The 115,343-nt window shown below is 55.9% G+C and carries 105 protein-coding genes, 1 tRNA gene, 1 pseudogene and 1 riboswitch (2 of these 108 cut by a window edge); of the genes and pseudogenes, 29 read left to right on the top strand and 78 right to left on the bottom strand.

Annotated features, from left to right (window positions below):
- Nucleotides 1-52, top strand: partial view of a glycoside hydrolase family 32 protein gene (locus tag AC559G_RS16720; protein WP_498913320.1) — the 3' portion only. Its footprint begins 1,391 nt before the window's first position; the window shows 52 of its 1,443 coding nt (coding positions 1,392-1,443); the start codon falls outside the window, past its left edge; it ends in the stop codon at nt 50-52.
- A gap of 32 nt (nt 53-84) precedes the next feature.
- Here the strand turns inward: AC559G_RS16720 and AC559G_RS16715 are convergent, their stop codons facing one another.
- The 10 genes from AC559G_RS16715 to AC559G_RS16670 form a co-directional block, all read right to left on the bottom strand.
- Nucleotides 85-1,086: a LacI family DNA-binding transcriptional regulator gene (locus AC559G_RS16715; protein ID WP_498913319.1), complete on the bottom strand. Its 1,002-nt coding sequence runs from the start codon at nt 1,084-1,086 to the stop codon at nt 85-87.
- Nucleotides 1,087-1,248: 162 nt separating this feature from the next.
- On the bottom strand, nt 1,249-2,334 hold the full coding sequence (locus AC559G_RS16710) for an iron-containing alcohol dehydrogenase family protein (RefSeq protein WP_498913318.1): 1,086 nt from the start codon (nt 2,332-2,334) through the stop codon (nt 1,249-1,251).
- Between the two features lie 189 nt (nt 2,335-2,523).
- Nucleotides 2,524-3,681, bottom strand: a complete 1,158-nt coding sequence (gene hisC, locus AC559G_RS16705) for a histidinol-phosphate transaminase (RefSeq protein WP_498913317.1) — start codon at nt 3,679-3,681, stop codon at nt 2,524-2,526.
- Nucleotides 3,682-3,688: 7 nt separating this feature from the next.
- Nucleotides 3,689-5,377, bottom strand: coding sequence for a urocanate hydratase (gene hutU / locus AC559G_RS16700; RefSeq protein WP_498913316.1), 1,689 nt, complete (start codon nt 5,375-5,377; stop codon nt 3,689-3,691).
- 64 nt (nt 5,378-5,441) lie between these two features.
- Nucleotides 5,442-6,998: a histidine ammonia-lyase gene (hutH, locus tag AC559G_RS16695; RefSeq protein ID WP_498913315.1), complete on the bottom strand. Its 1,557-nt coding sequence runs from the start codon at nt 6,996-6,998 to the stop codon at nt 5,442-5,444.
- Between the two features lie 127 nt (nt 6,999-7,125).
- Nucleotides 7,126-7,905, bottom strand: coding sequence for an ABC transporter ATP-binding protein (locus AC559G_RS16690; protein ID WP_498913314.1), 780 nt, complete (start codon nt 7,903-7,905; stop codon nt 7,126-7,128).
- A complete protein-coding gene (locus tag AC559G_RS16685; RefSeq protein WP_498913313.1) occupies nt 7,902-8,762 on the bottom strand; it encodes an ABC transporter permease in 861 nt (286 codons plus the stop codon). The genes AC559G_RS16690 and AC559G_RS16685 overlap by 4 nt, the downstream gene beginning before the upstream one ends.
- A 17-nt stretch (nt 8,763-8,779) precedes the next feature.
- Entirely contained in the window at nt 8,780-9,760 is a 981-nt protein-coding gene (locus AC559G_RS16680) for an ABC transporter substrate-binding protein (RefSeq protein WP_498913312.1), read from the bottom strand.
- A gap of 288 nt (nt 9,761-10,048) precedes the next feature.
- Nucleotides 10,049-10,618: a HutD/Ves family protein gene (locus AC559G_RS16675; RefSeq protein WP_498913311.1), complete on the bottom strand. Its 570-nt coding sequence runs from the start codon at nt 10,616-10,618 to the stop codon at nt 10,049-10,051.
- Entirely contained in the window at nt 10,618-11,988 is a 1,371-nt protein-coding gene (locus AC559G_RS16670) for a formimidoylglutamate deiminase (protein ID WP_498913310.1), read from the bottom strand. The genes AC559G_RS16675 and AC559G_RS16670 overlap by 1 nt, the downstream gene beginning before the upstream one ends.
- 181 nt (nt 11,989-12,169) lie before the next feature.
- Between AC559G_RS16670 and hutC the strand changes: the two genes are divergently transcribed.
- The 3 genes from hutC to hutG all read left to right on the top strand — a co-directional run bounded on the left by hutC (nt 12,170) and on the right by hutG (nt 15,051).
- Nucleotides 12,170-12,886, top strand: coding sequence for a histidine utilization transcriptional repressor HutC (hutC, locus tag AC559G_RS16665; RefSeq protein ID WP_498913653.1), 717 nt, complete (start codon nt 12,170-12,172; stop codon nt 12,884-12,886).
- A 142-nt stretch (nt 12,887-13,028) separates the two neighbouring features.
- A complete protein-coding gene (gene hutI / locus AC559G_RS16660; RefSeq protein WP_498913309.1) occupies nt 13,029-14,258 on the top strand; it encodes an imidazolonepropionase in 1,230 nt (409 codons plus the stop codon).
- Complete coding sequence (gene hutG, locus AC559G_RS16655) at nt 14,245-15,051, top strand: N-formylglutamate amidohydrolase (protein WP_498913308.1); 807 nt, start codon at nt 14,245-14,247, stop codon at nt 15,049-15,051. The genes hutI and hutG overlap by 14 nt, the downstream gene beginning before the upstream one ends.
- Nucleotides 15,052-15,989: 938 nt before the next feature.
- On the opposite strand, the gene AC559G_RS16650 is transcribed toward hutG, so the two are convergent.
- From AC559G_RS16650 to umuD, 6 genes are all read right to left on the bottom strand, one after another.
- On the bottom strand, nt 15,990-16,871 hold the full coding sequence (locus tag AC559G_RS16650; RefSeq protein WP_498913307.1) for a nucleoside-specific channel-forming protein Tsx: 882 nt from the start codon (nt 16,869-16,871) through the stop codon (nt 15,990-15,992).
- 461 nt (nt 16,872-17,332) lie between these two features.
- Nucleotides 17,333-17,605 (bottom strand): hypothetical protein, encoded by a 273-nt coding sequence (locus tag AC559G_RS16645; RefSeq protein ID WP_279025384.1) that lies wholly within the window; start codon nt 17,603-17,605, stop codon nt 17,333-17,335.
- Between the two features lie 68 nt (nt 17,606-17,673).
- The gene (gene yddG / locus AC559G_RS16640; RefSeq protein ID WP_498913306.1) at nt 17,674-18,564 is read right to left on the bottom strand and encodes an aromatic amino acid DMT transporter YddG; all 891 of its coding nucleotides are present in this window, start codon (nt 18,562-18,564) and stop codon (nt 17,674-17,676) included.
- Between the two features lie 254 nt (nt 18,565-18,818).
- Nucleotides 18,819-19,574 carry a meso-2,3-butanediol dehydrogenase gene (gene budC, locus AC559G_RS16635; RefSeq protein ID WP_438596430.1) on the bottom strand — a complete coding sequence of 252 codons (756 nt, stop codon included), beginning with the start codon at nt 19,572-19,574 and terminating at the stop codon, nt 18,819-18,821.
- A gap of 728 nt (nt 19,575-20,302) precedes the next feature.
- Nucleotides 20,303-21,571 (bottom strand): DNA polymerase Y subunit UmuC family protein, encoded by a 1,269-nt coding sequence (gene umuC / locus AC559G_RS16630; RefSeq protein ID WP_498913305.1) that lies wholly within the window; start codon nt 21,569-21,571, stop codon nt 20,303-20,305.
- On the bottom strand, nt 21,572-21,994 hold the full coding sequence (gene umuD, locus AC559G_RS16625) for a translesion error-prone DNA polymerase V autoproteolytic subunit (RefSeq protein WP_121554846.1): 423 nt from the start codon (nt 21,992-21,994) through the stop codon (nt 21,572-21,574).
- 255 nt (nt 21,995-22,249) lie between these two features.
- On the opposite strand from umuD, the gene AC559G_RS16620 reads away from it, so the two are divergent.
- Entirely contained in the window at nt 22,250-22,420 is a 171-nt protein-coding gene (locus tag AC559G_RS16620; protein WP_183096576.1) for a hypothetical protein, read from the top strand.
- A gap of 97 nt (nt 22,421-22,517) precedes the next feature.
- On the opposite strand, the gene AC559G_RS16615 is transcribed toward AC559G_RS16620, so the two are convergent.
- Nucleotides 22,518-22,598 (bottom strand) — tRNA-His (locus AC559G_RS16615).
- Nucleotides 22,599-23,721: 1,123 nt separating this feature from the next.
- Here AC559G_RS16615 and cspE (AC559G_RS16610) point away from each other — a divergent pair.
- Entirely contained in the window at nt 23,722-23,934 is a 213-nt protein-coding gene (cspE, locus tag AC559G_RS16610; protein ID WP_121554847.1) for a transcription antiterminator/RNA stability regulator CspE, read from the top strand.
- Between the two features lie 471 nt (nt 23,935-24,405).
- On the opposite strand, the gene cho is transcribed toward cspE (AC559G_RS16610), so the two are convergent.
- Both cho and AC559G_RS16600 read right to left on the bottom strand, forming a co-directional pair.
- Nucleotides 24,406-25,278 carry a nucleotide excision repair endonuclease gene (gene cho, locus AC559G_RS16605; RefSeq protein ID WP_498913304.1) on the bottom strand — a complete coding sequence of 291 codons (873 nt, stop codon included), beginning with the start codon at nt 25,276-25,278 and terminating at the stop codon, nt 24,406-24,408.
- 91 nt (nt 25,279-25,369) lie between these two features.
- Nucleotides 25,370-26,950: a Rossmann-fold NAD(P)-binding domain-containing protein gene (locus tag AC559G_RS16600; RefSeq protein WP_498913303.1), complete on the bottom strand. Its 1,581-nt coding sequence runs from the start codon at nt 26,948-26,950 to the stop codon at nt 25,370-25,372.
- A gap of 436 nt (nt 26,951-27,386) precedes the next feature.
- Between AC559G_RS16600 and AC559G_RS16595 the strand changes: the two genes are divergently transcribed.
- A complete protein-coding gene (locus AC559G_RS16595; protein WP_498913302.1) occupies nt 27,387-28,283 on the top strand; it encodes a glycosyltransferase family 9 protein in 897 nt (298 codons plus the stop codon).
- 286 nt (nt 28,284-28,569) lie between these two features.
- Here the strand turns inward: AC559G_RS16595 and aqpZ are convergent, their stop codons facing one another.
- Nucleotides 28,570-29,265, bottom strand: a complete 696-nt coding sequence (gene aqpZ, locus AC559G_RS16590; protein ID WP_095848475.1) for an aquaporin Z — start codon at nt 29,263-29,265, stop codon at nt 28,570-28,572.
- Nucleotides 29,266-29,670: 405 nt separating this feature from the next.
- Here aqpZ and AC559G_RS16585 point away from each other — a divergent pair, with 405 nt between their 5' ends.
- Entirely contained in the window at nt 29,671-29,940 is a 270-nt protein-coding gene (locus AC559G_RS16585; protein WP_279025400.1) for a hypothetical protein, read from the top strand.
- A 722-nt stretch (nt 29,941-30,662) separates the two neighbouring features.
- On the opposite strand, the gene AC559G_RS16580 is transcribed toward AC559G_RS16585, so the two are convergent.
- The 4 genes from AC559G_RS16580 to ftnA all read right to left on the bottom strand — a co-directional run bounded on the left by AC559G_RS16580 (nt 30,663) and on the right by ftnA (nt 33,238).
- Nucleotides 30,663-31,004: a YebY family protein gene (locus AC559G_RS16580; protein WP_498913301.1), complete on the bottom strand. Its 342-nt coding sequence runs from the start codon at nt 31,002-31,004 to the stop codon at nt 30,663-30,665.
- A gap of 71 nt (nt 31,005-31,075) precedes the next feature.
- Complete coding sequence (copD, locus tag AC559G_RS16575) at nt 31,076-31,957, bottom strand: CopD family protein (protein WP_498913300.1); 882 nt, start codon at nt 31,955-31,957, stop codon at nt 31,076-31,078.
- 3 nt (nt 31,958-31,960) lie between these two features.
- Entirely contained in the window at nt 31,961-32,344 is a 384-nt protein-coding gene (gene copC, locus AC559G_RS16570) for a copper homeostasis periplasmic binding protein CopC (protein WP_498913651.1), read from the bottom strand.
- A 375-nt stretch (nt 32,345-32,719) separates the two neighbouring features.
- Nucleotides 32,720-33,238, bottom strand: a complete 519-nt coding sequence (ftnA, locus tag AC559G_RS16565) for a non-heme ferritin (protein ID WP_095848468.1) — start codon at nt 33,236-33,238, stop codon at nt 32,720-32,722.
- Between the two features lie 405 nt (nt 33,239-33,643).
- Here ftnA and AC559G_RS16560 point away from each other — a divergent pair, with 405 nt between their 5' ends.
- The gene (locus tag AC559G_RS16560) at nt 33,644-33,874 is read left to right on the top strand and encodes a DNA polymerase III subunit theta (protein ID WP_095848467.1); all 231 of its coding nucleotides are present in this window, start codon (nt 33,644-33,646) and stop codon (nt 33,872-33,874) included.
- A gap of 37 nt (nt 33,875-33,911) precedes the next feature.
- On the opposite strand, the gene pip is transcribed toward AC559G_RS16560, so the two are convergent.
- A complete protein-coding gene (gene pip / locus AC559G_RS16555) occupies nt 33,912-34,865 on the bottom strand; it encodes an alpha/beta hydrolase family protein (RefSeq protein WP_498913299.1) in 954 nt (317 codons plus the stop codon).
- A 607-nt stretch (nt 34,866-35,472) separates the two neighbouring features.
- Between pip and exoX the strand changes: the two genes are divergently transcribed.
- Nucleotides 35,473-36,141, top strand: coding sequence for an exodeoxyribonuclease X (exoX, locus tag AC559G_RS16550; RefSeq protein WP_121553899.1), 669 nt, complete (start codon nt 35,473-35,475; stop codon nt 36,139-36,141).
- A 58-nt stretch (nt 36,142-36,199) separates the two neighbouring features.
- Here the strand turns inward: exoX and AC559G_RS16545 are convergent, their stop codons facing one another.
- The 7 genes from AC559G_RS16545 to cspE (AC559G_RS16515) all read right to left on the bottom strand — a co-directional run bounded on the left by AC559G_RS16545 (nt 36,200) and on the right by cspE (AC559G_RS16515) (nt 42,057).
- Nucleotides 36,200-38,239 (bottom strand): S9 family peptidase, encoded by a 2,040-nt coding sequence (locus AC559G_RS16545; RefSeq protein ID WP_498913298.1) that lies wholly within the window; start codon nt 38,237-38,239, stop codon nt 36,200-36,202.
- Between the two features lie 71 nt (nt 38,240-38,310).
- Nucleotides 38,311-38,952 carry a tellurite resistance TerB family protein gene (locus AC559G_RS16540; protein WP_346080472.1) on the bottom strand — a complete coding sequence of 214 codons (642 nt, stop codon included), beginning with the start codon at nt 38,950-38,952 and terminating at the stop codon, nt 38,311-38,313.
- Between the two features lie 161 nt (nt 38,953-39,113).
- The gene (yebF, locus tag AC559G_RS16535; protein ID WP_279023569.1) at nt 39,114-39,479 is read right to left on the bottom strand and encodes a protein YebF; all 366 of its coding nucleotides are present in this window, start codon (nt 39,477-39,479) and stop codon (nt 39,114-39,116) included.
- A gap of 52 nt (nt 39,480-39,531) precedes the next feature.
- The gene (yqfB, locus tag AC559G_RS16530; protein WP_279023567.1) at nt 39,532-39,840 is read right to left on the bottom strand and encodes a N(4)-acetylcytidine aminohydrolase; all 309 of its coding nucleotides are present in this window, start codon (nt 39,838-39,840) and stop codon (nt 39,532-39,534) included.
- A gap of 39 nt (nt 39,841-39,879) precedes the next feature.
- The gene (locus AC559G_RS16525; protein WP_498913297.1) at nt 39,880-40,230 is read right to left on the bottom strand and encodes a YebG family protein; all 351 of its coding nucleotides are present in this window, start codon (nt 40,228-40,230) and stop codon (nt 39,880-39,882) included.
- An 86-nt stretch (nt 40,231-40,316) separates the two neighbouring features.
- On the bottom strand, nt 40,317-41,699 hold the full coding sequence (dbpA, locus tag AC559G_RS16520) for an ATP-dependent RNA helicase (protein ID WP_498913296.1): 1,383 nt from the start codon (nt 41,697-41,699) through the stop codon (nt 40,317-40,319).
- 148 nt (nt 41,700-41,847) lie between these two features.
- The gene (cspE, locus tag AC559G_RS16515; RefSeq protein WP_279023561.1) at nt 41,848-42,057 is read right to left on the bottom strand and encodes a transcription antiterminator/RNA stability regulator CspE; all 210 of its coding nucleotides are present in this window, start codon (nt 42,055-42,057) and stop codon (nt 41,848-41,850) included.
- A gap of 247 nt (nt 42,058-42,304) precedes the next feature.
- Here cspE (AC559G_RS16515) and purT point away from each other — a divergent pair, with 247 nt between their 5' ends.
- Nucleotides 42,305-43,483, top strand: a complete 1,179-nt coding sequence (purT, locus tag AC559G_RS16510) for a formate-dependent phosphoribosylglycinamide formyltransferase (RefSeq protein ID WP_498913295.1) — start codon at nt 42,305-42,307, stop codon at nt 43,481-43,483.
- Nucleotides 43,484-43,554: 71 nt separating this feature from the next.
- On the opposite strand, the gene AC559G_RS16505 is transcribed toward purT, so the two are convergent.
- A complete protein-coding gene (locus AC559G_RS16505; protein ID WP_438597731.1) occupies nt 43,555-43,806 on the bottom strand; it encodes a YoaH family protein in 252 nt (83 codons plus the stop codon).
- Nucleotides 43,807-43,974: 168 nt separating this feature from the next.
- Between AC559G_RS16505 and pabB the strand changes: the two genes are divergently transcribed.
- The 4 genes from pabB (at nt 43,975) to AC559G_RS16485 (ending at nt 49,639) form a co-directional block, all read left to right on the top strand.
- Nucleotides 43,975-45,348: an aminodeoxychorismate synthase component 1 gene (pabB, locus tag AC559G_RS16500; protein WP_498913294.1), complete on the top strand. Its 1,374-nt coding sequence runs from the start codon at nt 43,975-43,977 to the stop codon at nt 45,346-45,348.
- Complete coding sequence (locus tag AC559G_RS16495; protein WP_498913293.1) at nt 45,345-45,923, top strand: CoA pyrophosphatase; 579 nt, start codon at nt 45,345-45,347, stop codon at nt 45,921-45,923. Before pabB ends, AC559G_RS16495 begins: the two co-directional genes overlap by 4 nt.
- Nucleotides 45,924-46,371: 448 nt before the next feature.
- Complete coding sequence (sdaA, locus tag AC559G_RS16490) at nt 46,372-47,736, top strand: L-serine ammonia-lyase (protein WP_498913292.1); 1,365 nt, start codon at nt 46,372-46,374, stop codon at nt 47,734-47,736.
- 268 nt (nt 47,737-48,004) lie between these two features.
- Nucleotides 48,005-49,639 (top strand): EAL domain-containing protein, encoded by a 1,635-nt coding sequence (locus AC559G_RS16485; protein ID WP_498913291.1) that lies wholly within the window; start codon nt 48,005-48,007, stop codon nt 49,637-49,639.
- 74 nt (nt 49,640-49,713) lie between these two features.
- Here AC559G_RS16485 and AC559G_RS16480 read toward each other — a convergent pair whose 3' ends face one another.
- On the bottom strand, nt 49,714-51,261 hold the full coding sequence (locus AC559G_RS16480) for a TerC family protein (RefSeq protein ID WP_498913290.1): 1,548 nt from the start codon (nt 51,259-51,261) through the stop codon (nt 49,714-49,716).
- 555 nt (nt 51,262-51,816) lie between these two features.
- Here AC559G_RS16480 and manX point away from each other — a divergent pair.
- The 5 genes from manX to mntP all read left to right on the top strand — a co-directional run bounded on the left by manX (nt 51,817) and on the right by mntP (nt 55,977).
- Nucleotides 51,817-52,776, top strand: coding sequence for a PTS mannose transporter subunit IIAB (gene manX / locus AC559G_RS16475; protein ID WP_438598517.1), 960 nt, complete (start codon nt 51,817-51,819; stop codon nt 52,774-52,776).
- Between the two features lie 55 nt (nt 52,777-52,831).
- Nucleotides 52,832-53,632, top strand: a complete 801-nt coding sequence (locus AC559G_RS16470) for a PTS mannose/fructose/sorbose transporter subunit IIC (protein ID WP_438598518.1) — start codon at nt 52,832-52,834, stop codon at nt 53,630-53,632.
- Nucleotides 53,633-53,647: 15 nt separating this feature from the next.
- Nucleotides 53,648-54,493, top strand: a complete 846-nt coding sequence (locus tag AC559G_RS16465) for a PTS mannose transporter subunit IID (protein WP_438598519.1) — start codon at nt 53,648-53,650, stop codon at nt 54,491-54,493.
- Between the two features lie 51 nt (nt 54,494-54,544).
- Nucleotides 54,545-55,015 carry a DUF986 family protein gene (locus AC559G_RS16460; RefSeq protein WP_346080485.1) on the top strand — a complete coding sequence of 157 codons (471 nt, stop codon included), beginning with the start codon at nt 54,545-54,547 and terminating at the stop codon, nt 55,013-55,015.
- A 199-nt stretch (nt 55,016-55,214) separates the two neighbouring features.
- Nucleotides 55,215-55,396: riboswitch (yybP-ykoY riboswitch) on the top strand.
- A gap of 11 nt (nt 55,397-55,407) precedes the next feature.
- Nucleotides 55,408-55,977 (top strand): manganese efflux pump MntP, encoded by a 570-nt coding sequence (mntP, locus tag AC559G_RS16455; protein ID WP_438598520.1) that lies wholly within the window; start codon nt 55,408-55,410, stop codon nt 55,975-55,977.
- A 71-nt stretch (nt 55,978-56,048) separates the two neighbouring features.
- Here the strand turns inward: mntP and rlmA are convergent, their stop codons facing one another.
- On the bottom strand, nt 56,049-56,867 hold the full coding sequence (gene rlmA, locus AC559G_RS16450) for a 23S rRNA (guanine(745)-N(1))-methyltransferase (RefSeq protein WP_498913289.1): 819 nt from the start codon (nt 56,865-56,867) through the stop codon (nt 56,049-56,051).
- 221 nt (nt 56,868-57,088) lie between these two features.
- Between rlmA and pgeF the strand changes: the two genes are divergently transcribed.
- Nucleotides 57,089-57,808, top strand: a complete 720-nt coding sequence (gene pgeF / locus AC559G_RS16445) for a purine nucleoside phosphorylase YfiH/LACC1 family protein (protein ID WP_498913288.1) — start codon at nt 57,089-57,091, stop codon at nt 57,806-57,808.
- A gap of 84 nt (nt 57,809-57,892) precedes the next feature.
- On the opposite strand, the gene cspE (AC559G_RS16440) is transcribed toward pgeF, so the two are convergent.
- From cspE (AC559G_RS16440) to AC559G_RS16430, 3 genes are all read right to left on the bottom strand, one after another.
- Nucleotides 57,893-58,102, bottom strand: a complete 210-nt coding sequence (gene cspE / locus AC559G_RS16440) for a transcription antiterminator/RNA stability regulator CspE (protein WP_002221949.1) — start codon at nt 58,100-58,102, stop codon at nt 57,893-57,895.
- A 41-nt stretch (nt 58,103-58,143) separates the two neighbouring features.
- Complete coding sequence (locus AC559G_RS16435; RefSeq protein ID WP_002211058.1) at nt 58,144-58,260, bottom strand: DUF2627 domain-containing protein; 117 nt, start codon at nt 58,258-58,260, stop codon at nt 58,144-58,146.
- A 456-nt stretch (nt 58,261-58,716) separates the two neighbouring features.
- Complete coding sequence (locus AC559G_RS16430; protein WP_498913287.1) at nt 58,717-59,715, bottom strand: MBL fold metallo-hydrolase; 999 nt, start codon at nt 59,713-59,715, stop codon at nt 58,717-58,719.
- Nucleotides 59,716-59,922: 207 nt separating this feature from the next.
- Here AC559G_RS16430 and AC559G_RS16425 point away from each other — a divergent pair, with 207 nt between their 5' ends.
- Nucleotides 59,923-60,207 carry a hypothetical protein gene (locus AC559G_RS16425; RefSeq protein ID WP_498913286.1) on the top strand — a complete coding sequence of 95 codons (285 nt, stop codon included), beginning with the start codon at nt 59,923-59,925 and terminating at the stop codon, nt 60,205-60,207.
- A 52-nt stretch (nt 60,208-60,259) separates the two neighbouring features.
- Here the strand turns inward: AC559G_RS16425 and AC559G_RS16420 are convergent, their stop codons facing one another.
- The 4 genes from AC559G_RS16420 to mgrB all read right to left on the bottom strand — a co-directional run bounded on the left by AC559G_RS16420 (nt 60,260) and on the right by mgrB (nt 62,752).
- Complete coding sequence (locus AC559G_RS16420) at nt 60,260-61,627, bottom strand: APC family permease (protein WP_498913285.1); 1,368 nt, start codon at nt 61,625-61,627, stop codon at nt 60,260-60,262.
- Between the two features lie 189 nt (nt 61,628-61,816).
- Complete coding sequence (locus AC559G_RS16415; RefSeq protein ID WP_438597657.1) at nt 61,817-62,131, bottom strand: phage protein NinX family protein; 315 nt, start codon at nt 62,129-62,131, stop codon at nt 61,817-61,819.
- A gap of 108 nt (nt 62,132-62,239) precedes the next feature.
- Entirely contained in the window at nt 62,240-62,512 is a 273-nt protein-coding gene (locus tag AC559G_RS16410) for a YebO family protein (RefSeq protein WP_498913284.1), read from the bottom strand.
- Between the two features lie 96 nt (nt 62,513-62,608).
- Nucleotides 62,609-62,752: a PhoP/PhoQ regulatory lipoprotein MgrB gene (mgrB, locus tag AC559G_RS16405; protein ID WP_498913283.1), complete on the bottom strand. Its 144-nt coding sequence runs from the start codon at nt 62,750-62,752 to the stop codon at nt 62,609-62,611.
- A 165-nt stretch (nt 62,753-62,917) separates the two neighbouring features.
- Here mgrB and AC559G_RS16400 point away from each other — a divergent pair, with 165 nt between their 5' ends.
- Complete coding sequence (locus AC559G_RS16400; protein ID WP_346080524.1) at nt 62,918-63,151, top strand: YobH family protein; 234 nt, start codon at nt 62,918-62,920, stop codon at nt 63,149-63,151.
- Between the two features lie 37 nt (nt 63,152-63,188).
- On the opposite strand, the gene AC559G_RS16395 is transcribed toward AC559G_RS16400, so the two are convergent.
- Complete coding sequence (locus AC559G_RS16395; protein WP_438597659.1) at nt 63,189-63,428, bottom strand: DUF2766 family protein; 240 nt, start codon at nt 63,426-63,428, stop codon at nt 63,189-63,191.
- 196 nt (nt 63,429-63,624) lie between these two features.
- On the opposite strand from AC559G_RS16395, the gene AC559G_RS16390 reads away from it, so the two are divergent.
- Both AC559G_RS16390 and AC559G_RS16385 read left to right on the top strand, forming a co-directional pair.
- Entirely contained in the window at nt 63,625-63,837 is a 213-nt protein-coding gene (locus tag AC559G_RS16390; protein ID WP_438597660.1) for a YccJ family protein, read from the top strand.
- A gap of 474 nt (nt 63,838-64,311) precedes the next feature.
- On the top strand, nt 64,312-64,698 hold the full coding sequence (locus AC559G_RS16385; RefSeq protein ID WP_095848433.1) for a helix-turn-helix domain-containing protein: 387 nt from the start codon (nt 64,312-64,314) through the stop codon (nt 64,696-64,698).
- Nucleotides 64,699-65,480: 782 nt separating this feature from the next.
- Here the strand turns inward: AC559G_RS16385 and AC559G_RS16380 are convergent.
- The 3 genes from AC559G_RS16380 to lysM form a co-directional block, all read right to left on the bottom strand.
- Nucleotides 65,481-65,645, bottom strand: coding sequence for a hypothetical protein (locus AC559G_RS16380; RefSeq protein ID WP_498913282.1), 165 nt, complete (start codon nt 65,643-65,645; stop codon nt 65,481-65,483).
- A 22-nt stretch (nt 65,646-65,667) separates the two neighbouring features.
- A complete protein-coding gene (locus tag AC559G_RS16375) occupies nt 65,668-65,808 on the bottom strand; it encodes a hypothetical protein (RefSeq protein WP_498913281.1) in 141 nt (46 codons plus the stop codon).
- 119 nt (nt 65,809-65,927) lie between these two features.
- Complete coding sequence (gene lysM, locus AC559G_RS16370) at nt 65,928-66,368, bottom strand: LysM and BON domain-containing protein (protein WP_498913280.1); 441 nt, start codon at nt 66,366-66,368, stop codon at nt 65,928-65,930.
- Nucleotides 66,369-66,582: 214 nt separating this feature from the next.
- Here lysM and AC559G_RS16365 point away from each other — a divergent pair, with 214 nt between their 5' ends.
- Nucleotides 66,583-66,774 carry a YdfD/YebW family protein gene (locus tag AC559G_RS16365; protein ID WP_438597662.1) on the top strand — a complete coding sequence of 64 codons (192 nt, stop codon included), beginning with the start codon at nt 66,583-66,585 and terminating at the stop codon, nt 66,772-66,774.
- Nucleotides 66,775-66,884: 110 nt separating this feature from the next.
- Here the strand turns inward: AC559G_RS16365 and AC559G_RS16360 are convergent, their stop codons facing one another.
- The 24 genes from AC559G_RS16360 to AC559G_RS16245 all read right to left on the bottom strand — a co-directional run bounded on the left by AC559G_RS16360 (nt 66,885) and on the right by AC559G_RS16245 (nt 100,834).
- Nucleotides 66,885-67,964, bottom strand: a complete 1,080-nt coding sequence (locus tag AC559G_RS16360) for a porin family protein (RefSeq protein ID WP_498913279.1) — start codon at nt 67,962-67,964, stop codon at nt 66,885-66,887.
- 580 nt (nt 67,965-68,544) lie between these two features.
- Nucleotides 68,545-69,528 carry a succinylglutamate desuccinylase gene (gene astE, locus AC559G_RS16355; protein ID WP_498913278.1) on the bottom strand — a complete coding sequence of 328 codons (984 nt, stop codon included), beginning with the start codon at nt 69,526-69,528 and terminating at the stop codon, nt 68,545-68,547.
- A gap of 14 nt (nt 69,529-69,542) precedes the next feature.
- Nucleotides 69,543-70,883, bottom strand: a complete 1,341-nt coding sequence (astB, locus tag AC559G_RS16350; protein ID WP_498913277.1) for an N-succinylarginine dihydrolase — start codon at nt 70,881-70,883, stop codon at nt 69,543-69,545.
- Nucleotides 70,884-70,987: 104 nt separating this feature from the next.
- A complete protein-coding gene (gene astD, locus AC559G_RS16345) occupies nt 70,988-72,460 on the bottom strand; it encodes a succinylglutamate-semialdehyde dehydrogenase (protein ID WP_498913276.1) in 1,473 nt (490 codons plus the stop codon).
- The gene (astA, locus tag AC559G_RS16340; protein ID WP_498913275.1) at nt 72,460-73,494 is read right to left on the bottom strand and encodes an arginine N-succinyltransferase; all 1,035 of its coding nucleotides are present in this window, start codon (nt 73,492-73,494) and stop codon (nt 72,460-72,462) included. Before astA ends, astD begins: the two co-directional genes overlap by 1 nt.
- 54 nt (nt 73,495-73,548) lie before the next feature.
- Complete coding sequence (locus tag AC559G_RS16335; RefSeq protein WP_498913274.1) at nt 73,549-74,760, bottom strand: aspartate aminotransferase family protein; 1,212 nt, start codon at nt 74,758-74,760, stop codon at nt 73,549-73,551.
- A 609-nt stretch (nt 74,761-75,369) separates the two neighbouring features.
- Nucleotides 75,370-76,047 (bottom strand): respiratory nitrate reductase subunit gamma, encoded by a 678-nt coding sequence (gene narI, locus AC559G_RS16330; RefSeq protein ID WP_498913273.1) that lies wholly within the window; start codon nt 76,045-76,047, stop codon nt 75,370-75,372.
- A gap of 1 nt (nt 76,048) precedes the next feature.
- Nucleotides 76,049-76,771 (bottom strand): molecular chaperone TorD family protein, encoded by a 723-nt coding sequence (gene narJ, locus AC559G_RS16325; protein ID WP_498913272.1) that lies wholly within the window; start codon nt 76,769-76,771, stop codon nt 76,049-76,051.
- The gene (gene narH / locus AC559G_RS16320) at nt 76,768-78,312 is read right to left on the bottom strand and encodes a nitrate reductase subunit beta (protein ID WP_498913271.1); all 1,545 of its coding nucleotides are present in this window, start codon (nt 78,310-78,312) and stop codon (nt 76,768-76,770) included. Before narH ends, narJ begins: the two co-directional genes overlap by 4 nt.
- Entirely contained in the window at nt 78,309-82,070 is a 3,762-nt protein-coding gene (locus AC559G_RS16315) for a nitrate reductase subunit alpha (protein WP_498913270.1), read from the bottom strand. Before AC559G_RS16315 ends, narH begins: the two co-directional genes overlap by 4 nt.
- Nucleotides 82,071-82,545: 475 nt before the next feature.
- Nucleotides 82,546-83,763 (bottom strand): EpsG family protein, encoded by a 1,218-nt coding sequence (locus tag AC559G_RS16310; protein ID WP_498913269.1) that lies wholly within the window; start codon nt 83,761-83,763, stop codon nt 82,546-82,548.
- Nucleotides 83,764-83,906: 143 nt separating this feature from the next.
- Nucleotides 83,907-84,809: a glycosyltransferase family 2 protein gene (locus AC559G_RS16305; protein WP_498913268.1), complete on the bottom strand. Its 903-nt coding sequence runs from the start codon at nt 84,807-84,809 to the stop codon at nt 83,907-83,909.
- Nucleotides 84,810-84,866: 57 nt separating this feature from the next.
- Entirely contained in the window at nt 84,867-85,841 is a 975-nt protein-coding gene (locus AC559G_RS16300; RefSeq protein WP_498913649.1) for a glycosyltransferase, read from the bottom strand.
- A 5-nt stretch (nt 85,842-85,846) separates the two neighbouring features.
- Nucleotides 85,847-87,739 (bottom strand): carbohydrate binding domain-containing protein, encoded by a 1,893-nt coding sequence (locus AC559G_RS16295; RefSeq protein ID WP_498913267.1) that lies wholly within the window; start codon nt 87,737-87,739, stop codon nt 85,847-85,849.
- Nucleotides 87,736-88,479, bottom strand: coding sequence for a glycosyltransferase family 2 protein (locus AC559G_RS16290; RefSeq protein ID WP_438597193.1), 744 nt, complete (start codon nt 88,477-88,479; stop codon nt 87,736-87,738). Before AC559G_RS16290 ends, AC559G_RS16295 begins: the two co-directional genes overlap by 4 nt.
- A 7-nt stretch (nt 88,480-88,486) precedes the next feature.
- Complete coding sequence (locus AC559G_RS16285) at nt 88,487-89,542, bottom strand: glycosyltransferase family 4 protein (RefSeq protein WP_498913266.1); 1,056 nt, start codon at nt 89,540-89,542, stop codon at nt 88,487-88,489.
- 322 nt (nt 89,543-89,864) lie between these two features.
- Nucleotides 89,865-90,713: an ATP-grasp fold amidoligase family protein gene (locus tag AC559G_RS16280; protein WP_438597191.1), complete on the bottom strand. Its 849-nt coding sequence runs from the start codon at nt 90,711-90,713 to the stop codon at nt 89,865-89,867.
- A complete protein-coding gene (locus tag AC559G_RS16275; RefSeq protein ID WP_498913265.1) occupies nt 90,703-91,992 on the bottom strand; it encodes a flippase in 1,290 nt (429 codons plus the stop codon). Before AC559G_RS16275 ends, AC559G_RS16280 begins: the two co-directional genes overlap by 11 nt.
- Before the next feature lie 4 nt (nt 91,993-91,996).
- Complete coding sequence (locus tag AC559G_RS16270; RefSeq protein ID WP_498913264.1) at nt 91,997-94,168, bottom strand: P-loop NTPase family protein; 2,172 nt, start codon at nt 94,166-94,168, stop codon at nt 91,997-91,999.
- 30 nt (nt 94,169-94,198) lie between these two features.
- Nucleotides 94,199-95,332: a polysaccharide export protein gene (locus tag AC559G_RS16265; protein ID WP_498913263.1), complete on the bottom strand. Its 1,134-nt coding sequence runs from the start codon at nt 95,330-95,332 to the stop codon at nt 94,199-94,201.
- A gap of 42 nt (nt 95,333-95,374) precedes the next feature.
- Nucleotides 95,375-96,424 (bottom strand): UDP-N-acetylglucosamine--undecaprenyl-phosphate N-acetylglucosaminephosphotransferase, encoded by a 1,050-nt coding sequence (gene wecA, locus AC559G_RS16260; protein ID WP_498913262.1) that lies wholly within the window; start codon nt 96,422-96,424, stop codon nt 95,375-95,377.
- 246 nt (nt 96,425-96,670) lie between these two features.
- Complete coding sequence (locus tag AC559G_RS16255) at nt 96,671-97,633, bottom strand: NAD-dependent epimerase/dehydratase family protein (RefSeq protein ID WP_498913261.1); 963 nt, start codon at nt 97,631-97,633, stop codon at nt 96,671-96,673.
- Between the two features lie 178 nt (nt 97,634-97,811).
- Complete coding sequence (locus AC559G_RS16250) at nt 97,812-98,717, bottom strand: winged helix-turn-helix domain-containing protein (RefSeq protein ID WP_498913260.1); 906 nt, start codon at nt 98,715-98,717, stop codon at nt 97,812-97,814.
- A gap of 722 nt (nt 98,718-99,439) precedes the next feature.
- A complete protein-coding gene (locus AC559G_RS16245) occupies nt 99,440-100,834 on the bottom strand; it encodes an MFS transporter (RefSeq protein ID WP_498913259.1) in 1,395 nt (464 codons plus the stop codon).
- A 341-nt stretch (nt 100,835-101,175) separates the two neighbouring features.
- On the opposite strand from AC559G_RS16245, the gene narX reads away from it, so the two are divergent.
- Both narX and narL read left to right on the top strand, forming a co-directional pair.
- Nucleotides 101,176-102,924, top strand: coding sequence for a sensor histidine kinase family protein (gene narX, locus AC559G_RS16240; RefSeq protein ID WP_498913258.1), 1,749 nt, complete (start codon nt 101,176-101,178; stop codon nt 102,922-102,924).
- A gap of 14 nt (nt 102,925-102,938) precedes the next feature.
- Nucleotides 102,939-103,589, top strand: a complete 651-nt coding sequence (narL, locus tag AC559G_RS16235; RefSeq protein WP_438597161.1) for a two-component system response regulator NarL — start codon at nt 102,939-102,941, stop codon at nt 103,587-103,589.
- A 6-nt stretch (nt 103,590-103,595) separates the two neighbouring features.
- Here the strand turns inward: narL and AC559G_RS16230 are convergent, their stop codons facing one another.
- Complete coding sequence (locus AC559G_RS16230) at nt 103,596-105,017, bottom strand: YchO/YchP family invasin (RefSeq protein ID WP_498913257.1); 1,422 nt, start codon at nt 105,015-105,017, stop codon at nt 103,596-103,598.
- A gap of 302 nt (nt 105,018-105,319) precedes the next feature.
- Between AC559G_RS16230 and AC559G_RS16225 the strand changes: the two genes are divergently transcribed.
- On the top strand, nt 105,320-106,567 hold the full coding sequence (locus tag AC559G_RS16225) for an acyltransferase family protein (protein WP_498913256.1): 1,248 nt from the start codon (nt 105,320-105,322) through the stop codon (nt 106,565-106,567).
- 262 nt (nt 106,568-106,829) lie between these two features.
- Here the strand turns inward: AC559G_RS16225 and nirB are convergent.
- The 7 genes and pseudogenes from nirB to AC559G_RS16190 all read right to left on the bottom strand — a co-directional run.
- A pseudogene (gene nirB / locus AC559G_RS16220) lies at nt 106,830-109,760 on the bottom strand (nitrite reductase large subunit NirB); the annotation flags it as partial.
- Between the two features lie 85 nt (nt 109,761-109,845).
- Nucleotides 109,846-110,634, bottom strand: coding sequence for an ABC transporter ATP-binding protein (locus AC559G_RS16215; protein ID WP_498913255.1), 789 nt, complete (start codon nt 110,632-110,634; stop codon nt 109,846-109,848).
- A gap of 10 nt (nt 110,635-110,644) precedes the next feature.
- Nucleotides 110,645-111,553, bottom strand: a complete 909-nt coding sequence (gene ntrB, locus AC559G_RS16210; protein ID WP_498913254.1) for an ABC transporter permease — start codon at nt 111,551-111,553, stop codon at nt 110,645-110,647.
- A 10-nt stretch (nt 111,554-111,563) separates the two neighbouring features.
- Nucleotides 111,564-112,823, bottom strand: coding sequence for a CmpA/NrtA family ABC transporter substrate-binding protein (locus AC559G_RS16205; RefSeq protein ID WP_498913253.1), 1,260 nt, complete (start codon nt 112,821-112,823; stop codon nt 111,564-111,566).
- 283 nt (nt 112,824-113,106) lie between these two features.
- Entirely contained in the window at nt 113,107-114,369 is a 1,263-nt protein-coding gene (locus AC559G_RS16200) for a nitrate- and nitrite sensing domain-containing protein (RefSeq protein WP_498913252.1), read from the bottom strand.
- A 130-nt stretch (nt 114,370-114,499) separates the two neighbouring features.
- Nucleotides 114,500-115,183: an ABC transporter ATP-binding protein gene (locus tag AC559G_RS16195; protein ID WP_498913251.1), complete on the bottom strand. Its 684-nt coding sequence runs from the start codon at nt 115,181-115,183 to the stop codon at nt 114,500-114,502.
- A protein-coding gene (locus AC559G_RS16190; RefSeq protein ID WP_121554030.1) for an ABC transporter ATP-binding protein crosses the window boundary here: on the bottom strand, nt 115,180-115,343 show its 3' portion. The gene runs 685 nt beyond the window's last position; 164 of the gene's 849 nt are visible here — the last part of the coding sequence; its start codon lies beyond the right edge, outside the window; its stop codon occupies nt 115,180-115,182. Before AC559G_RS16190 ends, AC559G_RS16195 begins: the two co-directional genes overlap by 4 nt.

Genomic DNA, 115,343 nt, shown 5'->3' with positions numbered 1-115,343 from the left:
GGCGGCCTTCGGCGAACTGAACGCCTGGGCGCTCGGCAGCATCTGGGAATAACCCCCTTTCCCGCCCCACCGGCGGGAACTCCGTCACAGCGATGCCCGCGATAACAGCGGGCAAGCCACCTTCACGGTTTGCCAGTGCTCAAGCTGATTGATCAGGTGCAAAGCCGCCTGGCGGCCCAGCTCATAATGCGGCAACTGCACCGTGGTCAGCGGCGGTTGGAACAGTTCGCCAATGCCAACCATATTGTCATAACCCAACACCCCGACCTGCTGCGGGATCTGCCAGCCTTGCGCCAGCAACGTCTGATAGACCAAAAACGCCACCCGATCGTTGCCGCACACCACCACGTCGCAATCACGCTTGCCCGGCGAAAAATGGCGCGCCAACAGCGCCAGGCTGTCGAGATAGTGCCCATCGCCTTCGCTAAGATCCAAATGGTATTGCTTAAGCTGGGCAACGTCACCGCCGGCCTCGCGCCAGGCGCGCTCCAACCCGCGGCGGCGCAGCCCGGCTGCCGGGATGCCCTCCGGCAGATGGATGCACAACGGCGCGCGATAGCCTTTGGCGATCAGCGCTTTCATCGCGTCATACTGGCCTTGTTCATCATCGGGAATGTAGCTGGCGATAGCGTTGCCAGGGCTGGTACAGTTGGCCAACACCAGGCGTTTATCCAGCAGCTTCGGCGGCACCGTCACCTGCCGCAGCCCCATGGTGGTAAAGATCACCCCATCCGGCCGGTGCGCCAGCAGCAAATCAATGGTTTTTTCCGCGCTGTCGTCGGCAAACAGGTTGACGACAAAGCTGTTCCAGCCGTGTTCACGCGCGGTTTTTTCAATCGACAGGATGATTTCAACGGAAAACGGCGTGGTAGCGGTATCCAGTGCCAGCACGCCGATAGTTTGCACCCGGCTGCGATCGCCGCGGATGCGCCGGGCGGAGAGATCCGGCACATACTCAAGCCGATCGATGGCCTGCTTCACACGTTGATAGGTTTCGGGGCGCAGCTTATCGGGTTCGTTGATCGCTCGGGACACAGTCATCAACGACACACCAGCCAGTTTTGCAACGTCTTTCAGCGAGGCCATTCACCCTTCTCCAAGTGGGATACACGCGCTCTACGGCGCGTTACCGGCCTGCTGGCGATCAGCAAGATCGCCGCCTGCCGGCAACACGCATTATTTCGCGTATCAAGAGAAGAATAATCCCACAAATCGGCGCGCAGCTCTAGGCTGCGTAAACCGCTAACGCTACAGCCGCTGCGCCAGCGCGTGCACCCGCTGGATGGCCTGCGCCACCTGTGCCGCGGTGACCGCCTGCGGCATATTGGCCATATCCGGCGCATCCACCGCCGCGGCCACAATGGCGTCGATCTCATCAGCGGTCAGATCGTCGGCGATCTGCGCTATCTGCAGCGGGATATTACAGGCTTGCGCCAGTTTCAGCGCTTCCAGCAGCTCTTCGTCGCTACGTTGTTCGATCGCCAGCAGGCACAGGTTGCCATACCCCACCAACAGGCCGTGGCCGAAATCGCGGGTTTTGTCGCAAACGGTGAAGCCTTCAAACAGCGCATGTGCCGCGGCGGCATGGGCACCGCTGCCCATCAGCGATGTCAGCCCGGCGAACAAGAAGATGGCGTCCAGCACCTGCTCCAGCTCCGGCGTGGCTTCCCCGCGCTCCGCTGCCTGGCTGGCCGAGGCGCCGTAGGTTTCAATCAATTGGTAGCAAATACGGCTATTGGCCTGCGCCGCCAGTGCCATCCCGCCCACCGCGCCGTTACGGCTGATGGCGCGGTATTCATACCATTTGGCCAGAGTATCCCCCAGGCCGGCTGCCAGCCAGCGCGTCGGCGCCTGAGCCAGCAGTTGGCTGTCAATCACCACCGCCACCGGCGAGTTCGCCAGGTGCAGCATGTCGCGGAAATGCCCATCGGGATAATAGCGCACGGTCAGCGGCGTTACTGCCGCGCAGGTGGCGGCAATAGTCGGGACAGTAATGACCGGCAAGGCGCAAAAATTGCCGACCGCTTTGCCGGTGTCCTGCGCTTTACCGCCGCCGGCGATAATCAGCACCTGTGCTTTTTCAGCCCGAGCCTGCGCCGCCAGACGCTCAATGTTTTGCTCGGTGCACTCGCCGCCGAAATGTTCGCTGGCCACCAACTCCACCGCCGCGGCACGCAGGCAATTACCGATGGTCGCCTCCGTCACCGCCAGCGCCCGTTCGCCGCCAATCAGCATAGCGCGCGAACCGTAATCCGCGCACAGTGTTCCAATCTCTTCCAACGCCCCGGCGCCGCGCACGATGCGCGCCGGAAAAGCGATTTGTGTTACAGACATGCGACCTCCCTCCAGCCAACCTGTGGCCGCAAGCCAATACGGCTTGCGTGCTGCGCGCGGCACCGGCCTGGCGGCGCCCACGCGCGAACGATAATCATACTGTACTTTCCCGCCTCGGTGGCCGCCGCATCCGCGACGCCCACCGGCACTACCAGCCTATCACAACCGGCCGGCCATGCTGCGTTAACCTTACGCCATTTTGATCTGGCTCTGGGCAGCGGCCAGCACCTGCGCCAGCGCCGCCAGAAAGCGCCGGTTATCTTCCGCGCTGCCGATCGACACCCGCAGGAATTGCTGATAACCGGGCTCACGCCAAGGTTTGACGATAATGCCGTGCGCCAACAGCGCTTCTGCGATTTCCGCGCTGGGATGGCCGCAGTCAAAAAACAGGAAGTTGGCGTATGAGGGCGCCACTTTCAGCCCCATGTCGCGCAGTTTGGCCGCCATGGCGCTGCGCGCGGTGCTGACCCAAGCCACGCTGTAGGCCACATGATCGCGATCGCGCAGTGCCGCCAGCGCCGCGCTTTGCGCCGCCCGGTTGATATTGAACGGCGTGCGCACCCGGTCCAGCAACCCGATCAGTTCCGCATCACAGGCCATGCCGTAGCCCACGCGCAACCCCGCCAGCCCATAGGCCTTCGAGCAGGTGCGCAGCACGATCCACGGCCGGGGCTGCTGCGGCAACAGTGACAGGCTGTCCGGGTAGTCCGCCTCGTGTGCGCAGTACTCATAATAGGCTTCGTCGATCACCAACAGGCAGTCCTGCGGCACCGCGTCGATCAGTTGCAGGAACGCGTCGCGCCCCAGCATGCAGCCCACCGGATTCGACGGGTTGCTGAACACCACCATTTTGACCGGTTGCTGCAGCGCCTGGCGCCAGGCGGCCAGATCGAACTCCAACTCCCCACTGACCGGCACCATGGTGACTTCAGCGCCCATCATACGCGGATATATCTCATGCAGGCCGAATGACGGCAGCAGCGTCACCACCCGATCGCCCGGATTGATAAAGGCCAGACACAGCATTTCGAGGATATTTTCCGAACCGTTGCCCACCACGATCTGCGCGGACGGCACGCCGGTTTGCCCGGCGATTTCCGTCCGCAGCGCCAGGCTGTTGGGGTCCGGATACACCCCGCTGTCGCGGCTCGACGCGTGTAACGCCAGTTGCACCTGGGGGCTGGCGCCGAGCGGGTTTTCATTGCTCGCCAGGCGCGCGATATCAGTGACACCGTAACGTTCACGCACGGCGTCGCTGGAAAGCCCGGCGTTATAAACGCCGAGCGCGCTGGCCTGCTGGCGGGCCAGGCGGCGCACCGCCTGCGCCGTGGCTGAAAGCGTCTCCATTCTTACCTCACAGGTTAAGCAGCGGCAAATTCAGCTGATGTTGTTCGGCGCAGGCAACGGCGCTGTCGTAACCGGCGTCCGCATGGCGCATGACGCCGGTAGCCGGATCGTTCCACAGCACGCGAGCCAAGCGTTTATCCGCGTCTTCGCTGCCGTCGCAGACAATCACCATCCCGGCGTGCTGGGAGAAGCCCATACCAACACCGCCGCCGTGGTGCAGGCTGATCCAGGTTGCCCCGCCCGCGGTGTTCAACAAGGCATTGAGCAACGGCCAGTCGGACACCGCGTCGGAACCGTCGCGCATCGCTTCGGTTTCACGATTGGGGGATGCCACCGAACCGCAGTCCAGGTGATCGCGGCCGATGACGATCGGCGCTTTCAGTTCGCCTGTGCGCACCATTTCGTTGAAGGCCAACCCCGCCAAATGGCGTTCGCCCAACCCCAGCCAGCAGATGCGTGAAGGCAGCCCCTGGAAGGCAATGCGTTGCTGGGCCATATCCAGCCAGTTATGCAGGTGAACGTTATCCGGAAACAGTTCTTTCAGCTTGGCGTCGGTTTTGTAGATATCCTCAGGATCGCCGGACAGCGCCACCCAGCGGAACGGGCCTTTCCCTTCGCAGAACAGCGGGCGAATATAGGCCGGCACAAACCCTGGGAAATCAAACGCGTTGCTCACCCCTTCGTCCAATGCCACCTGGCGAATATTGTTGCCGTAGTCCACGGTCGGTACGCCCATCTCATGAAACGCCAACATCGCCTTAACGTGCACCGCCATCGACTGGCGCGCCGCCCGCACCACGCTTTGCGGATCGCTATTGCGGGCCGCTTGCCAGCGCTCGACGCTCCAGCCGGCCGGCAGATAGCCGTTGAGCGGATCGTGGGCGGAGGTTTGATCGGTCACAATATGTGGGAGCGGGCCGCCGTTGGCCGCGCGCTGCGCCAGCAACGGCAGAATTTCCGCCGCATTGCCCAGCAGCCCGACCGAAATGGCTTCGCCCTTGGCGCAGGCCTGTTCAATCAGCGCCAGCGCTTCGTCCAGATCGTCGCATTTATGATCGAGGTAACGGGTCCGCAGACGGAAATCGATACGTGATTCCTGGCATTCGATCGCCAGCACGCTGGCGCCGGCCAGCACCCCAGCCAGTGGCTGCGCGCCGCCCATGCCGCCCAAACCGGCGGTCAGGATCCACTTGCCGCGCAGATCGCCACCGTAATGCTGGCGCCCTGCTTCGGCAAAGGTTTCGTAGGTGCCCTGCACGATGCCCTGCGCGCCGATATAGATCCAAGAGCCGGCGGTCATCTGGCCGTACATCATCAGCCCGGCCTTATCCAGCTCATGAAAATGCGCCCAGTTGGCCCAGTGCGGCACCAGGTTGGAGTTGGCAATCAGCACGCGCGGCGCATCGCTGTGGGTTTTGAACACGCCGACCGGCTTGCCGGATTGCACCAGCAGCGTTTCGTCCGGGTTAAGCGCCCGCAGGCTGGCCAGGATCGCTTCAAAGCACGGCCAATTGCGCGCCGCTTTACCGATGCCGCCGTACACCACCAAATCCTGCGGGCGCTCGGCAACGTCGGGATCCAGGTTGTTCTGGATCATGCGGTAGGCGGCTTCGATCAGCCAGTTTTTGCAATGCAGTTCGGTGCCCTGCGGCGCACGCACTTCCCGTGCCACGGCATTTTTGATCGTATCGTTCATGGTAAATCCTTAACGAGTGAGTCAATGACTTCACCGCCGGCGCCTGGCCGGCGGCGCAAGAAAATTACAGCGCGCCGTAGCTCGGCAGAATCGCACTGACGGCCTGCGGCCACTGCCCAGCAGTGGCCCAATGGCGCATGGCTTCCACGTCCGGCGCCATCAGGCGATCCTGTTCGAGGAAAGGCACCCGTTCGCGGATCGCCGCCAGTTGCTGCTCCAGCAACGCGGAACTGCGTAATGGCCGGTGGAAATCGATCCCCTGCGCGGCGGCCATCGCTTCAACACCCACCACCACGGCGGTGTTAAAGCACATATCCCCCAAGCGGCGGGCGGCATAGGTCGCCATGGAGACGTGGTCTTCCTGGTTGGCGGAGGTCGGCAGGCTGTCGACGCTGCCCGGGTGCGCCAACGATTTGTTCTCGGAGGCCAACGCCGCGGCGGTGACCTGCGCGATCATAAAGCCGGAGTTGATACCGCCTTCCTTCACCAGGAACGGCGGCAGGCCGGACAGCCCGGTATCCAGCAGCAGCGCCAGCCGGCGCTCGGAAATGGCGCCGATTTCCGCCACCGCCAGCGCGATAATGTCGGCGGCGAACGCTACCGGTTCGGCGTGGAAGTTGCCGCCGGAGATCACATCGCCGTTATCGGTGAACACCAGCGGGTTGTCTGACGCGGCGTTCGCTTCAATGCGCAGCACCCGGGCCGCGTGCAGCAGATTGTCCAGGCACGCCCCCATCACCTGCGGCACACAGCGGATGGAGTACGGATCCTGCACCCGGCCGCAATCCGCGTGCGAACAGACGATGCTGCTGTCGGCCAGCAATGCGCTCACCGCCTGCGCCACGGCAATCTGCCCGGCCTGGCCGCGCGCCTGATGAATACGTGGATCAAACGGTTTAACCGAGCCTTTGATCGCTTCCAGCGACAGTGCGCCGGCCACCAGCCCGGCGGCGAACACCTGTTCAGCTTCGAACAGCCCGCGCAGCGCCAGCGAGGTGGACACCTGGGTGCCGTTGAGCAGCGCCAGCCCCTCTTTCGGCCCCAGCTCAAACGGTTCCAGCCCGACCCTGGCAAGCCCTTCGACGGCGCTGCAACGCTGGCCGTCAACGGTCACTTCCCCCACGCCGATCAACATCTGCGCCAGGTGGGCCAGCGGCGCCAAATCCCCCGAGGCGCCCACCGAGCCTTTTTCCGGGATGCACGGCATCACGCCGGCGTTGAACAGTGCCAACAGCGCATCAATAACGGCGATGCGAATGCCGGAGTGGCCGCGTGCCAGGCTGATGATCTTGGTCGCCATGATCAGGCGCGCCACGTTGTCCGGCAGCGTGTTGCCCACGCCAACGCTGTGCGAGAGCACCAGATTGCGCTGCAATTCTGATAACCGCTGCGCCGGGATGCGCGTTTGCGCCAACTTGCCAAAGCCGGTGTTAATGCCGTACACCACTTTGCCCTGCTCGAGGATCTGCGTTACCGCCTGCGCCGCCAGCTCGACCGCGCCGCGGGCGCTTTCCGCCAATGCCAGTTTGACGCCGCCGCGATAGATGGCGCGCAACGTATCCAGCTCAACCTGCCCTGGGTGTAGTTCAACCACGCTTACTTCTTGTTTGGTTGGCAACATAGTCTATTCCTGTATATACAAGTACACGTAAAAACTATCCCGACGAATCGGGCTTGTTGATGCGGCTGGCGACGCCTGCGTGCGCGTTAACGCACTGCCGGGCGCCGCCCCGTTGGCCTGTTGGGCCTTAATGCATGCTTTGCAGCGTTTCGCTGCGGATCTCTTCCGTAACCCGCGCCTTGATGGCCATAAACGCCGGCGACGTTTTCAGGGTGTAATCGCGTGGGTGTGGGAAGCTGACCGGCACTTCGGTTTTGATCCGCCCCGGCCGCGCGCTGAAGATAGCCACTTTGTTAGCCATGAAGATCGCTTCGTCGATATCATGGGTGACGAACAGCACCGTCTTGCGGGACGCTTCCCAAATATTGAGCAACAGTTCCTGCATCATCACCCGCGTCTGGTTGTCCAGCGCGCCGAACGGCTCGTCCATTAACAGAATTTTCGGATCGTTAGCCAGCGCGCGGGCGATTGCCGTGCGCTGCTGCATGCCGCCGGACAGTTGGCGCGGGTAGTGGTGCTCAAAACCGCGTAGCCCGACTTTGTTAATAAAGTAGTCGCTGCGTTCTTTCTGCTGGGCCAGGCCCACACCGCGCTCCTGCAGGCCAAAGCGGATGTTCTGCTCCACGGTCAGCCAAGGGAACAGCGTATAGCTTTGGAACACCATGCCGCGATCGGCGCCCGGCCCTTCGACCAACTGGCCGTCCAGCCATACTTCGCCCTGGGTTGGGCTGTCCAGCCCGGCGATAATGCGCAATAGGGTGGATTTGCCACAGCCGGAGGGGCCAAGAATGGTGATGAAGTCATTCTCCTGCACCTGGTAATTAATCGGCAGCAGCGCCTGGGTCTGCTCGCCGTGCGGGCCGGCGAAGATGCGCGATACGTTCCTGACATTGAGTTTACTGTTCATCGCAGTGAGCTCCAGACAAACAGGCGCTGGTTAGCCGCCTTGAATAACAGATCGGACAGCAAGCCAATACAGCCGATGACGATAATGCCGAAGATAATCTGCCCGGTATTGAGCAACGCCTGGCTGTCGACAATCATATGGCCGATGCCGCTGGAAGAGCCGATAAGCTCCGCCACAATGACGTAGGTCCAGGCCCAGCCCAGCACCAGGCGCAACAGTTCGGCAATCTCCGGCGCGGCGCCGGGGATCAGCACCCGGCGCACCACGCTGCGGTTAGACGCACCCAGCGTATAGGCGGCTTCGACCAGATCGCGGCGGGCGGAACCCACCACCACGGCCACCATCAGCACAATCTGGAAAAACGAGCCGATGAAGATCACCAGGATTTTCTGCATTTCACCGATGCCGGCCCACAGGATCAGAAGCGGGATAAACGCCGAAGCCGGCAGATAACGGCAGAAAGAGACGAACGGCTCCAGAAAGGCTTCGATCAGCTTGTACGATCCCATCAGGATGCCCAGCGGCACGGCGATCGCCGCCGCCAGCAGGAAACCGCTCAGCACGCGGAACACCGTCATGCCGATATCCAGCGAAAAGTTATATTCGGTGAACAGCAGGATGCCTTCGTGCACCATGGTGAGCGGATCGGCCAGGAAGGTGGGCGACACCACGCCGGCGAAGGTCGTCAGCCCCCATACCGCAACGAACAGTACGAAGAACGCCAGGCCAAGGAACCAGCGCAACCGCGTCGCGACGGGCCGCAGCGGCACCATCATCGGGTTATGCCAGTGCGGCTTGGCCGGCGGCAGCGCCTGTGGTTCACGTTCTACGGCCTGCTGGCTGGCGGTTGAATTCATATCAGTCTTCCCCATAATCATTGCACGTAGCTGGCGTCATACAGCGTGTTGATATCCGGCACCTTGCGGATCACCCGCATTTCCAGCAGCAGCGCCGCCGCTTCTTTACTGAAATCAGCCAGTTCGCCGGCAAAGAACTTGCGGTTCTGTTCGCGATCCTGCCAACGCAGATAGCTGGCCGATTCGGCGAACTGCTTACCGCTCGATTTCACTGCGGCGCCCATGATTTCATACGATTTATCCGGCTCGGCCTTGATCATATCCAACGCGTCGAAGTAGCTTTTGACGAGCGCTTTCGCCGCCTGCGGGTTCTTTTTCAGGAAGTCCGGTGTACAACCGAGGGTATCCATCACCATCGGATAATCGAGCGTGGTGACCAGGATCTTGCCCTGCGCCGGGTTCTGGCGCACCGTCGACAGATACGGTTCATAGGTCATCGCCGCATCGTTCTGCCCGGCGTTGAACGCCTGGGCCGCCGCCTGTGGCGACAACGTGGCCAGCTTGACGTCTTTGAGCGTCATGTTGTTTTTATCCAGGATCCAGGCCAGCGCAAAGTAAGACGAGGTGCCCGGAGCATCCACGCCGATGGTTTTGCCTTTCAAGTCCGCCACGCTGTTGATGCCGTTGCGCACCGCCAGGCCATCGGCGCCATAGGACTTATCCAACTGCACGATTTGGGTCAGCGGCACGCCGTTGGCGTTCCAGGCGACGTAGGTTTCCACCGTGGTCGCCGCACACTGCACGGCGCCGGATGCAATCGCCAGGTGGCGATCTTTTTGCGGGATCATTTTCAGATCCACATCCACGCCGTTTTTCTTGAAGATCCCGGCCTTATCCGCCAACGTCAACGGGGCAAACCCAGTCCAGCCGGAGATGCCGATAGCCACTGGCGTATTGGCAGCCTGCGCCGCAGTCGCCAACAACCCGGAAAACCCGATAGCCGCTCCCAGCGCTGAAAATTTCCTGACTGCCGTTCTTACGGAAAAAGTCTTGCTCATACTGCGCTCCTGTTGTGCTGTGCCGATAAACCCACCCGGACGGGCGGGAAAATGCATCTGTATATTCTTGTCTATACAAGTGCATCTATACAGCAAGCAAGATGTGCGCCAAAAACGCAAACGGCTTCAAATGCTGGAATTACTGGCCAACCATGGCCCATCAGCGGCCGGAAGCGGATCGCCATGGTGCAAAGCGCGCACCACAATGAAGCACGCCGGCAGGAAGGCGCATCGCCCCCGCGTAGGAGAACGGCCTGTCGCCGGCGCAGGCTTTGGAAGCCGATACCTTCAGCATGGGTAAATATCGGCCCACAGGGCAAGCGCCGGTTCACTTCCCTGCGGCACAAGCTGGGCCGGTGCCGCCGCCTGCCGCCACCAGCCGCCTTCGCCGGCGGCCAGTACCGCCGTTTGCTGCTGCGCCCACTGCCAGCGGCCGCTGAGCACATACAGCACCCCGTCATGGCCGGCCGGAAGTTGAACCGGCCCGGCCAAACGCTGGACGTTAGCCGCCCAGTGGCCGCGCCGCACCATGATATTGAAATCCTGGCTGGCGCCTCCAAGCAAGGTGGCATGCAGCGCGACGTCGCCGGGGAAGGCAAACGGCTCGCCGACTTGGGCCAGTGGGTGATCGATCAGCCCTTCGCTGAACAGGCGCACGCCGTCGCCCGCCAGCAGCGTGATTGAGCGATCAATACCGGGGAACAGCGAAAAGGGGCCGCTTTGCGCGATCGTGGCAATGCTGGCGCGCCAGTTGAAATCCGCCCCCGCCGGTTGGCTGACGATCTCGCGGGTTTCACCGCCGCCGTTGCGCCAGCGGCTGACCGGCAGCGTGGCAAAGGAAAAACGTTGCAGGCTCATCACACCTCCTGACGCAGCGTTTTCAGTACCTGCTGCAAAGCCGCGGCGCTTTGTTGTTCCCGCGCATGGTGCCCCTGGCTAATCACTTGCTTGCCCGCGACAAATACGTCGCGGATCTGCTCGCGGCCACCGGCAAACAGCCAACGGTTAAGGATGGCTTCATCCGCGACGGCGGCCAGATAAGGATCGTTGCCGTCGAGCACCAACCAGTCGGCCCGGTAGCCAACCGCCAGTTGACCGATCGCCACGCCGCTGGCCTGCGCGCCTCCCTGCAGCGCCTGCTGGTAAAGTACGTTGCCCACCACCGGCTGCCGGGCGGTGACCAGCCGGTTGCGACGCTGATCGCGCAGCCGCTGGCCGTATTCGAACCAGCGCAGTTCTTCGACCACGCTGAGTGAGACATGGCTGTCGGAACCGATGCCCCAGTGGCCGCCGTGGTGCAGATAGCTGTCGCCGGGGAAAATGCCGTCCCCCAGGTTGGCCTCAGTGGTGGGGCACAGCCCGGCGACGGCCCTGCTTTGCGCCAGGCGCACCAGTTCATCGCGATCGAGATGCGTGGCGTGCACCAGGCACCAACGTTCGTCCACCGGTAGATGGTCATACAGCCAGGCCACCGGGCGTTGGCCGCACCATGCCAGGCAGTCATTCACCTCTTTTTGCTGCTCGGCAACGTGGATATGCACCGGCAAGGCGCTATCGCACGCGGCCAGCACCTGTTGCATTTGCTGCAGCGTCACCGCGCGCAGCGAGTGGAAACACAACCCCTGATTCTGCAGGGGTTGCCCGGCTAACTGGCGGGCGATGGTGCGTTGCTGAGCCAGGTAGCTGTCGGTATCCTGGATAAACCGCAGTTGCCCTGGCTGGGCCGGCTGGGCGCCGAAACCGGCGTAGCTGTATAATACCGGCAACATCGTCAGGCCTATCCCCGCCTGCGCCGCCGCCTGGCTTAGTTGACCGGTCATTTCCCCGGCATCGGCGTAGGGCTTGCCGCCCGGGCTATGGTGCAGGTAATGGAATTCGGCCACCTGGGTATAGCCGCCCTTTAGCATTTCGATATACAGTTGGCCGGCGATGGCCGCAATTTGCTCCGGCTCCAGGCGCTGCACCAGGCGGTACATCAAATCACGCCAGGTCCAGAAGCTGTCCTGCGGGTTGCCCGCCACTTCCGCCAACCCGGCCATCGCACGCTGGAACGCGTGGGAGTGCAGATTGACCATTCCCGGTACTACATCGCCCGCCAGGCGGGTACACCCTTCCGGCGCGGCGCCCACTTCCACGTGGCTCAGGTAGCCGACATCGTCGACGTTCAGACGGACATCATGCGCCCAGCCATCGGCAAGCAAAGCGCGCGGAGCAAAATAGGCAGGCATAGCGGTTCCCCAACGTTAAAATGTGGCGGCCGGCCCAAAATAAGTGCTGACAAAACCGCCCTTAGTTGTATATACATATACATACACCAGCATCAACAGTAAACTGGTGTTATGCTTTTTTTATTTGATGAGGTTAACGCCCGTGGTGGATCAACAAACCCTGCTACAACTGGCTGCTGCAATGAGCGATACCCCTGCCCCGATTTACCAACGGGTGAAGCAGGCCATCGTGAACCAAATTCGTACGGGCCATTGGCAACCGCATCAACGTGTTCCCTCGGAAAGCGAACTGGTGGCGGAGCTTGGCGTTAGCCGCATGACCATCAACCGGGCGCTGCGGGAACTGACCAGCGAGGGGTTCCTGATCCGTATGCAGGGCGTCGGCACCTTTGTCGCCGAAGCCAAGGCGCACACGGCGCTGCTGGAAGTGCATAACATTGCCGACGAAATCGCCGCCCGAGGCCATCGCCACCGCAGCCACATCGTCGAGTTCATCGCCCGCCCCGCCAGTGAAGAAGAAGCCACAGCACTGGATATTCAGCCTGGGCAACAGGTGTTTTATTCCCAGATTGTGCATTACGAAAACGACATGCCGGTGCAGGTGGAAAACCGCTGCGTCAACCCGGTGGCCGCGCCGGATTACATGATCCAGGATTTTGATCGCGTTACGCCCTATACCTACCTGATGCAGGCCGCGCCGCTCACCGCCGGCGAGCATATCGTCGAAGCCGTGGTGCCCACCCGGCATGAGCGCGAACTGCTGCAGTTGGCAGAGCATGAGCCTTGCCTGCTGATCCACCGTCGCACCTGGTCGGGGAAAACGGTGGTCACATCGGCCAGGCTGCTGTACCCAGGCAGCCGTTACCAGTTGTTCGGCCGTTTCACCAACGAACGGTAATCCTCACGGGGGTGAGCTTTCACTCCCGGCTCCCCCTACCCTGGTTATTGCATAAATTTCACTCGTTATGGTTGCCGCCTTGCCGGCAATGCGCTAGCTTGTGTTTAATTGTATATACAACAATATGGGAGTAGGAAAGCACATGACCGCTGAGACTCACTGCGACAGCCTGTGGTACGGGGCCGATATTGTTACCCTGCGCGACGGCCGCTATCACACCATCAAAAATGGCGCGATAGCGGTGCGCGACGGGAAGATCGTCTGGCTAGGGGAGCATGCGGCATTGCCGGCGTTCACTGCGGATAATTCGGTGGCCTTCAACGGCGGCATCATTACGCCGGGCTTTATTGACTGCCATACCCATCTGGTGTTTGGCGGTAACCGCAGCAGCGAGTATGAGCAACGGCTCAACGGCGTGAGCTATGCCGAGATCGCCGCACAGGGCGGCGGCATTGCCGCCACGGTGCAGGCCACCCGCACTACGAGCGAAGAAACGCTGCTGGAGCAGGCGCTGTTTCGCCTGCGGCCGTTGCTGGCCGAAGGCGTCACCTGCGTGGAGATTAAATCAGGCTATGGCCTGACGCCGGAAAGCGAGCTGAAAATGCTGCGCGTGGCACGGAAACTGGGCGAACTTCTGCCGGTTGAAGTCAAAACCACCTGCCTGGCCGCACACGCCCTGCCGCCGGAATATGCCGGCCGGCCCGACGATTATATCAATCTGGTCTGCAACACCATTATCCCGCAGGCGGCCGAGGCTGGTTTGGCCGACGCCGTGGATGCTTTCTGTGAACATTTGGCATTTTCCCCGGCGCAGGTGGAAGCGGTCTTTGCCGCCGCCGAACAGGCCGGTTTGCCGGTAAAACTGCACGCCGAACAGCTTTCATCGCTCGGCGGTAGCACGCTGGCCGCCAAGCACCATGCGCTTTCCGCCGATCACTTGGAGTACGCCACGGCCCAGGACGCCGCCGCCATGGCCGCTGCCGGTACCGTGGCCGTGCTGCTGCCGGGTGCCTACTATCTGCTGCGTGAAACGCAACGCCCGCCGGTCGAACTGTTCCGCCAGCACGGGGTGACGATGGCGATCGCCAGCGATGCCAACCCCGGCACTTCGCCAGCGTTGTCTCTGCGCCTTATGATCAACATGGCCTGCACGCTGTTCCACCTGACGCCGGAAGAAGCGCTGGCGGGGGTTACGCTGCACGCAGCCAAAGCGTTGGGGCTGCAGCAAAACCACGGTTCGCTGGAAACCGGCAAGGTGGCGGATTTTATTCATTGGCCGTTATCAACGCCGGCTGAACTGGCCTATTGGCTGGGCGGGCAACTGCCCTGTACGGTGATTTTCCGAGGAGAAGTACGCAATGAGCATCCATGATCCTTTTGATTTCCAGGCCGGTAGTCTGCCGTTGCTGATCAGCATACCGCACGCCGGCACCCGGCTCACCCCGGCGGTGGACGCCGCCCTGACCGATGACGCCCGCCCGCTGCCGGATACCGACTGGCATATTCCGCGGTTATATGATTTTGCCACCGCCATGGGCGCCAGCATCCTGGTTGGCAACTATTCGCGTTTTGTTATCGATCTTAACCGCCCCGCCGACGACAAACCGCTCTACACCACCGCCACCACCGGCCTGTATCCCGACGTGCTGTTCGACGGGCGGCCAAGCTTCGCCGCCGGGCAAGCGCCGTCAGCCGAAGAACGCGCCGGCTATCTGCAATACATCTGGCGGCCCTACCACCAGCAGCTACAGGACGAGCTGGCACGGTTGAAGGCTAAATACGGCTACGCGCTGCTTTTCGACGCGCATTCAATCGCCTCCGTCATTCCCCGCCTGTTTGACGGCACGTTGCCGGATCTCAACCTGGGCACCAACAGCGGCGCGAGCTGTGCCGGCACGCTCAGCGATCGGCTGCTGGCCTGCTGCCAGCAGCAACAGCAATACACCCATGTGCTGAACGGGCGTTTTAAAGGCGGCTACATTACCCGCGCCTATGGCCAACCCGCCGAAAACCAGCATGCCGTGCAGTTAGAGCTGGCGCAGGTGAACTATATGCACGAACAGTACCCCTTCGCCTATGACGCGCCGCGCGCCGCGCAGTTGCAGGGCCTGCTCAAGCCATTGATTGAAACCTTACTGGTCTGGGGTGAACAGCAGTACCACTAACATGCCGCCGGGCGCGGCCCAGGGATGGGCCAAATAACCAGGCCGATACACCGCCAACGTAGGGTGTATTTACAGAAAATTTCCAGCGCACCGGATAATGGCAGCGTATTATGCGCAGCGTGGTAACAAGGCCAAAGCAACCAGCGCAAAGCATTAACAATATTTACAGCCCGCCAAAGTAAATCCCGGCAGAGGGGATTTAAACTCAGATAGTTCTTGCAGTGAAATAGCTAATCCAGTACTTTTGGCACCGGTAACTAAAAAGAGTTACCACGTTTTTTTCGCATCTCAAACTTATCTTCCTTATCATCCAAGATAATATTTCTGTGAGTTCCCGCCGTTATCGGCGGGATATTTTTTCGTGTTGGTCACCTCCCCCTTGCCGTCGTCTCGGCGCCCCTAAGGCCGTGGAAGTAGGTGCAAAGCAACAGAACCCGGCCGCCCGGTGTTAAACCAACAGTAGCCATCATATTTTAACGCCCCCAGGAAACACTGTGGTTTATTTACCCAGGCCGGTTATAAACGGGGGCGTTTAATAATAGCGCATCAGTTTGACGGGCGTGTTTAAATGCCCCACAGAACAACCTGCCGCTAAAATAAACGATATCTCAACAATGAGTGGGAAATACGAGAAACGATGAATGAAATAGAGGATGATACCTGCCGTTGAAAACTCCACGATTCTACGGTAATAGCGTTATGAAAAATATGATTTATAAATCAGTCATAGTGACGGTTATGCTCTTTTTAACGGGCTGTGCGCCCCTTCACCACCACGGAAGCCATGCACCCAACCGGTTCGACCACGGGCATAGCCACCCGGCGCCACACCACGGCCATCACCGCTAAGCATGCAGCCCCGTGGCTCCATAACGGCAATGCCCCTTTATCCAGCCGAATAAAGGGGCATTTTTTACCGTTTCAGCTTGGCTGACGCGTTAGAAGTTATAGCCAGCCACCAGGTAGTAACCCCAGCCGGTGGATTTGATCGGGCTTTGTTGCAAACCGATATCCGCCCCATCCTGCCACTGGCCGCCGTGATGGAAGTAACGCGCCACCACGGAATAATGCCAATGCGCATAGTTCAACGACAGAATATGGCTGGAGGCGATGGAATCGTTGGTGCGAACCTGTTTGCCGGTGCCGTCCACCCAGTTGCTGTCCTTACCCAGATCGGAACCAAAATCGAAGTTGGTAAAGCCGATGTAACTCAGGTTGCCGCCCCACAGTTCAGTGATCGGCACAAAGTATTTCACTTTAACGCGGTAACCGTCCCAGCTGTTTTCATTGGCCGCGCCGTAGTTCTGCCATTGATATTTGGCATACACGTTCAGTGACAGGCTCATCGGTAAGCCGGTATCGATATCGGTGCCCAACCCCATATACCAGGTGCTTTGGCGGGAAGCCTTATTACGCCCCATATCGTAGATATAGTTGTTGGCGATGTACCATTCTTTGAATGGCCCGAAGCTGAGATCGGCCCCGGTCAGCTTATCAATGGAAAAACGCGGTTCGATCTCCATGAACATCGGTGAGCCTTTATCCCAAATGCCCCGATCTGGCGTGTTGCCAATGCCGAAGAATTTCGGCACGTCGACATAGCCGTAAAAATCCAGCCATTCATGTTTGGCAAACGCTTCGTATTCCAGGTAAACGTCATTGTTCAATTGCGGCCCGAAGCGGGTATGGTAGCTCCCCACTACGTTGACACTCTGGTGCCACCAATCCGAAACATATTCACTGTCTTTGCTATCAGCCATTGATGATGCGCTGTACGACGACGCGAGCAGCACACCTGCTGCGAGAGCTATTTTTTTCATTTTATTACCACATGCTTAAAGGGCCATTTCCTGCCCGTTAGAAAGATGACAAACCTACCAACGACACCCGGTATCGCGTTCGGCTCACGATGCCACCGAATCACGCGCGCATTATAAGAACCACAAAGTGCAACAGTCTGTGATCCAGTTACGCATTTCGCGAATAGGTAATCGATTGCCTTCACATTTGTCAATTTTTGTTTCATGAAAAATCATAATTTTTGTGATTTTAATCATGATAAGAATTTTCAAAGCAAGATATATGCCATATTTACTGGCAACTTGGGGTTATTGACCTGGTGGCGGTAGGGATAAAAAAACCGCAGTTGCCGGCCGGCAGTGCGGTTTTGATGTGAACTGGCGCCAGGCCGAAATTAAACAAGCCGACGCTGGGGGAAGCCCATCAGTATTGCTGATGGGTTAGCGGTAAACTCAGCATCGGCGATAGCCTGGTATAAACGCTAACGCGCGCCCGGCAACGCTTTGGCGATGTTCTCTTTACGGAACACCACCTCTTCTCCTGGGTTAATTTCCCACGCCTTCAAGGGGATATCCAACCGGGGCGCCGCGGCGATGACCGAACCGTGAAAGACATTGCCTTCACGGAATAAGATACTGACGTCAAGCTGGTATTCGTGCCGCAAATTCGCTGTGGTCAGGCGAACCGTGTCGCCACGGCCATAAGACTGCGCATCACTGCTGGGCTGTAGAGTAAATTGAATATCGTCTCTCATGAGCAACATCTCCATATATAATGGCTACTTACAGCTTAGCGGGAAATCGCCCTTGGTGCTTGATTTACTTACCGGCGAGTCGCCCACCAGCACACCAACGATCCTAAGGTTACCATCGCAACTCCCTGCCAGAAATTGATGCTGAGCACAGTGCTGAGCACGATGGCGGCAAGCACCGATGAAAGCACTGGGGTAAAATAAGAGGCGGTCGCCAGCAACGCCATGTTGCCACGCAGGATCCCAACGTTCCAGGCGGCATAACCCGCCCCCATCGCCACGCCCACACACAGCAGCGCTGCCGTGACGGCGGGGGAAAATTGCATCCCCGTTTCGTTGCTGAAGGCATATTTCACCCACAACGACGCCGCCGTCAGCAACATAAACAGCACCACGCCGTTATGGCCCTGAGCGCTTTTCCGGGTAACGTTGCAATAGGCGGCCCAAAGCAGCGCGCCGCTAAACGCCAGGCCATAGCTGAGCGGATTACTGCGCACGTTATGCAGCAACTGCGCCAATGACCCTGCGTTCCCGCCGTTCATGATCCAGCCAATGCCCGCCAGCGACAGCAGCATGCCCGGGACTACCCACCAGGTGGCACGTTGCCCGTTAAACGCAATTGCCATCAGCACCGTGAAGCAAGGCCATAGGTAGTTGATCATACTCAGTTCTATTGCCTGAGTGCGGCTGTTGGCATAGCCGAGCGCCAGCGACAGGCAGATTTCATAGGCCACGAACAGCACACTGCCCGCTATCAGATACACCCTGGGAAACTGGCGCAGTTTGGGCCAGCCCATCACCGCCAATAAAAACAGCGTACTGACGCTGTAGATCATCGCCGCGCCGCCGATCGGCCCCAAGCCCTCACTGACGAGGCGGATTAGGCCGGTGATGCTGCTCCATAACACAATTGCCAACAGGCCCAGCAACGTGGCTTTATGCCGGGCCGAAAAAGAAAACATGTTCAGGCCTTCCAATCGATTATTTTTATCCGTTTTTTCACTTTACGGTGCGGCACGAGAAAAGAAAAGGCACGGCGCTAATGGCTGCACCGAGAGACGCGGTAGGCTGTGGGGGCACCGTTGCAGCAAACAGAGATCATAGATTGTCTACGGTTGGCCGGCGGCAGGGATAAAAAAGGGCACAGCTCGCTGTGCCCTATTGGCTTAACGCCATGTGTTACGCAGGCAATGATGCATTACCTTATACCACAGTGTTAAACGATTTTTGGCTGACCATCAGATGCCGTTGCCCCGCCATCCACCGGCACGTTGGCGCCGTTGATAAAGCTGGCATCATCGCTGGCCAGGAATGCCATAACCGCGGCGATTTCTTCAGGTTCTGCCGCACGGCCCAACGGGATACGTTCGTTGAATTTGTCGCGGATCTCCTGCGGCCAACCGTTGGTCATGTTAGTTTTCACCAGGCTTGGGCACACAGAGTTCACGCGCACGCCGTCTGCACCGTGATCCAGCGCCATGGCGCGGGTCAGGTTAACCACTGCGCCTTTCGCCGCACAGTAATAGGCCGCACCCCAGTCACCACCCAGGCCGGAAACCGATGCGGTATTCACGATACTGCCTTTGGTTTTCAGCAGGTGCGGCAGCGCGAATTTGGAGCAGAACACTACGCCGTCGATATCCACACCGGCGATGCGGCGCCAGTCGGCAACGCTGGTTTCCAGCACGCTACCGGCAACGTGAACACCGGCATTGTTCAGCAACACGTCAATACGGCCGAGTTTCTCTGCAACGTCATTCATCATTTTTTCAACGGCCACAGGATCGGAAACATCAACATGTACCGCATGCGCTTTGCCTTTTGGCAACGATGCCGCAACGGCATCGACGGCGTCTTTCGCCCAGTCAGCCAGTACGACAATAGCGCCTTCAGCGGAGAAACGGCGTGCGGCCGCTTCCCCCATGCCGTTACCCGCACCGGTAATCACGACGACTTTATTATCAAAACGCATAGAACCTCCTCATCAATATAAATATTGCTTAATAATTCGTACAAATACAAAACTAGAACGAGGATAGCCCGCAGGGGTAGAGACGACCAGTCAAAACGTGCGAAATTTAATACTAATTCGGTATTTGTGCTTATTAAGTAATCAACAATGGCAACCAAATGCTGTTTATTTACACAACCGGCCGATCTTGTTCGATTTTATTTATCATAGAAACCACGTAGGCAAAGCATTAAGAATTACTGGATGATGGTGCGTTATGGAATAGATTTTTCACGCCCTGTGCAGCGCAATAACTGATTGTTATTCTCATGGTTATCGTCATCAATACACAATTTATGTGCTAACCCTCCCACGTTTTCATGATAAAAATTAAGATTTATTGATGTATAGCAAACTATTGGACCCCGTTTGCGGGTATAAATTAATTAGATTCACTTATATTTTCCCTGGTGTTGGCCAAATTGGCAACCCGCCGTATCACAACAGATCGGCGGGATTTTTTTCTGCCTTTGCCGATTTACTTACTACACGCACCTCTCCCCCCGCATTTCCCTACCTATATGCAGAGTGAAATCGTGTGACGCCGTTACCTATGCCTATTTTCGCTGGCTTGCCACTTTTAATGTAACAGCTGTAAATTAACTTATTAGTTAATATTGGTAAGTATTTTCAAGGAGAATTATATAAGAAACCAAGTATATGGTTGCGCCCTATTCCCCCGCGCCAGGTTAATACACCCGCGCACGCGGCAGATCGGCCAGCCGTGTCGTGTAAGCCGGCGAGAGTAGTTCACGCTTCATCGCCCACACCTGCTGCGCGCCCTGCCCAGCAAACCACACCTTCGCCCCGCCTGACTGATTGATCTGATCCAACACGCTCATCAATGGCCCACTGTTGGGCCGCGGCGGGTATTCATCGAACAATGCCAACTGGGCCACGCCCTGGCTGAAAAAGTCTTGCAGTATCACCCCGCATTTTTGGTAACGGTGCCCAGGTTGCCAGATCTTATCCAGGCAGCGCATGGCCGCGGTGATAATGTCGCGGGTATCCTGTGTGGGGGTGTGGAGTGGTATGCTGGCCGCATTGCCGTAATAGGCGTGATGATTCGCAAAGGGGCTGGTTTTGATCCACGCGCTCACATGGCGGCAATACTGGTGCTCCACCCGTAATTTTTCCGCCGCCCGGCTGGCATGCAGGCAAATGGCCTGGTGCATATGATCATACAGCGTTATCGGCTCGCCAAAGCTACGGCTACAGACGATCTGCTGTTTGGTCGGCGCAAACTCCTCCAGCGCCAGGCACGGCTGGCCACGCAGTTCACGCACCGTGCGCTCAAGCACCACGCTGAAATGCTTGCGGATCATCGCTGTACTGGCATCGGCCAATTGCAGCGCGGTTTCAATCCCCATCACGCTGAGTTTTTTCGCCAACCGCCGGCCGATGCCCCACACTTCCGCCGCTGGTACTATCGCCATTAGCCTCCGTTGCCGCGCCGGGTTAGAGAGATCAACCACGCCATTGGTCTTCTGCCACCGCTTGGCGGCAAAGTTAGCCAGCTTGGCCAGCGTTTTGGTTTGCGCAATCCCGATACCGATCGTTAACCCGGTTTCTTTTTTCACCCGGCTTCTGACCTGGTGCCCGAACGTTGCCAGATCGGTACAGTTGCGCACGCCGGTCAGATCGAGAAAGCTTTCATCAATGCTGTAGATTTCGATGTGTGGCGCCACCTCTTCCAGGATGGCCATGACGCGCGTAGACATATCCGCATAGAGCTCATAGTTGCTGCTGAATGCGATACCGCCGGCACGTTCAAAGTGTTGCTTAATCTGGAAATAAGGCACTGCCATTTTTACGCCGCAAGCTTTGGCCTCTGAACTTCGGGCGACAACGCAACCATCGTTATTCGACAGCACGACCACCGGCCGACCACGCAAATCGGGGCGCCACAGCATTTCACAGCTCGCATAGAAATTGCTCACATCAGCCAATGCGTACATTTATTTGAGCCTGGTGATCACAGAGACAACAACGCCGAAGATCTCAACCTCGTCATGGCCTTCACGCAGGGCTATCGGCTGGTATTTGGGGTTCATCGGCTCCAACTGGCGGCGTGGATGCAGACACAGCCGTTTTACGGTGAACTCCCCGGCAACGCTCGCAATCACGATATCGCCGTGCCCCGCGCTGATGCTGCGATCGACCACCAGCATAGAGCCTTCGGTAATTCCCGCTTCGAGCATCGAATCCCCCGTGGCGTATAAAAAGTAGGTCGCGTTGGGGTGACTAATGCAGTACTCGTTCAGATCGATCCGCGCACCGACATAATCCGCCGCTGGGCTGGGGAAGCCTGCCGGCACTTTGTCAGAGAACAACGGAAGTTCGAGTTTGCCGGGGTTTGATGTTGGGTAAAATAATCTCACATGCTCACCTTACTGTTTTTTTATACAGTATAAGGGTAAATTTTTAGCAATGGGAGAGGCCGCTATGCCAAAGCACGCTAGCATATTGATCGGTAAAGAAACTTAGTGTGAATTGGCGGCTAAAAACCGCGCCGGGCGTTTGCCGCAGTACCTTCTTGCGCAGGAATAAGCTGTGCCGCAGCCTTAATCAAACTTTTACCGGGCGTTTTATGATTAACTACCCTGACCTGAAACTACCAAGATAGGTTACAGATAATGGACGACAAAAAACCGCAAGACACCAAGATCAATGAAGGTTTTGCCAAGGTTCACAATGCCGGTGAGCTCATCAGCGAAGAGGAAATCGCACGTTTGGCGGAAAAGGCCAAAGAAGAAGCAAAGGCCAATATGGAAAAGCACGAAGCCAAAAAATCACAGAAAAAGTAGCAGCACGCCGGCCCCAGAAATGCGAAACCCCGGCGGCAGCCGGGGCGCATGAGCTCTTCGCGCAGGGGCATCCTCACATGTGCCCTGCGGCCGTATTTGGTCCGCCATCGAGGTCTCGAACCCCGGCTCTTACTTCCTGTCACGAAGCAATGCTCTTGCCACGTTGAGCTAATGGCGGATATAGCGATCATATCGGCCAAAGCCCCATCGTTCAACCCAATAAAACACGCGGGTTCCGCACCGCCCCTGGTTGAACCGGTTCATAACGCTTGAGGATAATACGCAAACGCCTGCGGCAATCGCACATGATGCGCGCAGAAGATAGCCCAATCGGGAATGGGCGGTTAAATAAATACACTATTTAATATAAATAAAAATATCATGCGACTATCAACAGGGGGGAATATATACCAAACACGCCGGAGTAATATTTTAAACAAGCCAGCAAGCGGGGATAGAGCGAAGAAACATGACGCAGTGATTTTGCCGTTGCAGCTTTTACTTTGGTTCCGAGCTAGGGCGCTTTAAGCCGGTGACCCAACGGCGCCCCGCCGGGGTGACCCCGGAAGGACTATAGCGGGTTTTTAAGATAGACGTCCAAAATCCAGAGCACCACTAAAATACCGATGAAAAGCGGGTTGTTCATATGCCCCCTTAACGTTCATACTCATGAAACACAGCTTCCAAAGCGGATTGTCAGATGCACGCTAAGCACCACAAGGATGTTTAATACAACCAGAAACAGGGTAGTCTCCGCATTGGAAATGCGTAACATTCTACCCTTTCCTGTTCGCTCTTCAAGCACATTTGCAAACGGCGCAAGCTCATGATCAGGCACCTTTTCCAGACCGTTCAGCTCCTTTGTTACCGCAGACCGGGGCACAATGGCACCTCGGCTCTCCTGCGCCTTATGCCCTAGGATGCAGCCATGATGACAACGCTCGGATAAAAACGATTTCACAAGAATTGATCAGGCTGAGAAATATACGTTTCGCGTTCGATAAAAATCTAAACCACATGAAAAACCAAATGCCACAGAGCCTATGAACACCGGTAACGCATTTAAAAAGCAGATAAGAAAAATTAACACTTGCTTAATAAAGCAGGACAAGGATATGATGCATCATCGGTTTGGAACGCAGACCTTATGAAAGCAGTTTTAGTAAAGCAGTTCTCAGTTCAAGAGTTTATCCATAGATGCCCTTCTTCATGAGCCTTCTCCTAAGTGCCCAATAAGTAATTCTCTGAATACAGGCCATGTCTGCCACCTTAAGTGGCTAAAAATTAAAGAGGAAGTATTTATGTCTAATAAAATGACTGGTTTAGTAAAATGGTTTGACGCTGGTAAAGGTTTTGGTTTTATTTCTCCAGAAGATGGCAGCAAAGATGTATTCGTACATTTCTCCGCTATCCAAAGTAATGACTTCAAAACTCTGGATGAAGGACAAAAAGTGGAATTCTCCATCGAGAATGGCGCAAAAGGCCCTTCTGCCGGCAATGTCTGTGCGATTTAATGCCAGATAATTCGCAAAGGCTTACAATAGCGATGACGGCAATAGCCTGAGCAGTTAAGCCATAGTGATAAAAACCCGCTGCTGCGGGTTTTTATATGTAAAAAATAGCAAAAGCCAACATAACTGCAACTTGAATGATTTTGTGTATAGATACACAAGACCAAAGAAAACCATCAGTACCGGTAAAATGCCCCAGGGCTGCCCATGTTTATCTCTTCGCCTTTGTTTTAGCCAGATACCTATAATTTAATGATTTTTTTATACTCATAAATCTCATATTCCCCTGTTCGCGGATTAAAAGCTTTCTTGCTAGTTTCAGTATGAATAGACGGCACGTTTTTGAACTCTAACCTGTTACGTTCCTCAGCAGAGCCCACTGCATCATCCTCACCATTTTTAGCTAACGAGTCGGCTAATGCCCAATCAGATAGATGCGAATAGGAATTACTCCCAAATAAAGACTCTAGGGCGTCATGCCTGTTCGTAAAGATCTATAATCTCATACTGCCCACTCATCACGGGTTTACAGAGGATTTTATAGCCGTCGCTGTCAAAACCCGGCGCAGCGACCATCAACGCCGGCGCATCATCCAGATCGTCTACGGCGCCGAGCCAGAGCCAGTGGTGAATAATGTGGTACTGCACCCTATCCGGCCCCTGCTCGCGCAAAGCGATCGGGCCCTGCCACGGCCAACACACCACGCGGCTTTCCTCAAGCGCAGCAAGCAGCCGCTGGTGATGCGCGGCCAGGCTCTCCTTGCCACAGCAGGCGCCGGCGCAACGCTTCAGCGCCGAACGAAAACAGGGGCGCCCCCGGCTCAACGGCTCAAGCCCCAGGAGCCCATAACAGAGTTGATGCCGATCGGCGATGGACTGCAACGCCTGCAGTGCCGCCCGCCGGTTGGCAAAAAGCCCGAACAACCCCGCTTTGCGGGCGAAATCCACCTCTTTGGCATACACCACTTCAGGCTTATCGGCATTCAGCTGCAAGGCACAAAGCTGTTTGTTGCGGCGCAGGCGCTTATTAAACAGCGGCTGCTGCTTTTTGATCATCTGCGCCTCTAGCAGCAAGGCCCCGATTTCACCGGCTGTTCTGACGAACGTGATCCGCCGGGCCTGGCGTAGCATCGCCGCTTCATCAGGGGTGCGCAAATGTGAAAGCACCCGGCTACGGATATTCACGCTTTTACCAATATAAAGCGGCATGGTTTCACTTTCGCCATGGAACAGATAAACCCCTGGCAACGGGGGCAACTCTGCCAACCATTGGCGCAGGTGCTCCGGATATTGATAAATTGCCGCAGCTTCAAATGCCAACCGCGGCGCGCTTTGATGTCTGGCCAATGATTTCTCCTATACTGGCTTTTCATACAGTATAGCGCCATCGAATAACGTTTTACATGGCGACAGGCAAAACCATGGCCCGCTGACAAATTCAGCGCCGCCAACGTGATAGGGCTGCACGTGCAATTGCCGAACCGATTTCCGCGCTTGCGGTAATGCCCTGCACAAAAGGCCGGTCATGCATCAGATATGGCAATGCGCCAAAAGCAATACGCCCGCGCGCGATTGCCGGCGCCAGCAAGGTGTAATCGTCGCCGACGGCGGGAATAGCCTCGCCGGATGCCATCAGTTGCCGCCTTAACCCCGGAAACGGCAATTCTTTGGTGTTGAGCGGCCGCTGGCCGCGAGCATCAATGAATAAATCGAAAAGGTACTCCGCACCATCGGCGCGGATCAGCGTGTCTTTGGCCCGTACCTCCTGTTGATAATCATACCCAAGCTCCAGCAGGCTAATCACCCCAGCTTCGCGCAGCGCCAACAGCCGGCGTATCGATTCCGGCGGGATTGCCGCATAGTTATCAATGAAAACCTTGGCCAGCCCGGCCGTGAAGCGTTGGTGATCCTGTTCCCCAAGGTGCGGCACGATGGCCTGTACGGCTTCATGCAGCCGCAGGATCGCATAACGCCAGGGCACGGTGCGCTTGCCGCGCTTGTTGCGCTCAACTTCGGCCAGGTTGTATTCAGCCCAGCGAAACGGATCATAGCGCGCACGATCGCTGAAATAGGCATCGGCGAAGCTGTCGGCATCCAGCGCCGCGAGCGATACCCGTTCACTCCAGGCGGGATCGGCAAGCTGAATTTCTTCAACCATAAGCATAAACACGCGATCCAGCAGCCCCTCTGGCCCGGCAGCGATTTCTTGTTTAATCGCCTGCTCGGTTGCTATGTGCAGGGGCTGATGAGGTATCGGGCAGTAAAAATCGGCTTCCGGCAGTATCCCCGAGCGTGACATCAGCGTGATACTCAACGCCTGGCTTTCAGGGGCAAGGCCGAAACACAGTTTGCCCTCGGCGTTTTCAACAAATTGCCCATGTTGTGCAACCACGGCCATAGCTGCATCAATCGCACTGAGCGATGTCCCCATGATGCCAATGCGGCAGGCGGGAATCGCCGTTTCCACCAGCCCCGACCAAGGGCTGGGAAAATAGCTGCGCGTCGAGGCTTCCTTTTCTGGCCAGACATGCCCGGTGGCAATCACCACCAGATCAAACAAATCGGCGACAGGCGCACTACCAGCGCACAGCTTCACCCCAGTGGGCAAAGCTTCAATATCCGTCACTTTACACGCCTCATGTAAGGTGACGGCAAAACCGCGCGCCGACGCCTGTTTCAACAGCATCAGGAATTGATCTCTGAAATATTGCCCAAGCAAAATCCGCGGCAGAAACTGGCGCTGATGCAGGCTTGATTTATCAACGCCGAAACGCGCCAGCTGCTTTTCATCTTGCAGACGCAGCCATGCCAGATAGGTGGCGGTAATCGGCGGGATCTCGATGCTGGCGATATTCGCCAGCATCAGCCGGCTATTATCCTCATCGCTATACGGCATCCCCACACCCGCCTGTTCTGCCTGCTCGAAGAGGGTTATCGCCAGGGGCGATTCACTTTTTAAGAGCGAAAAGAACGTATAAATCCCTGTTGGGCCTGTCCCCACAATCGCAATGCGTTTCATAACGTGCTCCGGTTATTTTTGGCATCCATTAATCAGGGTGTATGGCCCTTACGCCCAGCCCTATAAAGGGTAGCTTTCTAACCCCGAAAAAGTAAGTTAACATGCGCTGCGGTAAGCAGCTGGGGGGTTAGGGCCGAGCGGCTGACCTTCTTGCCGTTAGCATGGCGTTAACGGATATCCCGGCCGGGTTGGTACGGAGCAGGAAGCTCTGTGTTTTTTGCTTAATGGTCACATCGCTGCTATTTGTTTGCGGACTGGAGCCGCTCTAACCATGCAGTTTTTAAAACGTTTCAACCGCGCTAAAAACACCGTTTTGCGCCGCCTTAAACTGCACACGCTCAATACCTGGCTTAATATCACTTACCGCCCACCCCGCTGGGAGCCCGATAAGGTTAAACGGGTTCTGCTGCTGCGCCTGGACGATAAAATCGGCGATATGGTGGTCACCACCGGTACAGCGAAACAACTGGCCGACAACGGCTATCACGTCTTTGTGCTGACAGGCAATGTCTGCAAATCTATGCTGGCATTCTGTGATGCGGTTCAGCAAACGTATCTATACGAAAAACGGATGTCATTGCGTTCACTGCGGGCACAGCATTTTGACGTTGTGATCGATTTCGATGACGTTGTGGACTACGAACGGCTACGCCTGCTATTTCTGCTTGCGCCGCGCCATGTCATTGGCTTTAACAAGCCAAATTCGACGATTTATTCCCCGAAGTTAAACTGGCGCAATAGCGAGCAACATATTACAGAACGGCACCGGCAAGTGTTGGCGTTATTCAATTTGCCGCCTGCGCCCTTCCACTATCATTTGGGGCGTGATCCTGCAGCGGCGGCCCTTGTCGCGCCATTAACGCTGCCGGCGGATCGCCGGCTTATCGCCATCAATCCGTTCACCGGCGCAGAAGACAAAGACTTTTCCCGCGAACAGGTGCAATGCCTGATCGCGCATATACGCCAACACCATCAGGAATGCCGCATCCTTTTAATTGGGCATAGCGACAAACTGCAATCCTTGCAAATTCCCACAGCGGAATATGTGGCTAACAGTACCATTAATACCGCCATTGAGATCGTGCGGAACGCCGATCTGGTGATAAGCCCCGACACGTCGGTTGTGCATATCGCATGTGCTTTTAATAGGCCGCTGCTGGCGGTTTACAATACCCGCCGCCTGAAAGACAGCGGATTAGTCGGCTATAAAATATGGGCGCCAAATTATTCGCATGCCACACAAATTGTTACCGCGTGCCCGGCGATTCGCGATCTGTCTGTAACCACGCTAATACAAGCGCTGGATGAAAAACTCGCTCAATTAGCGCATTAACAGCACATGGATTAATTCCAGCATGGTTTAACTGCCATTTATATTACAAGGTGTACAGTGCTTGCAGATAACGAGATCCAATTATCTGTCATTCCATTGATGCCCTACCCGGTTTTCCCGCTGAGCTCTGCCCAGCGGGATTTTTTCGTGATAACGATCCACTAGCCAGCGCCGCTACACCCTCAAATGGTAGCGGCCAATAAAAACCCCGCCTGCTATAAACAGCCCAACATTATGGGGTCAGTTCAGCTGGCGGGGTGAATCATAGGTTTAATGTGAGCAAGATTTAGTCTTTACGCTGTAAAAGAAAGCGATAAATCAGCCCACCGACAACGCCCCCAACTAGCGGCACCAGCCAGAATACCCAGAGTTGCTGTAAGGCCCATGTTCCCTGATAAACCGCCACGGCGGTGCTTCGGGCCGGGTTTACCGATGTGTTAGTGACCGGAATGCTAATCAAGTGAATAAGGGTCAACGCCAGCCCAATGGCAATTGGCGCGAACCCCGCCGGAGCACGTTTATCTGTCGCGCCATGGATCACGATCAGGAAAAATGCCGTCAGAACCAGCTCGATGATAACGGCAGACTGCAGGGAGTATCCACCGGGAGAGTGCTCGCCAAAGCCATTTGATGCAAAGCCACTGGCTGTTACATCAAAGCCAGATTTACCGCTGGCAATCAGATACAGAACGCCACCGGCAGCAATACCACCAATCACCTGCGCAATGATGTAAGGGATAACATCCTTGAAAGATATCCGCCCACCGGCCCATAACCCCAGAGTCACTGCTGGGTTGAAATGGCCGCCAGAGATATGCCCCACGGCAAATGCCATTGTCAGAACTGTCAGACCAAACGCAAGCGCAACCCCGGCAAACCCAATCCCCAGTTGTGGGAAGGCTGCGGCTAACACCGCGCTCCCACAACCACCAAACACCAGCCAGAAAGTGCCGAAGAATTCAGCAGCGGTTTTTCTAAACATTTCATACTTCCTTCTGTTCGTTAACGATTAACGGCGCTCATATGTCGCGAGCTTATGATAATTAACGAAACTATGAAAGAAACTAATTTTATGTATTTATAATAATAAGAAAAACACTATTTTTGTATGGATATAATAATGTTGCGCAGTAAATTCAGATAAGAGCGAGCAGGTATTATCAGGTTGGAAACCTGGTGCAATACCCAACACGCGACAGATGCCAAAAGAGCCACGCGTTAGCGCCGGCGGATAAAATTTAGGGTTGAAATCATTTTTGATAATGATTATCATTTCCACAACTTGGTGTCTGACCAGCCTGACCCAGTATTCAGCGCGTTACAGCCCCATTGTTTACCGCCAACTTCAGGCAACAGACTCATTTTCCCTTTAGGGACCATAGACAACATGCGTAAACAGATTATACGATACGTCGCCAGATACACCCTGCTCTACAGCGAGAGGCGGCCAGCATTGCCATGGGATTCGATTCGCGACATCTTAATTCAGGCACAATGCGGCATTATCGAAAATAATTTGTTCCTTAAAGGCTGGAAAATTACCCTTTACCATCATAGAGATTCCGCTTATCCCTATTTCATCGCCAGGCATAAATACCGGGGAAGCCTTAGGATAGATTATATTGACTATCAACAAGAGCTTGCGCTTATAAAATGAAGACGTTTATCTATTAGGCGAGTTTTTATCTTTTTAAATCAGCAAAAGATACCGAATGCGATTCCTTGATAGTTAAGTAACAAAAATTATTTCATCAAAGGGCAGAAACTTCAATGCCTGACTTACCTTATGGTGCGCTATCCCCTACCGAATGTAATCTTTGCCGGACTGTACTCTGTACGCCACCTGGCTGGTGCTTTCGGGAATTGTATTGGGCTCCACAATAAACTTTACCGGTTTGGGGACATGATAGCATCCCATATGGCACTGCTACCGCTATTCCGGATTAGCCTATTCGACAAATACAACAGAAGCGTAACCTAGGCTATGGCGTACTTTATACCAGATTATTTAGAAGAGACGTTAATATTGAATCCGTTGGAAATTACTCCCGTCAAGAGTAGCAACACAGATCAAAAAAGGATGCAACAAGAGGCAGGGTAAATTAGAAACCCCATGTGTAATGCATTGATTTTAAATAACAAAAAAAGACCGAATACGATTCCTATATTCGGTCTAGGGAAATGGCTCTTGGGAGAGAGCCGTGCGCTAAAAGTTGGCATTTAATGCAGGGCTTATTCAGCCATGCACTTTAAGCGTAGCCCAAGCCGCTATTTTTGCCAGCGTAGCGCACGGTGCGTGATAGTTTACCGTAGAAATCAAACACCTGGTTTTCACCGGCAACGGCGGCTCCCAGCCATAACCCTTTCTTTCTGAAAAAATTAGTGGGCGCACAGCTGCTGGGCACGCTCACGGAACGGTTCTGTACTCATCTTGTGGCCAGGGTTGTTGGCATCATCGAGCAGGATCACATCCAGCGGCTGGGCACGTTGCTGCCCTGCTTTTACCTGGGCCTGGGCGATATCATTTAGCGGATATTGCATCAGCGTGCTGTTGTTCAGCACAAACAGCGCGCCATCTTTCCGGCACTGCAGCGTCACCTCTTCCCGGTTAAATGCCCACTGTTTGCCGTATTCCAGCTTGGTCACATTGACTAACCCACCGGCCGCCAACGCGGCGGTGGTCGCTGCCAGCAACGCGAAACCGAGTAATGCTCGTTTCATTTTATGGCCCTAATTTGATTTACTATTCCGTTGATTTTCCCGTAATCCACGGTAGCGGGCAAGGCGTAATGTCACCGTGGTGAATAGGTGGCAAACACACTGACCAGCATTAACGCCACTGCCCCCAATGCCACTTCCGCCCAGCAACCCCATACCAACCCACGCAGTGCCAGCGCGGGGGCGCGCTTCATTAACGGCACCAGGGCATAGCGGTTGCCTGCGGCAATCGCAACCATCACCGCCACGGCTGCAGCCTTAAATAGCAGCAGGCGCTGGTAGGTTGAATCCGGGTTCAGCGGCCATTGCCCGGTTATCAACAGCCCGTTGACGATACCGGTGAGGATCACCAACGCCACGGCCAAATGGCCCCAACGGGAAAAACGGATCAGCGCATGGATGGCGTCATAACGCCAAAGCGGCTGATGCAGATAACGCAGGCACAACAGCAGCGGCGGCAAACAGCCGAACCAGTAGCCCGCGGCCAGCAAGTGCAGCGCATGGTTAATACGGTGTGCCGCACCCAGCACGCCATCATGCATCACCGCATGGCCGATAAATGCCAGGCTCACCAGCAGCAGAACGGCAAGCAACGCACCGATCTGCGCGCCGCGGACAGGCGGCAGCAACAGCGCCAAGAGGGATAACGCCGCCAGCCCCAGGTGCCAGCACCAAACCCTGCCGAAAGAGGTCGAGAGCACCGCCAGCCAAACGCTCGGTTGCCAGACATCCGCCCAGCCATCGCCCATCTGGCCCGCCTGGATAGCCAACATACAGGCGGCGGAAAGCGCCCCACCCCAGACAGAAGCCACCAGCAACGGGCGCACATCAGGGGTAAGCCGTTGCGAAAAGCGCTGCGGCGCTAATATGGCGGTGAATATACTGGCGCCCAACATCAGCATCACCGCCGCAAAGTGCACAAAGCGACACAGTACGAACAGAGCCGCCAAACTCATCGGTTATTTTACAGTAAAACTGTATTGGCCTTTGGTTTTATGGCCATCAACCGAGACAACGTGCCAGGAAACGAGATATTTGCCGGCGGTGAGCGGCTCTTCAATCGGCACGCTCACCTGGGTTTTACTCTCACCCAGTTTCAATTTGCCGGTTTTTACCGCGGCATTATCGGCACGGGTAATGTTAATGCCGCTGAAGCTGGGCTCAATCCCTTCAGAAAACTGCAGTTCCAGCTCGCCTGGCGCTGCGCTGACAGTGGCATCGGCAGCCGGAGTGGCAGCTTTCAGATGCGCATGCGCCAATACCTGCTGGGAAAAGAAGCCGGCGAGTAAAACAACCAGCGCGGGAAACAAACGAGAGGACGAACGGAGTTTAACGATCACAATGGCGTTATCCCTTAATCAAACGATGGCAACAAGGGTTAAAGCCGGATGGCAGAATGAAGGCCTTAACCCACCGCAATAATTGCGCCACGAGTAAAGGAAGGTGTTGACGAGTTCACTATGTTGACCAATACCATCCCTGTAGCGTATCGGGCCAAATCATAACGGTGATAATGGAGAGAGTCGAGCACATCACTGGCATCTGCGCCGCAGACCGCATTTCTCGCTGCATCACCACATTAAAATAATGGGGAATCATCCTACCCCTCTTCAACATTGCAAAATGCAGGCAACGCGCCGATCAACGTGCACCAAAAAAAACGCACCCCGAATGGGGTGCGCTTCTAACAAGGGTTGTGCTGCCCGTACTTCAGGCGATCACACCTGGCCGTTGCTGCTTGCGCCGGCCGCACCCATCTGTTTGAGATCCTTGTCAACGAAGAACAGTGCTTTACCGCTGGTGCCCACCAGCGCCAGTTTATCCAGCACGGATTTGAACAGTTTTTCTTCTTCATGCTGCTCGGCAACGTACCACTGCAGGAAGTTGAAGGTGGAATAATCATGGGTGGTCATTGCAACATGCGCCAGTTCGTTGATCTGGCGGGTAATCAGCTGTTCGTGCTCATAGGTTTGCTTGAACACGTCTTCCAGCGAAGCAAACTCAACCGGCGGCGCGGCAATGCTGCCCAACAGCGGCAGAGCCCCGGTATCGCTCAGGTAATCGAACAGGCGCTGCATATGCTGCATTTCTTCCTGAGAATGGGTTTTCAGAAATGCGGCGGCCCCTTCAAACCCTTTGTCGCTGCACCAGGCGCTCATCTGCAGGTACAGATTGGCTGAATAGAACTCCAGATTGAGTTGCTCATTCAGTTTTTTTACCATTTCTTGCGTTAACATAATTATTCCTATTTTAATTTTCGGCAGGCATAAACTTAATTTCGGCACATTATGCACTGTAAAAAACAAAATAAAAACACCTTATTTACAAGGCTAATCATTAAAAATAAAACCAAAATAATTCAATGAGATAAAAACAAATCACCACCACAACAAAACGCTTATAATAATTATTCTCACCTATTTTAGCAAACAAGACAATAATGATTCCCATTTCAATAAATAAACAAATTTCATTGCCTGTTTTGGTATAGGCGGCAATTTACAGCGCTATACCCTTCATACTTCGAGCCGCAGGTGCAGGCGTTCGAAACAGCTATTGCGCGATAACATGGTACTTGCCAAGCGGATTCGGCTGGATTACCTTTCAGCGCTGATGGTGGCATTAGCGGTAAGGAGAACAGAATGGGTTACAACCTGGCGGAACTGTCTAAAGAAGAGATGGACAAGGTCAACGTTGATTTGGCAGCTTCCGGTGTGGCGTTCAAAGAGCGCTATAACATGCCGGTGATCCCGGAAATGGTTGAGCGGGAACAGCCCGAACACCTGCGGGATTACTTTCGTGAGCGCGTGGCCCACTACCGGGCGCAGTCACACAAATTCTCACAGTTGCCGTACGAGCCGAAAACCAAATAAGCCGAGCCTGCCCGTCAAGGCAGGCTATGGCGGCAAGCTACTTGCCGGCAAAACGATCGGTCGCCAACATCAGCTGGTGCAAAATCCCTGGCTCATCAAAGGAGTGCCCGGCCCCTTCCACGATTTTCAGCTCCGCCTCAGGCCAGGCCTGCGCCAGATCCCAGGCGTTTTGTAGCTGGCAAGCCATATCATAGCGGCCATGGATGATCACCGCCGGGATATGGCGGATGCGGGGCACGTTGCGCAGCAGTTGATCGTCAGTTTCCAGAAATCCCAGATGGGTGAAGTAGTGGTTCTCAATGCGTGCAAACGCCAGCGCAAAATCATCCTCACTGAATGAATCAGACTCGGCGCTTGGCAACAGCGTCACCGTTTCCCCTTCCCATACGCTCCACAGTTTTGCCGCTTCCAGTTGCACCTTCAGCTCCGGCGAGGTCAGCCGCCGCCGGTAAGCGGCGATCACGTCTTTGCGTTCGTCGTCAGACAGGATCGAAAGCACGCGCGCCCATTTGTCCGGGAAGAAGCGCGAAGCGCCATCCTGGTAATACCAGCTTAATTCCTGCTTGCGCAGCGTAAAGATGCCGCGCAACACCATTTCACTCACGCGCTGCGGATGGGTTTGCGCATAGGCCAGCGCCAGCGTAGAGCCCCAGGAACCGCCAAAAACCAGCCACTGCTCAACGCCCGCCATCTCGCGCAGGCGTTCAATGTCGGCCACCAGGTGCCAGGTGGTGTTATTCTCCAGGCTGGCGTGCGGCCGGGAACGCCCACAACCACGCTGATCGAACAGCAGAACCTTGTAACGCTCGGGGTCAAACAGCTGGCGATGGCGCGGGGAAATACCACCGCCGGGCCCGCCGTGGATAAATACCGCCGGCTTGCCGTTGGGGTTACCACTCAGTTCCCAATAAATGCGATGACCATCCCCGGTATCAAGCCAACCGCTGTCGTATGCGGCTAACGGTGGATACAAACCTCTTAATTGTTCCATGGCGCTTCCATCTCTGTGTGGCTCATGCCTTCATCAAAGCCCATGCAACCGAGCAGGTCAATGATAAAACCGGGAAATCTGCATATCTGCCGGCCGGTTAGCATCTGTTTGCTTAAAATGAACGCAATGGCTGTCGCTCTCCTGGCAGAGGAATAGCCCACCGGATGTTTATTGCGCCAACCCGCGCTTTTGCCATAGCGCCAAAAAAATTATCGGGTTTAACAGTGCATTGGGGTTTTTTGATCATTCCTGCTTGCATCCAGCCCCTTTTAGAGGGTTAATAGATAAGCAATCTACCCACCATAGGTAATAGAGAGGCCAAAATGAGTAAGGGAATGGATAGCAAGAAAAATGCGAAGAAAAAGCCGTTGAAGACCCAGGCAGAAAAACGCGCGGAAAAGCGTGCGAAGAAAGCACATCCTGCCGGTGAATGATTAAGTAAACGTTCTTCTATTCGTAGTTAAGCCCGCCTCGGCGGGTTTTTTGTTGCCTGAAATTCCTGCGGCTAACGCCGATCATCATCGCTGCTGCCGATGCAACGCCCGCCGGGCATTGGCATGGGTATGCCCAGCTGTTAAGCTCGCCTTTCGGACACCCTGGAGTACATATGGCGTTACGCGTAATAGATACCGAAACCTGCGGGCTAAGCGGGGGCATTGTCGAAGTGGCGTCTGTCGATATCGTCGATGGGCAATTGACCAATCCCATGAGCGATCTGGTTAGCCCAGACCGGCCAATCAGCATTGACGCGATGGCAATCCACCACATTACCGAACAGATGGTGGCCGGCAAACCGCGTATTGCGGTAGCCATTGGCCGCTATCAGGGCAGTGAATACTATGTGGCGCACAACGCCGCCTTCGATCGCGGCGTGCTGCCGGAAATGAACGGCCAGTGGATCTGCACCATGAAGCTGGCCAGGAATCTATACCCGGACATCAAATACGGTAACCAATATCTGCGCTATGCGCTGAATCTGGATGTGCAACTGCCGCAAGACACCACGCTCTACCCGCACCGCGCCCTGTATGATTGCTACGTGACCGCCGCGCTGCTGCAGCGCATTATGCAAGATTCCGGCTGGTCGCCGGCGCAGATGGCGCAGATAACCGCCCAGCCTACCTTGCTGAAAAAATTCAAATTCGGCAAATACCGTGGGCAGGATATTGAGCGCGTCGCACAAGAGGATCCGGGGTATCTGCGCTGGATGCTGAAATCGATTAGCGATCTCAGCCCAGACATGCAATACACCCTGAAATACTACCTGATTGGGTAACAGCGGCGGCAGTATCCACACCGCCGCCCCATCACCTCCGGCCTGGCGCTGATGCGCCCTATTCCGCCAGCGCCAGGATAAACGCATATTCCAGCGCAATATCCTCATACGCTTTAAAGCGCCCCGACTTGCCGCCGTGCCCGGCATCCATATCGGTGTATAGCAGCAATTGATGATCGTCCGTTTTCAGCTCGCGCAGCTTCGCCACCCACTTTGCCGGCTCCCAATATTGCACCTGCGAATCATGCAGACCGGTGGTCACCAGCAGGTGCGGATACGCCTGGGCCTGCACCTGATCGTACGGGCTATATTGTTTGATGTAGTCGTAATAGGTTTTATCTTGCGGGTTGCCCCACTCATCATACTCCCCGGTGGTGAGCGGAATGCTCTCATCCAGCATGGTGGTTACCACATCAACAAACGGCACCTGCGCCACCACACCGTGGAACAGCTGCGGCGCCTGGTTAATCACGGCGCCCATCAGCAAGCCGCCGGCGCTGCCGCCCATGGCGAATACGCGCCGGGTGTCACCGTATCCCTGCGCCACCAGCGCCTCGGTTACGTCGATAAAGTCGTTGAAGGTGTTCATCTTGTTGAACAGCTTGCCGTCTTCGTACCACTGCTGGCCCAGCTCACCGCCGCCGCGAATATGCGCCAGGGCAAACACAAATCCGCGATCCAGCAAGCTCAGGCGGCTGGCGCTAAATGCCGGATCCATACTGCTGCCGTAAGAGCCGTAGCCATAAACCAATAACGGGTTGGTCTGTTTGGCAAAAAGATCGGCTCGGTAAACCAGGGAAACCGGTACCTCAACGCCATCGCGCGCCTTCACCCACACCCGCTCGCTGCGGTAGTTTTCCGGCGTGAAGTTGTTCACCTGCTGCTGTTTGAGCAAGCGGCGTTCGCCGCTATCCATATTCAGCTCATACAGGGTCGTCGGCGTGGTCATGGAGGAATAACCATAGCGCAGCAGCGCCGTTTCAGGTTCCGGGTTATAGGCCAGCCAGGTCACATAGGTGGGATCGTCAAAGGCAATGCGCTTTTCTTCCCCGCTTTGCCAGTGGATCTGGCGCAACTGCGTCAACCCGGCCTGGCGCTCTTCCACCACCAGCCAATCACGGAACAGGTTGAAGCCCTCCAGCATCACCTCGCTGCGCGGGGCGATCAGCGTTTGCCACTGGGCCTCATCCGCCTGCTCACTCTGGTACAGGCCAAAATTCTTACCGTCCTTGTTTGAGCGGATGTAGAAGCGCCCACGGTAGTGATCCAGCGCGTATTCGTGATCTTTGCGGCGCGGCAGGAACATTTGCGGTGTGCTGTTGGCATCATCGGCATCCAGCAGCAGAATTTCCGAGGTGGTAGTGCTGCTAAGGTGGATCAGAATAAACCGTTCTGAGGTGGTTTTTTCCAGGCTAACGTAGAAGGTATCGTCGGTTTCTTCATACACCAGTTGATCCTGACTAGGATCGGTGCCCACGACGTGGCGATAAACCTGATAAGGCAGCAGCGTCGTCGCATGTTTACGCACGTAATAGATCGTCGTGGAATCATTCGCCCATTCGCTGCTGCCGGAGGTGTTTTCCAGCACCTCGTCCGCCCACGAAGCATCACTCAGGTTCTTGAAGCGGATGGCATACTGGCGGCGCGAAAGGAAATCTTCCGCCACCGCCAGGGTGCGGTTGTCCGGGCTGATATCCAGGCCGCCCAGCGTGTAGAACTCATGCCCTTCTGCCCGCTGGTTGCCGTCAATCAGGGTATCCCACTGCCCGCTTTCCGCCTCCGCCGCTGGCTGGCGCACGTACAGCGCATATTCATTGCCTGGCTCGTAGCGCGTCTGGTAACGGTAACCGCGCTTTACATAGGGAACGGAATGCTCCTGCTGCGGAATACGCGCCACCATTTCGCCATACAGCGTTTCCCGCAGCGCCTGCTGCGGCTGCAAAACGCCTTCGGTAAACGCATTTTCCGCCCGCAGATACTCCAACACCTGCGGGTCCGCGCGGTCATCATCGCGTAGCCAATAGTAATCGTCTATGCGAGTATCGCCGTGGGTGGTGATGGGATAAGGGCGCTTCTCTGCCTTCGGGGGTGTCATCATTACGTCATCGTCCGCTTACAAATATTACAGTAAGGGTGACACGACTCTCACTGCTTTAACAAGCGGCGCGCCTAGGTCAATTCACGCTTTTTTTCATTAACGTCGTTTTCTATCCCCTGTTTCACATCCACCGGGATCTTCAGCGCCTGCGCCAGGGCATCCAAGTAGCCGCGCTCCATAAAGTGATCGACGTCAATCACCATGCAGCTCAGGTAGTAAACCTCCAGCGCTTCGTCCTCATTTTTTATGCTTTGGGCGATCAGCTCCGGGTTTAGCGGTTGTTCAATCGCTTCTTGTACCCAGGCCTGCGCCTGCTCGCCCACCTGCAGTTGCTCCAGGCTGTGATCGATAGCGCGCTTTTCATCGGCATCAATATGGCCGTCGCTCTTGGCAGCAAACACCAGCGCCTGCACCAGCCGTTTGGCGCGTGCATCAACGGGGGTGCTTTGTAGCCCGAACTGCGGCTCCCCCTGGTGTTCTTCTTTCACGCGCTGCTTATATTTATTCCACAATACCGCGCCCACTGCCGCGCTGCCACCGATGATCAGGGCGTTTTTACCGAATTTACCCACCAGTTTGCGTGATGACTTATTTGCCAACAGCACCCCGACCAAGCCGCCCAGCGCAGTCGGCGCCAGCAGTTTGCCAATGCCTTCAGAACCGGCCTTTTGCCCCAGCAGGGATTGAATTTGCTGCATCCAGTTATTTTTCATCTTTTGCCTCTTTGGTGAGAACATCATGCGGCAGGCACACCCAAAGGCGGCCGGCAGCTAAACCACCAGATTAGGGGATAGAGTGTCAATTAACGTATGGAAGATGAAAACTTGTGTGGGGGTATGTCGGCCTGCCCACGGCAGGCCGGAAAATGCATGCGTTATTGGGGGGCACTGTAGCGGATGTCGCCGGTTTGGCAATCCAGCGTAACCTGGTAAGTTTTATCCAGCTTGGTGCCACGCACGGTCAACGGCACCTGCCAAACATCCCCCTTCCCAGTGATGGCGTCCTGGCTCACCCAGGCGACCGGCGTAGCCGTGCCCAGCAGGCGTTTATCACTTTCCCACCGCGTGATGCGGTTTTGCAAGAAATCGCGTTTCACCTGGGCGCCGGCATCGGCGGCCTTTAAACCGACGCATTGCCCGATCTTGGCCGTGCGCTGTTCCTGTTCTTGCGCCTGCGCCGTGGCAACCACACCCACCATGGCAAGCAGTGCCGCAGCCAACCCTAACCCTGTTTTATTCATATGCCCTCCGGTTACCCTTAACGCTATCCGGGGGCACAGGTTTGGCATAGGATCAACGTTTGATAAAGGCAATGACAAACAGTTCATCCACTCCCGGATAGATCTCCTTGATAACCTGCTTCAGCGTATTGAGCGGCATGTTCTCCTGTTCGGCGTGCTGCACGGAGAGCGCTTCCAGGCGCACCGGCGTAACGGACAGCACTTCTATCAGGCAGAAAAACACACCGTCCTCATAGCGGCTGACACGCAAAACCTCACCGGGTTGAAAGTGGGATTCACTGGCGTCCCGAATGGTGATCGTCTTGCGGTCGGCCAGAATATCCGCTTCAAAACGGCCGAAGAAGGTTATTTCACGCATCATTCTAGACCCTTTTACATTACATTACCGCAACATTAATAACTACGCCGCCTGTTTTTCCGCCGCAGCATTAGCCTGCGGCGTTTCAGCCGCAGCATTAGCCTGCGGCGTTTCAGCCGCTTTTACCGCCGTGGCCTTACCGGTTTTTTTAGCTGCGGCCTGTGCCGGCGCGCCGCGCAGGATTTGTGCCATCGCCTCTTTGCGCTCTGCCAGGAAGAAGCTCAGCGCCTCGCGCTGCTCGTCATCCAGCGCCACCGGCGCCTGTTGCAACAGCTCACCGAGGTTATCGACCAGATCCAGCATTTTGTCGTAGGCATCCGCCTCTTTCTTGCTTGCGAAAGTCATCTTTTCTTCACCCTTCCTGACCACCACATATTTAACTTCAACTGCCATATGCGTACTCCCCAATAATTATACTGTATTTATATACAGTATAATTAAGGTCAGGTGAGGATACAAGCGGCTACCGATGGCACAGGCTATTTTAGCAACCGAACCTTGCAGCTTTTGCCTTTGATTTTCCCCTGCTTAAGCTGCTGCACCGCGCGGCGGGCGCTAGCCTGGCGAATAGCCACATAGGCGTGCACCGGGAACATATCAATTTTGCCGACGTCGGCGGCGGTCAGCCCCGCTTCGCCGGTGAGGGCGCCAAGAATATCCCCCGGGCGAATTTTTGCCTTGCGCCCGCCGTCAATACACAGCGTCACCATTTCCGCTTCCAGCGGGATTTCCGGCGCGCCATGCAATTCAGCCGCCGGCGCCCAGTCCAGGGTTGTCTGCAGGTAATCTTCCAGGGCATGCGCCCGCGGCATTTCCTGCGGCGTGCACAGCGTGATCGCTACCCCACTCATGCCGGCGCGGCCGGTGCGACCGACACGGTGCACATGCACCTGCGGATCAAATGCCAGCTCGTAGTTCACCACCAACTCCAGATCTTTGATATCCAGCCCGCGTGCCGCGACGTCGGTCGCCACCAATACGCGGCAGCTGCGGTTGGCAAAGCGCACCAACACCTGATCGCGATCGCGCTGTTCCAGATCGCCATGCAGCGCCAGCGCGCTGATACCGTGGGCTTCCAGCGCTTCGAACACGCTTTGGCAATCGCGCTTGGTATTGCAGAACACCACACAGGAAGAAGGCTGATAATGGCGGATGGCGGCAACCAACAGCGCCGGGCGCTGTTCGCGGCGGGTTTCATAAAAACGTTGCTCAATGGCCGGGGCTTGCTGCGCGTTTTCCACTTCAACCACCAGCGGGTTGCGCTGCACGCGCGCGCTGATTTGCTCAATCTCCGCCGGATAGGTGGCTGAAAACAGCAGCGTCTGGCGCTGCGCGGGGGTATAGCCGATCACATCATCGATCGCTTCGCTAAAGCCCATATCCAGCATCCGATCGGCTTCGTCCAGCACCAGCAGCTTCAGCGCATCCAGCAGCAGCGTTTTTTTGCGCAGGTGCTCCTGCACCCGCCCCGGCGTGCCGACCACGATATGCGGCGCATGCACCAACGAATCCAACTGCGGGCCCATTGGTTGGCCACCGCACAGCGTCAGAATCTTAACGTTCTGGGTGAAACGCGCCAGGCGGCGCAACTCCTTGCTGACCTGATCGGCCAGCTCACGCGTTGGGCACAAGACCAGCGCCTGGGTCGCCACCTGGGCAACGTTAATGCCATCCAACAGGCCGATGCCAAACGCCGCCGTTTTGCCGCTGCCGGTTTGCGCTTTGGCACGGACATCCTGCCCTTGCAAAATGGCAGGCAGCGCGGCGGCCTGCACCGGGGTCATGGCGGAATACCCCAGTTCAGCAAGGTTGGCCAGCTGTGCGGCCGGCAATGGCAGGGAAGAAAAGGAAACAGTGCTCACGGCGATAACTCTTTATGCAGATGAAAAGGCGGCGCAACACGGTGGCGGGCGCCGATATGGGGCAGATGATAGCAGAGATGGCGGGTGATTCCGGATTTCACCCGTAAAAAAACCCGCCTGGGCGGGTTTTTTGGCAGCGGCGCGTTGCTTAGATAGCAACAACGTTGGCTGCAGCCGGGCCACGTGGGCTGTCTTGGATGGTGAATTCAACCTGCTGGCCTTCCGCCAGAGTTTTGAAACCATCGCTAACGATAGCGGAAAAATGAACGAAAACATCCTTGGAACCATCGGCTGGAGTGATAAAGCCGAAGCCTTTGCTTTCGTTGAACCATTTTACGTGACCAGTGATCTTAGTCATTTGACTTTCCTTTACTTGATAAACCTGCCTTGACGGCACTAACAGCGTGAAACCCCTGAATCAGCGGGGCTTCTTTCGCCGCTGATTATTAACGCATAATCATCCTGACAGGGCAAATTTTTTCGTTTGTTATGAAAACAGCGGATTAACCCAGAAGACGCGGGTCGATTGCTGCCAGCGCAATCGTTTTCGTATATACTGCGCGCGTGTTTTCAGACCGTTTAATTTTCAAATCAGGTACGAAGCTATGCTAACTCTTGGAACCGCCCTGTGCCCTTCCGCTACCCGCGTCATGCTGCTTGGCGCCGGCGAACTAGGCAAAGAAGTCGCCATTGAATGCCAGCGTCTGGGGCTGGAAGTGATTGCCGTCGATCGCTATGCCAGTGCGCCCGCCATGCACGTGGCGCATCGCAGCCACGTGATTAATATGCTTGATGGCGCCGCGTTAAAAGCGCTGATCGAACAGGAACGCCCAGATTATATCGTGCCGGAAATTGAAGCCATTGCCACCAGCACGCTGGTTGAACTGGAACAACAGGGCCAGCGCGTGGTGCCGTGTGCGGAAGCCACGCGCCTGACCATGAACCGTGAAGGGATTCGCCGGCTGGCTGCGGAAACCCTCGGCCTGCCTACCTCAAGTTACCGTTTCGCCGATAGCGAAGAAGCCTTCCGGCAGCGGGTCGGCGAGATCGGCTACCCGTGCATTATCAAACCGGTCATGAGCTCTTCCGGCAAGGGCCAGAGCCTGATCCGTGATGAATCGCAACTGACGGCCGCCTGGAACTACGCTCAGCAAGGCGGGCGCGCTGGCGGTGGCCGGGTGATTATCGAAGGGCTGGTAAAATTTGATTTCGAGATTACGCTGCTGACCGTCAGCGCCGTCGACGGTATTCACTTCTGTGCGCCGATCGGCCACCGCCAGGAAGACGGCGATTACCGCGAATCCTGGCAGCCACAGCAGATGTCTGCGCTGGCCCTGAGCCGCGCGCAGGAGATCGCGGCCAAGGTGGTTAAGGCGCTTGGGGGTTTTGGCCTGTTCGGCGTGGAGCTGTTTGTCTGCGGCGACGAAGTGATTTTCAGCGAGGTGTCACCCCGCCCGCACGACACCGGCATGGTCACACTGATTTCCCAGGATCTGTCCGAGTTCGCACTGCACGTGCGGGCGTTTTTAGGCTTGCCGATTGGCGCCATTCGCCAGTTCGGCCCTTCGGCTTCTGCGGTCATCCTGCCGGAGCTGACCAGCAGCGATCTGCGCTTTAGCGGCCTGGAACAGGCCCTGACCGGCTTTAATCAAATCCGCCTGTTTGGCAAACCGGAGATCGGCGGCAAACGCCGGCTCGGCGTTGCGCTGGCAACCGCAGAAGATACGGAACAGGCGGTGGCATTAGCGAAACAAGCCGCCGCCGCCGTGGCGGTCCAGGGCTAACGCCCGTGCTAAAGCCATGCGCTGCGTGGCTTTAGCCCTACTCTCTTTATTACAGGTACAGGCAACGCGGCTTAATAGTCGCTTTCGCGATCGTCATTCTCGTCGTTATCTTCTGCGTCTGAGGATTCCGCGTTTTCTGCGTTCATCTCATCTTCATCATCAAACATGACCGCCACACGGCCGCCCTGATGATGTTCTCTGATTTCCTGAGCCACGCGCGCAATGGCTTCGCCACTGCTCATGCCCTCTTGCATTAACTGGTGTATACGTTCCGCTGCTTCCTGTTGTTCCTGATGAGTCAGAGCCGGCATACCCGATATCATACGTTTCTCCCCGCTAAAGTGGAGGGTGAGTATACGCCCTAAGCCCGAGAACCCCAATGCCTGTTATTACCATCAGCCCGGCGGCGGCAATACATGCACGGGCCGGACGAGTGTGGCAAAATGGCGCACCCGATGTCTTAGCCCCGTTAGCCAGGTTTAGTTAACCCAATGAGTGGAAACACCCCGAGCCTTAAATCACTGCCTTATACCCCTGAAGCCCTATTGGATATCTTCGCGCCGCTGGCGCAACGGCCCTGGGCCATGTTGTTGCATTCGGGCTTTGCCGAACATGCCCATAGCCGTTTTGACATTCTGGTTGCCGAACCGCGCATCACCCTGGTTACCTGCGGCGAAACCACCACGATCCAGCAGGGCGAACAGCGGCAGCTTTCGGCAGCGGACCCCTTCGCTTTGCTGCACGAACAGTTGGCCGGGTTCAGTTGGCGCCCACAGCCCAATAGCAGCCTGCCGTTTCAGGGCGGTGCGCTAGGGCTGTTTGGCTATGATCTTGGGCGCCGGGTGGAAACCCTGCCGCAGTTGGCGCAGGCGGATCTGGCATTGCCGGATATGGCGGTGGGCATTTATGACTGGGCGCTGATTGCCGATCATCAGCAGAAAACGCTGGTGCTGCTGAGCTACGGGGACGTCGAACAACGCTGGCAATGGCTACAGCAACAGCGGGCGCAGCCACAGCCGCCGTTCGCCCTCACCAGCCCCTGGCGCGCCAACATGTCGCGGGCGCAGTATGGCGCCAGGTTCCGCCGCGTGCAGGAATACCTGCGCAGCGGTGACTGTTACCAAATTAATTTGGCGCAGCGTTTCACCGCCGACTACCGTGGCGATGAGTGGCAGGCATTCCGCCAGCTCAATATGCGTAACCGCGCGCCGTTTTCCGCCTTTCTGCGTTTGCCGCACAATGCGGTATTGAGCGTGTCGCCGGAGCGCCTTCTGTGGCTGGAAAACCAACGCATCCAGACCCGGCCGATCAAAGGCACGCTGCCGCGGCTGGACGATGCCGCGGAGGATGCGCGCCAGGCCCAACGCCTGGCAAACGCCGAGAAGGATCGGGCCGAGAACCTGATGATTGTCGATCTGCTGCGCAACGATATTGGCCGCGTCGCCCAGCCCGGCAGCGTGCGGGTGCCGGAGCTGTTCGTGGTGGAGCCATTCCCGGCCGTCCATCACCTGGTCAGCACCATCACCGCCATTTTGCCGGCCGGCACGCCGCCGACAGAACTGCTGCGTGCCTGTTTCCCTGGCGGTTCAATTACCGGTGCGCCGAAGGTGCGCGCGATGGAAATTATCGAAGAGCTAGAGCCACAGCGGCGCAATGCCTATTGCGGCAGTATCGGCTATATCAGTGCCTGCGGCACCATGGACACCAGCATCACTATCCGTACACTGATCGCTGAAAATGGCCGTATTCACTGTTCCGCCGGCGGCGGTATCGTCGCCGACAGCCAGGAGCAAGCCGAATATCAGGAAACCCTGGATAAAGTCGGCCGTATTTTATCGCAATTGGGGGAGTTTACCGTTTCGTGAGCCAGCCCTGTTATCCAGCCGAATTGGTTGAATTTATCCGCCGTTTCCAACTGCAGTTGCCGCAGGCCAGGCCCCTATCGCGCCACTCGCGCCCGGCGGCGGTGCTGATCCCAATTATCTGCCGCCCGGAGCCGACCTTATTGCTCACCCGCCGCGCCGATGCATTGCGCCACCATGCCGGCCAGGTGGCTTTCCCCGGCGGCAAGAGCGATGCAACGGACGGCTCCGCCATCGCCACCGCGCTGCGCGAGGCGCAGGAAGAGGTCGCCATTCCCCCGCAGGCCGTGACGGTGCTTGGCCAGATGGCGCCATTCGACAGCACCAGCGGCTACCGGGTCACCCCAGTGGTTGGGCTGGTGCCGCCGGATATCCATTTTCATGCCAACATCGGGGAAGTCGCCGAACTGTTTGAAATCCCGCTGCAGGAAGCGCTGACGTTAACGCGCTATTATCCGCTGGATATCAAGCGCGGCGACCGCCGGCAGCGGGTTTATCTTTCCTGGTATCAACGCCAGTTTATCTGGGGGTTAACCGCCGCGATCATCCGCCGGCTGGCGCAGCAGGTCAGCCGCTAGCGCCCCAGGCCAAGGGCGTTTCATCACCGCGCATCTCGTGGCGATGCCCCTTTTCCCAGGAAAGCGATCGCCATCACTTTTTTCCGTTCACTTTCCACTACCTTTCCCACTTAATTCATTCTAAAATGCCGAAAAATAACCAATTAACACAAATAAATTTCGCTCAAAAAACATCTAGCAGGACAAAGCACTAGAAACAAGTCTATAAAATAAACAAAAAAAAAGATAATGCGATCCAACGCGACCGGGCGATAAATATTGAGGCAAAGCAACCCCATAAACCGCTTTCATCGCCGATGACGTTGGCTTATCTGGCAATACCAAGGATTATTTTATTTCATGCGAAAAAAGCAACACAAGCCGTATGGCCCTTATAGAATGTCGCAAATCTCTATCGCCTATTTAACCCGCCACCCCCTGGCCGCATGCCGTTTGAAGGAGTTCCCGCGTGATTAGCGTTTTCGACATGTTCAAAATTGGTATTGGGCCGTCCAGTTCCCATACCGTGGGGCCCATGAAAGCCGGCAAACAGTTCGCCGACGATCTGGTTAATCGCGGCCTGATGCCCACCGTCACGCGTATCGCGGTGGATGTTTACGGTTCCCTGTCGTTAACCGGCAAAGGCCACCATACCGACATCGCCATTATTCTCGGCCTGGCGGGCAACCAGCCCGATACGGTGGATATCGATCATATCGCGGGCTTTATCAGCGATGTTGAACAGCGCCAGCGCCTGATGCTGGCCAATGGCCGGCATGAAGTGGATTTTCCGCGTGATAGCGGAATGGTGTTCCGCAGCGCCAACCTGCCGCTGCATGAAAACGGCATGCAGATCCATGCCTTCGCCGGGGAACGGCTGGTTTACAGCAAAACTTATTATTCGATTGGCGGCGGTTTTATTGTTGATGAAGAAAACTTCGGCAAAACCGCGCTCAGCAAGGTATCCGTTCCCTACCCGTTTCATTCGGCGCGCGAAATGCTGGCACACTGCCGCCAAACCGGCCTGTCGCTGTCCGGCATGGTGATGAAAAACGAGCTTTCGCTGCGCAACCGGCAAGAAATTGAAGCCTATTTCGACAACATCTGGCAGACCATGCGCGCCTGTATCGACCGCGGCCTGAACACCGAAGGCGTGCTGCCGGGGCCGCTGCGCGTGCCGCGCCGGGCCTCGGCGCTGCGCAGGATGTTGGTGTCTTCAGACAAACACTCCAGCGATCCAATGAACGTGATCGACTGGATTAATATGTTTGCGTTGGCGGTGAACGAAGAGAACGCCGCCGGCGGGCGCGTCGTTACCGCACCAACCAACGGCGCCTGCGGCATTGTGCCTGCGGTTTTGGCCTATTTCGACCATTTCATCGCGCCGGTCAGCACGGATATTCACATCCGTTATTTCCTGGCTGCCGGGGCAATTGGCGTGCTGTATAAAATGAACGCCTCGATCTCAGGGGCGGAAGTCGGTTGCCAGGGCGAAGTAGGCGTGGCCTGTTCGATGGCGGCCGCCGGGTTGGCCGAACTGCTGGGCGGCAGCCCAGAGCAAGTCTGCGTGGCGGCAGAGATCGGCATGGAACACAATTTGGGCCTGACCTGCGATCCGGTCGCCGGCCAGGTTCAGGTGCCCTGCATTGAACGCAACGCCATCGCCGCGGTGAAGGCGATCAATGCAGCCCGTATGGCGCTGCGGCGCACCAGTGAACCACGCGTATCACTGGATAAAGTCATCGAAACCATGTACGAAACCGGTAAAGACATGAATGCCAAATATCGCGAAACTTCTCGCGGCGGTTTGGCGATAAAAGTGCAGTGCGACTGATCCCCTCTTTTGCTCCCCGCAGGCTCTGCGGGGTTCCCCCTGCCAATTTCAAGACATTCGCTCCAATACGTGACATAGTCACAGGCGTTTTTTTATTTCCTCCTGCTCACCTGTTTTACGCTTTGCGCGCTGTAACTGCGGCAAGAGTGAAATTAATTTGTTGAGTTATCATCAATTTTGCATCGCAACAGGCTAGAATTGAGAAATATTCCGTGGGCATTTTGCCTGACCGTAGTCTCAGGCTGATTGGCGAACAAGGATTTACCGGATGTTAATGTCCCAGCTCTCCGTGACAAAATACCGCTACTATCGCTGGTTGCTGGCCAGTTTTGTGGGGGTCGTTGTTCTGCTGGTTTCTTTGTATAGCCGTTTTTATCAGGAAGTTAAAGATATCGAGCATAGCCAGCAGGTGTTGGCTGGGCGTATCGTCACAAAACTCAATCAGGTGCTGATGCCCGCACACCAGCAGGCGCTGCGTTCAATGCCGCTGCTCAATGAAAGCTGCGAAAACGTTATTCCCACCCTACGCTACCGTACGGTGCAAAATGCCGGGGTGCGCGCCATGCTGCTGGTTAAAAATGACAATGTTTACTGTTCCAGTATCTTTGGCGTGCGGCAATATCCGTTTAACAGCAATTTGCCCGGCATGGCCAACAGTGAAACCAAACTGGCGTTGCGATCATCAATGACGGTTTCCAAAGGCACCCCTATTTTACAGATGTGGCTGCCGGATCCGGCCGATCGCTCGCGCGGCGTGCTGCAGGTCTTCGGTATCGAACTGCTGGCCAGCTTTTTATTGGAGCCACAGGAGCCCTACGCCCGCCGCGTGGAACTCAATGTTGCCAACTTTAGCCTGGGTTACAATCAACGGGAACTGATGCGCCGGGAGAACCAGCCCGATGATTTGCGCTATACCGCCAGCTCCAACGAATACCCGTTCTCCATCACCGTCTTTGGCCCCAGCGCCGAAATTCTGGCGCTGGAAAAACTGCCCCACCAGATCCCGCTGGCCTTGCTGATCAGCCTGCTGGCCGCCTATGTGGCCTATTTAATCAGCGCAAACCGTATGAGCCTGTCTTACTATATCGGCCACGCGATCACCCACCGCAAGTTTCTTGTATATTGCCAGCCGATCATTGATGGAGAAACCGGGCGCTGCATGGGGGTGGAAATGCTGCTGCGCTGGAAAAATAAACGCCAGGGCTGGGTTTCGCCCGATGTTTTCATTCCGCTGGCGGAACAACACGGGTTGATTATCCCGCTGACCCGCTACCTGTTAAACGCCGTGGTGGAAAATCTGACCCTGTTCCCGCCGCGGCCTTCGTTCTACATCAGTATCAACGTGGCCGCCGAGCACTTCAACGCCGCCTATCTGTTGAAGGACATCAACCGGCTTTGGCAACCGGCGCAACCGATGCCTTCGCTGGTATTGGAATTAACCGAGCGCACCGAGCTGGCGGCCGATCACTATGAGCAAATCAAGGCATTGAAGGAAATGGGGATCATGCTGGCCATTGATGATTTTGGCACCGGGCACAGTTCGCTAAGCTACCTGAAAAAGCTCAACCCCGATATTCTGAAAATCGACCGCAGCTTCACCGCAGCAATTGGCACCGATGCCATTAACGCTACCGTGACGGATACCATCATTACGCTGGCGAACGCCCTTAAAATCAGGCTGGTCGCCGAAGGCGTCGAAACCGAAGAACAGTTGGAGCATCTGCGCGCGCGGGGGGTTAATGCGTTGCAAGGCTTCTATTTTGCCAAACCGATGCCGATTAACGAATTCCCGCTGTGGCTGCAGCACTATGAAGAACACCTGCGTTCACAGGATATGCGGGCTGACTGGCTCAGAGCCGCCGCACCGCAGGAAACGCCGCTTGGCACGCCTGATGGCCGCTAATGCAAATAGCAAGGCCTGGCGCCGGGCCAGGCCTTGTACACAACGACAGGCGGCTACGTTAAACAGCCAACCGGTTACTCTTCTTCAGGCTCTGGTGGGGCGATTTTGCTGATGTGCACCAGTTCAATGCGGTAATCGGTAACCGCACGGATCTCAAAACGCAACTGCTTCAGCTCGATCACTTCCCCCACCGCCGGCATTTGGCCGCAGTAGGACAACAAGAACCCCGCCAGCGAGGCATAGTCCGCCGTTGGGCTGACCAGATCGCCACAGTTCAGCGCCTGCTCCAGCGAATGCAGATCCGCGCCGCCTTTCACCAGCCAACCGTCGCCATCGGCCACAATCTCTGGGGTTTCGTCTTCGTCGGGGAATTCACCGGCGATCGCTTCTAGCACGTCCAGCGGCGTCACCAGCCCCTGCACAACGCCGAATTCATTGCTGACCACCAGCAGGCTGCCCTTGGCCCGGCGCAACACGCCCAGCAGCTTGAGCACGTCCATGGTATCCGGCACCACGATCGGCGGCGTATGCGCGGCAAATTCGGCAATATCGCCGCCCTGTTCCAGCACCACCAGCAGATCCTTGGCGCGCACTATGCCGATGATCTCGTCCAGCTCATCACGGCACACCGGGAACAGGCTGTGCGGCGTATCAAGTAACTGAGCCCGCACGTCGTCCGGCGAACGATCGCAGTCCACCCAGGAAATTTCGCTACGCGGCGTCATCACACTGCGCAACGAGCGGGAAGCCAGCGTCAACACGCCGCTGATCATGTAACGCTCTTCTTCGGCAAAGGCCTCTTCCACCGGCAGTGGCGTATCTTCCACCGCCTGCTGCTGGGCGCGCCGTTGCCCCATCAGGCGCATAATGGCTTCCGCCGTGCGTTCGCGCATCGGGCGGCGCGCCTGGTGTTTGATGAAGTTACGGCGGGCAATCTGGTTAAACAACTCGATGAGGATCGAGAAGCCGATTGCAGCGTACAAATAGCCTTTCGGAATGTGCAAGCCAAAGCCTTCGGCGATCAGGCTCAAGCCGATCATCAGCAGGAAGCTTAAGCACAGCACCACAATGGTCGGGTGGGCGTTGACAAAATTAGTCAGCGATTTCGATGCCAACAGCATCACCGCCATAGCAATAACTACCGCTGCCATCATCACCGGCAGATCGTTAACCATCCCAACGGCGGTAATCACCGCATCCAGCGAGAAGACCGCATCGAGGATCACGATCTGCACCACCACCGCCCAGAACTTGGCGTAGCCGCGGTTGCTGCCATCCTGATGAGCATGCCCTTCCAGGCGTTCGTGCAACTCCATGGTAGCCTTGAACAGCAGGAACACACCGCCAAACAGCAGAATCAGATCGCGGCCGGAGAAACTGAAGCTCGCCACGCTAAACAGCGGCGTCGTCAACGTTACCATCCACGACACCACGGACAGCAAACCAAGGCGCATCAACAGCGCTAAAGACAGGCCGATAATGCGCGCTTTGTCCCGCTGCTTTGGCGGCAGTTTGTCGGCCAGAATGGCAATAAACACCAGGTTGTCGATACCCAGAACAATTTCCAGGACGACGAGCGTCAATAAACCTGCCCAAATTGAGGGGTCCATTAAAAATTCCATATCAGACTCCGGAAAAAGACAGAATAGCCAAGCCGTGCTGATGCATGGCGGCGCCAATGGTGAATACGGTACGGGATGAAAATGGGATTACCGGTGAATAGCCGAGCGGCCGTGACGTGGATTTAATGCCAGCAGGTGGCGGGTAGAACCTTGGAAAACAGTAACTTCGGTGACAGTCCATAGGGTGGGCTGATGCCCTTCACTCCTGAGTAATGAAAGAAGAAATCACTTTATCAGGAAATTTTTGGCAGGCAAGCGGGATTTTTATCCCGGCCCGTTTTGCCAAGCCGATACCTGTCGATTAATTCTGCAAATGTATCACTTCAATCAAACCGTGCACTCAATAGCAGAGCGCCGTCACAAAATTTATTTTTTCACTTACTAAAATAATTATCGCTGCCCTACCACGACCGGCGCAGGTTTTTGAAACTGCGGTGGTAAGTGTTAAGGGCGCTTTTTTATATTTCTACCATAATGTATCTGAACTGAGGAATCGCTGCCAGGAAGGCGGCAAGACGCACAATCCGTGCCTGAAGTTTAATGAGGAGGTAGCGAGTGGCAATAGCTATTATCATCGGTACTCACGGGACAGCGGCGGAACAATTGCTGAAAACAGCGGAAATGCTACTAGGCGAGCAGGATAACGTCGCCTTTATCGATTTCGTTCCCGGAGAAAACGCCGAAACCCTGATAGAAAAATATACTAGTAAACTCAGTGGGTTGGATACCAGTGGTGGTGTCCTGTTTCTGGTTGACACGTGGGGAGGCAGTCCATTCAATGCGGCCAGCCGCATTGCCGTAGATAAAGAGCACTATGAGGTTGTCACCGGGGTGAATATCCCCATGCTGGTGGAAACGTTTATGGCGCGCGACGACAACCCAAGCTTTGACGAGCTGGTTGCCCTGGCGTTGGAAACCGGGCGCGAAGGCGTTAAAGCGCTGAAAAAACCTGCCGATGAGCCGGCCAAACCCGCGGCGCCCAAGCCGCAGGCCGCCGCGCCACAGGCACCGCTCGGCCCGAATGACCATATGAAAATCGGTCTGGCGCGTATCGATGACCGTTTGATCCATGGCCAGGTTGCCACCCGCTGGACCAAAGAAACCAACGTCAGCCGCATTATCGTGGTTAGTGATGAAGTGGCCGCCGATCATGTGCGCAAAACGTTGCTTACCCAGGTTGCACCTCCCGGCGTAACCGCCCATGTGGTGGATGTGGCAAAAATGATCCGCGTCTGGAATAACCCCAAATATGCCGGCGATCGCGTCATGCTGCTGTTCACCAACCCGACCGACGTTTGCCGGGTGGTTGACGGCGGCGTGACGATTAAGTCAGTCAATATCGGGGGTATGGCATTCCGCCAGGGGAAAACCCAGGTAAATAATGCCGTTTCAGTCGATGAAAAAGATATTGAGGCGTTCAAAAAATTAAACGATCTCGGTATTGAATTAGAAGTGAGAAAAGTATCAAGCGATAACCAACTGAAAATGATGGATCTGATTAATAAACTCAATTAATAGCATCTGCCAGTAATTATTTTACTCAGAGCGATTTGGTCATAGGAGAAGTACAATGGAGATTACCACTCTTCAGATTGTGCTGGTATTTATCGTTGCATGTATTGCCGGTATGGGGTCCATTCTGGACGAATTCCAGTTCCACCGCCCTTTGGTGGCCTGTACCCTGATCGGCATCATCCTCGGTGATATGAAAACCGGCATTATCATCGGCGGTACGTTGGAAATGATTGCCCTCGGTTGGATGAATATCGGCGCGGCAGTCGCACCCGATGCCGCTCTGGCATCCATCATATCCACTATTCTGGTCATCGCCGGCGGCCAAAGCGTGGGGGCCGGTATCGCGCTGGCGATCCCACTGGCGGCGGCAGGCCAGGTACTTACCATCATCGTGCGTACCATCACCGTTGCCTTCCAGCACGCCGCAGACAGCGCGGCCGAACGGGGCAGCCTGCGCGCCATCAGTTGGCTACACGTCTCTGCCCTGATGCTGCAGGCGATGCGTATCGCCATCCCGGCGGTCATCGTGGCCGTTTCTGTCGGCACCGAAGGCGTCCACACGCTGCTTAACTCCATCCCGGAAGTGGTCACCACCGGCCTGAACATCGCAGGCGGCATGATCGTTGTCGTCGGTTACGCCATGGTCATTAACATGATGCGCGCCGGCTACCTGATGCCGTTCTTCTACGCAGGTTTCGTCACCGCCGCGTTCACCAACTTCAACCTGGTTGCGCTGGGCGTCATCGGCGTGGTGATGGCCATTTTGTATATCCAGCTCAGCCCGAAATACAACAAAGCACAGGTTGTACAGGGCGGTGCCACACAGCCCAACGATCTTGATAACGAACTGGACTAGGAATAGGTGAGAGACATGGTTGATACAACTGCAACGCAAAAGAAACTCACGCCGGCTGATATTCGCGGCGTGGCACTCCGCTCCAACCTGTTCCAGGGGTCGTGGAACTTTGAACGCATGCAGGCGCTGGGGTTCTGTTTCTCCATGGTGCCGGCCATTCGCCGCCTGTACCCAGAGAACAACGACGATCGCAAGCAGGCGATTAAACGCCACCTGGAGTTCTTCAACACCCACCCTTACGTGGCGGCGCCGGTGTTGGGCGTTACGCTGGCGATGGAAGAACAGCGGGCCAACGGCGCGCCGATTGACGATGCCGCTATCAACGGTATCAAAGTGGGCCTGATGGGCCCGTTGGCTGGGGTCGGCGATCCTATCTTCTGGGGCACCATGCGCCCGGTATTCGCGGCGCTCGGCGCCGGCATCGCCATGACCGGCAGCCTGCTTGGGCCGGTGCTGTTCTTCCTGCTGTTCAACATCGTGCGCCTGATGGTGCGTTATTACGGTGTGGCCTATGGCTACCGTAAAGGCGCGGATATCGTCAATGATATGGGCGGCGGCTTCCTGCAGAAACTGACGGAAGGGGCGTCTATACTCGGCCTGTTTGTAATGGGGGCGCTGGTCAACAAGTGGACGCATGTTAACGTGCCGCTGGTGGTTTCGAGTATTACCGATCAGACCGGTAAAACTACGGTGACCACGGTGCAAACCATCCTTGACCAGTTGATGCCGGGCTTGATTCCGCTGCTGCTGACCTTTGGCTGTATGTGGCTACTGCGCAGAAAGGTCAATGCGCTGTGGATCATTCTGGGCTTCTTTGTCATCGGTATTCTGGGTTATTGGATCGGCCTGCTGGGCCTGTAATCGTTAGCCGCCGGGGGCTTGCCCCCGGCCTATTATTTCGCTGGGGATGGGATGTCGTTAACCGATGCCGCAATGGTTGTTTTTATCGCATTGATGCTGCTGTACGCGCTGTATGATGAATTCGGTATGGAACGGATAAAGGGGCAAACGCTGCTGAAAGTGCCGCTGAAACGCAGTAACCGTATCGATTGCCTGATCTTTGTCGGCCTGCTCGCCATTTTGGTTTACCGCAATATCACCAATCAGGGTTCACCATTAACAACGTGGTTATTAATTTCATTAGCGCTGATTAGCGTCTACATTTTCTATATTCGCTGGCCGAAATTGTTGTTTAAACCCCAAGGTTTTTTCTATGCTAATGCCTTTATTGAATATCCGCGCATTAAGGCGATGAATTTATCTGAAGACGGTATCCTGGCCATTGATTTAGAGCAGCGCCGTTTATTAATTCAGGTAACGAAATTAGATGACCTTGAAAAGATCTATCACTTTTTCCTTGAAAATCAAAAGATAAAAATATAAAAACCACAATAACAATCACTATACTGCGGCAGTGCCCTGTGTAATTAATCAGCAACACTGTCGCTTCCTCTCTTTATTTTTTGTGTAATAATTACCCTTATTTTTCGAACGACTTATCGTTAATGAAAATAAGTCTCAATTACATAAAATGTCTCGTATAATTAAGGGTTGTCTCTAACAAAAATTATGTGATAAGGTTGCGCCCGTCATTGGGGAGTAGCCGGTTTCTGGGTTGTATCAGCCAGAAACGCCCGTATCAACATACTCGTTTTGTTGTTAAAACGTGGTGCGGGTAGCCAGGAAAGGTTGGCGAGACCATAGGCACGTGACTCCGTCGTATGGTTGGGGGTGGGTTGCGTGTATATGGAGGCTCCCGGCCGAGGTTATTTCAAATGAATCTATCCGCAACGCTTATTCTTGCTTTTGGCATGTCCATGGATGCTTTCGCCGCATCAATCGGCAAAGGCGCCACGCTGCATAAACCCCGTTTCCGTGAAGCACTCCGTACCGGCCTTATCTTTGGCATCATCGAAGCCATTACCCCGCTTATTGGCTGGGGCATTGGTCTGTATGCCAGCCGCTATATTATGGAATGGGATCACTGGGTGGCGTTTAGCCTGCTGTTCATTCTGGGCATGCGTATGATCGTTGAAGGTATGCGCCACCGCAACGAGGAAGAACCGCAGGTCCGCCGCCACGGCTTTTGGGTATTGGTGGCAACAGCGATCGCCACCAGCCTGGATGCGATGGCGATCGGCGTCGGCTTGGCCTTCCTACAGGTTAATATCGTGCACACCGCAATGGCCATCGGCTGCGCTACCATGATCATGGCGACGCTGGGCATGATGATTGGCCGCTTTATCGGCCCACTGTTTGGCAAACGGGCCGAAGTGATCGGCGGCGTCGTATTAATTGGCATCGGCGTGAATATTTTGCTGGAGCACCTGGGTTTTCTTTCCTGACCGGCCACCCCGGCAACGCCGGGGGCCAACATAGGCTCCTGGCCGTTCCCCCCTTCTCTCTTAAAAAACGCCTACCCTTGCCGCCGGTGCAACCTGATCGTAAAATCCGTCTCACAATCGAACAGCGCGCAGTTCGCCAGGCTTTGCCGCACCTCCGGCGAGGCGCGCCAGGCAAACGGCGTCATCTGCAATAAATTTGCCGCCTGCTCGCCCGGCAAAGCCATCGGGTAACTCAGTTGTTCACTGCTTTCACAGACAAAACCGGGCAGTTGCTCGTCAACCTCGGCATGAAGTTGGGTTTGCTGGTAAACCTGCGCTTTAAGCTGGTAAAGGTGGCGCGGCCCGGGCGATACCGTCACCACCACCCCGCTGGGTTTTACCACCCGCGCCAATTCCTCGGCTTTGCAGGGCGCGTAGATGCGCAATACCGCATCCAAAGAGGCTTGCGCAAATGGCAACCGATGGCTGGATGCCACACAGAATGCAACGGTGGGATAACGCTTCGCGGCGTAGCGGACAGCCACTTTCGCCACATCCAGCCCGTAAGTGCTAAACGCCCGCCGCTGCGCGAGCCGTGCGGCCACCTCCGCCGTGTAATACCCTTCACCGCAGCCGATATCCAGCAGAGCGCTTGCGCTACTGCTCAACGCGTCATCCAGCAGTTCGGCCACCCGCTGCTGCAGCGGACGGTAGAACCCCGCGTCGAGAAAGGCCCGGCGCGCCTGCATCATTTCCGCACTATCGCCCGGCTGTTTCGAGCGTTTGTGCTGCACCGGCATTAGGTTGACATAACCTTCTTTCGCACAGTCAAACTGATGGTTGCTCGCGCAACGCCACTGGCGGGCAGCAAAATGGAGCGGTTGATGACACAAAGGGCACTGATAAGACATGATGAGGAAGATTCCAGAAAGAGAGGTGCATTAGGCAAAGCCCCAGGCATTCCTGCCGGAGCGTGCCTAGTCTAAAGAAGGCGTAATGACGTTGCAAGGCGGCATCCCGTTTCATTCCGCCATGCGGGCAACAACTGCGCCGTAGCCTAATTCCACTGGTCAATGCCGAACAAAGCTGATTACACTGGGAGCTGGTTTCCTGACGCAGGCAAGAAGGTTTTATGGCTGATTATTCTGCGCTGCTTGGCGCAATCCCCACCATCAAGCACGGTTTCGGCAACAAGGGCGCCCTGCTCCCCGAACATTTAGCGCATTACCAAGACACCATGCCAGAAAAGAAACAGGTGCACGGAACGCGCATTGTTGACGTTACCGCGCCGCACCAGGCCTGCGGCGAAGCCGACGGCTTTTATACCACGCAGCCGGGTATCCTGCTCAACGTGCTCACGGCCGATTGCCTGCCGGTGCTGTTCAGCCGCCGTGACGGCACAGCGATTGGCGCCGTACACGCCGGTTGGCGCGGATTATTGAACGGCATCCTGGAATGTATGGCCGCACACATTAATCGAGCAGACAGCACGGCCAACTGGGTGGCCGCTATCGGCCCGGCAGCCGGCGCCTGCTGCTATCAGGTTGATGAAGCGCTGGTGGAGCAGTTCCAACAGGCGCTGGCGTTGCCCGCGCAGCTTATCAGCCCACGCTATCGGCACCTGGATTTGGTGGCGATCGCCGCCAGAAAATTACAAGACCTGGGCTTTGCCGGCGTCGATCGTGCTGGCAGTTGCACTATCTGCACCCTGAATCAGGATCCGGCATTGCCGTACCGTTTCAAATACACCAGCTTTCGCCGCAACAGCCACCGCCGGGCAAAAGATCCCAACCATCCGGGAATTAAGGGCCGTAATCAATATGCCGGCATTATCATGCATCAGAGCAAATAAACAGAAAAAAACCACCGTGCCGGCGGTGGCTCATCACAACGAAAAAGCCCGCACTTGGCGGGCTTTTTATACAGCTGACGCTGATTAGATAGCAGTTACGTTAACTGCAGATGGACCTTTCTGGCCATCCTGGATTTCGAACTCAACGTTCTGGCCTTCAGCCAGGGTCTTGAAGCCGTTACCCTGGATTGCAGAGAAGTGTACGAACACATCTTTGCTGCCGTCAGCCGGGGTGATGAAACCGAAACCTTTAGACTCGTTGAACCACTTAACTTGACCTTTAATCTTTGCCATCTTGAGTATTTCCTTTGGATTGTTTAAACCGCCCGTAGGCGTTACATAGACAAACTAGAGTCGTTACTGCTTGAGGCACTAAGATAAGGATCGGCAGAGAAGCGGTATTCAACGCTAACGTCTTTACTCAGAACTTCTTTACTGAAAATGCCACACATATACAGAACTGTACCTCGTTTTACCCAATTGCGTTATCACATACTCTGTATGCGATGGCAAGCCATTTTTAATCGTCGATCGACACGTCGCACATATTTGAAACGGTCAGTCGCAACAATAGCTTAAACAGATTAAAAGATGTTGAAGCTTTATCTGTTTTCTGCTTAGCATAGGCATGCCGCCACACTCCACGCCCCGTCTGCATTTTAACAAAATGGCTAAGTTTAGCGGCTTGAACGCGCCCGGCGGCACACTGCTTAAAACGTTAAAAATTTTGAATCTATATGAAATTTAATATTCCATATAACAATTTTAATAAATGTGAGCCGCATCAGCTTACTGCGCCCCGCGCCGGGCGGCCTGACAACACCACGGCAGCGCTGGCGCCGCTGGCCAAACGTTAGCGGCGCCTGCCCACCGCGCCCCGCCGTCAACCCTGCATAGCTATGCAGCCGTTAACTGCGGCCAACGATATCTATCCGCTCGCCGATCTTCAGCGGTTGAAAACCAGGCTGCGTAATACCCGCGGCGCTCAGCGCCTGGTGCAATTGCTGCGGCGGTTCATCCAGCGACTCATCGGCCAGTTCGAACACCCCCCAATGAATCGGGAACGCCCGCGGCGTATTCAGTTGCTGGTACAGCTGGACAGACTGCTGCGGATCCATATGCTGCGTTTGCATGAACCAACGCGGCGCGTAGGCGCCGATCGGCAATGCCACCAGATCAAATGGCCCCAGGCGCGCGCCGATCTCCGCCAGCCGGTCGGAATAACCGCTGTCGCCAGAGAAATAGAAGCGCAACGCCGGGTGGTGGATCACCCAACCGCACCACAAAGAACGGTTGCGATCCCACAGCGTGCGCATGCTCCAATGGCGTGCGGGCACCGCGTGCACGGTCAGATCGCCCAACGCCAGGCTGTCCCACCAATCCAATTCTTCAACACGCTGAAAACGATAGCGCCGAAACCAATGCTTCAGCCCCAACGGCACCACGCAGGTTGCCTGCGGGAAACGCCGGGCCAACTGGCGGATGGTGCGCCGATCCAAATGATCATAATGGTTATGGGAGATCAGTAAGACATCCACGGCGGGCAAGTCGCGTACCGCCAGCGGCGATGGCGTTTTGCGCTTCGGGCCATAAAAGCTGAGCGGCGATGCGCGAGGCGACAACACCGGGTCAATCAGCACATAGCGCCCGCCTAGGCGCAGCAATACCGAGGCATGCCCCAACCACCATACGCTATCGTTACTGCCTTGCAGATCGGCCTGCTGCCACCAACGTTGAGTAAACTGCCGGTATCCCATTTGCGGCGGCTTCGGCAAACCAAGCTTTTTGCGTTCAGCCCGCCAGCGCTGTAAGTCGCCCTCCTGGCGCTGGGTGGGCTCCAGGTTGCGAAACCCTTGCGGCGTATGATGCGCCTTGCTGGCATTGTAATAACGGTTAGTGATCTTCATAGGCGCTCTCCGGGTAACCCACAGCCATTTGCATCCAAAGGATAAGATAATTATCACAAAATGGAGCAAACTCTCTATCGCCACTGACCTTTCGCACCCTGTTGTTGTCACAGTTATGGTCATGCAGCAAGGGCCGCCAGAGCCCGTTAAGCATTTCTTAAGAACGTTATGTTTTACTTGTTTCGGTCATTCAATGAAGGGGAAATTATGGGCCGTTGTACAACACGCAAATCTTCTGCCCGCACGGGCGGCATCCGCAGCAAACTGCTGGCCCAGGTTCAATACGGCAAAATGTATCTGGCCATGAAACTGCGGCGGGCGCGTATTCCTGCGCCGCTGGTGGCACTGTTTGGCGCGATGCTAAGCATTCTGATCCTGGGGCTGCTGATAGCCAGCGTTGTCGCGATTGATATTATGACAACCCTGTTCGTGCTGTGCCGCAAACTGTTGGGCCGCGGCCACAAGGCCGGAGCCTTAATGCCACGTGGATAAAACGCCAGAGGCGCCCAGGGGCGCCTCATTGTTATTGCCGCAATCGGCGCGTTTATTTCACCGCGGCCGTTTTACCACGGCGCGTCAGCAAGAACCCGCCCCACAGCAGCAGGATCCATACCGGGATCAACAGCACTGAAATCCTAATCCCTTCGCTGTAATACATAATCACCAGAATCAGGCCAAGGAATGCCAGGCACAGATAGTTGCCAAACGGGTACCACAGCGCCTTAAAGCTTGGGATCACGCCCTGGCGGTTTTTCGCCGCGCGGAATTTCATATGCGCCAGGCAAATCATCACCCAGTTAATCACCAACGTGGAAACCACCAGCGCCATCAGCAGCTCAAACGCCTTGCCTGGCATCACATAGTTGATTAACACGCCGATAGAGGTCACCAATGCCGACAGCGCAATCGACAACACCGGCACGCCGCGTTTGTTCACCCGCGTCAGCGCTTGCGGCGCGTTGCCCTGTTTAGCCAGGCCAAACAGCATGCGGCTATTGCAGTATACGCCGCTGTTATATACCGATAACGCCGCGGTGAGCACCACTACATTAAGGATAGTTGCCACCAGGTTGCTGTTGAGTGCGTGGAAGATCAGCACGAACGGGCTGCCGCCATCCGCAACCTTACTCCACGGATACAGCGACAACAGAACCACCAGCGAACCGATGTAGAAAATCAGGATACGATACACTACCTGGTTGGTGGCCTTGGGGATGCTGGTACGCGGTTCTGCCGCTTCCGCCGCGGTGATGCCCACCATCTCCAGCCCGCCGAACGAAAACATAATCACCGCCATCGCCATGACAAGCCCGGAGATACCGTGCGGCATAAAGCCTCCCTGCTGCCACAGGTTGCGCACGCTGGCTTCCGGCCCGCCGCTGCCGCTGGCCAACAGATAGGCGCCAAAGCCGATCATCCCGACGATCGCCGCCACCTTGATAATGGCGAACCAGAACTCGGTTTCACCGTACATCCGCACATTCACTAAATTAATCAGGTTGATCAGCACAAAGAACAGCGCCGCCGAAGCCCAGGTGGGGATCTCCGGCCACCAGTACTGAACGTAAATGCCGACGGCGGTCAACTCCGCCATGCCGACCAGAATAAACATCGCCCAGTAATTCCAGCCGGAAAGAAAACCGGCGAAGTCGCCCCAGTATTTATAGGCAAAATGGCTAAACGAACCGGCAACCGGCTCTTCCACCACCATTTCGCCCAGTTGCCGCATGATCAAAAAGGCAATAAAGCCCCCTATCGCATACCCCAACAGTACCGATGGCCCCGCCATTTTGATGGTTTGCGCGATGCCGAGAAATAGCCCGGTGCCAATCGCCCCGCCAAGAGCAATAAGTTGTATATGTCTGTTTTTTAAACCGCGTTTTAGCGCGCTATCCTGAACCTGGCCGCCCATTTTATCCTCGTATGACTGAACATTCCGCGTAGTTAACGCAGAATATCGCGCGTTAGCACGTGTGAATGCGGGCGGTTTTTTAACATTTAACCCCGAAGGTAGCAAGGAGTAGCGCCCCCTGGCGGGCAAAAGGGGCGGTTTTCTGCAGAAAAGAACGAAGAAACTGGAGATGTTATCCGTGATGCGGCGTTAGCATTCAACGCCTTCGGTCTGGCGGCTTAGCAGGAAGCAAATCATTGCGGCCCGCAATGGGCTATTGCTGTCCGCCTGCCATTCGCCCTGTTGGGTGGCGATGCGCGCCAGCCAACGATCGGGGTTGCCCTGGCTGTCGGCGTTCAGGCTAATTTTGTTGGCGCAGATAATCGGCCAGGCGTCAGCGGGGTTCTTACAGTAGTCTTTACCTTTAATGCCGCCGTAGGGGTACCATTTGTCCGGGTTTTCCCCGGTGAGCAACGCAATGCTGCGGTTAACCTCAGCGTCACTTTCTTCATGCCATTTAATCATCGGCTTAATCCATCCTGTATTAGTTTGAATTACCTTACGACGCCGATACGACAGATTTATGACAGCCGCCGTGGGGCCACGGCGGCATACAGGCAAAATACGTTGCGATCAACGCTCAGGCACAAAACCTCTAAAATCCAACCCGGGGGCGGCCTCATCCGCCGAGGCGGTTTCTTCACCCGCGGTATCCTGCACCAAGCGTTTTAGCAGGGCCGTTTGTTGGCGCTGCTGCTCCGCGATTTCCTGCAGCAGACGTATCTGCTCATTTGCCCGCACGCTGGCACGGTTGACCAGGAACCACAGCCATAGCCCCAGGGCCACCGCCAGAATGCCCACCGCTAACGAAACCAGGCCCGCCGGGCCAACACCTAAATCGAACATGGACTACCCTTTCAACGGCAAAAAAAGACAGCACACATCTTAGCATTCCCCAGGGGATACCAACATCATCTGCAAAGAGAGCATAGTGCCGAACCGTCACCAGGGAATAAAACGGGTAATGGAGCAAATACCGAGCGCAAAGCTCCCATCTTCATCACAGTAGCTATCCAGCGCAAGCAGATAAAAGAACAGGCATGCTGCAAGGATGGCAATTATCATGAGGATTTTTTTCCGCAACAAAATTAGCAGCCTCATTGTTAACGTGTTAATAGGTTCTTAATGCTAACACACCCAACCTAAACAAACTTTAACGATACGTTAAATCCTATCTTTCAGACTGTTACTGTTGCCTGGCGCGGGCAGCCGTGGCTAGATCGTGCCTGCAATCGACAATAAGGAGCGAACGTGAAGAAATTACTGAAGTTGTGCGTACTGTTGGCACTGCTCTATGGGGCATTGTTGTTCTCCGGCTACGGCGTGCTCATCGGCAGCCAAAAAAACGTCGCGGGCCTAGGCCTGCAGTGCAAATACCTCAGCGCCCGTAACGTGGTGACGGCTCAATATCTCAACGGCGAGAATGGTGTGATCGGCACCCCATCCTGCCCAATGCTGAAAAAAATTGAGACAGTGGTGGACTGATCACACCACTGTTTATCTGGCGGTGTGGGTTATAGTGTCATGAACGATTGAATTTCATTTCTATCAGCGCGATGGCCTTTTCAACCGCCCGCCGGGTAACCGGATCCGCCCCCGCCGGGTTGGATGAGAAATCGACGTTTTTCAGTTGATTGGCCATCTTATCCCGCACTTCCGTCGGCGCAATAACATCAATCACATCCAGTATCTGTTTAATAACCAGTTGGCAGGCGACCAGATCAGACACCAGTTCCTGATCGTTGCTCAAAATCGTAGACATAATAATCTTCCTTCTTATTCAGCAGCGGCACAGAATAACATGCACCGCGTGATTTTACCGCCGCCTGGCCGCGCAAGCCCTGATTTTTCAGCATAAATACGCCGTAAGCACCGGGAAAAACCGCCGGACTGGTTTATACTTTACCTATCCATTGCGATATCGCATGCCACATTGATGCATAAAGAGGGAGTTTTTTATGGCAAACCACAATATCAAATCCTGGGCTAGCGTGCGGGAAACCTCCGTTGAAATCGCCGAGGCGATTTTCGAAGCCGCCGGCGATGACGAGGCATTAGCGCAGAAAATCTGGGAAGAAGGCAGCGACGAAGTGCTGGCGAAGGCATTTGCCAAAACCAACGCCAACCAGCTTTATTGGGGTGATGAAACCGTCGAACGCAAAAACGTGTAACGCACAGAAAACGAAAGCCCGGGCCATCGCCCAGGCTTTAAAGGAACCTCAACCCACACAGGGGCATATCAATCGGCCAATAATCACTGTTTTTCACCTCCCACACCTTCCGCATTATTTGCCATTATCGTAGGGGCAGCCATAAAAGCAGCAACGCCCACAATCACAACCAAAGTAATAATCACTGTCATTAACATGCGATCACCCCATCAACGCTACGTTGTTACGGCTAGCTTTTGTCTTGGCTGTTATCACTGCGGCCTGAACCACTTTAGGCGGTAGCGGGCAAATTCAGAGTACCCCTTTTTACATTAGCCTGACAACAGGTTCTCAACGCAAGGCGGCGGATGCGCGCGCGCCAGGGTGGCTCGCTGGATTTGTCTGAATTAACCGGCGCGCGGCGGCCGGTTTTTTTGTCCCCTGCCGCAAGTTGTGTATACTTCACGATCATGTAGATCTCACACAGACGCGCTGATGATTCAAGAACACCACCTCTCATTGGTCTGCGCCCTCAGCAAATGGGTTGAAACCCACCTAGGGCGAGTCATTCACCTGGAAGAACTGGCTGCGTATTCCGGTTACTCACTGTGGCACATGCAAAAACTGTTCAAGGAAGCCACCGGGATATCGCTGGGCAAATATATTCGTGAGCGCCGTTTGGCCGGGGCGGTGTATCAATTGCGCAGCAGTGATGCCTCTATCTTCGACATTGCCATGGACTTTGGTTTTGGCTCGCAGTCGCACTTTACCTATATGTTCAGAAAGCGTTTCAACATCACGCCTTATGATTTCCGCCAGGATCTCAGTGTGGATCTGCATATCGATCCGCCGTTGCATATTATCCATCAGAAAACCGCGTGAGCGCGCCTTGCCCAGGCCAACACGCGCAGCCCTTGCCCACACTGCGATAACGCATTAAAAAAAGAAAATAAACCCAACATAGGCATACTATGCATTATGGAATGACGGGTATTGGCGGGTACTCACCACGGGATGGGAAATCAAAAAGAAGGGATAATATGCGCATTTATTGCGCCAGGCCAAAGAATATAGGCCCAGCGCCGAATAAATTATTTTAAACAACCGGCTTAGTTTAGCGCCACCACCAATAAAGTAGCGATAGAAACCCAAAACGCTGCCGTTACAATAACGACGTGGGACAATCTTGCACGGTAGAGTATTTGGCTCATAACAACCTCACAGGCATCAACTAACAATGTTGGTAATTCAGTTCATGGGAAGCATTTTAATTGCCCATTCGCGTTAATTACTTGCTGGAGATCACTATTTAACCGCGCCCGCCTGACAGGATTAAAAATATGGATGCTAGATCACACTTATCCAGTATAACGCCGGTAGCATGAGTACAAATATCCTGCATCACATCACTGAAACCGGGCTTGCCAGCCCGCGGGCAGGCGCGTTCTGATGGGGAACGTGCGGCAATGCACCGCAATGGCTGCCCACAGCAACCTACCCCCCCGCTTGTTATCCTTTACTTTATTGCTTTTTATTTGCGCGAAAATCGCCACGCTATTTAGCCCCGCCCATTGCACCAATAAGGAGCAAATAGGCGAATGCGCAGTAAAATTTATTTTTCCCGCTGTGCTTAGCCAAGCGAAAGCACATATTTTAGCCAAACACTAAGTCGCCTTAAGGTAGCAATTTTGCACATCAACGCCTTCATGCGCGGTATGGGTATCTGAAAAATAAGTGATGCCGAACAGTATCGATACCACGAGCAGTACAGCAACCAGTAGCCCAATGATAGCGAGCAGTTTCGTTTCGTCGTGGAGATTGTGCTCCATGTTTTCTCCTGTGTGCATGACGTTATGTCAACCACAACGTGACTATGAGCGCCAAAATGATCAGCGAGCAGGATGCCATTGCCAGTACGGTGATGGCAAACGGAACATCCCCCAGCGCGTCACGGTCATCGGTTTCTTTTAGGGTATTGCGGGGGTTTTTCACGCAGTTTGTCTTAATTCATCACGCCAACGGCGTGTGTGTCGCAGGAGTATATCGCATCTGTCATCAAGCGAATAAAAAAACCGGTCTATGACCGGTTGGTAACGTTATGCGGGCAGAGCTTACTGCGGGATACGCAAAACCTGGCCTGGATAGATCTTGTCCGGGTGGGTTAACATTGGTTTGTTGGCTTCGAAAATTCTATTGTACTGATTCGCGTTGCCATAAACCGCTTTGGCGATGGCGCTCAGGGTATCGCCCTTTTTCACCGTGTAAAATTGGCTTTCAGCCGCGCTCTGCGCCACCGCAACATGGTCTTCAACGCCGCTGATGCCAGCCACATTGCCGACGGCCACCAGGATCTTCTCTTTCAGCTCCTGGCTGATGCCTTCGCCGGTCACCACCGCTTTACCATCGACAACCTTAACATCAACTTTATCGGTATCCGGCAGCCCACTTTTATCCAGATGCTCTTTCAGCTTGGCGCTTTGATCGGCGGCATTACCGGTAACGGTGTCCCAAAGTTTTTCGCCAGCTTCTTTGACGAAATTAAACAGTCCCATATTCACTCCTGTTGATGGTTGTGTTGTTGCCTCTATTTAAGACAGGTTAAGCTTAGCAGCACACGTGATATTTTCAATTAGCCCCGCGTGATTAAGCAGTTAGCGTATTTTTCACCTATACTCAATGGGTCGCCCCCGGGCCAGATTCGTTACGGTTTTTTCAGGAAACCGGCAAATCTTGGCGGCATTTGGCTGTGTCATAAGGAAGAAAGCGATGTACGCATTAGTGATGTTTGTATGCTATCTGGATGGCGGCTGTGCCGACATTGTGGTTGACGTACTGCGCGATGAGCGCCAATGCCTGTTCGTCATGAAAGAGCAGAACCTGCGCCATGCGGGTTGCTACCCGGTTGAAGATTGGATTGACGGCTTCTGGCTGCCCGCGAACGAATATGCCCCCTTCTAACCCCACCGACGATGTATCAGGCTCATCGCCCTCCAACTCCTCAAAAATACAGGGCCGCGCAATATGCGTAGCCCCGTCGTGATTATCTGGTCCGTTAAGACAGCGGCCGTTTAGAAACGGTAGGTCAGGCTGGCGGCCAGCACATCATCGCTATTAAGATTCAGTGGGTTGTTATCGCTCAGGCGGTTGATTTTGTAATCAACATAGGTGTACATGTTTTTGTTGAAGTAGTACGTTGCACCGATTTCAACGTACTTCACCAAATCGGCATCGCCGATGCCCTCAATGTCTTTACCTTTCGATTGTACGTATGCCAGAGACGGGCGCAGGCCATTTTCAAACTGGTACTGGGCAACAATTTCAATATCCTGGGCCTTATTGGCAAAGCCGGTGGTGCCGCGAACGTTGATAGGCGTCAGGTTGCGGGTTTCCGCATACATCGCCGCCAGATAAAGTTGGTTAGCGTCATATTTGATGGCGGTTGACCATGCCGTGGCGCTATCGCCCTGTCCATAGGCCAGCGTTTTTTGCGCGCTGGTGCGATTAGCCGCCGAATAGGCCGCAACCACGCCGATACCGGTGCCGCCGATGTCCTGGTAGCTTGCAGACAAACCATAGCCATCACCGTTCTGGCGATTCACCGGGCGGCTGGTTGCGTCGTTCTTGCCCTGGTATTGCAACGCAACGTTCAGGCCATCAACCAAACCGAAGAAGTCGCGGTTACGGTAGGTCGCCAGGCCGTTAGAACGCCCGGTCATGAAGTTATCGGTATTGCTCAGTGAGTCGCCGCCAAACTCTGGCAGCATATCGGTGTAGGATGCTGCGTCATAGACCACGCCATAGTTACGGCCATAGTCAAAGGAGCCATAATCGCTGAACTTCAGGCCGGCAAAGCCCAGGCGGGTTTTGGTGCCGGTAGTGCCTTCAGATTCTGCATGGTTGGTGGCGACGTGATATTCCCACTGCCCGTAGCCAGTCAGTTGGTTGGTGATCTGCGTTTCACCTTTAAACCCTAGGCGCACGTAACTGGTGTCGCCGTCGCTGCTGCTGTTATCGGTGAAAGTGTGTTTGGCATTGAGCCGGCCATAGAGATCGAGCTTGTTACCCTCCTTATTATAAATTTCTGTTGCGTGAGCAAAAGACGTGAGGCTACCTAGCACCGCTAAGGCTAATACACTGCGTTTCATCATTATTCATTCCTAGATCTTGAATTAATACCCGAACGTCATGCCCAACTTATATTGTTGAGCTATGATCTTGTAGTTTTTATATGCCCTGAACTTAAGGCCCAGAGACATTATCATTATGTTTCGAAAGTTAAAATAAAAAAATGCTGCCGGCGACCTGCGCAAACGGGTAGCGCAGTATCAATAAACCAGAATAATAAATCATAACGCATTGATTATTAATCAAATAAAAATCATGTCTGCATAATTACACAGCAAATTATGCAGCGAAAACGCATTGTGTTTGGTTATTTATCATTCAGAATTAAGGGGCTGGATGTATAAATTATAGTGATGGCACTATCCGGTTTACCTATAACTGCTCGTAATATACCCAAACGATAAAACGGAAAATAGCGGTAGACGTTAATCAAGCATTTAATTTAGACAGGTACGTCGGGAAGCGTGATATTACCGACGTAGAGAACATATAAGTACATATTATAGGCCGTTATTATCGGTTAAATTAAACAGAGAACGCACCGGCGGCCAGATATAAAACGCCAGATGCGATCCCTAATAGCACAAAGGCCTGTTCACAGGCTCAGAACAGCGTACTGCGTGCCATCTCGGTTAACACCAACCCGGCACGCAACCCCAGCGCCACATTCGGGTTGGGGAACAGGATCCACGCCTTGGCATGTTGCACCCGGTAGGCCTCATCAGGCTGCTCGCACACCAGCATCCCCTCGGGCAACTCGGTAAAATTGGCGGTGTCATCGCTCAAATACAGACGAAACGCTGCGCTGCGTTTAATCAACGATGTCTCAACGCGGAACACCCGTATCGGCGCCCCCTGCCGGGCTGGCAGCGGTTGGCCGCTGGCCACCGCCTGCAGCACGCGTTCAATAGCTGCAAACTGCTGCAGATCGTTTTGCCCAAACGGGCGCGCCTTGCCCAGCTCCAGCGTGCAACTGGCTGCCCCGGCATGCTCGCAGGTAAAGTGGCTGAAGGTTCCCCCCGGCTCACTGTGCAGCACCAGGCTATCCAACGCCGCCGCGTCCAGCGCCGCCAGCAGCGCAGGGCTGTAGGGCCCTGGCTGGAAAGGCAAAATGCCAAAACGTGGCAACCGTGAATCACGGATCGCGGTGTGCAAATCATAGTGAAAACGCTCAGCGCTTTCGCCGGCGAAAAAGGCCGCAATTGCCTGTTCCAACTGTTGCACCCGCACCGTTTCACCGCTGGCGGGGAACTCCTGGGCGCGCTCACCAAACATCCGGTTCATATCGCTGTGCAGATAACGCTTGCCAGCGCGCATCGCCGCGGGGTTGCCAAGCATAATCAGCATCTTCGCCGCCAGCGGCCGGCGCCCGGCCAGCAGCGCATTGACCAGGTTGTTCAACAGCTCAATGGGCGCGGTTTCATTGCCATGAATACCTGCCGACAAGACCACGGCCTGGCGATAAGCGTGCAGTGGGCAGAGCTCCAGGATCCCTTCCCCCAACCAGCGCCACCGCAGGTTTTGGTTCTGCCCTTGTTGCTGGGCGGGAGTTTCGCCCGCCAGCGTTAGGGCTAATAAATCCAGCATATGCACACCTTTGTTTAACGTTGGAATGCGTAAATCGCCCCCAGCCCCAGAATCGCCGTTAGCGCATCCAGCGCTTCCCGCCCTTCCCGCAACAACTGCGGATCGGCCAGATCCTGCTGGCTTAGGCGATCGCGATAATAGCGATCCACCCAGGCGTTCAGGGCGGCAAAAAGCCGGTCGTTCATCAGCACGCCAGGGTTCACCGCCTGCAGTTCCTGCTCCGTTAAGGCAACGCGTAAACGCAGGCAGGCCGGGCCGCCGCCGTTGCGCATGCTCTCGCGCAAATCAAACACGTTAATCTCGTCAATCGGCCCACCCGATGCGACCATTTCATTCAAATAGCCCCACACGCCGCTGTGCTGGCGAGCTTCTTCCGGCACCACAATCAGCATACGGCCATTCGGCTTGGTCAGGATCTGGCTGTTGAACAGGTAGGTCGCCACCGCATCCGCCACCGAAACCCGCTCAGTGGGGACTTCAATCGCCACCAGTTCCTGTTCCAGCGTCGCCATTTTGCGCCGTACTTCATCCAGCGCCTGCGCCGGGTGCAAAAAGGCCTGCTGATGATGAAACAGCACCTGCTGGTTACTGACGGCGATAACGTCATTATGGAACACCCCCTGATCAATCACACTGGGGTTTTGCTGGATAAACACCGTGTGGCGCTCATCCAGTTGGTGCAAGCGGCTGATGGCCTCGCTGGCCTCCCGGCTCTGGCGCGCGGGGTAACGCACCGGCGCCACTTCTCCACCGAACTCCTGGCGCCCATAGACGAACACCTGCACGCTTCGCTGGCCATAGTCGCCGCCCAGGCGGTTATGGTTGGCCGCGCCTTCATCGCCAAACAGCGCCACCTGCGGCAAAGCGGCATGGTGTGCAAAATGCTTTTCATCGCGAAAAATCGCCCGCAGCACCGCCGAGGTGGTTTTTGCCTCAATCGCCCGGTGGAATTTATTGTTCAGGTTGGCCGCGGTGAAATGCACCCGGCCATCCGCACTGTCTGCGGAAGGCGAAACCGTCGCCGCGTTAGCCGTCCACATCGGCGAGGCAGAGCTTAATGCGGATAACAGCCGTGGCGCTGTGCGCATCGCCTGTGCCAGGACGGCTTCGTCGGAACCAGCAAACCCCAGTTGGCGCAGCGTCGGAATATGCGGCCGCTCCTGCGGCGGCAACACCGCTTGCCGGAAGCCCAGATCCGCCAACGCTTTCATTTTCAGCAGCCCTTGTTTCGCCGCCAGTTTCGGGTTGGACAGGCTGTTTTGGTGCTGCACAGAGGCTTCATTGCCATATGACAACCCGGCGTAATGGTGCGTAAGCCCCACTAGCCCATCAAAATTGACTTCATATCCCGGCATTTTCTTCTCCTGCGGCGCCAGCAACTGCTGCTGCCGGCCGCCGGCTTATTTGATGGCTTTCGGGCTGGTAACCCCCAGCCCGGTGCGAACAATACAATGGCGTCTCAATCGAACGACACGCCGGGCAGCAAACTGGCCGGCAATGCCAGGCTCTCGCTTTCCAGCGAAGCCATCGGCCAGGCGCAATAATCCGCCGCGTAATACGCACTGGGGCGATGGTTGCCGGAGGCGCCCACGCCGCCGAACGGCGCGGCGCTGGAGGCCCCGGTCAACGGTTTGTTCCAGTTGACAATGCCGGCGCGCGCTTCAATCAGCAAACGCTCGAACAATGCCCGCTCCGGCGACACCAGCCCGACCGACAGGCCATAGCGCGTGTGGTTGGCAATCTGCAGCGCCTGATCAAAATCGTCGTAGCGGATAATGGTGGTCAACGGCCCGAAATACTCTTCGTCCGGCAGGTCCGGCACCCCGGTCACGTCAATGATACCGGCGCTGAGAAGCGAACTGTTGTCGGCCAATTGCCGCATCGCCAACAGCGCGTTACCGCCCAACGCCAACAGGCGCTGCTGCGCCGCCAACAGATTTTCAACCGCCGGCAGGGAGATAACGCCGCCCATAAACGGCTGGGGCTCGTCATCCCAGCGGCCAATACGCAGCCCCGCCGCCACCTGCACCAGGCGTGCAATGAAGGCATCCCCCAGTGCGCCACGCTTCACCAGAATGCGCCGGGCGCAGGTGCAGCGTTGGCCGGCGGAAATAAACGCCGACTGGATCGCCAGGTTCACCGCGGCGTCCAGATCCTGCGCCTGATCGACGATCAGCGCGTTGTTGCCGCCCATTTCCAGTGCCAGGATCTTCTCCGGTTGCCCGGCCAACTGGCGGTGCAGGTGGTAACCGGTGCCTGCGCTGCCGGTGAATAACAGGCCGTCGATGTCCGGGCTGGCAGCCAGCGCCTCGCCGGTTGCTCGCCCGCCCTGTACCAGATTAATCACGCCATCCGGCAGGCCGGCCTGTTGCCACAGTTTGAGTGTTTCCTCCGCAGTGTGCGGCGTTAACTCACTGGGCTTAAACACCACGGTATTCCCGGCCAGCAGTGCCGGGACAATATGCCCATTCGGCAAATGGCCTGGGAAATTGTACGGCCCGAACACCGCCATCACGCCGTGCGGGCGATGGCGCAACACCGCCGCGCCGTCCGGCATTGCCGTATGGCTCTCACCGGTGCGGGCCTGGTAAGCCCGCAGGGAGATGCCGACTTTACCGATCATAGCCTGAACTTCGGTCAGCGTTTCCCAACGCGGCTTGCCGGTTTCGCGGCTAATCACTTCCGCCAACGCGGATTTATGCTGTTCCAACAGTTCGGCGAAGCGTTTTACCTGCTGCTCACGCTGCTCAAAAGGCGTGCGCGCCCAGGCGGGAAATGCGCGACGAGCCGCAGCGCACGCCGCTGCGACGTCATCCGCATCCGCAGCGTTGGCCTGCCACAACCGTTGGCCGCTGACGGGATCATGTTTAGCAAATGCAGCGGCGTGGCCTGGCAGCCAGGCGCCATTAATTAACAACCCAGGGTGTGACATTACGCTTTCTCCTGTGGAATAAGGGGGAGCACTCGCACCGGCTCACCAGGCTCGATGCCGAGCATTGCCGCGGTATCCGTGCCGACCAACAGCCGATCGCCATCCCGATCGGCCCGCACCAACAGGGCGCGATAATCCTGATAGCGATCGTTGCTCACCAGATAAACCGGCGCATCGGGGCGTGCCGGCTCGGCGGCTATCGCGGTTTCCAGCCGTTGGCTGTCTTTCACCGCGCGGATCTCGTCAATCTCGGCTTCGAGCGTCGGCCCGCCGTCGAAAATATCCACATAGCCCTGATAGCGCAGCCCTTCCGTCTCCAGTAAGCGGCGGGCCGGCGCCGTATGCGGGTGCACCTGCCCCACCGCTTTTTGCGCGTCCTCGGCCAGGAAATCCAGATACAGCGGGTGCTTTGGCATCAGTTCGGCGATAAACGCCTTTTGCCCGGTGCCGCTCAGGTAGTCGGCCTGGGCGAATTCAATCGAGAAGAAATGGCGGCCCATGCTTTCCCAAAACGGCGAACGGCCGCTTTCATCGGAAAAGCCGCGCATCTCGGCGATCACTTTCTGTGAAAAATGCTCGCGAAAGGCGGCCATAAACATAAAGCGCACTTTAGAGAGCAGCTTGCCGTTGCTGCCGTGGCGATAGCCTGGATCGAGAAACAGCGTGCACAGCTCCGAATGGCCGGTATGGTCGTTGCTTAAAAACAGCGTCGGCACCGATTTATAGACGCCTAACTGCTTTGAGGCATGCACTTGGGTGCCCACCCGGAAGCTGTACCAGGGCTCGGTCAGCCCCACCGCCACTTCAAGGGCGCTAATCCCCACCACTCGCTGACATTCGGTATCTTCCAGCACGAACAGGTAGCACTGCTCCGCGCGTGGAAGTTCGCCTTGCCAGGTTTGCAGCGCCCGTTCGATGCGCGCCGACAGGGTTTCTTCATCTTGCGGCAAGGAAGTCAGGCCAACGCCGCCTTTACCGGCCAGCGCCAGCAAATCGGTTAAATCCCGGCGTTCGACTGGGCGAATAATCATCATAATGCGACCCTCAACTTACATGCGGCCGCCCTGCTGGGCACGGCCGCGTTTTCATCAACAAAGGCGTGCCACAGCACGGGCAAAACGCGCTAAACCTTCAACCACATCCTGCTGCGGAATAATCAGCGAAGGGGTAAAGCGCACTACATTCGGGCCGGCTATCAGCGCAATCACCCCTTCTTCATTAGCCAGCCGGGTGAGCTGTTTTGCCTTGCCTGCAAACGCCGGGGCCAGTTCGCAGCCAATCAGCAGCCCTTTACCGCGGATCTCGGCAAAAATGCCGTATTGCTCATTAATGGCATTCAGCCCGGTGGTGAACCATTCATGGCGTTGTTTTACGCCGTCCAGCACCTGAGGGGTATTGATGATGGAAAACACCGTGCCCGCCACCGCCGTTGCCAACGGGTTGCCGCCGTAGGTGGTGCCGTGGCTGCCCACGCCAAAGGTGGGCGCCAGTTTGTTGGTGGTCAGCATCGCGCCAATCGGGAAGCCGGCGCCGAGCGCTTTAGCGGTTGTCAGCACGTCCGGCACCACGCCGTAATGCATGTAGGCATACAAATCGCCGGTGCGGCCGACGCCCGTTTGCACTTCATCAAAAATCAACAACGCGCCATGGCGATCGCACAGCTCGCGCAGGCCCTGCAGGAAGGCCGGATCCGCCGGCAGCACGCCGCCCTCGCCCTGGATCGGCTCGACGATCACCGCACAAGTCTGATCGCCGATCGTTTCGGCCGCCGCCGCCAGATCGTTAAACGGTGCGTGGGTGATGCCGCCGGGCAGCGGCGCGAAGTCCTGCGAATATTTAGGCTGCCCGCCGACAGAAACGGTAAACAGCGTGCGGCCATGAAACGCATTGTTAAAAGCGACGATTTGGTTTTTCGCCGTGTTGCCCTGTTCCAGTGCATACTTGCGCGCCAGCTTCAATGCGGCTTCGTTAGCTTCCGCACCGGAGTTACAAAAAAAGACTTTGTCGGCGAACGTGGCGTCGATCAGTTTTTTTGCCAGGCGCAGCACCGGCTCATTGGTGTAGCCATTGCCCAAATGCCAGAGTTTCCCCGCCTGTTCAGCCAATGCCGCCGTGACGGCCGGGTGAGCATGCCCCAGCGCATTGACCGCGATACCGCCGGCAAAATCAATATAGGATTTACCCTGCTGATCCCAAAGTTGCGATCCTTCCCCGCGCACCAGGATAAAATCGGCAGGCGCATAAACCGGCACCATCCAGTCGTCAAAAGACTGGCGGGTAACTGCAATTGGCTGTTCCATTCGTGACCTCACATCTTAGAAATGCTGAATTTGATCGTACGCGCCGGCGCCATAGCGGATATTGTGCGATAAAACAAAAATATCCCGCGGCAGGCTTTCTTTCATCGTGGCGATAATTCGCCTCATCGCCGGAAATTGCGTGCAAAATCATCATAAAAAAATGGTGTATAGCCCTATATTTCACTATAAACAGGTAATAATGCAGACAAATATCAAGGCGTGCATAACAACACTTATTAATTGATAAAGAGTGTAGAGCAGCTATCGTGCCAGAATGGCAAAAAACGCCAATTTCTTAAATTTTTCCTTTAAAACAACAAGTTATAATGAATAATTATGCATTTTTTATGCATTCGTACTGAATAATCGTAAAAATAAGCCGGAGAATCATCACTGCCACCAAAAAACTATTCAATCAGCAAAAAACGTATTTTTTCGCGGTTGCAGTATTGAAAGAATTTCCCAGCGCTGTTCAACAACGGCGCAGCAAACCATTTTGGTGCAGCAATGCACCAAAATAGCGCAATGCAATCGCACCATTCAGGGGCAAAACGGGAAACACGGCAGAAAGGTAGGCCATCGGCCCCGCCAGGCGACGGGGCCGATGATTTAGCGGCGGTTACGCACCAGTTGATAACGGCGGGTGAGGTATTCCACCGGCGCACTCCAGATATGCACCAGGCGGCAGAAAGGGAACAGGATAAACAGCGTCATCCCCAGCACCATGTGGATCTTGAAAACCAGCGCCACGCCATCCAAATGCTGCGCCGCCCCCGCCTGGAAGGTCACCACCGCCTGGGCCCAGGCGACCAGCTTGAGCATCTCGCTACCGTCCATGTGCTGGGCAGAAAACGGAATCGTCAACAGGCCAAACGCCACCTGCACCACCAGCAACGTCAGAATAAGGATATCGCCCACGCTGCTGGTGGCCCGCACGCGCGGATTGGTCAGCCGGCGTTTTAGCAGCATCACGCCGCCAATCAGCATCATCACCCCACAGGCGCCGCCACCGATCATCGCCAGTTTTTGCTTCACGGCAATCGGCAAGAAGGCTTCATACATCCAGTGCGGCGTCAGCATGCCGAAAAAGTGCCCGGTGAAGATGCCGATAATGCCGATATGGAACAGGTTAGAGGCCAACCGCATCCCTTTCTTGTCCAGCATTTGGCTGGAGCCGGCGCGCCAGCTGTACTGGCCGTAGTCATAGCGCAGCCAACTGCCGATCAGGAACACCGCCCCCGCCAGATACGGGTAAATATCAAAGAAGAAAAGATTTAAAAATTGCATATTAGCCCCCTTTTCTACCCGGCATGGCCTGCGCCACGTCCAGATACTGTGGCGCCACTGCGTGCGCATGGCGGCGTTGATGCGCCGCCTGCTGGGCAGATGCGCACCCTTGTTCCCCAAGGAACTTGACCTGTTCCTCTTCCCACACCGCGTCCAGCGCCTGCGGCGTATCATCGCGGGCTTCAGCGGCCACTTGCTGCTGCAACGCTGCGGCTTGTATGCCGCTGCCGGACAGCGCCAGCAGGATATCGAACAGCACGCTGTAGGCGCTCTGGCGGTTGTTGAGCCGCTCGCCCAGCAGCGCCAGAATGGGCGCCACGTCCTGTAGCCCACTGCGCGCCTGCGCCGGGCTGCCGCTGGCCAGATATTCCAGGTACATCGGTAAAAAGTCCGGCAGTTCACGGCTGTCGATTTCCAACCCGGCCCGGCGATACTGGGCCATCAGATCGACCATCGCCTGACCGCGATCGCGGGATTCCCCGTGCACGTGTTCAAACAGCAGCAGTGAGGTGGCGCGCCCACGATCGAACAGTTCGCAGTATTCCGCCTGCACGTCCAATAGCGGGCGGGCGCAAAAGCACTGGATAAAGCCCCTCAGTTGCGTGCGATGGTGCGGCTCCAGTTCAGCGGCGCTTTCCAGTGCCGCGATCAACGCCGACTGGTGCGCGAACAGCTCCGGATCCGGATAATCCAACAGGCGTGCTATCACGCGCAGGGCCATCATGATACGTCCTCCCGGCGCGGCGTTTTCGCCGTCACGTCGATGGCATCAATCCGGCGGCTGTTAAACAGGTTGAATTTACTGTCGCTGCCGTGGCACCCATCGCCAAAGCTAAAACCGCAGCCTTTGCTTTCCGGGAAGGCCTCGCGCGCCAGTTCGCGGTGGCTGGAAGGGATCACGAAACGGTCTTCATAGTTCGCGATCGCCAGGTAGCGGTACATTTCCTGCGCCTGGGCTTCGGTTAGCCCCACCTGTTCCAGCGCGCGGGTATCCACCTGCCCGTCAACGCTCTCGGCACGTTTGTAATGGCGCATCGCCAGCATGCGTTTCAATGCCAGCAGCACCGGCTCCGGGTCGCCTGCGGTTAGCAGGTTGGCCAGATACTGCACCGGAATACGCAGGCTTTCGACATCCGGCAATACCCCGCTGTGCGCCAGCGCGCCGGCATCCGCAGCGGACTGGATCGGCGACAGTGGCGGCACATACCACACCATCGGCAGGGTGCGGTATTCCGGGTGCAGCGGCAGCGCCAGCTTCCAGTCGACCGCCATTTTGTACACCGGCGACTGTTGCGCTGCGTCGATCACCCCTTGCGGCACCCCATCTTGCAGCGCCTGGGCGATGACCGCCGGATCGTTGGGATCCAAAAAGATATCCAGTTGGCTGCGATACAGATCCTGAGCGTTTTCCGCCAGCGCGGCCTGCTCGATGCGATCGGCGTCGTACAACAGCACGCCCAGGTAGCGGATGCGCCCCACGCAGGTTTCCGAACATACCGTCGGCTGGCCGGATTCAATGCGCGGGTAACAGAAGATGCACTTCTCGGATTTGCCGCTTTTCCAGTTGAAGTAGATTTTTTTGTAGGGGCAACCGGTCAGGCACATACGCCAGCCACGGCATTTATCCTGATCGATCAGCACAATGCCGTCTTCACCGCGTTTATAAATGGCGCCGCTGGGGCAGGTCGCCACGCACGCCGGGTTAAGGCAGTGCTCGCACAGGCGCGGCAGATACAGCATGAAGGTATTTTCGAACTGGCCGTACATCGCTTTTTGCATGCGATCGAAGTTTTTATCTTTGGCGCGCTTTTCAAACTCGCCACCGAGGATCTCCTCCCAGTTCGGCCCATTTTCGATCTTGTTCATTCGCTTGCCAGTGATCAGCGAACGCGGGCGGGCGATAGGCTGGTGTTTACCCTGCGGCGCCGCCTGCAGATTTTGGTAATCGTAATCGAACGGCTCATAGTAATCGTCCAACGCCGGCACGTCCGGGTTGGCGAAAATATTGGACAGTAGGCTGACGCGGTTGCCCATGCGCGGCTCCAGCTTACCGTTGATTTTACGGATCCAGCCGCCCTTCCACTTTTCCTGATCTTCCCAGGCCTGCGGGTAGCCGACGCCGGGCTTGCTTTCCACGTTGTTGAACCAGGCGTATTCCATCCCTTCGCGGCTGGTCCAGACGTTCTTGCAGGTGACCGAGCAGGTATGGCAGCCAATACATTTATCCAGGTTCAGCACCATGCCAATTTGAGAACGAATTTTCATTTGGCTTTCTCCTGTTGGCTGCCCTGCACGCTGTCGTTGCCCTCGCCGTCCAGCCAGTCAATACGGTTCATCTTGCGCACCACCACAAACTCATCCCGGTTGGAACCTACGGTGCCGTAGTAGTTAAAGCCATAGGCCAGTTGGGCGTAGCCGCCGATCATATGGGTCGGTTTCGGGCTGATGCGGGTAACGGAGTTGTGGATCCCCCCGCGCTGGCTGGTAATTTCCGAGCCGGGGATATTCATGATGCGCTCTTGCGCGTGGTACATCATGGTCATCCCTGAAGGGATACGCTGGCTGACGACCGCGCGCGCCGTCAGTGCGCCGTTGGCGTTGAAAGCTTCGATCCAATCATTGTCGACAATGCCCAGGGACTTGGCGTCGTCTTCGCTCAGCCAGATAATCGGCCCGCCGCGCGCCAGAGTCAGCATCAGCAAGTTATCGCTATAGGTGGAGTGGATCCCCCATTTCTGGTGCGGCGTCAGGAAGTTGAGCGCTTTTTCCGGGTTGCCGTTGGGCTTTAGGTTCAGCAACGGCTGTGCGGCCCGGGTGTCGATCGGCGGGCGATAGGCCAACAAGCTCTCACCGAACGCCCGCATCCATTCATGATCCTGATAAAGTTGCTGACGGCCGCTCAGGGTGCGCCAGGGGATCAGCTCGTGCACGTTGGTATAGCAGGCGTTGTACGAGACGTGTTCATCTTCCAGGCCGGACCAGGTGGGGCTGGAGATAATCTTGCGCGGTTGTGCCTGAATATCGCGAAAACGGATTTTCTCGTCTTCCTTGTTCAGTGCCAGGTGGGTGTGATCGCGCCCGGTCAAATTGCTGAGCGCCTGCCAGGCCTTCACCGCCACCTGGCCGTTGGTTTCCGGTGCCAGTGACAGGATCACTTCTGCCGCATCTATCGCGCTTTCGATCTTTGGCCGGCCGGCCGCCGGGCCGCGGGTTTTCACATAGTTGAGTTTTTTCAGAAAGTCGACTTCATGCTGGGTGTTCCAGCCGATGCCCTTGCCGCCGTTGCCCAGCTTATCCAGCAGCGGCCCCAGCGCAGTAAAGCGTTCATAGGTCGCCGGGTAGTCACGCTCCACCAGCATGATGTGCGGCGCGGTTTGGCCTGGGATCAGATCGCATTCGCCCCGTTTCCAGTCCTGCACGCCGAACGGCTGCGCCATTTCAGCGGCGGAGTCATGCTGGATCGGCAGCGTCACCACATCGGTTTCCTGCCCCAGATGGCCAACGCACACTTCAGAGAACTTGCGGGCGATGCCTTTATAAATTTCCCAGTCGCTCTTGGATTCCCAGGCAGGATCCACCGCCGCCGACAGCGGGTGGATAAACGGATGCATGTCCGAGGTGTTCATATCGTCTTTTTCGTACCAGGTGGCGGTCGGCAAGACGATATCCGAATACAGACAGGTGCTGGACATGCGGAAATCCAACGTGACCACCAGATCCAGCTTGCCTTCACCGCCCTGATCCCGCCACTCCACTTCCTGCGGTTTAACACCGCCCTGCTGCCCCAGATCTTTGCCCTGGATGCCGTGTTCGGTGCCCAGCAGGTATTTGAGCATGTATTCATGCCCCTTGCCGGACGATCCCAACAGGTTGGAACGCCAAACGAACAGGTTACGTGGGAAGTTCTGCGGATTATCCGGCTGTTCAGCGGCGAAGCGCAGTGTACCTTGCTTCAGGCTGGCAACGGTGTAATCCACCGGCGTTTGGCCGGCCGCCGCGGCCTGGGCGGCAATACGCAGCGGGTTGGTGCCCAACTGTGGCGCGGAAGGCAGCCAGCCCATGCGTTCGGCGCGCACGTTGAGATCGATCAGGCTGCAGTTGAAACGGCTTTTGTCCGCCAGCGGCGACAGCAGTTCCTGCGGGCCGACGGTTTCATAGCGCCACTGGCTGGAATGATTATAGAAAAACGAGGTGCTGTTCATATGGCGCGGCGGGCGCTGCCAATCCAGCCCGAACGCCAGCGGCAGCCAACCGGTTTGCGGGCGCAGCTTCTCCTGGCCGACGTAATGCGCCCAGCCGCCACCGCTTTGTCCCACGCAACCGCAGAAGATCAGCATATTGATCAACCCGCGGTAGGTCATATCCATGTGGTACCAGTGGTTGATGCCGGCGCCGACGATAATCATCGAGCGGCCACGGGTTTTCTCGGCATTTTCGGCAAATTCGCGCGCAATACGGGTAATATTGTGGCGCGATACGCCGGTGATTTGCTCCGCCCAGGCCGGCGTATAGGCCTTCACCTGGTCATAATCGGTGGCGCAGTTGGCATCGTTCAGGCCGCGATCCAAGCCATAGTTGGCCAGGGTGAGATCGTAAACGCTGGCGACCCGTGCTTCGCTGCCGTCCGCCAACCGCAGGCGTTTTATCGGCAGTTTGTGCAACAGGATCTCATCAAGCGCCACGCTGTTGAAATGTTCGCTTTGCGCGCCGCCAAAGTAGGAGAAACCGACGTCGACAACCTCATCGTGCGCGCCGAGCAGGCTAAGCTGCAGCGCTATCTCACGCTGCTGGCCACCTTCGCGCTGTTCCAGGTTCCACTTGCCCTTTTCGCCCCAGCGAAAACCGATCGCCCCTTGCGGCGCGACCAGTTCACCGCTTAGGCTGTCGATAGCGACGGTTTTCCATTGCGGGTTATTTTCCTGCTCCAGAGCGCCCACCAGATCGCTGGCGCGCAGCATGCGGCCGGCGGCGTAGTAACCGCCCTCGCGCGTTTCCAGCAAAACCAACATCGGCATGTCGGTGTAACGGCGCACATAATCGCGGAAATAGCTCACCTCGCGATCGAGATGGAATTCCCTGAGCATCACATGGCCCATCGCCAATGCCATCGCACTGTCGGTGCCCTGCTTCGGGCTTAGCCACTGATCGCACAGCTTGGCGATTTCTGCGTAGTCCGGCGTGACGGCCACTGTCTTGGTGCCTTTGTAGCGGACTTCGGTGAAGAAGTGCGCGTCGGGGGTGCGCGTCTGCGGCACGTTAGATCCCCAGGCGATGATATACGAGGAATTGTACCAGTCTGCAGATTCGGGCACGTCGGTCTGCTCGCCCCAGGTCATGGGCGAAGCCGGCGGCAAGTCGCAATACCAGTCGTAGAAACTCAGGCAAACGCCGCCAATCAGCGACAGATAACGCGCGCCGGCGGCATAAGAGACCATCGACATCGCCGGGATGGGGGAAAAACCAATAATGCGATCCGGGCCATAGGTTTTGGCGGTATAAACGTTGGCGGCGGCGATCAGCTCATTCGCTTCCTGCCAGTCGGCGCGCACAAAGCCACCGCGGCCGCGCGCACTTTTATAGCTGGCGGCCTTTTGCGGATCGCTGACGATGGAGGCCCATGCGTCAACCGGATCGCTGTGGCGGGCCTTGGCCTCGCGCCACAGTTCAACCAGGCGTTTGCGCATCAGCGGATATTTCAGGCGGTTGGCGCTGTAAAGATACCAGGAGTAGCTGGCGCCGCGCGGGCAGCCGCGCGGTTCATGATTCGGCAAATCGGGGCGGGTACGGGGATAATCGGTCTGTTGGGTTTCCCAGGTCACCAGGCCGTTTTTGACATAGATTTTCCAACTGCATGAGCCGGTGCAATTGACGCCGTGGGTAGAACGCACCACTTTATCGTGTTGCCAGCGGCTACGGTAACCGTCTTCCCAGTCGCGGTTGGTGTTCAGCGTCTGGCCGTGCTCGCCAGAGAACGGCTCGGCCAATTGTTTAAAATAGCGAAACCGGTCTAAAAATTTACTCATCCGGGCCTCTCCTGACTGTTTTTATCGTTATGGGTTTACCCAATGGCTTTCAACGGAGCATGAAAGACACGGGTATAAACATTGCTCGATCTGGCGCCCAGCCTACTGACGGGCTGGCGCAGGCCAGTTGATTGCGATCAAGGGAAGCAGGCGCGTTAAGCGACGAATCTGGCGCAAATACCACCAAAGAATAACCTGGTGGTATTTGTTTAATCTGTTGATAATTCGGGAGTAATTATTGATTATCGGCAAGAGGAACGGCGGGGAACACGGCGTGGGATATTTAGGGGTAGCGTGCGGGGTGCACGCTAATCAGAGTCTTGAGTTGGGCGCCATCGGTGTAAAATTCGGCGCGCTGAAGGTTAGCGATGCGGAGGCTTTATATAACCGCCTTGCGGTTAGCATTGGCGTTGCCCACCCCATACATTTCCGGCGTAACAAAGTCTGTTTCGCTCATGGTCTGCTCCTTATCGTTTTAAGCACCGTCCATTTCATGGCCAATCCACTCACCGCTTTCGCGATTGATGTGGTTTAAGTAGCGCTCATATTGCTCTTCGCCATAAAACACATTCAACAACGGCGTGTGGTACAGAGACTCCCACATCTGCCCAAGCAATATCGGCCGCCGCGGCACATAGATGTTTTCAATCAGGTTATAACCGGTTGCCATCAACATCAGGAAAAGGAAAAAGTAATTGAAGCGGCCGCGAATAAATGAAGCAGGGTAGGAAATATAATAAAAAAGCAAAAAAATCGATGCGGCACTGGCGTAACGGCTGGCCGCCTGAAGTGAACTGGAAGAGAGGAAGATAAATACCACCAGCCACGCGGCATAATTCCTAATATCGCCAGGTTGGTTACGCATAGGGTAAGCCAAAAGATATACGCCAAGAAATAACGACGGGAATAAGACAATCAGGAAGTTAATCATCCCATTCGCATTGCCACTGGTAAGATATTCACTGGCATATAAACCCGAAGTGTACACGCTGGAATAGCTATCAATACCGGAGATAGTAATATGCGACAAGATAAATGGCAGCGCATATTTGGCGTTCAAGAACGCCAACGCGCTAAAAACCACCGTGAGTAAGCGGTTCAGTAAAAAGAACCGGCTGCAGAGAAATACGCCGAGCAACAGCATGCTGGAAAAGTGCGTCAACATGGCGAATAGCAGAAGAAATACGGCCAGATGCAGGTGCTTCCGTTCACAAAGCATGACCATGGCAAGGGTCATAATCGCGATGGAAAAGCCAAATCGCAGCCCCATGGCAATGATAAAGGGGTTGATCAAGAACAGCACCGCCAGGTGCAACAACACAAACTGACGCGGCGAAAAAACCTTTCCGCTGCCCAGCAACACCATGTTCAGCGCGTTCAGGTAAGCATACACCCCCAGTGCGGCATACAGTGCCGGGATAATATAAAATGGCACACCGAGGGTTTTAAAAAGATAAATATTGGCATGCAAAATCAAATCCACTTTACCCAGCATAATGTCGCTCAAATGGGTGGCAGAGTTGATCGATTCATAAACAGAATAATGACGATAAAGATCGGACAACGGTGGTATTTTAAGGAAAAGGAAAAAATAGCAAACCGCAATAAGGAAATAGGCAGATGAATTCCGATTGCCTGAACGTAACGTGGCAATGCTGTGTAATAAAGCCAATAGCGGCATGATCAGCAACAATACGCTGCCGATCACTGCCGAGCGTTCAACACGCATAAATATCCTCTAAATTAATCTTCTCTATCGGCTTGATGGCACCGCGGCCATCAAGACAAAGAAACAGAATTTACCCTGGCACGGCGGCGCCAAACGAAGGGGTTCAGTCAGAAAGGCAGGCCCTTGAAAAAGGCGTTGCGGAGAATATTTTTGACATAAACCCCAGCCGCAGAACCGCTGTTGATGTAAATAATCCCCTTCATCCCATGCAATATGCCGCTAATACGGCTGTGGTTATCGGTCAGAATTCGCGAACGGATACAGGTATGGCGCAACTGCATGATCTTGCGCGCCTGCGGCGAAATCATCGGCATCAGGCGGCGTTCAAAGCACATCTTGTGCTGGTAACCCACAATGCCTTTCGCGCTATAGGTAATACGTTCGCCATCGTGATCGTTATGTACCGCCAGGCGCTCGTGCAATACCCCAATGTGCACGCCAGCCGCCAATAAACGATACAGAAAGATATGGTCCTGGTAGCGTGGGGTATTAAAAAAACCACGCACCCGGATCGCCGTCTCTCTACGCAACATAATCATCGGGGTATAAGCGACGCCGGCCAACATAAAGTCCTGCAGTCCCTGGCAGCGCGCCCGGTAGTAATGTTCAGCATTGATCTGCCCGTCTTTGAGAATGTCCATATCGCACAGGCTGACGTCGTAACAGCCCGTCTGCATAAAGGCCAACTGGCGGGCAATTTTCTGCGGATGATAGTAATCGTCATCATCCAGGAAGGTAATGTACTCCCCCGTCGCACGCAGAATACCGCTATTGCGTGCGCGTGCACCGCCGCCGTTGCGGCGGCGTGGATAATAGATTATTTTCCCCTGCCCGATATAAGGCGCCAGGCGCTGGCGGGTGGCCTTGCGCTGCGGCTCACTCGGCGGGTTGTCATCCACCACAATCACTTCCACCTGCGCATGGGTTTGTGCCAGGACGCTATCAATGGCGCGGATCAGTAATTCACTGCGGCCATAGGTGGGTATAATCACACTAACTTTGGTACTCATCTTTTCATCCGCAATCATCATTTTGTTCGTGCCTTCCCCAACGCTGTTCGCTGCCGCTTATCCGCCACGGTTATACAAGCGGGCCAACAGGTAATAGGCCAACGGGCTACGATAGAACAACCGGTTTTTCCGGCTCAGCAACCGCTGTTCTTCCGCGCGCAGGCGCGCGTATTGGCGCCTTAACAACGCTGTTTCACGCAGTGCGGCGGGCAGGCCACAAAAATCCAACCCAACCAGTAGGCGGGCTTTTAGCGTAGTAACAAACAGGATGGAATACAGATGATTGCCAGGCGCTTTACGCCGGCCAATATTTGCCTGGCCCAGCGCATAGTCCAGATCGTCCAAATCACGCCGTTTCGGCGCGCGGGTAATGCCCGCAGGATTCACGCGATACCCCACCAGCGGCGTACTGCAAGCGACGATGCTGCGCGCCTTCAGGTAGAGTTGCGGTATCAATTGAATATCTTCGAAGTTGCGCCCGGCAGGGAAAAGCGCGCCGTCAAACAACGTCGCACGATAAATACGCGCCCAGGCGTACCACATGCTGCGATTAAAACTCTCCTGCAACAACGCCTGGTGCCCCGTGCTGTCTGGCGGTTTCACATCGCCAGGCACAATGTGCATGATGTTTCCCGCTCTCGCGTCTCCTGCAGTGGAAAATCGCCTGGCGTTGAACGCCACAATTTCCGCCTGCGGGTTTTCCGCCAGTAACTGCCCAAGCGTAGTGAAATAATCCGGCAGCAGCAGATCGTCCGAATCAAGGAAACCAATGTAGCGCCCGGTCGCGTGGGCAATCCCGGTATTCCGTGCCGCACTCAATCCCTGATTAGTTTGGCGCAGCATAACGACCTGCCCCTGCCGCTGCGGATAACGCGCCAGAACCCGTTTGGCGATCGCCATCGAATCATCGGGGCTGCCATCATCAACGATAATCACCTCCGCCCAGGCCGGCAATAAGGCGAGCACCGAGTGAAGGCAGGCTTCAATATAATCCGCGACCTTATAAACGGGGATGATGAGACTAAGAGTCATCGTGTTCACTGGCGATCCTTTTCCGTTATTTGACGTTGTACCCACAACGCCATACTGCCCATCGACGGCAACGCTAATTCCGCGCCCTGTGGTTCCTGCCATTGCCAACCGGCCGGCAGCGCAAAACGCACGGACATCGGCCGGTAATAGGGATTAACCACCAGCACCAGCCCGCGGCCACCGTCGATAAACAGCCGGGCCGGAATGGCCGTGTTATTGCCATGCAGCAGCAGGCTTTCGCCCGAGAGCAAATAAGGGGTAAAACTGACGATCTCCTGTGCAACCTTGGCCACGTTCTGCCAAATGCCGTCAAACTCTTGCTGCCGGAACGTTCCCCGGTTGCGCTTGTAAAACAGATCGGTATAGGAATAAAAAAGTATCCCTTTCGCGCCGCCAATCAGCCCCAGCCAGGCCTGATTCCGCATCTCGGCCTCACTGGGTTGATGCGGTTTTCGCCCGGGGCTATACGCCGCGTGATCCATGATCTGGGTGACAATCCACGCCCCCTTGGCTTGCCGAGAAGCCGTTTTGGTCAGGCGTGCATACAGCAACGTACGGGTGAGATCGTTATCTTTCCCTATTGGATAAGGATCGCTGGCCAACACATCCGAACTGTTGAAATAGTGGTCCAACGCGCCGGCCCGATCCACGACCTGAAACGTCAAATGATCGGGATCGCGCTGTTTGATCTGCAGATGCTTGGCTTCAATCTGCGGCACATATTCCGGCCCCAATTCATCGTTGATATACCAGGCCAGCAGATTAGGCTGGTGTTTGAGTTTCTCGACATACGCAGCGGTCAGCGCCCGATAACTCAGACGGGTTTCCGGCGCGAACTGCGTGCCGGCATAAAAATCCTTCACGGAATAAATGACCTGTAAATCATGTTGCTGCGTCTTGCGGAAATAGCCGGCGGGATCCTTGCTCACACCGTAGTCATAATCCAGTAGCGTGTTAAAACCCGCCGCACGAATACGTGTCAGATGTTCATCGGTCGCCATGCCGGCATACATATAGATCCCAAGCGGGAAAAAACGCTTACCGTCTTTTAGGGTATATCCCTGTGCATCCAATGCGACTTTCGGCAGCCGATTGCTGATGCTGATCGGCATCACGCTGGAGCGGCTAAGCTGCGAGTCTTGCGCAGTCACCTGCTGTTGCAGCCGATATTCACCGGCCGAAAGCGTTGCCGGCAGCGCAAACACCACCGGCTGTTCCCCTTCTATATGGTAATGCCGGCGGTCATGTTTAACCGCCTCACTGCGGCTATCCAGCAATGTGCTATCCACCTGCACCAGTTGTTTGTCCGGCACGAAAACGGTACTCAGCGCCATCGCGTCGTCTGCCCGCACCTGATAAAGCACCGGCGCGGTGGGTTGCATGCATGCATAGACATCATCAAATTCTGCACGCCCTGTGGTGCCCCGGCGAAAGTAGACGCCGAGCGTCACTTCCGCCGCCCGTGTTGGTACCAAAAAACGGCCCGCGACAAGCCGCCAATCACCGGTGCCGACCACGCCCTGCGGATGGCTTCCTGCCAAATAGCGCCCATCCGCATCGTAGCTTTCAATGAAAATGCCCGCCCCCCGATCGTCGGCGTGCCCCTGTAAATCAGCGCCATTCACCCAAACGCCAAAATCGAGCGCCTGCCCAGGCTTAATGCGCAATTGTTGGGTCATCGTGTGGTAACGTTCGGCATCGCTATTCTGATAGCGCAGGCTGGCCTGCCCAGTGCGGCCGCCGGTGATAATTTCACCGGCTGATAGCGCCCAACCTTGCTCCCCTAGCTCAAACCCGCCGTTTTCGATCAGGTTATCCGCACAGCCGGCCGCGCACGCCTGCCCTGCCAGCCATACGCTGGCCGACAGGCAAGCACCTGATAATATTGAATACCTCATTGCCTTTTCATCGCCGCGTTGTACAGATAGGAACAAAACAGATAGCAGGATTTTTGGTAGGAGAAGCCTAAATGGCGGCGATAAATTTGCCATTGCCAGTCCGCCGCTTTGATTTTGTTGCCAGACAACGACTGGGCGGAAAGGCGATAAAACGCTAATGGTTCGGGCACGCAGTAGGCAAGGCGATTGCGTGCCTTTTCCATCACGGACAGCCACATCACATAATCTTCGTGCCCCACCTTGCGCTGGAATATCTTACCGGTACGATGCCGGTTATAGATCCCGGTCAGGTTGCCGATCCAATTGCTTTTTAACATATCGCGATAGGCGATGATCTCCTGGCCGCCGCGGTAGTGCTTAATTTGCTGTGGATCCTGTTCAAACGTGTAGTAATGCGAACACACGACATCGTAACGGCCGGTCTGCAAAATACCGACCTGGCGCGCCAACTTATTCTTGTGCCAGATATCGTCGCTGTCGCAAAAGGCGATATAGCCGCCGCGCGCCGCCTCAATCGCGATATTCCGCGTTTCGGCGACGCCTTGATTGGTATCGTTGCGAATATAAGTCAGCCGATCGTGAATAAACGGCTTGATCACTTCCGCGGTATTGTCGGTGGAGGCATCGTCGATCACATACAAATGATAATCCTGGTAGGTCTGCGCCAATACGCCCAGGATCGACTGTTTGATAAAGCTGGCCGCATTGTATGCCGGCATGATAACTGACACGCTTTCCATATTAACCTCACGCAATTAACTGCTGCCATTGGGGATAAATACGTTCGGGGATAAACCGCTCGGCTTTTTCCAGCGAACGTTGGGAAAAGCGGCGCCGTAGAGCGGCATCCGCCATCAATGCCAAAACGTGTTGGCCGAAGGCCTGAACATCGCCGTTGGCAATCAAATAACCGTTACTGCCGTGGTCGATCAGTTCGGCAGGCCCGGTCTGACAGTCAAAGGCGATCAGCGGCAAACCAAAACTCATCGCTTCAATCAGTACCATCGGCAAGCCTTCATAACGGGAGGTCATCAGTAGCATGGCGGCCTGGCGATAATGGCTGGCGATATCGGCCGTTGCCGGCAACAGTTTGATCTGCTGCGCCAAACCCAATGTATTGATTTGCTGTTGCAGCGCCAGACGTTCCGGCCCGTCGCCGACGATATGCAATTGCCAGCCCTGCGCCTGCGGCACAATGCGCTGCCAGGCAGAGATCAGGCGATCAAATCCCTTTTGCCGGCATAAGCGCCCGACCGCCAACGCAATGGGCTGGCGCAGCGCCGGTGAGACGGGTTGAATGGGAAACGGAGAAACGTTTTCAATCACCAGGCATTTCTGAGCGGGTACCCAGCGGCGGATGTTCAGCAAATCCTTTTGTGTCAATAACACGGTGCGATCGCTGAGGCGGTAGATAAATATCTTGAGCCATTTCATCAACCATGGGTATTGATGGAAGCTGATGTGTTCACTGAGCAACAGGCGGCTTTGCGGGCACAGCAAGCGCAGATAAGGCGCCATAATGACCGAAAGTTTGCCCATCGAAACGGTGATAATGGCGTGGTATCGGCCACGGCGCAGCAAGCGTGCCAGCCGCCACGGCCACCATAACGCCCGATCGTTCAGCAGATGCAGGTTAACCTGGCGGTCAAGCGGATAAAACGCGCCATCGCCGCAAATGGACAGCAGATCGACCTGATAACCCGGCAGCGCGGCCAGCGCATTGGCTAAACCGCTGGCTACACGCTCGGTTCCCCCTTTGCCGGCCATATTTTCAATCACAATCGCGACTTTCCGATATTGCATTTTTTCTTCATACCCCTTCGTCAACGATTCCTGTCATGCACCGGGCTTCAGTGATGTTGTATGTAAAGCGCGGGCATTAAAAAATCGCTACTGTTATTCACCATTGATAGAGCATTGCCATTTTCTTTTTAATAAACGGGCAAGCGGCAATGCCCTGGGCGCAATCACTTATTAATGACGTGCAGGTATAATTTTTATTTACGCGCGGCGGGTGAAACGGCCAAAAACGCCGGCAACTCAAATAAAACTCCGGCATTATTTAGGCACGCCACATTGTTAAATCGCGTATTAATAAGGTCATGATTGCGCAGCGGAAGCGAAGCTATTCAAAAAAATAGCTTCCCCACTCTTTCTCAACGGTTGCCGGTAGCAGTTTTTGTAAACCAGCGCCTGGTGTAAAAGTCAGTTCACCAAAATAAACCCGCTCTTCCACCTGATAAAAATCAACCCTGACATACGAAAACTGCTCAGCCACCCGGCGCGTCAACGCCAACATCAGCCGCAGTTGGCTCGGTTTTGCCATCGGAACATCGCTGTTTGGCACCCCCATGCGGATTTCCGTGCGGTTCCAATCCTGATCAAAAAAATCACGCCGATGATCGATAAAACGCTGATAATCAATCTGAATAAAAAAGCGGAGTTCCCCGTCACGGTTAAAGCAGTGGATCTTGATATCGTTCGGTGTCTTGCCCTTCTCCAGCAGCATTTTCTCTACCAAAATGCGCGGTGGAATATCTTTATAATGCCGTTCCCGATAGACCTGGTAAAAATTCTGCCTTATCCAGCTTTCTGTGAGCGCGCGTAATTCATTAAAGCTGGTTTGGGATTTATCAAACACCAGTTTATTATAACCACTGCCGTGGTTGGCCTTGATAACAAAAGCGTTGGGTAAACGCCGGTACATCTCTTCGGTTAATGTCTCTCCCTGCGCATACAGTTCTATCAGGTACTCTTCCCCCCACAGCTTTGCAATATAATCCCTTACCTGATATTTATCCGAAAGCTGAGTATAGATGCTGCGGGGGTACACTTTTCTGCGCATCAATTTTTCACTGTAGTATTTCGGTTTTGATAAATGCGGTATTTTGTGGAAGAACATGGCGTATTTTAACTGATGATATATCACATCGGGTATGCATTTATAAAAACCATGTACTAGGCTACTTAACATAAATCTCTCTAACCCTCTCTATTAACTGGGGCAAACAACGATAGCAAGTTATCTGCAACCTGGTTATTTGTCCTCGCCTGAAAAAACCATTAAATACAAAAAATGAAACAAACTCGGTTATCAGCGTTGAAATGGCCGCGCCATGGATGCCATAGCGCGGGATCAACACAATATTCATCACCACATTGGCCAGCGCGGCCAGCGGCATTTTTATCGCAATAAATCGGTAACCGCCGAATAGCACGATCGCCTGATAAGAGACGGTACCCATGACGGAAAACAGTGAGGTTACCGAACACAGCGCCAGAATCGTCGCGGTTTCCCGGAAATTTTCGCCAAACAGCAACACCACCAGCTGCGTAGGAAACAACGAGAGCAACAAAATCACCGGCGCGGATAACAGCAACACCACCAAATAGAGCAGGCGGATACGCTCTTCTTTCAACTGCTGGGTGCGCGCGCCGGCCACGCTTGGCAGCATGGAGGTGATGAGCGCCATGGGGACAAACACCCATCCCTGGCTGAGCGTAATCGCCGCACTGTATAAACCAACGCTATGTTCCCCCAGGTAGTTGCCAAGCATGATCTGATCTATGCGCGTATAAATCACGATCGATAAACCGGAAACGGCCAATGGCAGACCAACCTTCAACAGATAGCGCCCGTAACCGCGCTGATGGCGTTTAGCAATAGGCCGCAATGGCGGCCTTGAACGGTGAAACAACACGCTGCGCACCAGATAAGGCAACAGGCTGCTAAACACGTACGGCACAGCAAACCACACCAGCGGCAGTGCCATGTTAACCAACACCAGGCGCATGATGATCGACAGCAGCAGCGCCACATTGTTAATCATGGTGTTTAACTTGGATTTCAGCAGTGCGTCGTAATAAATTTTGTACACGTCCTGCACGGAGAAATACGCGCTGACCAACATCAAGGCCATCATGATCTGGCTGGTGCGATCCTGCGTCAGCAGCGCCCAAGCCATCAAGGGGACAGCAATCACGGCGAATAATTGGCGGCGAATACGCATTGAAGCCAGCATCAGCCGGATACCGCTATGCACGCGTTTCGCCACCCGATTGAATAGCACGGTATCCGCGCCCAACTGCACCAGTGGTACGCCGATGGCGATCACCGACAGCAGATAGCTAATCAGCCCATATTGGGCCGGCCCAAGATAACGCGCGACGTAGACCGAAACAAAAATGCCCGAAAGGCTCAGCGAGATCCGTTCCAACATCAGCCACAAAGAGTTCATCAGCACCGTTTTCATGCCGCTATTTTGCCTCTTGCTGATAGCTTGGATAGGCGAAGGTATAATATCCCGCATCGTTATTGGCGCTTCTTTTGAGCACGCCGTTGAGGATCACGCCTTTGACCGCCACGCCATTTTGCTCAAAACGGCGCAGGCTAACTTCAACCTGCTTGACGGTATCAACCTCAAAACGCACCACCATCAACGCGGTGCCGGCATGCCGGCCGACGATCGCCGCATCGGTGACGGCCAATATCGGCGGAGTATCAATCACCACCAGATCATAATGCTGTTCCGCCCAGAGCAGGAAATCGGCAAAGCGCCGGTGCATCAGCAACTCCGACGGATTAGGCGGCACCTGCCCACGGGAGACAAAATCCAGCTTTTCAACATCCGTCCGTCTAACCACCTGTTCGGTCATCACCTGGCCGGCCAACATATCGGAAAGCCCCGGCTGAGCATGGCTGCCCATCCAGCGGTGCAGAAAACCCTTGCGCATATCGGCGTCGATCAACAGCACACGCTGCCCGGCCTGGGCCAACACCACCGCTAGGTTGGTGCTGGTAAAGCTTTTACCGCTGACCGGGCTGGCACCTGACACCAGCAGAATATTATTTTTGGCTTCCAGCATGGCAAAATGTAGGCTGGTACGCAGGCTGCGAATTGCCTCCACCGACAAATCCCCCGGCTCCTCCAACGCCAAAATCGGCAACTGGGTGCCGCTGCTTCTGGCCAACAGTTGCTGTTGGCTGCGGTTGCGTTTTTGCTGCCACGACGAGAGCGGTACCGTGGCATAGACGTTGATCCCGCGCTTTTCCAACGCATCGGTATTACTGATACCGCGATGAAACGCCGCTCGCAGCAAAAACACCGATGACGACGCGACACCGCCCATCAGCAGTGCGAAGATCACTATCAACATTTTTTGCGGCTTAACTGGCCGCATCGCGGTTTCCGCCTCGTCGATGATACGGACGTTCCCTACCGTTCCCGCCTTGCTGATGCTCAGTTCCTGCTGCTTATTCATCAGTTGCACGTAAATCTGTTGATCCACCTGCACGTCGCGGGTCAGGCGCAAAATTTCCTGCTGGGTTTTCGGCAACGCCTGGACCTGTTTGCCCAGCCGTGCTTTTTCCGCCTCTAGCGTGGCGCGTTTTTCCAACAGCGCGCGGTATGCCGGGTGCGCACGGGTATACAGCTTGGAGATTTCTGATTCTTTGAACGTCAATTCATTTAACTGGGCTTCCAGTTGCACCAACGTATCCAATACCGATTTGGCTTCCAGCGACAAATCGACGGAATCATTCTGCTGGCGAAAAAGATTCAGTTGGTTTTCCGCCCCGTTGAGGGAAGCCTGGGTTCGCGGCAACTGTTCCCGTAGGAAGGCAAGCATACGCTGCGCTTCTTCGGTTTTACGGTCTACATTCTGCCGTAGATAATTTTCTGTAACGCTTTTGAGAACATCTTCCGCCTGCTGCGGGTTTTCTTCCGTCAGGCTGAAAGTCATGATGCCGCTCTCCTTACCGGCCGATGCGACATCCAGCACGTTACGCAAATCATCGACGGCCGTCTGGCGCGGCACTTTTACCACGGTAAAGGTACTGCCGACCGGCGCTTCCAGCGCCGTCACCGCCAGGCGCCAACCGTTCTGGTTCAAGACCTGCCCAACGGCGCCGGCCAGAATGGGCTTATCGGCATAGCTCAACACCACGTGCTGCGGATCCCGCACGGTAAGGGTTAGCCTTTCCCCCTGCATGCCGGCCGGCACGGTCATCTCGCTGATCTGCACTTCCGGCGGCGTTTCGCCACGCAGCCGGGCGAGCCCTTTACCGAACAACGGGAAATAATCAGGCTGCACGCGTACCGTCAAATCCAGATCGTCGACAGTTTTGCCAATGACATAGCGCGATTTGGCCAACGATACCTCATCTTGCGTGGCAGGGTTTTGGCCCAGCGTATTTTCCAACGTTTCGCGTAGCAATGACTCGCCAGATAGTTGCTTTTCCACCTGCACCAACGCGCTGGCCTGGTAAACCGGTGTGGCCAGCAGCGCGTAGGCCGCGCCCAGAACGCCGGCAAGCCCCGTGACCAACGCGATGCGCCAGCGGTTGTCCCACAGGGGGCCGATCAGCCGTTCCCAATCCAGTCTTTCATCCTGCTCGGCCATCACAATGGGCAGTGCGCTGTTATTCATGTTCAATAGTCCTTGCTTTGACGTTGTGGTTTACCAATTGCGGATCCGCAACGTGGCTTCGCTGAGATCGTTAAAACCGGAGATAGTTGGCGTCAGTTGGGCAATCAGGCGATTCCAGCGCGCCACCGGCGCCGCCGTGACATACACCACATCAAAAGGCTGCAGTTGGAATTCGGTGCCCATCGCCAGCGCCGTGGCGTCGGAAAGGTCAAACTGATAGAGCGCGGCCAACGGCCCGGCGTTACCACCGCAGGATGGGCGGATGACAAACACGCCGGTGGCGTCGGCAACCGTCTGGCTGATGCCTTCAGCGTTGCCCAACGCTTCGGTCAGCGTCATGCCGCTGCGATCCATTCTCAGCGTGCTTTGTTTACCCACCTCGCCCATAACAAACACTTTCAGTTCGTCATTACGGGGGACATACAGAATGTCGCCGGGCGCCAGAAGATGGTTCTGGCTGGTATCGCCGCGCTGCATCAGCGCCTGCAGCGAGATGCGTTGCTCCTGGCCGTCGTGGGTCAGCACCACATTGCGCCAGTCGGCGTTTTGCGTCAGGCCGCCCGCGGCGTTGATGGCATCCAGCACCGTCAACGGCACATTGGTGATGGGCTGCTGGCCCGAGGTTTGCACCTCGCCGGTGACATAAGCTTTTTGCGAACGGAAAGCAGCAATGCTGACATCCACCTGCGGGCTTTCCACATAGGCCGCCAGGCGCTGAGTGATCAAGCTGCGCACTTCGGTCACCGTTTTGCCTGCCACCGCCACGCGGCCAATATAGGGATAGAAAATGGTGCCGTCGGCATGCACCCAGTTGCCGGTGTCGCTGGCGCTGCGGTACTGGCCGGCCGGCGTGGTCAGTTCGGGATGATCCCAGACGGTGACGTTAAGCACATCACCGATACCGATACGGTACTGGTAACGCTGCAAACGTTGCTCCAACTGCGGATTGGGCCGCGCCACCGGCTCTACGCGGCGCATTTTCTCCAGCAGCATCGGCGTCATACGATAAACCTGCACCCGCTTGTCCAGATCAAAATCATCATCTTGTTGCGCTACGCGGGCTTTGCCCTGGGTGGGTAAATGTGAACCGGGAACAACGGTACAGCCGGAAAGTAGCGCGCCGGATAACATCAGCGGCAAAAAATGAGGCAAATGAAGATTCATGAAAATACCGTGAAATAGCAGGCCGCGCGGCCTGCGTAGAGGTTAACGATCGGCTGAGCGCCGTTCGGGAAAAACCGTGGTCGCACGCGGCTCGCGCAACAGGGAAAAATAACCAATGAAACAAAACACAAAAGCCAGCAGCATAAGGTCTTCAGGCAACAGCAACACTTCACTGCAAATGCCCACGCAGGCCAGCGTGATGGAGAGCATGCAGCTCATGCCCAACGCCTGGCGGGCGTTAAGGCCACGGCGCATCAAAATATGGTGAATATGGTCGCGCCCGGCTTTGAAAGGGCTTTGATGGCGCATTAAGCGCCGCACCATCACCGTCACCATATCCATCAGCGGGATAGCAATCAGCCACAGTGCGGTGACCGGCCGCATTACCGCCTGCTCGCCCTGGGTCGCCGCGATCAACAGCCACAACACGGTAAAACCGATCACCATGCTGCCAGTGTCCCCCATGAAGACCTTGTTCTGCTGGCCGAATACACCCAGGTTAAACAGCAGGAATGCCGCCAGCGCCACCATCAACCCCAGGCACCACAGCGCCAGGTTCAACTGCCCGCTAATGCCAAACAGCAGCGCCAGCGCGCTAAAGGTAACGCAAGAGAGTACGCCGAGCTGGCCGTCGATACCGTCAACCATGTTGTAGGCATTGATGGCGCCCCATACCGCCAGTGGCGTAATCAGCAGGGTCAGGCCACCCAGCAACAGCTCGGTATTGCCCAGCAGGTAACCGAACGATTCCAACTCCATGTCGGCTTCCAATATCATCACCAGCGCAATCCCCCCTTGCGCCAACACGCGCGGCGCAACGGGCAAATCGAAACGATCATCCAGCGCGCCCATCAGCGCCAGCACGGTGACGCACAGCAGGTAAACCGTTCCTTGCGGCATCCAGGAGGGTTGCCAGAGCAGCATCAATAAAATCGCCAGGTAAAGTACGATACCGCCCACTAATGGAATGTGCCCTTGGTGGCGCTTCCTTTCGCTTGGTTTATCCACCAACCCAATAGCAAATGCCACCTGGCGGGCAAATACCAACAGCAACAGCACCACAATAAATAGCCCGCTCAGTTGATATAACATTGTTCCTCCGCTCATTAATTGAGCTCGCCTTTATCTCCGTCATGCTTCCTTCACGTTGTATGGCCGTGAAGCGGAAAACCCTGCCAGTCATTCAGGCACGCTACCGCCCTTGGGTTACAGCTCCCAATGCGCTATCAATAAAAAAAGAACGGCGAACCCCAGGAAAAAAATCAGCATGATTTGATCCTGCACAAACACATTCATTAATCGGGCAGCGGAAACTCCCGCCGCTAGCCCGGAATAAAACTAATTGTTAAAAAATTCGTGCTTAATTGTTTTTTCGATAGCCGAATCAAGATTCACCGGCGCGACGAAATCACGGTCAATATTGGTTTTAAATTGTGTTCTGGCACAGAATTTCTGTACACGAACACGGCTGATAGGAAATTTACGGCGACTTATTTTACTCAATACATCGAGCACGGAAGCGCCGCAAAGGCCAACAAAATAAGGAATATGAATCGTTTTATTGTTTTTCCCCAAGGCAGATGAAATAACGTCAACCAGTTGATTCATGGTGAAGTCAGGCTTATCGACATAGTTGCTAACCCAATAACCCGACGGATGATCAAGGGCATATTCCAGGCGAGCGGCAATATTTTCCACATAGGCCATGGATTTCATATTATTGCCGTTACCCACCATAACAAAACGGCCGCTGGCGATTTGCCGGAACAGGTTATACACATTGCCACGGTTACCCTCACCGAACACCACGGTCGGCCGAATGATCGTGAGTTGATTTCCCACCGCCGATTTGCGCCAGTCGTCATACGCATATTCAGCTTCCAGCTTGGATTTACCGTAGTGGTTGAATGGCTCAAAGCGCCCTTCCTCCCCGGTTTCCTGCTGAACAAAACCATAAACCGCAACGGAAGACGTGAAGATAATCTGCCGAATATTCAGCCGGGATGCCGCCTGGCAAACATGACGAGCCCCTTCCACGTTTACCTGGTAATACAACGCTACCGGTTCAACATTGTCTTTATGTTCGGCCGCAAGATTAATAATGGCATCACACCCCTGAAGCGGCTCAATCAGCGTTTCAGTCTGGGTAACATCTCCATATTGATAAAGTTCGGGGAAACGCTCACTCTTTCGCTTATCGATGATGATCAATTGCAGATCGGTACGTTTGCTTAGCCGCTTTACCAATCGAGTACCAATAAAACCGGCCCCCCCAATAATAGCCACTTTGCGCTTATGCATAATTTGTCACTCAGCCAGGTTTCCTATATTTACTTTCCGCCACACCATGAGGCAGAACGCTAAATATTCTTGGTACCACCAGACTGGACAAATCACCCTAGCCTTTCAAATAACAAATGGTGAAATAACCTCTACCAAACTTATAAAATCCACACCTGTCGTGAAATATTATCTATTATTAAACTTCAATGTCATAAAGGGACGGGTACTGTTTTGTTTTATAAGGAAGAATAAGACCAAACCAGTGATTACCAATCCCGGTTGAACTGTCAAGGCTGGAGAAATGTTTTGGCTCCCCCGGTTTGGAATCCACACATTCGAGCGTGGCCTGTTCCCGGTTCTGGCTCTGATACAAACAAAGTAAAGTTTGAGTTCCATGGTTTAGGGGATCGTTGAAAGTCACCGTCAACACCAAACGCATATTGTTATGAATATCATTAGCGATTGTCGGGCGCGTTTGATTACCCAAGACATAGGAAAAGTGCGATATAACCAACAGTGAGACTAACGCCGTCAGGTATTTTATTACGCGCCCGGCAGGCACATGCGAAAAACGAGGGGGGAGATGGGCTTTATTGTGGTTCGCAGGCGGCAGTTCGTCCTCTTCCGGCACAATGGCGGGCTGGGTTGCCGAATCGCCATCAGGGGTGGGAACGGCCGGTATATCCCCCTCTGCCGGCATGACCACTGCCTTTTCCGGCCGTTCTTCCACCGCCTCTTGCTGCGCCTCGTCCGACACGGCTGGCGCAGCCTCGCTGGAATACTCTTCGTCTTCACCGGCGCTGAAGTGGAATATGCTCTGGTTTTCAACCTTGTATCCCAAACGGGGAATGGTGCGGATCAACGTGTGCCTGGTGTCGCCGATCTTTTGGCGGATAGATTTAATTGTTTGATTTATCGTCGAATCTGAGCAATATGTTCCTTTCCATATGCTTTCCACAATTTCTGAACGCGTCACCAGATCAGGCGATCTGGCGACAAGTAATGAAAGTATCTGATACTCTTTCCAGCGCAGACGGAACGTCTTCCCATCAGGCATCAGTACATCGAGGTTCCTAATCTTTATTCTCTTATCAAGATTCACTTTTAATTTCCTTAGTATGCCTATGCCGCACACTTTTATAGAAACATGAAAAAATGTTCGAGAAATTAAATGTAAACTCAACAGGCGTATTCAAACACTATGTATTTTTATAAAAATTGCCGATTTCATTTTTTACAGACATTGTGTCTCTATGAGAGATTGGCTATTTGAACTACTTATTTTCCCTGTTGGCAACATTGCATTTCCTTGCCCTAGTTGACGATGTCATCATCACAAAAATTTGATTTTTATAAAAAAAGAAAACTCCTTGATCCATGTCAATCTTGTGAAATTGTGAAATTTCATACCAATACTGGACAATAACTCGGCTTTACCGCTAATCCAACAGCGAGATAGCCTACAAAAAGACAGGAAAAACAGAATGAGAGTTATCTGATTTGACCATTTTTGAAGAAAAACGGGGCATATTTTTCTCGTGATAGTCTGAATCATGAAAAATGCAGATGTGAGCACATCAATTTATTTTCTCACTTGGCCATGTCACCAAACTGAAATTAATGCTGATGGCCTCTCAATTAATGAGGCTGCGAAGCAATAAAAATAAAATCGACGCTAAGATAATAATTTTATAAAAGCAGATGCCGGCAGAATGCAAGCATGAGAATTTTACTGATAAACAGCGAGATTAACGTGAAACAGAACGTGGCGAATGAAAAAAGATAAATTCCCCTGCCGAAGTAAAATTCGGCAGGGGAAGAGAATCAACCGCGTTTCTTGCGGCCATAAACGGCCCAGGTGATCACCACACACAGCAGATAGAAAAGCACGAAAATTTTCATCGCGCCTTCCGGCGAACCGGTCAACGCCAGCGAGGTGCCAAACGCCTTCGGGATAAAAAACCCGCCGATGGCGCCAATCGCCGAAATAAATCCCAGCGCGGCGGCGGAATCGGTCATTGCTTCACGCTGTGCCTGCACGTCGCTTTTGCCATTGGCCTTTGCACGTTCAAGGGTGATTTTACGGAAAACGATCGCAATCATCTGGAAGGTGGAGCCGCTGCCCAGGCCGGCGGTTAAAAACAACAGCATAAACACTACATAAAACGCCATAAACGCCCCCGCCTGCCCCGCGCCGGGTAGAGTCAGGAACAACAACCCGGCGAAGACCGCCATCAGTACAAAATTAATCAGCGTCACCCGCACCCCGCCGAAACGATCGGAAAGCACACCGCCGACCGGCCGCGCCAGCGCCCCCAGGAAGGGGCCGAAGAAGGCATAATGCAGGATCACCACGTCCGGGAACTGGGTTTTCGATAGCATGGCGAAACCGGCGGAAAAGCCGATAAACGAACCGAAGGTCGCCAGGTACAGCAGGCTCAGCACCCAGAGATGACCGCGCTTAAGCACCGGCAACTGTTGGCGGATAGAGGCTTTTGACGCCGCTAAATCGTTCATACCGAACCAGGCGGCTATGGTAGCCAACAGCAGAAAAGGCACCCAGATCCAGGCAGCGTTCTCCAACCACAGCGAACCACCGTCGGGCTGCAATTGGCCGGCACCGCCAACAAAGCCGAACACCCCGAAGGAAATCACCAGCGGTGCGATAAGCTGCATGACGCTTACCCCCAGGTTGCCCAAGCCGCCGTTCAGCCCCAGCGCCCCACCCTGCCGGGATTTGGGGAAAAAGAAACTGATATTGGCCATGCTGGAAGCAAAGTTGGCGCCGCCGAAGCCACACAGCAGCGAAATCACCACAAAAACAGTAAACGGCGTGGACGGATCCTGAACGGCCAAGCCGAGCCACACGCAGGGAACCAGCAGCAAACAGGTGCTGATGGCTGTCCAGCGCCGGCCGCCGAACAGCGGGATCATCAATGCGTAGGGCACCCGCAGAATAGCCCCGGAAACAGAAGGCAGCGCCGCCAGCATAAACAGTTGATCGGTGGTAAACGCAAAACCCACTTTGTTCAGATTAACCGCTACCGCACTAAATAGCATCCAAACGCAGAAAGACAGCAGCAGGCAGGGAATGGAAATCCATAGGTTACGCTGAGCGATGCAGCGACCGTGCTGTTGCCAGAAGATGGCGCTTTCAGGTTGCCAATCCTCGATAACCGTGCCCGTTTTCTTCAATGATGGCGTTGACAGTTGCGACATAAAAACCTCAGAAATGCTGTGAGAACGCCACCCACCCTATTGATCCGCATCGCCCCCAAAGTTGACGTAAATCAAGGGGATGATGGGTTGTTTCGCGGGCAAAAACACCACTCGATCCTAAATAAGTAGTTAACCTGACAGGATAAAAATGCTGAAAATCAATCTGCTAGTTAAAAACCCTGCATACCGAATGGCGATCACCCACCCAAGTGGAAATTAATAGTTACTTCGTTTGGAGTATATGGTTATGCCGGGGGATAATGAAAAATAGTGCAGAATTGTTACCTGGCGGCAAGCCGTTTGCCATAGCCCGCCACGTTATTAACGGGGACTCACAACATATGAAACGCCTGTTGGCTTCGCTTTCCATTGTGCACCAGGTTTCCCTGTTGATGCTACTGCTCGGTCTGCTGGGCATCGGCGGAATGGGGGTTTCCGCCTGGATGTCGCAAAGCATTCAGGGGAATGCCCATGCAATCAACAAAGCCGGTTCGCTGCGAATGCAAAGCTATCGGCTGCTGGCGCAGGTGCCCCTGGATGCGGACAGCGAACGGCTGATACAAGAAATGGCGCAGGATGAAAATAGCCCGGCGTTGCAGAGCGCAGTCAGCCAGGAGGGGCTAACGGCCCAGTTCAACGCACTGCGTGACTACGGGCAGCAAACGCTACTGCCGCGCTTGCGCCAAGCGCAGCACCCCGCCGACGCCAGCGCGCAGGTGGTGCATTTTGTCAGCCTGCTGGATAAGCTGGTATCCAATATCGATCGCCAGACCGAACGTCGGTTAGGGTTGGTGACGCTGGTGCAAGCAGTCTTTATCGCCCTCACCCTGCTGCTGTTGCTGGCGACCATCGGCTATCTGCACCAGCGCCTGCTGTATCCCTGGCGGCAACTGCTCGCCATGGCGCAGGCCATCGGCCAAGGCAACTTCAGCGGCCGTTTTATCCCGCCCAGCCGCCGCCATGATGAAATGGCTTCACTTGGCTACGCGCTCAATAGCATGTCTGACGAACTGTCGGCCATGTATGGCCGGCTGGAACAGCGGGTGGCGGAAAAAACCGCCGATCTGCAGCAAAAAAACCAGGTGTTGGCGTTCCTGTACCAGGCTAGTCGCCAGTTGCACGCCAATCAACCGCTAAGCGCCCGCCTACCGCCGGTGATTGAGCAGTTGCAGGCTCTCACCCCTTTGCAGGCGATCCAGGTGCATCTGTATGAAAACAACGGCACGGCGCAGTTTAGCCCGCAAAGCGCCGCGGCGGAGTACGCCTCACGCCCCACGGGCAACACCGCCGTGCCTGGCGATGAAACCACCCTAAGCTGGCGCCTGCAGGACAAACTCGGCAGTTACGGGCTGATGATGGCACAGCACGATCGCCATCAGCCACTGAACGACGAGCAGCGGCGGCTGATTGATTTGCTGGCGGAACAGTTGACCAGCGTGCTGGCGATCGAACACCAGGTGGATCACCAGCAACAGCTGATGCTGATGGAAGAGCGCGCCGCCATTGCACGCGAGCTGCACGATTCTATCGCCCAATCACTTTCGTGCCTGAAGATGCAGGTCAGTTGCCTGCAAATGCAGGGCGAAGCCTTGGCCCCGGCGGCGCAGGATCTGGTGCGGCAAATGCGTGAAGAATTGAATACCGCCTACCGCCAGTTGCGCGAATTGCTTACCACTTTTCGGCTGCAGCTCACCGAGCCAGGCCTGTTGGCCGCATTGCAGGCCACCGTTCAGGAGTTCAACCCGCGCCTGGGGCTGGAAATCACACTCGATTACCAACTGAAACCACGTATGGTGCCCCCATACCAGGCGATACACCTGTTGCAAATCGCCCGTGAAGCGCTGAGCAATATTTATAAGCACGCGCAGGCCAGCCAAGTGCAAATCCACGTCAGCAGCCAGCACGGGGAAGTCACCCTCAGCGTCTGCGATAACGGCCGTGGCCTGCCGCAACAACGCGAACGGCCAGGCCACTATGGCCTGATGATCATGCACGATCGCGCCAAAAGCCTGCACGGGCGTTGCGAAATTCTCCCCCGCCGCGGCGGCGGTACCGAAGTTCGGGTGACGTTCCGCCCAGACACAGTTTAAACACAGGAGACACCATGACCAACGAAGATGCCGCTACTCTGTTACTGATCGACGATCACCCAATGCTGCGTAACGGCGTGAAACAGCTCATCAGTATGGATGCACGCCTGCGCGTCGTGGCCGAAGCCAGCAATGGCGAACAGGGCGTCACGCTGGCTGAAGAGCTGGATCCAGATTTAATCCTGCTCGATCTGAACATGCCGGGTATGAACGGGCTGGAAACGTTGGATCGGCTGCGTACTATCGCTCTGTCCGGGCGAATTGTGGTTTTCAGCGTGTCCAACCATGAAGACGACGTGGTCAGCGCCCTCAAGCGCGGCGCCGATGGCTACCTGTTGAAGGATATGGAGCCGGAAGACCTGCTCAAGGCCCTGCATCAAGCGGCGGCCGGGCAGATGGTGTTAAGCGAAGCGCTCACGCCAATCTTGGCCGCCAGCCTGCGCGAACAGCGCCCGAGCGGTGAGCGCGATATTCAGCAACTTACGCCGCGCGAACGCGATATTCTCAAACTGATTGCCCAGGGGCTACCGAACAAAATGATCGCCCGTAAACTGACGATCACTGAAAGCACCGTTAAAGTCCACGTCAAACACCTGTTGAAAAAGATGAAGCTGAAATCACGCGTTGAAGCCGCCGTCTGGGCCTTGCAGAGCAAAAACAGCTAGTGGGGCCTAACTGCTCGCTGGAAGGGTCGGCACCGGTTCATCGCCGCTGGATAACGAAAGCGGCGCGGTGGCCTGCAGGGTAATCCAGTTGGACGTCACGCGCTGCTGTTTGTCATCTTCCAGCGTCACCGACAGCCGATAGCGGTTCTCCGCCCCAGGTGTGGTATCCCATTTAGGCATAATCACGCTCCAGCCATGCGGATCGTTATTGTTTTGCGGCGGTGTCAGGCTCAATACTTGGGTATCGCCTTGCCAACTGACGCGCGCGATGGGGTTTTTGCTTTTAATCTCTAACACCAGCGGCAGCGTTTCCCCTTCCCGCAGGCTCCACGGCGGCGTAGCCAGGAACACCTGCAGCGTTTTACGCTGCTGAAACGCCAACACCGGGTCATTATTGCGCTCAATACTGTCATAGCGCCCGCCGCGCAGCGATTTGGCATCGGCGACATACTGTGACTGGAGCTGTTTTTCCAGCGGCACGCCAAGGCGATAATTGAGCGATAGCTCCACCGAATCCTGCGTTTCACCACCCTCGCCCAACTGGTGGTTGGCTTTTACCGTTACCAACGGCACCGGGGTGTAATTAAGGCTGAACTTGACGGCGCGCGGATCGCTATACCGATTGCCACTACCAAACAGATCGATATTATCGCCAAGGTACTGTTCGTAGCGGAACGATGCGCCAATTTGGCGGTAAAACGGCAGGTAGCCCTGTGTGGTCATATCGTAGCCGCGTGCTGGGCGGCTGAGCAGTGCGGCCCCGGTGGTCTGTGGTTTGAAGGAAGAAAGCGGATAATAATAATTCGCCGAAAACCGCAGGTAGTCGCCCCAAGCTTCGGCCCCCAGGCTGCCGCGGTTACGCTGATAGGTAATATCACGATCCAGCACTGTGTTATAGCCCAGCATCCAGTCACCGGACATCCAACGCTGGCCAAGCGCCAGGTTGGCCAGCGAACTGTCCGTTTTTTGCACAAAGCCCAGTTGGCTATAGGTCAGCAGGTTACCGTTTTCATGCAGAGGGCTGAACAATTGGCCGCGGCTACCGGCAAAGCCACCGTCATCCGCCATCACCAGCGACAGGCTGGTCGTGCCCACTGGGGAAAGAAAATCTCGCGCCTGCTGCTGGAGCAGCGTAGAGGCTTTGCCCAGCATATAGTTGGCGGCGTTGGTACGCACCTGTTGCCCCGAAGACTGGTTCATGCTGCTTTCGCCCAGGCTTTTGGCGACTTCCGCCCAGTTTTTCTCTCGCTCGCTCTCGGCGTTGCTCACGGCGCTACTGCCAAGATCGGGCAACGCCCGCGTGTCAATCGCCAGGGCTCGCGGGTTAAAAACGGCTGACACCAGCCCTCCCGCCAGCCATACCCAGCGCAGAGAAGACACATACCGTTGCTTTCGTTCTGTAATGTACAACACTTCAATAACAGCCATTACACCTTCGCCACGCCGTCTTCCCAACGGCAAGGCACTCACATTCTTTACTGCAGCCGCTCCTGACAACAGACAACCAAACCTTGGCAACTATAGCACATCGCTGTTTTCAACTTCATTGCACACGGTGCATTGCCAGCCCCGGCAATAACGAATAGCCTATACCCCTCGATTTCACGTCAAGCGCCGCCTAAGAACGCGCCGACTATAATTTAAATTCAATTAAAACAATTAGATAGATATTTCAATCATTAAAACATGACGCCGTCAAGTTTATTACCCCCTACATGCAGGAGCCGCGAGTGGTAAAACAGCAACGTAAAGAACGGTTTATTGGCCTGGAATGGCTGCGTTTTCTTCTGGGCTGCTATGTGATGATTTATCACACGCTGCACCAATATCCACAGATCAGGAAAGTGCCCTTTTTAGCTGAGCTGACCAGCATGGGCTTTTTTGCCACCAGCACCTTTTTTGTGCTGTCGGGCTTTCTGCTGACACACGTCTATTGCAACGGCAACCAGATGCGCGAGCCGGCCAAAACCTTCTGGGCCAAGCGTTTTTTCAACCTGTACCCAATTCATATCATTGCGCTGCTCTCTTCCATGCTGGTGGTCACCCTGATGCAGTGGTGGGATATCCCACCGGAAGGGCCGACGGCCAGCCTGCGCTTTGTGGTGTACGACACCAATGAAGACGTCAGCCCGGAAATCCTGCGCCATTACATGACCGATCCCCAGCTCACGTTCAACATCGTGCTGCAACTGCTGATGCTACAGGCCTGGAATCCCTACTTTCTCACCTTCAACGCCCCACTGTGGTCGCTTTCCACCCTGTTTTTCTTTTATCTGTTTTTCCCGCAGTGCGCGCCGCGTTTGCTGGAGGCACGCCGAAAAGTGCTGTGGTTCTTCCTGCTGTGGGGGCTTTACCTGCTACCGCCGGTTTGGGCCGTTTGGCACCATCAATACGGTATGCCCTATACCGGCCTGTTGCAGCGCGGCCCATTGCTGCGCCTGCCCGAGTTCCTGGCCGGCATCGTCTGTTATGGCATTTTCCGCCAGCGCCGAATGAGAGAGAAGCACCACGGCGTTGGCTGGCGCTGGGGCAGTGTTCTGTTCATTCTGGCCTGCTTTTTTACCGCGACCGCGCTGTTTACCCACGGCGCCAGGCATTGGTATTTCCTGCTGCATAACGGCCTGCTGCTGCCGGCCCAGTGTGCGTTGGTCTACCTAAGTGCCCTGGCGCGCGCGCCGAGCAACCGTTGGGTGCAGCACTGGTCGCCGCGCCTGGGAGCCGCCTCGCTTACCATCTTTGCCCTGCACGTACCGATTTTTAATCTGTACCGCACGCTGGAGCAGTTCCTGCGAGGCGATCCGCTCGGCTGCTTCAACAGTTGGCAAAGTTGCATTGCCGCCGCCGGCGATGTAGCGCTGTCGATCCCCGGCTACCTACTTTACGTGGCGCTCACCATCCTGCTGTGCCTGTTATTCCAGGAGCGCATCGTCGTGCCGGTTCGCAACGCATTGGCGCGGCGCTTTCTCAAGCCCGCCTAGCCGCCACTCGCCCGGGTGGGTTTTATTTACCTGAAATCCCCCCGGCGCGTATTTCACTTTTTGCAAAAAAAGCAATTCTTCAACCGGTTGCGCATATTTTACATGTGCACACCGGCCTGTTGCAGGCGGCCTGGAATACACCAGGCAACCTTTGCAACACAGCGCAAAATACGCTTACCGGGGGAGAATTTTGCCGATATATTGAGCGCCAGTTTCACTTATTTAGAGGGGCACACCGGATGTTCGTGAACCTGCCCCCCATTCAGGGGGCCTCGCTGGCGGCTGCCGGCACGTTGCTATCCACCTTCATCGGCTGGCTGAAAACCCATACCTGGCCGTTTTCCACCCGCGCTGGCCAAGCGCTGATGCGCAGGGCCGCGTTATCGACACTCACGCCGTCGCGCAGGCGGAAACGCTGCTTATACAGCGGTGAAATCACCACCGGCTCGCCGGCCACATCGCCCGTCAGGCCGCGCGCCAAGACGTTCGCCTGGCTGCCCGGCTCGTGGTTGGCGACGGCGAAAACGCCAAAGGCCGGCAGATGGAACAAGGCGATCTGCTGCCCCGCCACGCGGGCGGCGATACCAGCCTGTTCCGGGATGGCTGCCAGTGCGCACACGTCTTCCCACCGGCCTTCCCGCGCATCGCTTTGCTGCACCGTAATCACCTGCCCACGCTCCTCCACCGTTGCCGGCCGGCGCTGGCCGCGTTCCGGTTGCCAGACCACCGCTTCGTCCGGTTTTTCACTGTTGACGAAAGGACGGAACAGTTTCAGCCGCTGCGGGTCCGCCAGGGTGGTTTGCCATTCGCATTGATAACTGTCGATCACCGCCTGCATTTCGTTTTCCAGTTCCGCGCCAATCCCCAGGCTGTCTTCGAGCACCACCTGGCGCAGGTAATCCAACCCGCCCTCCAGATTGTCCATCCAGACGCTGGTGCGCTGTAAACGATCTGCGGTGCGGATATAAAACATCAGGAAGCGATCGATGGTTTTGATCAGCGTGGCGGTATCCAGATCGCTGGCGAACAGGTCAGCATGGCGGGGTTTCATCCCACCGTTGCCGCACAGATACAGGTTCCAGCCCTTGTCGGTGGCGATAACCCCCACGTCTTTGCTCTGCGCCTCTGCACATTCGCGGGTGCAGCCGGAAACCGCCATTTTAATCTTATGCGGTGAGCGCAACCCCTTGTAACGGTGCTCTAATTCAATCGCCAGCGTGGTGGAATCCTGCACGCCGTAGCGGCACCAGCTTGCGCCAACGCAAGATTTCACCGTGCGCAACGACTTGCCGTAAGCGTGGCCGGTTTCGAAGCCGGCGTCGATCAACGCTTGCCAGATTTCCGGCAGTTGCTCCAGCCGGGCGCCGAACATATCCACCCGCTGGCCGCCGGTGATTTTGGTATACAGCTGATAGCGCTGGGCTACCTGGCCGATGGCGATCAGGCCTTGTGGGGTAATTTCACCGCCGGGCACGCGCGGCACAACCGAATATGTACCATCTTTTTGAATGTTGGCAAAAAAACGATCGTTAGTATCCTGTAAAGGCAAATGCTGCGGCTTAAGCAGGTATTCATTCCAACATGACGCCAGGATCGAACCCACCAACGGCTTGCACACTTCACAGCCGTGGCCCTTGCCATGCTTGGCCAGCAATTCATCGAAAGTACGGAAACCGCCGATGCGCACCAGGTGATACAGTTCCTGGCGCGAGTAGGCAAAATGTTCGCAAACGTCTTTTTTTACCGTCACGCCGCGCTGCACCAGTTCATGTTCCAGAACCTGTTTCACCAACGCCACGCAGCCGCCGCAGCCGGTGCCCGCGCGGGTGCAGGCTTTTACCGCGGCCAGATCGCCGCAGCCTTGTTCCACTGCGGCGCAAATATCGCCTTTGCTGACATTGTGGCAAGAGCAAATCTGCGCCGTGTTGGGCAGTGCGGAGACGCCCAACGCTTTGGGCGCCGCGCCACTGCCGGCGGGCAGAATCAGGCTTTCCGGCGCCGCCGGCAGCGGGATGCCGTTGAGCAACATCTGCAACAGAGTATTGTATTCGCTGCTGTCGCCCACCAGCACCGCCCCCAGCAACTGTTTGCCGTCGGCACTGACCACCATTTTTTTATAAACCCCCGCCGGCTCGTCGACCCAGCGGTAGCTCTGGCTGCCCGCGGTGCGCCCGTGGGCATCGCCGATGGAAGCCACCTCAACGCCCAGCAGCTTCAGCTTGGTGCTCATATCCGCGCCGCGAAAGGCATTTTCTCGCCCGGCCAGGTTATCTGCCAGCGCGCGCGCCATTTGGTAACCCGGTGCCACCAGGCCGAAAATCTGCCCGTTCCACAGTGCGCATTCGCCAATGGCGAAAATCGATGCATCGCTGGTGCGGCACTGATCATCAATCACAATGCCGCCTCGTGGCCCCACGTCTAACTGTGCGGCGCGCGCCAGTTGATCGCGCGGCCGGATACCAGCGGAAAACAGCACCAAATCGGTTTCCAATCGTTCGCCGTCGGCAAAATTCATGCAGTGACGGTGTAACTCACCCGCTTCTATCGCTTTGGTTTCCTTGCCGGTATGCACGCTAACACCCAGCGCTTCGATCTTTTGCCGCAACACCGCTGCGCCGGCTTCGTCCAGTTGCACCCCCATCAGGCGCGGGGCGAACTCCACCACATGAGTTTTCAGGCCCAGTTGCTTAAGTGCATTGGCCGCTTCCAGGCCCAGCAATCCGCCACCGACCACCACGCCGACGCTGCCCTGTTGCGCGCTTGCGGTGATTGCCGCCAAATCGTCCAGCGTGCGGTAGGCCAGGCAATCCGGCCGATCGTTGCCGGGAATCGGTGGGACGAAGGGATAAGAACCGGTTGCCAGCACCAATAGCTCGTAGGGGGTTTCGGCCCCCTGCGCATCGGTGATGCATTTGCGCTGGCGGTCGATCGCACAAACCTGTTGCCCTAGCCGCAGTTCGATGCCGGTGCGTTCAAAAAATCCTTCTTCAACCATTGAGAGCGAGGCTGCGCTGCGGCCCGAGAAAAACTCTGACAGATGCACGCGATCGTAAGCGGCGGCCGTTTCTTCACCAAAAACCACAATGTGATATTGCTGGTGTAACTCACGCGCCACCAATTGTTCCAGAAAGTGGTGCCCCACCATGCCGTGGCCGGCGACGACTAAAACGGGCTTATGCATATCCAATATCCTCTTGCTCACCGCCATACTGCGGTCAATCATGTTTGCCATGCAGGTGCCTTCGCCTTGCGCACTGCCCAACGCGACGGCAGGCGGCTTAGGCCGCTTTGGCATGTTTTTCATACAGGAATTTCAGCACCTGCTGGCGGCACTGGTGGTAGGCCGGATCGTCCGCCAACGCCACGCGCAAACGCGGGCGCGGCAGCGCCACCGGCAGGATTTCCCCCACCGTGGCCGCCGGGCCGTTGGTCATCATCAACACCCGATCGGAAAGCAGCACCGCTTCATCGACATCGTGGGTAATCAGCACGATGGTGGTGTTCAGCCGCTGTTGGATTTCCATCACCGCATCCTGCAAATGGGCGCGGGTAAGCGCGTCCAGCGCGCCGAACGGTTCATCCATCAGCAGCACCTTCGGTTTCATCGCCAGCGCACGCGCAATACCCACGCGCTGCTTCATGCCGCCGGAAATCTCATGCGGCCGCTTATCGAGCGCATGGCTCATATGCACCAGTTCCAGGTTGTGTTCGATCCACTCGCGCATCTCCACCTTGTTCATCTGGCCGCGAAACACCTGGCGCACCGCCAGCGCCACGTTTTCAAAGGTGGTCAGCCAAGGCAGCAACGAATGGTTCTGGAACACGACACCGCGCTCCGGGCCCGGCCCGGTGATCTGTTGGTTATCGCACAGCAATACGCCCTCGCTGGGCAGCGCCAGCCCAGCGATCAAGTTCAACAGGGTGGACTTTCCACAGCCGGAGTGGCCGATCAGGCTGACAGTCTCCCCCGCCTGAATATCAAAGCTCACATTTTGCAGGGCAATGAATTCCCCTTGCGGAGTATCGAACCGCTGGCTAACGTTCTGGACCTGGATAATCGGTTTCATGGCATGCCCCTCATTTCGCTTGATAACTAAAACGTTTTGCCAGCAGCATCAGCCCCTGCTCCAGCACCAGCCCAACCACGCCAATCACCACAATGGCGATGATGATGTTTTCGACGTTAAGGTTGTTCCACTCGTTCCAAATCCAAAAGCCGATGCCAACGCCGCCGGTCAGCATTTCTGCCGCCACGATCACCAGCCAGGCAATGCCGATAGACAGGCGCACGCCGGTCAACACATAGGGCAGCACCGCCGGAAACAAGATTTTGCGCATCACCGTCCATTCGGAAAGCTTCAGCACCCGCGCCACGTTGAGGTAGTCCTGTGGAATGCGCGTCACGCCCTCCGCAGTGTTCAGGATCATCGGCCAGATAGAGCAGATAAAAATGGTCCAGGTGGAAGCCGGTTCGGCACGCTGGAACAGCAGCAGCCCGATAGGCAGCCAGGCCAGCGGGCTAACCGGGCGCAGCAGCGAGATAATCGGGTTGAGCATGTGCGCCAGGAACGCAAAACGCCCCAACAGAAAACCAGCCGGCACCCCCACCAGCGCCGCCAGGCCAAAGCCGATGGCGACACGCTGCAACGACGCCAACACGTTCCAGCCAATGCCCTGATCGTTCGGGCCGGCGGAGTAGAACGGATCGGCAAACAGCGTTAACGCGGCCTGCCAGGTTGACAGCGGCGTGGGGAACCCGTTGCTGTTTTGCGCGGCGATCTGCCACACCAGCACCACCAGCGCCAGCCCCAGCACGGCCGGCACCAGGCGCCTGAAGGCCTGCTCCAGTTTGCCGGCGCGCCGCCGGGTGGCAACCAATGTGGGCGGCTGCGGCGGCACAGGCGCCAACGCTGCGGCCTCTTTCAGCTGCACAATTTCCGCACTGGCGGGCGCATCGGCATCAATACGTTCTGCAAGATTTTTCATGGCTGGCCTCTTAACGTTTCAGGGCAAAACTGTCGGCGTATTGCGCCGGATTACTGCCATCCCAGCGTTTGCCGTCAATCAGGGTACTGGCGCGCATCTCGCTGCCGGGCAGCGGGATATCGCCTACGGCGGTGGCGGCCTGTTTGTAGACATCAATGCGGTTCACCTGCTGCGCCAGCGCCAGGTAGTCTGGCTGGGCATTGAGCAATCCCCAGCGTTTGTGCTGGGTCAGAAACCACATGCCGTCCGAGAGGTACGGGAAATTCACTTCGCCGTCATGGTAGAAGCGCATTGCGTGCGCGTCCTGCCAGGTCTTGCCTAATCCGTTGTCGTATTGCCCCAGCATGCGCCCGGTGATGGTTTCCAGTTTGGTATTAACGTAGGCGCGGCCGGCGATGATCTGGGCGGTTTCCTGGCGATTGGCATCCGAGCCATCGATCCAGCGGGAAGCTTCCAGGATGGCGGCGGTCAGCGCACGCGCGCTGTTCGGGTTGGTTTTTACCCAGTTGGCGGTGGTACCCAATACCTTTTCCGGGTGATCCGGCCAGATCTCCTGTGAAGTGGCAGCGGTAAAGCCGATGCCGTCGGTAATCGCGCGCTGGTTCCAGGGCTCCCCGACGCAGCATCCGACCATATTGCCGATCTTCATGTTCATCACCATCTGCGGCGGCGGCACCACCACATTGCGAATATCGTCGAACGGGTGAATGCCTGCGTTCGCCAGCCAGTAATAGAGCCACATGGCATGGGTGCCGGTGGGGAAGGTTTGGGCGAAGGTATAGGTACCTTTGGCGCTGGCATCGATGTGTTTTTTCAACGCGGCGGCGTCGGTAACGCCGGCCTGTTTCAGTTGGTTGGAAAGCGTGATGGCCTGGCCGTTGTTGTTCAGCGTCATCAGCACCGCCATATCATGCTGCGGCCCGGAGGCGCCCGCCTGCAGGCCGTAGATCATGCCGTACAGCGCATGGGCGGCATCCAGTTCGCCGGAAACCAGCTTATCCCGCACCGCGGCCCAGCTGGCTTCTTTGCTGGGGATGATGGTGATGCCGTACTTCTCATCAAACTTTTTCATAGCGGCTATCACCACCGAGGCGCAGTCGGTCAACGGGATAAAGCCGACGCGCAGCGTTTTCTTCTCCGGCGCATCCGATCCCGCCGCCCAGGCCGCATTCATCAGGCCAGGCAACATCATGCTGCCGCCCAGCGCAGCGCTGCCAAGCAGGAAACGGCGGCGCGACAGCGCTATCCCAGGGTATTTAGTGTGCGTCATCAGCAAATCCTTCAACGGGCGATAAAAACAAAAAAGGCGTCCAATCAGCACACTCCACCGTCGGGGTGAGCATGCTGAAAGGACGCCTTTATCCAAAATTGTTTGCTGCCGGGCCGCCATTGGCCCATCAGCCCGTAGATCAATGCAGCTTGTGTGCCAATTTGCTAACCCATGGATTTCTCACGTATCACGGTATGCCGGCCGGCGCTGCCGCTGCCTTTTTTGCACAACCGAGAGGCATTACCTGCACTTACTATGTGCATATACCCAGTAATGAGTAGTGCTATTTCTCCGGTAAAATATCGGCCACTGCCAGCATCGCCTGGGCAATGTCGATCAGCCGTTTATTTTGGTTCATCGCCATTTTACGCAGCAGTCTGTAGGCTTCCTCTTCAGACAGGCCGCGGTGCTGGATCAGCAGCCCTTTGGCGCGCTCAATTTCCCGCCTTTCGCGTAGCGACGCCCGCGCCGCCGCCAGTTCCTCAGACAGAAACTGCAAGCGCTGCGACTGCTGCTGGATCAGCTCCATCATCGAACGCCCCAGCCGCGGGCTGATGCCATCGCTGCTCAGCGTTTCCCCTTCCCCCCGCGGATCGGCCACAAACACCGCGTAGCTTTCCGCCAGCGCCTGCGGCGCATAGATTTCGTTCGCCAGCGCCTCATTGGCCGCCGCCAGGCTGGTGCGGCAACTGGCCATCAACGCATCTTCCAGCCGATCTTCGACCTGCTTCATGCCATCAATGCGCGCTGTGGTAATGTCAAACCAGCGCAGGCTGATATCCTTGCCTCCGCTGAACTGCTTTTGCGTGCAAGCCACGCGGCGCAAGCGCTCGAATTCGCCATCCTGCTGCTGCAGCATCTTCTGCCAGACGCCCAGCGAGCCGGCGTCGGCAAATTCGCTGAAAGTCTGGAAGCAACGTTCTTGCCCTTCAATAAGCAACAACAGTTGGCGCTGATCGTCATCGCTGAAGTGTTGCGCGGCAAACCCGGCCGAGCCGATGGCACGTTCCTGCCCCGCCAATTCCTTGCCCTGCATAAAACTGAACATGGCGATTAGCTGGCGCGCCATTCCCGGTTCAGCACAGGCATCGGCAGCTTCGAACACCAGCGCCAACAGGCTGCGGATAATCTCGTTGAAGGTGTTCATCGTTTCCGGGTGGTTAACCTGCAGGTTCTGAACCCGCTGGCGCAGTATCGGCAACAGCGTCAGGTTGTGCAGCGCCCAGGCGATGCGGCTGAACAGGCGGCTGGCGCCGGCCAGCGGGGCAGCGGAAGCATCCAGGCGCGCCAACTGACGCTGGACCACCAACTCCGCCTGCTGCACCTGTTGCATTCTGCCCGCCAGTTGCTCGCCGTACAGCGCACCGCGCGAACACAGATAAATATTGATGGTGCCGCGTTCGCGCTGCAACACGTGGATCAGTTGGCTCACGCCGCCAACCAGTTTCCCCATCAGCAACAGCTGTTGCAGCACGGTAATTTCACAACGCTTAGACGCCAGCAGAAAATCACTGGCGCTGGGTGGGAAAGCAGGGTTACGGCTCATCAGGCGATTTCCATTGGCTCAAATAGCCTGATTCCTGCAAGAAGTGTGCCGCCGGAGCGGCACCGCCGGCAAAGGAGGGGCAGACTATGGGATGATGCGGGCACGCTGAATGCGCCCGGGAAAGACATGTTCAGATGGCGCTTTCATGCACCAGCCGCCCCTGCGCCATCGTCACTGCGCGATCGCACATATGGTCGATCACATCCGCATCGTGGCTAACCAACACCATGGTCAGATCGCCGGCCTGTTTCAAATCGTTAAGCAGGTTGAGGATCTCGGCCTGCACTGACATATCCAGCGCAGAGGTGGGCTCATCCAGCAACAACAGTTTGGGCTTGAGCAACAGGGCGCGCACAATAGCTACCCGCTGGCGCTGGCCGCCGGAAAGCTGGTGCGGGTAACGCGCCATCAAGCGTGGATCAAGCCCCACGCGCCGGAACCCCTCGGCGATCTGTTGTTCGATATTCGCTTCACGCAATAATTTTAGCGGCTCCGCCAGCGTGCGCAGCAGTGTATGCTTGGGGTGCAGCGAGGCGTAAGGATCCTGGAACACCATTTGCACTTCACGCCGCAGCGGGCCGGTAAATGCCTGGCCCGGCGTCAGATCGCGCCCCAGCAGTTGGAACCGCCCCTGCCAGTTGCCGTTCAGCCCGGCCAGCACCCACAGCAGCGATGATTTTCCGCAGCCGGAAGGCCCCACCAGGCCGAAACACTCTCCCTGTTCCACCTTCAGGCTAACGCCATGCACCACGGTGCGTAGTTCATCCCCCTGGCGATGGCTCACGCTCAGGTTTTCCAGTGCAATCACGCTCATTTCAACGCCTCCAGCAGTGAGCGATCCAGCACCGGCAACCGCTGACCGTGCGTGGCCCGGCTCGGCCGGCAGGACCATAACGTGCGGGTATAAGGGTGCGTGGCGTGCGCCAGTTGATTTGCCGGCAGTTGATCCAGAATGTCGCCCTTGTACATCACCA

Origin of the sequence: Gibbsiella greigii (assembly GCF_039540155.1) — a bacterium.
GTDB lineage: Bacteria > Pseudomonadota > Gammaproteobacteria > Enterobacterales > Enterobacteriaceae > Gibbsiella > Gibbsiella quercinecans.
The sequence above is the reverse complement of the archived record's forward strand: the minus strand, read 5'-3'. Positions and strand labels throughout refer to the sequence as shown.

Bases quoted from the DNA above. Each gene is read 5' to 3' on its own strand.
- AC559G_RS16715 (WP_498913319.1), bottom strand. From the start codon at position 1,086: ATGGCCTCGCTGAAAGACGTTGCAAAACTGGCTGGTGTGTCGTTGATG.
- AC559G_RS16710 (WP_498913318.1), bottom strand. From the start codon at position 2,334: ATGTCTGTAACACAAATCGCTTTTCCGGCGCGCATCGTGCGCGGCGCC.
- hisC (WP_498913317.1), bottom strand. From the start codon at position 3,681: ATGGAGACGCTTTCAGCCACGGCGCAGGCGGTGCGCCGCCTGGCCCGC.
- hutU (WP_498913316.1), bottom strand. From the start codon at position 5,377: ATGAACGATACGATCAAAAATGCCGTGGCACGGGAAGTGCGTGCGCCG.
- hutH (WP_498913315.1), bottom strand. From the start codon at position 6,998: ATGTTGCCAACCAAACAAGAAGTAAGCGTGGTTGAACTACACCCAGGG.
- AC559G_RS16690 (WP_498913314.1), bottom strand. From the start codon at position 7,905: ATGAACAGTAAACTCAATGTCAGGAACGTATCGCGCATCTTCGCCGGC.
- AC559G_RS16685 (WP_498913313.1), bottom strand. From the start codon at position 8,762: ATGAATTCAACCGCCAGCCAGCAGGCCGTAGAACGTGAACCACAGGCG.
- AC559G_RS16680 (WP_498913312.1), bottom strand. From the start codon at position 9,760: ATGAGCAAGACTTTTTCCGTAAGAACGGCAGTCAGGAAATTTTCAGCG.
- AC559G_RS16675 (WP_498913311.1), bottom strand. From the start codon at position 10,618: ATGAGCCTGCAACGTTTTTCCTTTGCCACGCTGCCGGTCAGCCGCTGG.
- AC559G_RS16670 (WP_498913310.1), bottom strand. From the start codon at position 11,988: ATGCCTGCCTATTTTGCTCCGCGCGCTTTGCTTGCCGATGGCTGGGCG.
- hutC (WP_498913653.1), top strand. From the start codon at position 12,170: ATGAGCGATACCCCTGCCCCGATTTACCAACGGGTGAAGCAGGCCATC.
- hutI (WP_498913309.1), top strand. From the start codon at position 13,029: ATGACCGCTGAGACTCACTGCGACAGCCTGTGGTACGGGGCCGATATT.
- hutG (WP_498913308.1), top strand. From the start codon at position 14,245: ATGAGCATCCATGATCCTTTTGATTTCCAGGCCGGTAGTCTGCCGTTG.
- AC559G_RS16650 (WP_498913307.1), bottom strand. From the start codon at position 16,871: ATGAAAAAAATAGCTCTCGCAGCAGGTGTGCTGCTCGCGTCGTCGTAC.
- AC559G_RS16645 (WP_279025384.1), bottom strand. From the start codon at position 17,605: ATGAGAGACGATATTCAATTTACTCTACAGCCCAGCAGTGATGCGCAG.
- yddG (WP_498913306.1), bottom strand. From the start codon at position 18,564: ATGTTTTCTTTTTCGGCCCGGCATAAAGCCACGTTGCTGGGCCTGTTG.
- budC (WP_438596430.1), bottom strand. From the start codon at position 19,574: ATGCGTTTTGATAATAAAGTCGTCGTGATTACCGGTGCGGGTAACGGC.
- umuC (WP_498913305.1), bottom strand. From the start codon at position 21,571: ATGTACGCATTGGCTGATGTGAGCAATTTCTATGCGAGCTGTGAAATG.
- AC559G_RS16620 (WP_183096576.1), top strand. From the start codon at position 22,250: ATGGACGACAAAAAACCGCAAGACACCAAGATCAATGAAGGTTTTGCC.
- cspE (WP_121554847.1), top strand. From the start codon at position 23,722: ATGTCTAATAAAATGACTGGTTTAGTAAAATGGTTTGACGCTGGTAAA.
- AC559G_RS16600 (WP_498913303.1), bottom strand. From the start codon at position 26,950: ATGAAACGCATTGCGATTGTGGGGACAGGCCCAACAGGGATTTATACG.
- AC559G_RS16595 (WP_498913302.1), top strand. From the start codon at position 27,387: ATGGTGGTCACCACCGGTACAGCGAAACAACTGGCCGACAACGGCTAT.
- aqpZ (WP_095848475.1), bottom strand. From the start codon at position 29,265: ATGTTTAGAAAAACCGCTGCTGAATTCTTCGGCACTTTCTGGCTGGTG.
- AC559G_RS16585 (WP_279025400.1), top strand. From the start codon at position 29,671: ATGCGTAAACAGATTATACGATACGTCGCCAGATACACCCTGCTCTAC.
- AC559G_RS16580 (WP_498913301.1), bottom strand. From the start codon at position 31,004: ATGAAACGAGCATTACTCGGTTTCGCGTTGCTGGCAGCGACCACCGCC.
- copD (WP_498913300.1), bottom strand. From the start codon at position 31,957: ATGAGTTTGGCGGCTCTGTTCGTACTGTGTCGCTTTGTGCACTTTGCG.
- ftnA (WP_095848468.1), bottom strand. From the start codon at position 33,238: ATGTTAACGCAAGAAATGGTAAAAAAACTGAATGAGCAACTCAATCTG.
- AC559G_RS16560 (WP_095848467.1), top strand. From the start codon at position 33,644: ATGGGTTACAACCTGGCGGAACTGTCTAAAGAAGAGATGGACAAGGTC.
- pip (WP_498913299.1), bottom strand. From the start codon at position 34,865: ATGGAACAATTAAGAGGTTTGTATCCACCGTTAGCCGCATACGACAGC.
- exoX (WP_121553899.1), top strand. From the start codon at position 35,473: ATGGCGTTACGCGTAATAGATACCGAAACCTGCGGGCTAAGCGGGGGC.
- AC559G_RS16545 (WP_498913298.1), bottom strand. From the start codon at position 38,239: ATGATGACACCCCCGAAGGCAGAGAAGCGCCCTTATCCCATCACCACC.
- AC559G_RS16540 (WP_346080472.1), bottom strand. From the start codon at position 38,952: ATGAAAAATAACTGGATGCAGCAAATTCAATCCCTGCTGGGGCAAAAG.
- yebF (WP_279023569.1), bottom strand. From the start codon at position 39,479: ATGAATAAAACAGGGTTAGGGTTGGCTGCGGCACTGCTTGCCATGGTG.
- yqfB (WP_279023567.1), bottom strand. From the start codon at position 39,840: ATGATGCGTGAAATAACCTTCTTCGGCCGTTTTGAAGCGGATATTCTG.
- AC559G_RS16525 (WP_498913297.1), bottom strand. From the start codon at position 40,230: ATGGCAGTTGAAGTTAAATATGTGGTGGTCAGGAAGGGTGAAGAAAAG.
- cspE (WP_279023561.1), bottom strand. From the start codon at position 42,057: ATGACTAAGATCACTGGTCACGTAAAATGGTTCAACGAAAGCAAAGGC.
- purT (WP_498913295.1), top strand. From the start codon at position 42,305: ATGCTAACTCTTGGAACCGCCCTGTGCCCTTCCGCTACCCGCGTCATG.
- AC559G_RS16505 (WP_438597731.1), bottom strand. From the start codon at position 43,806: ATGATATCGGGTATGCCGGCTCTGACTCATCAGGAACAACAGGAAGCA.
- pabB (WP_498913294.1), top strand. From the start codon at position 43,975: ATGAGTGGAAACACCCCGAGCCTTAAATCACTGCCTTATACCCCTGAA.
- AC559G_RS16485 (WP_498913291.1), top strand. From the start codon at position 48,005: ATGTTAATGTCCCAGCTCTCCGTGACAAAATACCGCTACTATCGCTGG.
- AC559G_RS16480 (WP_498913290.1), bottom strand. From the start codon at position 51,261: ATGGAATTTTTAATGGACCCCTCAATTTGGGCAGGTTTATTGACGCTC.
- AC559G_RS16470 (WP_438598518.1), top strand. From the start codon at position 52,832: ATGGAGATTACCACTCTTCAGATTGTGCTGGTATTTATCGTTGCATGT.
- AC559G_RS16465 (WP_438598519.1), top strand. From the start codon at position 53,648: ATGGTTGATACAACTGCAACGCAAAAGAAACTCACGCCGGCTGATATT.
- AC559G_RS16460 (WP_346080485.1), top strand. From the start codon at position 54,545: ATGTCGTTAACCGATGCCGCAATGGTTGTTTTTATCGCATTGATGCTG.
- mntP (WP_438598520.1), top strand. From the start codon at position 55,408: ATGAATCTATCCGCAACGCTTATTCTTGCTTTTGGCATGTCCATGGAT.
- rlmA (WP_498913289.1), bottom strand. From the start codon at position 56,867: ATGTCTTATCAGTGCCCTTTGTGTCATCAACCGCTCCATTTTGCTGCC.
- pgeF (WP_498913288.1), top strand. From the start codon at position 57,089: ATGGCTGATTATTCTGCGCTGCTTGGCGCAATCCCCACCATCAAGCAC.
- cspE (WP_002221949.1), bottom strand. From the start codon at position 58,102: ATGGCAAAGATTAAAGGTCAAGTTAAGTGGTTCAACGAGTCTAAAGGT.
- AC559G_RS16435 (WP_002211058.1), bottom strand. From the start codon at position 58,260: ATGTGTGGCATTTTCAGTAAAGAAGTTCTGAGTAAAGACGTTAGCGTT.
- AC559G_RS16430 (WP_498913287.1), bottom strand. From the start codon at position 59,715: ATGAAGATCACTAACCGTTATTACAATGCCAGCAAGGCGCATCATACG.
- AC559G_RS16425 (WP_498913286.1), top strand. From the start codon at position 59,923: ATGGGCCGTTGTACAACACGCAAATCTTCTGCCCGCACGGGCGGCATC.
- AC559G_RS16420 (WP_498913285.1), bottom strand. From the start codon at position 61,627: ATGGGCGGCCAGGTTCAGGATAGCGCGCTAAAACGCGGTTTAAAAAAC.
- AC559G_RS16415 (WP_438597657.1), bottom strand. From the start codon at position 62,131: ATGATTAAATGGCATGAAGAAAGTGACGCTGAGGTTAACCGCAGCATT.
- AC559G_RS16410 (WP_498913284.1), bottom strand. From the start codon at position 62,512: ATGTTCGATTTAGGTGTTGGCCCGGCGGGCCTGGTTTCGTTAGCGGTG.
- AC559G_RS16395 (WP_438597659.1), bottom strand. From the start codon at position 63,428: ATGTCTACGATTTTGAGCAACGATCAGGAACTGGTGTCTGATCTGGTC.
- AC559G_RS16390 (WP_438597660.1), top strand. From the start codon at position 63,625: ATGGCAAACCACAATATCAAATCCTGGGCTAGCGTGCGGGAAACCTCC.
- AC559G_RS16385 (WP_095848433.1), top strand. From the start codon at position 64,312: ATGATTCAAGAACACCACCTCTCATTGGTCTGCGCCCTCAGCAAATGG.
- AC559G_RS16380 (WP_498913282.1), bottom strand. From the start codon at position 65,645: ATGGAGCACAATCTCCACGACGAAACGAAACTGCTCGCTATCATTGGG.
- lysM (WP_498913280.1), bottom strand. From the start codon at position 66,368: ATGGGACTGTTTAATTTCGTCAAAGAAGCTGGCGAAAAACTTTGGGAC.
- AC559G_RS16365 (WP_438597662.1), top strand. From the start codon at position 66,583: ATGTACGCATTAGTGATGTTTGTATGCTATCTGGATGGCGGCTGTGCC.
- AC559G_RS16360 (WP_498913279.1), bottom strand. From the start codon at position 67,964: ATGATGAAACGCAGTGTATTAGCCTTAGCGGTGCTAGGTAGCCTCACG.
- astE (WP_498913278.1), bottom strand. From the start codon at position 69,528: ATGCTGGATTTATTAGCCCTAACGCTGGCGGGCGAAACTCCCGCCCAG.
- astB (WP_498913277.1), bottom strand. From the start codon at position 70,883: ATGCCGGGATATGAAGTCAATTTTGATGGGCTAGTGGGGCTTACGCAC.
- astD (WP_498913276.1), bottom strand. From the start codon at position 72,460: ATGTCACACCCTGGGTTGTTAATTAATGGCGCCTGGCTGCCAGGCCAC.
- astA (WP_498913275.1), bottom strand. From the start codon at position 73,494: ATGATGATTATTCGCCCAGTCGAACGCCGGGATTTAACCGATTTGCTG.
- AC559G_RS16335 (WP_498913274.1), bottom strand. From the start codon at position 74,760: ATGGAACAGCCAATTGCAGTTACCCGCCAGTCTTTTGACGACTGGATG.
- narI (WP_498913273.1), bottom strand. From the start codon at position 76,047: ATGCAATTTTTAAATCTTTTCTTCTTTGATATTTACCCGTATCTGGCG.
- narJ (WP_498913272.1), bottom strand. From the start codon at position 76,771: ATGATGGCCCTGCGCGTGATAGCACGCCTGTTGGATTATCCGGATCCG.
- narH (WP_498913271.1), bottom strand. From the start codon at position 78,312: ATGAAAATTCGTTCTCAAATTGGCATGGTGCTGAACCTGGATAAATGT.
- AC559G_RS16315 (WP_498913270.1), bottom strand. From the start codon at position 82,070: ATGAGTAAATTTTTAGACCGGTTTCGCTATTTTAAACAATTGGCCGAG.
- AC559G_RS16305 (WP_498913268.1), bottom strand. From the start codon at position 84,809: ATGAGTACCAAAGTTAGTGTGATTATACCCACCTATGGCCGCAGTGAA.
- AC559G_RS16300 (WP_498913649.1), bottom strand. From the start codon at position 85,841: ATGACTCTTAGTCTCATCATCCCCGTTTATAAGGTCGCGGATTATATT.
- AC559G_RS16295 (WP_498913267.1), bottom strand. From the start codon at position 87,739: ATGAGGTATTCAATATTATCAGGTGCTTGCCTGTCGGCCAGCGTATGG.
- AC559G_RS16290 (WP_438597193.1), bottom strand. From the start codon at position 88,479: ATGGAAAGCGTGTCAGTTATCATGCCGGCATACAATGCGGCCAGCTTT.
- AC559G_RS16285 (WP_498913266.1), bottom strand. From the start codon at position 89,542: ATGCAATATCGGAAAGTCGCGATTGTGATTGAAAATATGGCCGGCAAA.
- AC559G_RS16280 (WP_438597191.1), bottom strand. From the start codon at position 90,713: ATGTTAAGTAGCCTAGTACATGGTTTTTATAAATGCATACCCGATGTG.
- AC559G_RS16275 (WP_498913265.1), bottom strand. From the start codon at position 91,992: ATGAAAACGGTGCTGATGAACTCTTTGTGGCTGATGTTGGAACGGATC.
- AC559G_RS16270 (WP_498913264.1), bottom strand. From the start codon at position 94,168: ATGAATAACAGCGCACTGCCCATTGTGATGGCCGAGCAGGATGAAAGA.
- AC559G_RS16265 (WP_498913263.1), bottom strand. From the start codon at position 95,332: ATGAATCTTCATTTGCCTCATTTTTTGCCGCTGATGTTATCCGGCGCG.
- wecA (WP_498913262.1), bottom strand. From the start codon at position 96,424: ATGTTATATCAACTGAGCGGGCTATTTATTGTGGTGCTGTTGCTGTTG.
- AC559G_RS16255 (WP_498913261.1), bottom strand. From the start codon at position 97,633: ATGCATAAGCGCAAAGTGGCTATTATTGGGGGGGCCGGTTTTATTGGT.
- AC559G_RS16245 (WP_498913259.1), bottom strand. From the start codon at position 100,834: ATGTCGCAACTGTCAACGCCATCATTGAAGAAAACGGGCACGGTTATC.
- narX (WP_498913258.1), top strand. From the start codon at position 101,176: ATGAAACGCCTGTTGGCTTCGCTTTCCATTGTGCACCAGGTTTCCCTG.
- narL (WP_438597161.1), top strand. From the start codon at position 102,939: ATGACCAACGAAGATGCCGCTACTCTGTTACTGATCGACGATCACCCA.
- AC559G_RS16230 (WP_498913257.1), bottom strand. From the start codon at position 105,017: ATGGCTGTTATTGAAGTGTTGTACATTACAGAACGAAAGCAACGGTAT.
- AC559G_RS16215 (WP_498913255.1), bottom strand. From the start codon at position 110,634: ATGAAACCGATTATCCAGGTCCAGAACGTTAGCCAGCGGTTCGATACT.
- ntrB (WP_498913254.1), bottom strand. From the start codon at position 111,553: ATGAAAAATCTTGCAGAACGTATTGATGCCGATGCGCCCGCCAGTGCG.
- AC559G_RS16205 (WP_498913253.1), bottom strand. From the start codon at position 112,823: ATGACGCACACTAAATACCCTGGGATAGCGCTGTCGCGCCGCCGTTTC.
- AC559G_RS16200 (WP_498913252.1), bottom strand. From the start codon at position 114,369: ATGAGCCGTAACCCTGCTTTCCCACCCAGCGCCAGTGATTTTCTGCTG.
- AC559G_RS16195 (WP_498913251.1), bottom strand. From the start codon at position 115,183: ATGAGCGTGATTGCACTGGAAAACCTGAGCGTGAGCCATCGCCAGGGG.